Raw genomic sequence first — 115343 nt, forward strand, 5'->3', positions numbered from 1 at the left:
ATCAAGGAAATCTTACAAGGTACAGCCAACATCCTAAACCTGCTTCTTACTATTGTTTTGATTCAGTCGGGACAAACTATCCTTATAGTAAAGCTTGCATCGGCACTAGTCTTTATCCTTCCTCCTATATTTATCAGCTACTATGTCCGTCGTCATTATGGGATTTCCAAAAACCTTCGAGATCGGACTTACCAGATTCAACAACAATGGTATGGTATAGGTCAACACATCGCCTATACTATCCAAGAGAGCACTGATATTGTCATTTTGTCCATGTTTGCCAGCCTAACTCAAGTTTCTGTTTACTCAGTATACAATACCGTTTTCCAGGGTATTAAAACGTTTTTAAACGCTGCGACAAGTGGCCTTCGTCCATTTTTAGGACGTGCCCTTCACATGGATGATCAGAAACTTCTGCAAAGACAATTCCATAAAATTGAATGGCTCTTACACACCGCATCTACCATTTTCATCAGTAGTACATTTCAACTTGTTACTCCTTTTGTTATTCTTTATACCCAAAAGATTACAGATGCTAATTATGACCAACCTGTTTTTGGCTACCTAATGACACTTGCAATCCTGTTTTATGCCTTAAGGTTACCTTACCGTACCCTTGTCTTTTCCAAAGGCGACTTTAAAAATACTCAGTTTGGAACCTATTTCGAAGCAATATTGAATCTTGGATTGTCACTCACTTTGGTCTTTGAATGGCAAATTGTTGGAGTTGCAACAGGCACAGCAATTGCATTGTTGTTTAGCTTGATTTACTACATATGGTATTGTTACCGGTTCATCTTAACATCTTCCTTCAAAACCATTCGGACCCAGCTACTTGTTGATGGAGGAGTATTTTTACTCTCCAACTGTCTCTTATTACCATTTACAAATGTTGTTCAGCAATTTAGTCATTGGATTATCTTTGGAACTTGTAGCATCCTGATTACTTTTGCTATCAGCTTCGGACTAAACTGGATAGTTTTTCCACAGCAGGTCAAATCATATTTATCACAAAAAAAATAATGCCATAGTCTTGGCATTATTTTTTTTATCTTTTCATTTCATATACAATCAATTTATCAGGTTTATTTTGCTTATAGACTGAGAACATCAATGCAAGGTAAATAATAAATGTATAATCTTCAAAAACGCTTCCTGTCAAAAGGTATTTCAAGAAAAAGGTAGAGCTTAAAAAAACAACAACCTTTTTATTTGAGATTGAGGATCCCTTAAAGGTTATGATAATAAAATACATTAACAAAATAAGCAAGAGAATCCCAAACAACCAACCAAAGGAAAGTACTATTTCCAAAAATAAATTGTGAACATAGACATTGCCAGGCATCAGCGTACGATCGAAGAAAACTCCATTGATTTTTAAACCCATCTCCTCAAAAATATATTGCACAGCAATATCAATCATGCTATCACGGCCAGTACTTTGCACCAAAACACCTGTTTCAATACGATTCAAAATATAACTTTGAGCAATATTTAAACTTGAGAGTATTTGATAGAGAACAAAGAAAAAGCCAACTGTCCCCAAAAAAATCATTAAGCCAGATTGAATTGATCGAATAGAAAGCCGAATCTGTACTTGATTCTCGATCCTATGCAAGATAGCGTAGGCAATTAAACTGATGAATAACCAAATCAACGGCCCACGAGCACCATAGATTACACCTTCCAGTACCAAAATTCCGAATATTGCTAATCGAACAAGGTTTGGTTTTTGAATCATTCGAAATGAAAATAAAATCCAAATCGGCAAGAGATTATAGGAATAGACCATATAACCTGTCTGATCTTTTAATATAAATTTCACCAGAAAAGAGGCGATAATCAGAAAGCCGTTGAAATATTCAACGATACTATTTGTGAATAGTTGAGAAATATCCTGTATTCTAGATAGTATTAGCACCGAATAGGGAAGATAGAACAGATAAATCATAACCATATCCACATCCAAATAACGGTATTTCATTTCAGTTGGACTAGTTAAATAAAAAATATAATAGACCAAATAGATGAAAAACATACTGGAAAGTCGCTTCAAGGATATGGGAAAGCGGATAAGAATGAAAAAGAAAACAAGATAAACGATTCCATAGCAGACAAAAATGGTTTTTGATGCAAAAAAATCAAAACCAGTTGTTCTCAAAACAGCAGAAAGCAAGACATTAAACGGGTAGATAATAAGACTGAGATAAAAGAAAAATAGATCCCACTGCTTGCTGTCTCTTTCTTTCATAAGTCCTCCCCTAGTTCACTTTATAAAACAACTGCTGGAGGGCACCTTCTCTTTCACGGACAGTACCATCAAAGACATAGCCTAGTACTTCAATTTGATAACTTTCCAGAAAACGATTCGCTTCAATTAAGTCATCAATCCGTGTTCCATCTTGTTTGACAAGCATGACAAGGTTTCGAATTTTTGTAGCCAAAATCTGAGCATCTGGTACACCATTTAGAGCTGCAGAATCAAAGAGAATCACATCAAAATGCTTCTCTAAATCCGCCAACAAGGTTGGTAACTTCTCAGAAGTCAAAATCTGAGAAACTGCTGCAAACTTTGGCCCACTTGGTAAAACAAACAAAGAAGATCCTTGAATAGCTTGGATCCCGAGTTCCCCTCCATTTTGCAAGTAACTAAATAAACCTACCTTATTTGACAGTTTGTAAATCCGATCGAGTGATGGATTTCGAAGATTGGCATCTACTAACAACACTTTTTTCCCATTATTTGCAAGACTATTTGCCAGATACATTGCAAGAGTTGTCTTGCCTGTCCCACTTTCAGCCGAACTAATCAAAAAGGTCTTTACAGCATTCTTATCTAGTTGCGTCTGTAACTTGGTTTTTATCCCTTCAATATTGTCCAATGAAATAGATTTTTGAGTTGATTTTTTATTGAATAAGCCTGATTTTGGATGTTCCTTTGTTGCACTCCTTACCTCCATTTGAAGAGGTGAAAGACTTACATTTCCTAATTCCAACCAAGAAAAAGTTGATAGAATAGCCGTCCCCTTTATCGTTGGACTCAACAACTCAAGCAAAATAATAACAAAAGAACTGACCATAGTTGCCAATACTACTGCAAAAAAGATATTTCGTGAAATAATTGGCGAAACTTGATTCGTTGAAGGCTTGGCAGCTGATATTACTTTGATTTCTAGGTTTGAAGAATAATAATCATCCAGTTTAGATTGAAAAATCGCTGACACAGTATTTGCAATCTCGGCAGCAGTTTCTGGAGAAGTATCTGTAACTCTAATCGCAAAAGTTTGTGATTCATCCTCTGTCACAACCTTGATTTTATTTCTAAGTTCTTGATTCGAATAGGAAGTTGAAACCTCACTATTTACCAATGTCAAAATATCGTCCGAAAAGATGATACTTTCATATGTCTGAATCAACTTTGAGTTGGTCTGCAACTGGTTCAAGGTCAACTGAAGATTATCCGTTGCCTTTGGACTAACCAACAACTCAGCTGAAGAGCTATATAAGGGTTTTGCAATTGCTGTACTGTAGACGACAGCTGCCACAACAAAAACTACAATCGTCAAGACAATCCATCTCAACTTCTCTTTTACTAATTTTACTATCGCAATTAAACTAAGCTCCTTGTCCATCTTTATCCCCCATTTTTTGTTTTGAAACGTCTGTTCCTTAGCACCTCATTATACCATTAAGGCTTGAAAAAATATAATAAAAGTAATTTTCGCTCCTCAATTCATTTAAAAGCTATGTTCTTTTTTCATGTGATATAATACAAGAAAACCCGAATGAAAAGAGGAAATAACATGTCAAAAGTCTCAATCATTGTACCAGTTTACAATACCGAACCCTACTTGGAAGAATGTATCCTCTCACTTCGAAATCAGACACTTCAAGATATACAAATCATACTTGTAGATGACGCTTCAAGAGATCAATCATTAACCATAATGAACCAGCAAGCTGCAATAGACGATCGCATCCAGGTGATTGCTTTGGAAGAAAATTCTGGAGTTGGTCTAGCTAGAAATCTGGGAATACAGCAAGCTCAAGGGGATTTTCTAGCATTTGTTGATTCGGATGACTATGTCAAACCTGAAATGTTCGAAAAACTGTATCAAAAGGCGATTGAAGAATCCGCTGATATTGTCTTGTGTGATACGGATACATTTTCTTCTAATGGACAAAAAAAATCCGTTTGGTACAAACCAATCAATGGCAAACCTCAATTAAAAGACATATATCATAATACCCAACCAACTAGTCGAATTGTCTCTAAAGCACTAATTGACCAAATTCAATTTTCATTTTTACCAGGCATGGGAGAAGGAATCTTTTTCGAATTGATGATTCAAGCAAAAAAAATTGTTACAGTTCCTGAAAAACTATATGTATACCGCTCACGAGATGGCTCACTCAGTACAACACCAAACCCTCGAATTAATATCGAATCAAAAGAAAACAACCGTATTATGGGAGAACGAAATCCCGCATACAAGGACTACTTTACCTTTAAGGTTATCGAAGATCTCCTGCAACTGGTTGCAACAGCTGTCAAAATCAACGACCATCAAACCTACAAAAATGCCGTTCAAGAACTGAACGACCTCAACTATCGGAAGAACCCGTATCTCTCGACCTTTTATAAAGACGAATACCCCTGGCATCGCTACTATATCAAAGCCTACCTCCTTCCAGCCAACTTTTCTCTAGCCCGCCTCATCCACCGACTCACCCAAAAATAATCTATAATAAAAACAACGCCAGCCCCCCTCCACTTGGGAAAGACTAGCGGTGTTTTTTAGGATTTATATCGACGGAATTTGATACTCATACTATGGAGATTTGTTCGACTTCAACTTGACTAATTAAGATTGGCAAAGAGAAAAAGAAAATCAAGGATATCGTATCTGCATACCCAATCGAGAATCGTGTCGTTGACTCTAGCAGTGAAATACTTCCGAATGTAAAAAGAGAAGCCAATGTAATGTATTTCTTAGTGAACGAAGAACAAAATACTGATTTAAAAATATATGCACAGCCACCAATTAATATCATCAATCCAAAAATACCATAAGTGACAAATGTTTCAACATATAGTGAATGAAAGTAATTCAGGTCATTTCCAAAAATTTCTTTATTCATTTCCAGTGCTTTATATCTACCAACCCCCAATAATGGATTGGTTGACAAACCGATTTCCAAACCATTCAACCATACATCAAATCGACCAGATCCATCTTCCAAACTATCCGTTCTTAGTAAGAGGGTATCTATTTTTTCTAAAATATTGGTTGAACTCATCATTTGATCCAAGAAAAATACGCTTGTTGCAAACAATACCAGGAGCCCAGCAATTACCTTTAAATTCACTTGCTTCTGAACAACAATCTTTGATACAACATAGGAAAAGTAAAAAATTAGCATTCCTGCAATTGAAGTCCGGGCAAATGTCAGAATCAAATTCAAGATGAAAAACAATTGTAGAAAATAGTGAATTTTTCTTTTATCGGTGTCAATCAGATATTGATTCGAGATGATTGCAACCAGTAAAAAAATCCCGAAGGTGTTTCGATTTGGGAAAAATGATTTAAACTGTGCACCATAACTTCCCGTTAATGCTCCAATTGCACGCAACTGATTAAAATTGAGAAAAACATTGAGCAAACAGGCTGCAAAAGCTAATTGACACAAACGTTTAAAAAAACAAATAATGTCTTTTTCCGCTAAATGAACTCGGTGGAGTTGGAAAATAAAAAAATATAAGTTAACTGTCACTGAAATCATTACCATCAGTTCTGAAAGAATATAGTTTCCAATGACAAACATTAGATAGATATGAGAAAAAAGCTGTAAAAGAACTATCATCACAAACAGTTGGAAACTTGGTCTTGATAATTTTGAAGCATTATCCCCCAAACTAAACCACATTAATATGCATTGAAGCACAAAACAGATGAAATACAAACCTGTATAGATTGTTAGATTCAGATCAAAAAGCCCCAATAAAGCTGTTGGAATCAAGTTCAGTAGAATAATCATAAACATTGTGTCTGTTATTTTCCGCATGCTTCACTCTCCAATACTTTTCTGAGATAAAATAGAAAACCACCGTATAAAAATGCTTTTGAAAAAAATACAGAATATGCAAAAGCGACTAAACCGTATTGGGTGCTGGTAATGATAGCAGAGACAATAAAAATAAAAAAGTATATAAAATATATCTTTGTCAATTCTCTTGAATCAATAAATTTCATTAACAATGATTTTAAGATAGAAGTACCAACACTCACTCCCAATGCGATGGATACTGGAAGTAATAAACTAAGTGAATGTTCCAAATACTTAGGATAAAGAATCTTTATACAAATATAGGTGAAGGGAACTGATAATATGCTACTCACTAAGACAATTGGAATAGAGGAATAAATAAATCGTTTAATTAAAATTTCTGAAGTTGAGTCTTTTTTTATCCATCTTAATAAAACACCATGAAGTGGATTAATCACCAAATTCACAATCTTAGACATGGAGGTTGTTGCATAGTACACATTCAATGACAGTGCTCCAAGAAATGGCAAAACTAAAAATTTATCAATATAGGTTATGAGGTTATTAAAAAATGAGATCATACTATAGTTGATAAACATTTCTGTTTCTTCACCTGTAGCCACCACCTCGTTAAAATGGAATAATTTTTGACTTGATACACAGTAAGAGAAGGTGATTGTCTCAGCTAAGACCATCGGTAACCAAAATAGAGGTATCACTTGGATGAGCAACAAACCAAATAGTATACCATTGAGGTAAAGAAAATTCAAAAACAAAACTTTTTTAAACGCCCCCTGACTACGAAATATACCACCTGAAAACAAGCGATAATTAGCCAAAAAGGTCGCTACACCAAGAATCAAACTTTCACTCCAGTCAAAACCCAAATAGAGTAAGAGTGCACAGATAATCACAAAGGAGCTCAAACTGATTTTTAGCAACAGACGACTAAAATTAACAGGTCTATTGATAACTTGTGAAACGATTCCTAACTCATTGCCCAAAGCATTTGTTAATACTGAAAATATAGAGATAAAAATGACGAAAATAGCATATTGTGATTCACTGAGAAATCTGCTCATAAACGGCATATAAATTAGCTGCTGGGCACAAATATAGATGAAAAATGAAAGTGTATTAAAAAAAACATCTTGAAAAAAATCTTTATATTTTACAAATCGCTTTAACAAATCCGAATCTCCATCTATCTTGTACTCTCGGCTTTATCCCAAAATGGCTTATTTTTTCCTAAAATCGTTCTAACCACTCCAACAAATTGAGCATAAACCGTCATACAGTAGTATGCTGAAAATTGAACAAATTTATGTTGAATATTAAACTGAAATCTTCCCAGAACTGTTAAAAATACTAATACTTGTACACAAAAAGCTACTAGATAAATCACACTAGTTTGCATCAAGAATAAACTGCAAAGAAATGCAACAATATGATTAAACCATAATAAATAGCGAGCTGTTCGATGTCCGAAATAAAAGTAGGAAAACCATCTATATTTTATAACATTTAAGATTGCAACGGAAGGCAGTATAAAACGTAGCAAGACTCTTGACATTCGGACTTTTCGTTTAAACTCATCACTATCCACCTGCCCTGCTTTTTCAAATGCAACAGCACTATGGTTTGCCACTGCTCTCTTCCCTTGAAGATTGTAGTAAACTGGCATAGCTAAGTCATGACTAACAATCGGATCAAACTCAACAAAATCTTCTGTTCGAACGGCATACAAGGCACCATTACCAGCAGTAATCGTTTGCAGACGAGACTCAATTTCTCTAATCCGAGTATCCAAATCCCAATACTTATTTTCTGAATGACTTGTTTTGCTGACTTCATGATTGGAATACATAAGCTTTCCAGTAACATATGCTACATTGTCTACGAATGAGCTTACCAGTTCTTTTACAGCATTGACATCAAGCATTGCATTGGCATCTGTCATTACCAAAATCTCACTTGAAACCATTTTAGCTGCTTCGTTTTGGGCGTTTGTTTTGCCAAGTCTTTTTTGAACAAGATAGAGCGAAATATTGGAATGCTTCTCCACGTATTTTTGAACAATTTCATTGGTAGCATCTGTGCTATTATCTGATGTTACCAAAATCCTTAATTTATCTTTTGGATAATCCAACAGCAATAGATTGTCCATTTTTTGAGCAATCACTGCTTCTTCATTATGTGCCACAACCATGACAGTTACAGTTGGTTCATAATTCTGCTTCTTGCTCACTTCCTTTTTTATCAGTTTATCTAAGCATAAAATTGAAAGTGGATAACCAATATTAGCCCAAAAAATCAAAAAAGTGCTAATCCAAAAACATGCTTTCAGTACTAACATAGAAAATTCTCAATCTCCTTGATAATAATTTATTGACTAAGGGCTAAATGAGACAAGAGATAAAATCCATCCTCACTTGTCCAACAAGATATATGATGAGGCTATTTATCCACCATCCAAACCTTTTTCAACTCCTCAATGTGAGAGGTTAGAAATGCGTTTAATGTATTTGAAATCGTTGTTACGTATAGTATTTTCATTACTGAATCTTTCTACAAGGATTACCAACATAGGTGCCAGAACTAGTGATGGATTGGATGACAACTCCGCCTGCGCCGACAATGACATCTTTACATATTGACAACGACTGAATGACAGAACTACCAATTCCTATCCATGTCTGCTGACCAACGGTCACTCCTCCAGCAAGATGACTCCCAGGAGAAATATGAACAAAATCGCCTAATTTGCAATCATGATCAATGCTTGCTGCTGTATTAACTATGCAACCATCTCCCAGTTTGACATCAGGTTGAAGAACTGCATTCGCCATTACCACACAGGATTTACCTAAGCTAACTGTTGGTGATACGATTGCCCGCGGATGGATAAGACTAGGCTGCTCCCAGTCTTTAAAACGATGAACAATTTTTGAACGGATTTTATTGTCACCAATTGCTACAAAGACAGCAGCATCAGAAGGAATCGGATACTGACTTGTCCCCACTATCGACCAGGGACCAAGATGGCATTCTTTTGAAAAGTCATCCAAGAAATAGATCTCTTGATAGCCATTCAGGCTTGCAATTTCAGCAACAACCTTACCATGACCCGATGCACCAATAATGAATAGTTGTTTATTTTTCACTTCCATAAAACTTTTCCATTGTGTCTGAACTTGCCGAGTGGATTCCTTCTCTCACCAGGACTTTCAATATTGTCTTTATTAAAATCTGACAATCTTTCCAAAACGAAATCGACTCCACATATTGAACATCAAAGTCAAATTTTTCCTCCCAGCTGATGGCATTTCGACCACTAATCTGTGCCAATCCTGTCAAACCTGGACGAACAGAATGTCGCTTTCTTTGATGATTAGTATATAAATCTAAATATTCTACTAGGAGCGGCCGCGGCCCGATAAGGCTCATGTCTCCTTTTACAATATTCCACAGTTCAGGAAGCTCGTCTAGACTGGTTGAGCGTAGAAAGGCTCCAAAGGGTGTCAGTCGTTGGCTGTCTGGCAATAGGTTCCCTGCTTGATCACGCGCATTTGTCATGGTGCGAAATTTGTACATCTTAAAAATACGTTCATTCTTCCCAGGGCGTTCTTGACTAAACAAGACTGGTGTCCCCAAATTCAACGCTACTAAGCAAGCAATCACAAGAATCAAAGGAAACAAAATGACCAAGGCAAGGAGCGACACAACAAAATCTAAGAGGCGTTTTACAAATCGTCTATACATCATTTACTCCCAAAAGCTTCTGATAATTCCAATAATCTTATCAATGTCCTCATCAGTCATTTTGGTATCACTTGGTAGGCAGAGACCATTTTCGAACAAGTCCGCTGCAACTTCTCCACCAAAAAACGGAGCATCTTCAAAAACAGGCTGTAAATGCATCGGTTTCCAAACTGGTCTGGACTCAATATTTTCTTTTGCTAAAGCCTCCATCAGCATGGATGGTCTTACATTTTCAGAAGTGATCTGAATAGCTGATAACCAATAATTGGAACGTTCGCCTAAACGCTCTGATAAAAGACTAATGTCTTCTATATCACTAAAACCTTCTAGATAACGCTGGTGAATGTACCGTTTTTGTGCAATGCGTTCCTCTAAGACCTGTAATTGCCCACGACCGATACCTGCACAGATATTACTCATACGGTAGTTATAACCGATATGACTATGTTGGTAATGCGGTGCTTGATCACGCGCTTGAGTCGCCAAGAATCGAGAAAAACTTGCTTGCTCTTCTTGACTTGTAACAAGCATTCCCCCTCCAGAAGTAGTAATAATCTTATTTCCATTGAAGGAAAGAATCGCCTGCTGACCAAAGGTTCCTGTCCATTGGTTTTGGTAGATTGTCCCCAGACTTTCTGCCGCATCTTCAATCAGAGGAACCTGGTATTCGGCACAAATAGTCCGTATCTCATCAATTTTTGCGGTGATACCATAGAGATGCACAACTATAACAGCTTTGGGTGTATAAGTTTTAAATGCCTCACGTAATGCTACTGGATCCATATTCCAAGTCTCTTTCTCTGAATCGATGAAGACAGGAATGGCTTTCTCATAAACAATTGGATTGGCACTTGCAGAAAATGTCAGAGACTGACAAAAGACATAATCACCTTCTTGAATCCCAAGATTCTTAAGTGCCAAATGCATGGCTGCTGTCCCAGATGATAAGGCAACACAAGGTCTGCCTCCTAGCAAGTGGGATACTTCTGTTTCAAATTCATCGACATTCTTCCCAAGTGGTGCAACCCAATTGGTATCAAAAGCTTCTTGTACAAAAGCTTCTTCAAACTTTCCTTCACTCATGTGAGGAGACGCCAGATAGATTCGTTTCATGTTTACTCCTGTTTTGCAAATGCTACTAATTTTTTCTTGAGCTCACTCGTCGATTGTTTGTCTAAATCAGATAGGAATGTGTCCACTTCTTTACTCGATTTTTCTTGCACACGACCAACAAATATTTTTTGATGAACTTGATTGCTAACTCGTTCACTGCTCGCTAACAATTCCTCATATAACTTTTCTCCTGGTCGGATGCCTGATTCCACAATAGCAATTTCATCTTCGCTAAAACCACTTAGTTTAATGACCTTTTTGGCCAAATCGACAATTTTAACAGGCTCGCCCATATCCAGGACGAAAACTTCTCCTCCATTTGCCAAAAAACTAGCCTGCACAACCAAGCTGCTGGCCTCTGGGATGGTCATAAAGTAACGAGTCATCCGGAAATCCGTTACAGTTACAGGTCCACCCGTGCTTATCTGTTCCTTGAAGAGGGGTACGACACTACCTCGACTCCCCAAGACGTTGCCAAAGCGGACAGCTACAAATTGTGTCTTACTATTTTCGTTTAGGGATGTGACAATCATTTCTGCAATTCTTTTAGTCGCCCCCATCACGTTTGGTGGGTTAACAGCCTTATCTGTTGATACCATCACAAACTTTTCTACGCCGTATTTCTTGGCAGCTTCTGCAACATTTTTTGTCCCATAGATATTGTTTTTGATTGCTTCTTTTGGATTGGATTCCATAAGAGGGACATGCTTGTGTGCAGCTGCATGGTAAACAAGATTTGGTCGGTAAGTTGCCATAATCGAGTCAATCACTTCTTGATCTTGAATATCCGCAATCAAGGGTATAATCTCTACTTTTGTGCCAATTTTAGCTTGGAGTTCGCGATGGATTTGGTAAATTGAATTTTCTCCATGCCCCAACAACAAAAGGCGTTTCGGTAAATACTTGGCAACCTGACGGCAAATCTCAGAACCAATAGACCCCCCTGCCCCTGTCACCAGGATAGTCTTTCCACGAAGGAAATCACCAATTGTTTCTTGATCCAGTACGATTTCAGGTCGATCCAACAAATCAGCGATATCAATATCTTTAACGGTATTGGTCGAAAAGTCATCGGATAAAATTTCTTCGATATGGGGCATTGTCAAGACTTTGACACGATGGGCATTACAGATATCAAGAATTTCTTCCTTATCCTTGATGGTCAGAGATGGTATCGCAATGACCACTTGTTCAACTTCCAATTCATGAACAATTTTAGGGATATCCTTTCTGCCACCAATGACACGAATCTCGTAAATATAGCCTCCATGCTTGGTCGGATCATCATCAACAATTCCAACAATATCGTAATTGAGTTTTTTATCAACGATGGTTTTGATAAACAAATAGCCACCATCCCCTGCTCCAATAATTAAGGTCTTCTTTTTAACATTGTTACATTTGGTATTTTTGGTTTTCCATTCGTATTTGGCACGCCAAATTAAACGAGGAAACAGCATCAAAATCATGGATGTTGCTAAAGAAATGATTAAAAATCGGTAACTTATGGTCATATTTGCCAAGAAACCATAAGGAATGCAGAGCAAGTAAGATACAAACAAGCTAAAGCTGATTTTTAAGAGAGCCCTGTAGTCCGTAAAACGAGTCAGCCAGAAGAAAATCTTTAGCTTATAAGACATGACTAAGTAAGCAAGACAGACAACAATATAGTTTGCTAATAGATTAAATTTTGAAACAGAAATAATGATGTCTAAAAATGCTTGACTGAGTACCATTGACAGTCCAATCATCGATAAGTCAAAGATTATTAAGATTGTCTGTTTATATATTCTATTCATCTTCTATTCCTTATTTCTCACCGTAATAGTAGTTTTTCTCCGCTTCTAATGGAACGTCGTTCATAACATAGCCAATGAGATTGGCTTTGACATTCCGCAATAACTGAACTGCCTTGTGAACTTCATTTTTCTGAACATAGCCTTGGCGAACAACTAACAAGACACCATCGACTTGACTAGCCAAAATCTGAGCATCTGCCACACTGGTTACTGGCGGAGCATCATAAATCACGTAGTCAAAATAGTCAGTCAACTCCTGCATCAGACTCTTCATATTTTGTGAATTCAAGAGTTCTGATGGATTGGGTGGTAGACTTCCTGTTGTCAGTACAAATAAATCCAACTCATGTACATAGTCAACAAACTTTGTATATTGGGTTTCACGATGCAAAATAGCCTCCGATAAGCCGACGGTATTGGCCAACTTAAAGGTACGATGGACGGTTGGTTTGCGCAAATCCGCATCTACTAGGAGGACTCGCTTTCCGATTGATGCCAAACTGTATGCTAAGTTGGCTGCTGTGGTTGATTTTCCTTCTGCTGGAATAGACGACGTCACGAGAAGTGATTTCAAGTTGCCGTTGACACGCGCGTACTCAAGGTTCGTCCGGAGCACACGGATTTGTTCCGAATTTAGGCTAAATGGCTGCATATAGGTAAACAAGGGTGCGCCTGCTCGCTGTTTTGACTGTGTACGTAATCGTTTCTGTTTCTTAAACATAATGACCTCTAATTTCTCTTAGCATCTCTGATAAAATACGTGCTGGAAACTTCCTTATCTTTGAGGGAGTACAGTTCCGTCATCAAGGTCAAGCCCTCAGCCTCAAGGTAATCGTGATTGCTGATTGTATGGTCCATTAGGCGACGTACAACCAGGAATAGACTGGATAAGGTCATCCCCACTACAGCTCCTAAAATGACAAAGCGCACCATAGAGGGAGCAACTTTTTTATCTTGGAAAGAAGCCGGAGATAGAATAACAATCTTATTGATGTTTTCACCGTAAATTTCTGTCAAGATATCTGTAAATTGATTGGTAATATTGGCCAAGGTTTCTTGAGCAGATTTAGCAGAATCCAAACGGATCGCAATCGAAAATGCTTGGGAATTTTCGGATTGTTTGAAGGTCAAATGCTTTTGCAATTCAGAAACAGAATAGCGTCCTTCTGATTTGTCTGCCACAGGCCCTAGCACAGGAATCCCATATAATATATCTCGATAAGTGGGAATCATATCAATATTGGCCTTGATGGTCCCAATTTGGTTACTGGAATCTGCCTGAGCTTGAGTAACTAAAATCTGCGCTTCTGACTGGTACTCTGCCGGGACAAACATTCGAGCATATAAAACAGACAGCCCGCTACAAAAAATGATGGAAAAAAGTAGGAAGACAATATTCTTACGAATGATTTTTAACAAATCAAAAATATCGATGAGTTCTGCATTCTGCTGGTTCATAAACAACTCCGTTTTATATTAATATACTACTTCTCTATTCTACCACAAAGTTGTCAATTTTGAACATAAATTATATATATTAATTTTATTAAAAAAATTAAAACACCCAGCAAATGCTGAGTGTTTTAGGGACTAAATCTCGACAATCCAGCCTTCTGGCGCTTCAATATCACCAAACTGGATACCTGTTAATTCGTCATATAATTTACGCGTGACAGGTCCTACTTCCGTTTCACTATGGAAAACATGGAGTTTGTCTGCAATCTGGATACCACCAATTGGTGAGATGACTGCAGCTGTTCCGCAAGCTCCTGCTTCGACAAACTGGTCTAATTCTTCGACAAGGACTTCTCGTTCCACTGCCTTCATCCCCAGACGATGCTCTGCCAAATACAAGAGAGAATACTTGGTAATGGACGGCAAGATTGATGGTGAAATCGGTGTGACAAACTCGTTATCAGCTGTAATACCAAAGAAATTTGCAGCCCCTACTTCTTCAATCTTGGTGTGGGTAGCTGGGTCTAGGTAGATGACATCTGAGAAGCCCTGCTTTTTGGCAAATTGGCCCGGTAAGAGCGATGCTGCATAGTTGCCACCAACCTTAGCCGCCCCTGTTCCATTTGGTGCTGCACGGTCGTACTTGTCCTGAATGAGGAAGTTGGTCGGAGCCAGGCCACCCTTGAAGTAGTTTCCGACCGGCATGGCAAAAACGGTGAAAATGTACTCATCTGCTGGTTTTACGCCGATAATGTCGCCGACGCCAATCAGGAGCGGGCGGAGATAAAGGGTCCCACCAGTTCCATAGGGAGGAACGTAGTCCGCATTGGCTTTGACCACCTCTTTACAAGCCTTGATGAAAAGGTCAGTCGGTACAGGCTCCATGAGCAAGCGGTCAGCTGTTCGTTGCAGGCGCTCGGCGTTTTGATCTGGACGAAAGAGCTGGAGTTTTCCCTCCTTGGTGCGATAGGCCTTGAGGCCTTCAAAGGCCTGCTGACCATAGTGAAGGGCTGGTGAGCTTTCTGAAATGTGCAGCTCCGCATCTTCGGTCAATTGCCCTTCAGACCATTGGCCGTTTTTGAAATGAGCGATGAAGCGGTACGGTAGTTTCATATAAGAAAAACCAAGGTTTTCCCAGTCAATCGTTACTGTCATAGGTATTCTCCAAATTCATTTTTTATTATTTTACTACTTTTGAAAGTGATTTTCAATTAAAAATTCAGAAAATTTTGTGAATATAAGAAAAACCCACCGGAGCGAGTTCTCTTTACTATTGAATCCAAGCCCTAAACACTTCCTCATCAGAAATGGTTTCCGAGATAAAGCTGCCGTTGCTGGTGCGTTCAGACAGGCTAAGCTGAGTCACATCAACCTCATAGAGTTTGCCCGTTTTAGACTGCACGTGAAGCACTTGACTGGTTGTTTCATCTTCATTTGCTGTACTAAAGAGGTCAAAATCCCCCTGGTCCGTCAAGACTGGACCAGCCGCAAAGACACGGTGAGGCTTGGACTTGAGTTCACGAAGCACCTGCAAACCACGCTTGGCACGGCTGGTCACAGGGATTTCCTCCGCCGCCATCCGCTTCAAACTACCACGCTGGGTCAGGAGATAGACGGAGCTGGTATTGCTGATAAAGGCCGCAGCTACCACATCCCCATCCTTGAGGTTGACCGTCTTAACACCGGCCGCCTTGGCACCGATGATTGGCACTTCTTCGATGTTAAATCGCAGAGCGTAGCCCTTTTCTGTGATGAGCATGATGTCATCCAAGACTACAGGCGATACAGTAACGACCACATCATCCGCATCTTTGAGTTTGGCATACTTGGTTGACTTAGACTTGTAAGTCCGCCATGGAGTAAACTCCTTCCGCTCCACACGCTTGATTTGACCGTATTTGGTCACCGCGAAATACGTTCCCTCGTCAAAATTCTCTACCAATTCAGCGAAGATAATCTCTTCATTGGTATCAAAGTTCATTAGGGTCTGGCTCAGGTGTTCACCAATGTCCTTCCAACGAATATCTGTCAGTTCATGGACAGGTCGGTAGATAACATTTCCAAGATTGGTAAAGAGCAAGAGGTGCTGGGTTGTCTTAGCATTCTGTAAGAAAATCAGCTGGTCATCCTCTCGTTTGCCCATTTCTTCAAGGGTTGAGGCGTTGAAGGAACGCGGACTTGTTCGTTTGATGTAGCCTGCCTTGGTCACGCTGACAAAGGTTTCTTCTTCGACAATCAAGCTGGCAGTGTCAATCTCAATCGTTTCTGCCTGATCTTGCAATTCACTCAAACGAGGATTGCCAAACTGCTTCTTAACCTCACGCAGTTCTTTCTTCATCAGATTGAACATGGTCCGCTCATCGCCGATAATGGCTGCCAAGGTCTGAATCTGCTCGCGTAGGGCTGCCTCTTCATTTTCCAAGGTCACAATGTCGGTATTGGTCAAGCGGTAGAGTTGCAAGGTCACGATTGCTTCTGCCTGTTCCTCGCTGAAATCATAGCTGACTTTCAAGTTTTCCTTAGCATCCGCCTTGTTTTCAGAAGCACGGATAAGGGCAATGACCTCGTCCAAAATAGAAATAACACGGATTAAGCCTTCTACGATATGGAGGCGTTTCTCTGCCTTTTCCTTGTCAAACTTAGAACGGGCAATGATAATCTCACGGCGGTGGGCGATGTAGCTAGACAGAATCTTCTGCAAGCCAACCTGACGCGGTGTGAAGTTATCAATCGCCACCATGTTGAAGTTGTAATTGATTTGTAAGTCGGTGTATTTGTAGAGGTAGTTGAGAATGGTTTGCTCATCGCTGTCTTTTTTCAGCTCAATGGCAATCCGCAGACCTGTACGGTCTGACTCATCACGCACCTCGGCAATACCAGGCACCTTATTGTTGACACGGACATCATCAATCTTCTTGACCAGTACAGCCTTGTTGACTTCATACGGAATCTCAGTAATGACAATCTGTTTCTTACCAGCCTTGAGTTGCTCGATGTCACAACGGCTACGAACTACGACACGGCCCTTACCAGTTTCATAGGCTTTCTTGATTTCGTCAGCCCCCTGGATAATGGCTCCTGTTGGGAAGTCTGGTCCAGGTAAGAACTCCATCAACTTTTCTAACTTAGCAGTCGGATGATCAATCATGTAAACAACGGCATCGATGACCTCCGCCAGATTATGCGGCGGGATGTCAGTCGCGTACCCTGCTGAAATTCCTGTCGCTCCATTGACCAAGAGATTAGGGAAGGCAGCTGGTAGCACCGTGGGTTCTTTTTCCGTATCGTCAAAGTTCCAGGCAAATGGCACCGTCTTTTTCTCGATGTCAGCCAGCAAATAACCTGCCATTTCCGACAGACGAGCCTCGGTGTAACGCATCGCCGCAGGCGGATCACCGTCCATGGAACCGTTGTTTCCGTGCATCTCCACCAAAATCTCGCGGTTTTTCCAGTCCTGACTCATGCGGACCATGGCATCATAAATAGAGGAATCACCGTGCGGGTGGAAATTCCCCATGATATTCCCGACTGACTTGGCAGACTTACGGTAGCCCTTGTCAAAAGTGTTGCCATCCTTATTCATGGAATAAAGAATCCGACGTTGCACGGGCTTGAGACCGTCACGAATGTCTGGCAAAGCCCGCTCCTGAATAATGTATTTGGAGTAGCGACCAAAACGCTCTCCCATGATGTCCTCAAGGGACATGTTTTGAATGTTAGACATAAATTAAGATACAAAGGGACGATTCGGCTTGCCGAAAAATTCCGTAGGAAAATAGGAAATCGACCGACGATGAGAGACATCTAGGGAGATTTATCTTTTTCACTAGGAATTTAGTCCCGTGTTCAGTTAGATAAGCTAGCTGAACCTTCCTTTCTTTGTTTCTTGTCGAAAAATTTTCTTTTTTACTTTTTTTGATAATCGCCTTAAGTAGTGAGAACGGAAGAGACCTTACAATTTCTATTGCTATATCCTTAGCTAAACATTAGTTCTTTACCTAAGTTCTCTGATAAAAGAAAGCAATCATATCCCCTACTCTATCATAAAGATTATCATCAACATATGCTAATTTCTCAATTTCTAGTTCCTCATCATCAATCAAATTTTCTTGATAAGCTTGAGCATACTCACCACACGATTTTAGATAATCCATTATTAAAACTAACTCTTGCTTCTGTTGAGAAGAAAGGACTTTTCCTTTATAGAGAGTCTCCTTTATGAATCGACAGTAGTCTGAGTGCTCTTCACACCAATTGACATTGCCATTTGCTTGAGCTTCCCAGCGAAGTTTTTCTAATTGTCGAAGTAATTCACCTTGTAAAGTAGAAGAAATCCCGTATTTAGGCACATCTGCTCGCCAAATTGAACGTAGAACCTCTGTATGCTGAGAAGCATACGGAACTTTCTTAAGTTGCTCGATAGTTGGCTTTTTTCTTAAAAACTTTATCATAGCTACTCTTCCACTTTCCACTGACTTGCTTGCCAGCTTCTAAAGTCATCGACATCTGTTTTGATTAATTTCAAACAGGCATTAAGGACAAAGGCATCATCTAATAAACCAGGACCAAAGAGGAAATCAGGCAGCGCATCCAAAGGGCTAAAGAAATAAATCAAGGCACCAATGGTTGCCAGAATGGCCCCTTTAGGAAGAGCTGTATAGTCTCGCCTGACATAACTTCGAATCATGGAAATCATACCTGGAATAGCTGAAAACTTATCTCCACCAAACGGCAAACGTGCCAATTTCTTCTCGATATCTTGCAGAAAATGTTCCAATTTCCCTTGGTCTGACAGTAAGACCTCTGCCCGTTCTCTTGTCTTGGACGATTTCCAAGATTCAAGCGCCTGGTCAAACTTTTCTTCCAATTCCAGTTTGTTTTTAAATGGCTTACGCTTTCGAGCCCATTCAGTAAACTGTTTTTGAAAACGGTCAGTTAATTTTACTCTTAGTGGCATAAAACACCTCACATAATTTGTCCGTGCTAGATTTACAAATCCTCAGTACGATAAAGGTTATAGCCCTCATAGTAATAAGAATGGTCGATGCCTTTGAAATAAGTAGCCTGACCAAGATCTTCCGTTAAGGCTTGCAATAACAGATATTTAAGCTCTCCTGTTGATACATGACTTCTAATCATCGCATTGAAATATTCATCTTTATCAATACTATTCCAATCAACCACCTTGCCCAAACTATCCCGTAGCATACAATCCAGCCAGATACGCATACTGCGTCCATTTCCTTCACGGAAGGGATGTGCAATGTTCATATCCGCATATTTTTCAACGATTTCGTCAAAGGTTTCATGAGGTAGCTTGTCAATATAGGCCAAAGACTGTTCAAGAAAGATTCGTGGAGCAAATTGAAAATTCCCTTTGGCAATGTTGACATCACGAATTTTCCCTGCAAAGTCGTAAATATCCTCAAATAAAGCCTGATGAATGTGTGCCAAACCTGCAAAAGTCCCAACTTCTATCTGGAATAACTGACCAGTTTCAAACAGTTGAGCTGCTTTTTTCTTGCTGATTTGTTCTTCAAGACGGGCTAATTCAGCCGCATTTTCAATCCCAAATTTATTTTCTAAAACCATGTGGCACCTCAACTTCCCTGAGATTATTTAGTAAAAGCTGTCGCTTCCTCCAATGTAAACTTAACATTGTCCTCAATCCACTTGCGGCGTGGCTCGACCTTGTCGCCCATGAGGACGGATACACGGCGTTCAGCACGGGCTAGGTCTTCAATGGTGACACGGATAAGGGTACGGGTTTCGGGGTTCATGGTTGTTTCCCAGAGCTGATCGGCATTCATCTCACCAAGACCCTTGTAGCGTTGGAGGATAAAGCCCTTGCCAAAATCCTTGCGGAGATCTTCTAATTCCCCGTCAGACCAAGCATAAGCAATCTTTTCTGTCTTGCCCTTGCCTTTTGACATCTTATAAAGTGGCGGAAGGGCAATGTAAACTCGACCTGCTTCTACTAACGGTCGCATATAGCGATAGAAGAAAGTCAGCAAGAGAGTCTGAATGTGGGCACCGTCCGTATCCGCATCGGTCATGATAATAATCTTGTCATAGTTGACATCTTCCAGCGTAAAGTCTGATCCAACACCTGCACCGATGGTGTAAATCATGGTGTTGATTTCTTCGTTTTTGAGGATGTCCGCCATTTTTGCCTTGGCAGTGTTGATCACCTTACCTCGCAAGGGTAGAATGGCTTGAAACTTGCGGTCACGACCCTGTTTGGCAGAGCCTCCAGCTGAATCTCCCTCGACCAGATAGAGTTCGTTTTTGGCTGGATTTTTAGACTGGGCTGGGGTTAGCTTCCCTGATAGGAGGCCCTTGTCCTTCTTGTTTTTCTTACCATTTCGGGATTCGTCACGGGCCTTACGAGCGGCCTCGCGGGCGTCACGGGCCTTAATGGCTTTACGAACTAGATTTGAAGCTAATTCACCATTTTCCAAAAGGAAGAAGGTCAGCTTGTCCGATACAATGCCGTCCACCACAGGACGAGCAAGTGGACTTCCCAACTTGTCCTTGGTCTGCCCTTCGAACTGCAAGTGCTCTTCTGGTACAAGGATAGAAAGGACCGCAGACAAACCTTCACGGTAGTCAGAGCCTTCCAAATTCTTGTCCTTTTCCTTGAGCAAGTTGGTCTTACGAGCATAGTCGTTCATGGCCTTGGTAATGGCTAGTTTGAGACCTGTTTCATGGGTACCGCCATCCTTAGTCCGAACGTTGTTAACGAAGGAGAGGATGTTGTCTGAATAGCCGTCATTGTACTGCATAGCCACTTGGACCTGGAATCCTGCATCTTCTCCTTCAAAATAGAGGACAGGTGTCAGAGTTTCCTTGTCTTCGTTGAGGTAGGACACAAAGTCCTGGACGCCATTTTCGTAGTGGTACTCCTCCTGCTCACCTGTCCGCTCGTCTGTCAAGGTCATGGTGACTTGTTTGAGCAAGAAGGCTGATTCTTTCAGGCGTTCGGCAATGGTGTTGAACTTGAAATCAGTCGTTGAGAAGATAGTATCGTCAGGCATAAAGGTAACTTTTGTACCTGTTTTTGATTTTGGAGCGGTACCAATCTTCTCTAGGGTCGTGACTGGCTTTCCGCCCTGCTCAAACCGTTGCTTGTAAACAGCACCGTCACGGGTAATCTCAACTTCCAACCAGCTGGACAGGGCATTGACCACCGAAGAACCAACCCCGTGGAGACCACCTGAAGTCTTGTAGCCGCCCTGACCGAACTTACCACCTGCGTGGAGAACGGTGAAGATGACTTCAACGGTTGGCTTGCCTGTAGCGTGCATACCGACTGGCATCCCACGTCCACGGTCAGAAACAGAGAGACTGCCGTCCTTGTTAATGGTCACATCAATCCGGTCACCAAAACCAGACAGGGCTTCATCGACAGCGTTATCGACAATCTCCCAGACCATATGGTGCAAGCCATTTCCGTCTGTGGATCCGATGTACATACCAGGGCGTTTGCGGACGGCGTCCAGCCCTTCCAGTACCTGAATGGCATCGTCATTATAGTTATTTACGTTAATCTCTTTCTTAGCCAAAACTGACCTCCATACTTGTCATCCTTACTATATTACAAGTTTTTTTGCTTTTTTGCAAAATTTTTCTGCTGAAGAATCCGATGGGACAGGGATTCAAAAACATTTTGGTCTCCGACTGTCTAAAAATATGCTATAATGAAACCATGTTATTGAATGTTTTACTATTATTGACAGCTTATTTATTGGGATCTATTCCATCTGGTCTCTGGATTGGTCAGGCTTTTTTCAAGATAAATATCCGTGAACATGGTTCAGGAAATACTGGAACAACTAATACCTTTCGCATACTGGGGCCAAAGGCTGGGACTCTTGTCTTTTTGATTGATTTTTTCAAAGGAACCTTAGCAACACTCCTTCCCATCCTGCTGCATGCGCAAGGTATTTCCCCAATTGTCTTTGGCTTAGTAGCCGTATTGGGGCATACATTTCCTATCTTTGCTCAATTTAAAGGCGGAAAGGCTGTGGCAACATCGGCCGGTATGTTAATGGGATTTGCTCCTGCCTTCTGTTTTTATTTAATTCTAGTATTTGCCCTTTGCCTCTACTTGACTTCCATGGTGTCCATGTCCAGTGTGGTAGCGGCTGGTGCAGCAATACTAGGAGCTCTGCTTTTTCCAACTATCCCCTTTCTATTGACCAACTATGACTTGCTTTTCACAGTGATAATCGTATTTCTTGGCATTTTCGTCATTATCCGCCACAAAGAAAATATCCAGCGAATCGTAAAAAAAGAGGAAAATTTGGTTCCCTTTGGTCTCAACCTTACGAGACAAGTCAAGAAAAAATAAGATTTACGAAGAAAAGCACCTGAAAATGGTGCTTTTTTATAGAGCAAAAAACAGCCGAAGGGTGGTTGATAGATAGAGAAAAACAACCTCTTGGGGTTGTTCGTAACGTTTGCATTAAAAAGCTCATGATAAAAAGGTCCAATGGACCTTTTTATTCTACTTCTTTGCGTTTTTTCAGGGCAAATCCGATGCCTGCTAATCCAAGCCCAATCATGCTAATAAGGGCAGATTGGCTGCTTCCAGTAGCTGGAAGACTAGCTTGGTTTTCTTGCTTCGAACCTGCTTGTCCTGGAGTTTTCACAGCTGGAGTTCCTGGTTTGTTTGAATCCTTGTTTGTGTCAGATGAAACTTGTCCAGATGAATCCGTCGCTGACTGATTATTTGAATTGTCAGCTGGTGGAGTCACAACAGTATCCGGATTTGAAGTTGCATCATTCGAATCGAAGCCAAGAATCTCTTCAATAAAATCTACAAAACCATCGCCATCCGTATCAAGGCTACTATTTACTGAAAAGAGGCGTGTTTCTGGATTTACTTCTTCATAAAGGTTTAGAAGGTTAACGCTTGCTACTTTTTTCAAGTAGGTTGCAAATACGCCATCCATAGATGGACCTTCTTCACGGGCACCACCGAGCATGGTATAGCCGTCACCACCTGCAGCTAAGAAGTCATTTGTTGCTAAATAGTAAGTTGCTTCTAAATCAAGGTCATCATAGCTTTCCGTATCTGGGTTCCAGATTGAAATATACTGCACACGATTGCCCGCTTCAAGATTGACATCATAGAAAACTTGGGCGCCAGAAACGTGCAAGAATCCTCCGTTTGCTTCAAGTAATGGTTGACCATTTGCATCTAAGACAGTTTCGCCAGTTTCTTTGTTTACTTGATGTGGTGCAGAAACCGACTTCTCAAACATGTCTTTGATTTGCTGACCAGTTACTGTAATTTGTGAAATGCTATTTCCAAATGGAAGAACAGCAATGATATCACCCTTGGTGACAGCTTGATCTTTCTTAATGCTTGCACGAAGTCCACCACCATTGGTCACTGCCAAGCTTGATTTGTTGCTAAATCCAGTTTGTCCGTAGTCATAGAGGGCATCGGTAACGACATTACCTAGGTTCGTTTCGCGAACACGAACATTTGAACGTTCCCCGTTGAGTTCGACTGGGTTATTGGCAATCACAACTTCTGCGTTTTCAGCTTCATATTTTGCCTTAATGTCTGCTACCAAGGCTGCAATCGTTGGATCTGGTTTCACGTTTGCTGCATCTGCAGCTGAAATCAAGCTAGTTTCAGCCAATAGTTGGTTGGACTTGAGAGTAATTTTACCAATATTGTTCAGATAAGAACCAGTTTGGCTGTAGGTTACGTTATCACCATAAGTAGTTGACGAAACTGTATGGGAATGACCATCAATCACGATGACACGTTTTCCAGCCAATTTAGCATTGGTTGAGAGGGCTTTTGCAAGTGTGTCCCCACGCCAAGATTCTGGAGTTGTAGTGTCCACACCTAAGTGAGCCAAGATAATATAGTTTTTGTAGGTAACACCAGCAGCTGCTGCTCTTGCCTCAATTTCGTCAACGACCAAATTCACTTCGTCAATTGGTTCCTTGAAGGTAACGCCCACGATGTTTTGTGGGTGAGTTTTGGTAGCTGTTTCTGGCGTTGTCACACCGATGACTACAAATTCATCACCGACAACTGTTTTATCCTTATCAACGATTGTGTGGGATTCAAACAAACGAGCACCATCTACATAGGTATTAGAACTCAAGAGCGGGAAATTCAACAGTTCTTTGTATTTCACTGCCTGATCCAAGCCGAAATCAAATTCATGGTTCCCAACTGCCATGGCATCGTAGCCAACTTGGTTCATGATGGCTGCTCTATCCTCACCTTGAGTGCTGTTCGAAATTGGCATCCCTTGGAAGGCATCTCCAGCATCGACAACGATTGTAGTTGCCACTTTTGTCCGCTCATCTGCAATGATGGCTGCTGCCTTCGCATCACCAATGACACCACGGTCTTCTAAGATTCGCCCATGCACATCATTAGTATGCAAAATAACCGCTTCCACTTCACTTGTCGCAACCGTTGTTGCTTCAGTTGCTGTTGAAGTAGTTGTCTCACTGGTCGAACTAGCTGTCTCACTAGTTGGAGTTGCTGCGCTAGTAGACGCAGAAGCCTCTGTGGTAGGAGTGCTGGTTGTTGTTCCAGTAGCCGCTGTTGAAGCAGTTGTACTGCTTGAATCTGCTGTTACCGCAACGGCCTCACTCGTTGGCGTTGTTGCAACTTCTGCTGCTGACACTACCTCTGTCAAAACAAAGGGCGCCAACAAAAGACCAGATAAAGCCGGCAAAAGGAAAGTTTTCTTCTTCATAAAAAATCCTTTCTGAAATATATTTCCTAAAGTATTATACACTATTTTACAGAAAAACAAAATATTGAAATCCTTTTCAAGTAAAAAATGTTCGTCATTCTGTAAATGCTCGTCTGAAAACTTTCTTGCCATTTTCAAACAAAAAAGCCTAGATGACCTAGACTTTTTGATAAACAATATTCCCAGAAGCGATAGTCAACAGAACTTCGCCTTTTAATAAATCACCAACAAATGGAGAGTTTGAGGATTTTGAAGCAAAAGTCTCTCCAACCAGTCGTTGTGCATATGGATCAAACAAGACCAAATCTGCTGGACCATCTTCAGCCAAGTAACCCGCATCCAAGCCATACAAACGAGCTGGATTCAGGGTCATCTTTTCTAGCAAGTCCATCAAGCTGAGATGTCCTTCTTCAACTAAGTAGGTCAAGCCCAAGGAAAGCGAGGTCTCAAGACCTGTCATGCCAGAAGGAGCTTGCGTGATGTCTAAAACAGCCTTTTCGTCCGCATGGTGCGGTGCATGGTCTGTCGCAATTATCGAAATGACCCCTGATTTCAACCCTTCAATCACAGCCAATCGATCCGACTCTGTCCGAAGCGGAGGATTCATCTTGGCATTGGCTCCCTTGGTCAGGAGCAGGTCTTCTGTTCGTGAAAAATGCTGGGGAGCAACTTCCGCCGATACTTGGGCGCCCAATCCTTGGGCAAAGGCCACAACCTTGACTGATTCAGCTTTTGATAGGTGCTGGATATGGACTTTTGCACCTGTTTCATACGCAATCATGGCATCTCGTGCAATCATGCTATACTCAGCCAGACCAGTTGCACCACAGACATGAAAATGCTTGGCAGCAATTCCTTCATTTAATCCCAAAATTCCATTTAAATCAGGATCTTCTTCATGTAAACTGATGAGCATGTCTTGTTTTTTTGCTTCTTGCATGGCAGTACGAACAACCGCCGCATTAGTCAATGGGATGCCATCATCAGACAAGGCAACAGCGCCAGCCTTTTTCAAAGCGGCAAAATCCGTGATATTTTTCCCATCAAACTGATTGGTAACCGTTGCAACGCTATAAATATGGATGGCTTCTTTTTGAGCTGACACCAAGACTTCCTGCAAGGTTTCAACTGTCGAGATTGTTGGATTGGTGTTGGCCATCATCACTACCGATGTAAAGCCACCCGCTGCTGCTGACAAGGCACCTGTGTGAATATCTTCTTTATGGGTCTGACCAGGTTCTCTAAAGTGAACATGGACATCAACCAGCCCTGGAGCGACAACCAGTCCAGTCGCATCAATAACTTCACAATCCTTACCGTCCAGCTGCTCTGCTATTTTTACTATCTTTTGACCATCGATTAGGATATCACACACCTTATCAACTTGCGACTTTGGATCTAAAACCCGACCATTTTTAATCAATAGCATAAAACGTCTCCTTTATCTAGTGCTTTGAAGCAAGGCAGTAACCTCTCTAAGAGTGAGTCCAATCGATTTCCTGAACTCCATTGGCTCTTAGAAAGGTATTGGTTTGAGAAAAGGGCTTGCTACCAAAAAATCCACGGTAGGCTGATAGAGGACTCGGGTGGGCAGACTCGATAATCAGATGGCGTGAATTGGTAATCAGAGCCTTTTTCTTTCGAGCATATGCTCCCCAGAGGATATAAACCACCGGTTGCTCCAAGTTATTCACCACCTGGATGATCGCATCAGTAAAGGGCTCCCAAACTTGACCTGCATGCCCATTGGCATTGCCAGCAGGTACAGTCAGACAGGCATTGAGCAAGAGAACTCCTTGTTGCGCCCACGATGTCAAATCATGGCTTGCTTTCACCCCTACATCTTCCGCTAGTTCTTTTAGGATATTTTGGAGAGAAGGCGGAGCGGGTACGCTTTCTGGAACTGAAAAGGACAAACCTTGAGCCTGACCAGGTCCGTGATAGGGATCTTGCCCTAGAATCACGACCTTGACATCTTCTAAGGCAGTTTCCTGAATGGCAGCGAAAACTTTTTCACGAGGTGGATAAATCGTCCCACTTGCATAGACAGTATCTAGAAACTGATTGATTTTCCCAAAATAGTGCTCAGGTAATTGAGCCTTAATCTGTTCATGCCAGGCAGAATGTTGCATCACAACTCCTTATTTATTTTTTTCTTTGATCAAGTAGATAGGGCGTTTTTTCGTTTCCATAAAGACTTTTGCTAGGTACTTCCCTAAAATACCAATCGTCATCAATTGGAGCCCACCTAAAAAGAGGATAATACAAATAGTCGATGGCCAGCCGATTGTCGGATCTCCGAAAACTAAGGTCTTAACAACCACTACCACCATGAGCAAGAGAGAGAGTAAGAAGGTGAAAAATCCAACAAATGAAGCGATATTAAGCGGAGCTTCGGAAAAGTTGATAATCCCTTCTATCGAATAGGACAAGAGCGACCAGAAAGACCAACTTGTCTCCCCTGCTACACGCTCAACATTTTGGTAAGGAAGGTACTTGGTCTCAAACCCAACCCAGGCAAAAATGCCTTTTGAAAAGCGGTTGTATTCCGACACTTCTAAGATAGCATCCACCATCTGCCGTCTCATCAAACGAAAATCTCGAGCTCCATCAACCACCTCTACTTGACTGATTTTGTTCATCAAGGCATAAAAAAGTTTTGCAAAAAAACTCCGAATAGGAGGCTCACCATCACGATTGACACGACGTGTTCCGACACAATCCAGCTCTGCATCCGCATCTAACATGGTCTTCATTTCAATCAGCATACGTGGAGGATCTTGTAAATCAACATCCATGACTGTCACAAATTCACCAGTTGACTCCTTCAAACCTGCATAGAGAGCAGCTTCTTTGCCAAAATTGCGTGAAAAAGACAGGTATTTCACAGCTGGATCCTTGCTGGAAACTTCTCGTAAAACAGCAAGCGTCTGATCTTTAGAACCATCATTTACAAAAATATATTCAAATACCTCTCCCATTTCCAAACGCACGGCTTCCATGGCCTGATAAAAGATGGGAATAGAGGCTTCTTCATTGTAACAAGGTACGATTACTGAGATCATTTTCTACCTTCTTTCTTTACTAAATCTGACCAGCCAAAGGCTGCCATAAAGACAATTTGAGGTAGGAATTGAAGCAAGTAGCGCGCCTTACCACCTTCAAAAATCATCAAAAAGAGAATACCACCAAACACCGTCAAGATAACAAATTGCCTTCTTTCATCTGGTACATAGTGCGTAACAGAATACACCAAGCCAATCACCAACAAAATCCAACAAATTTGTTTCACCAGCTGATAGACCTTAAAATTTTCCCCATCCTTTTCCAAGATCGTTTCTCGCACCCATTGGGCAAGCACGTTATTTTGAGTAAGCGGATAGAGCGGAGAGATGTAGGTAGTCTTTTCCAATTCTGGACTACGATAAATCCAATTCAAGGTCCCGTCGTATAAAGTGTTGTTCAACTTGACCACCAAATGCTGGGCAAAGGTCCAAACAGTGTATTCTGACAAACGGCGCTTGATTTCTGCCCATTCATTTTTATTGGCAAACATTCCGTTGTTATAGACAGTATGCAGGTCTTCATCAATGTAGGTCAAAAGCCCTGCCTTCATGTCCTCTTGATCCGTTCCTGTATAGGTCAAACCAAGGTTGATAAAGGTCAACCAACTCTTAGCCAAGGCCTCATCTTGCATGATAATAACTTCCCTTTGCTCTTGTTCTATAATGGTTTTTCCACCGTAGAATAAACCAAAACTAATTAAAAAGAGAGAAAATGAGAGCATCAATTTCTTCCAGTTACCTTTTAACAACAAAACCATGAAAAAGGCAATAATGGAAATCGCAGCAGTTGGTCTAAAGGTAAAGGCTAGACTTGCTGCCAAGCCCAAACCAAACATGTTCTTCCACGACACCGTCTCTGATTGCAGGGCTTTCAAAATCAAGTAAACTTGAAGCGCCAAAAAAGGCAAGCCCGCAACATCCGTGTACGTTTGAATGACATAGGGAGAAAATCCTAACATCAACATGTAAAATGTAAAGGCCATATCCGCCAATTGTTGGTCTAGAAAGTCCTTACCAGCTCGATATAAAATGAGAGCTGTTGCATTCATACAGATAAAACCGATGGCTTCTAAAACCCAAATCGTCCACTCACCAAAAAGATGATAAAGCCAGCGCTCCGCTAAAAATAAAGACAAGTTGTTGGGATTGCGCGACAAATAACTCGAAATGGACAAGTCTGGCAAGATTTTTAGGGCACCATTCAAGACAACTGCCGCATCGGAACGGACCAGCAGGTTTGCTGAAAACAAGACCAGTAATTGAAACAGCAGAGCTGCAACCATAACCCATGGCTTACGTGCCATCAAGTATCTCCAGCAGGCCTTGACCCAGTCACGTTTGCGAACAGCTAAAAAGCCAAAAATCAGACTAGCCAATCCTGCAAGCCAAGAAAGGTTAAATAGAAAATATAGGGCTGTGCCCAACCAAAAAATAGTCAGCACTAGCATGCATTTTTGCAAAATGGAAAAGAAATATCTATACATGAAAAAAATTATACCATTTTCATGAATTTCTTCCCACTAAACATGCGCAGATTTTCTTAATCTTGCCAATCCTCTTGATTTTGGCGGAATTTTTTCAAGAGACTGAGTCCGTCCACATTGATATACCCCTGCACTTTTGCCACCTTGATGAGCTCAGAATAATCGCAGAGCGTAACCAGTTTGACACCAGCATTATCAAAATTTCGGTCTGCCTTCGGAAGCTGGTAGGTGAAAATTGCCACCACACCAAGCACTTCTGCCCCTTCTCGTTCTGCAGCTGCAACGGCATCTAAAACAGAGCCACCGGTTGAAATCAAGTCTTCAATCACAACCATTTTTTGCCCTTTAACAATACGGCCCTCAACCTGATTGCCTGCGCCGTGCTCCTTTGCTTTGCTTCGAATGTAGGCAAATGGCAGGTTCATGCGGTCAGCCACAATCGCACCATGAGGAATTCCAGCTGTTGCAGTTCCTGCAATGACTTCGACCTCTGGAAATTCTGCCTTGATTGCTTGAACAAAGCCATCTTCAATCAAGTTGCGTGTATCTGGATAGGATAAGGTGATGCGATTGTCTGTGTAGATAGGAGATTTGATGCCTGAAGCCCAAGTAAATGGCTTGTCGGGCTGCAAATAAACTGCTTTAATATCCAATAAGTGCGATGCGATTTTACTTGAAAGTGTCATAATTTTACTCCTTTTCTATATCATTTCGATCCAGGAATCGAAATACTGTTCTAAAAAATGTGTTGCTTCTGTGATTTGTGTCAAACTAACCACTTCATCTGCTCCTGTCAGGACCCACTTGTCTTCATTATCATCTCGCCGATGAATGACAGCAGCCAGTCGACCTTCAAAGTGCGTCACTGCCTGCTCAACGGCTCTTGAAAGGACGTAGACATCCTGCTCTTCACCGTCACCAGCTATGAGGTTGGGAATGTAGCCGTAGTTAAGTAGATACACATTTCCCCAAGAATCTTGATAGCCTAGCGGACGGTCAATCACTGCCTGATAAATCTTACTGGTCATGACCACTCCACTCCTGCTTGATAGCCTGATAGGCCTGAAGAGGATTTTCCGCCTGCGTAATCGGACGGCCGACCACAATATAGGAAGATCCAATCTCCGCTGCCTGACGGGGTGTCATGATGCGTTTTTGATCTCCGATGTCACTGCCCGCTGGTCGAATGCCTGGTGTCAGACAGATGAAGTCTGGCTGGGTAACCTCTCTGATAAGACCAACTTCTTGAGCTGAACAGACGACACCGTCTAAACCGGCCCTGTCTGCTAACCGAGCGTAGTGGACGACGGACTCCTGCAAACTGGTCTGAATGTTCTGGTCACTCTGCATTTGCTCCTCCGAAGTGGACGTCAACTGGGTCACTGCAATCAAGCAAGCCTGCTGCCCTAGTCCCCTCCGAGCCGCCTGCATCATCTCCAGTCCACCTGCTGCGTGGACATTGGTCATATCGACACCCAGCGTCGCTAGTATCCGCATGGCCGACTCAACCGTATGTGGAATATCATGCAATTTCAAATCTAAAAATATCCGATGACCTAGTGACTTGATATAACGAATAACCGCTGGACCTTCCGCATAATACAGCTCCATCCCAACCTTGACAAAGAGATGCTCATCTGCTGGAAACTGAGCTAGAAAGGCCTTGACCTCTTCTAAACTGGCAAAATCTAAGGCGATAATTGGGGATAATTCTCTCATAAGACCTCCAAAATTCAGACACAAAAACCCCTGCCAAATCAGCAAGGGTTGCACCAAAAGAGAGTGAGAGCCTAGACTCCGCCTCTATTTATCCTGTGACCCTTCTTCGCCTCTCTGGACTCAGTTAAAGGTTTTTAACTATTTCTATACTACTCTTTTATTTGGTGCTTGTCAATGATCAGCCCAACCCAGGTCAGACTGTACAAGTCGACGCAAACTTTCCAAACTCTCGATTCCATACGCATCCATCCTCTCAGGTAGCTGATCAATAATCTTGGGACAGGCGAATGGATCTGTAAAATTGGCAGTCCCTACACCAATCGCTGACGCCCCAGCCATCATCATTTCAAGGGCAGCGTCAGCTGAATCAACACCCCCCATACCAATAATTGGCAGACGAGTTGTTTGCGCAACCTGTCGGATGAGTTTTAGAGCGACAGGAAAAATAGCGGGACCTGACATGCCACCTGTTCCATTTGCCAAAATCGGTTGTCTATTTTTGAGATGGAACCGCATGCCTACAAGGGTATTGATCATGGTGAGTCCTGCTGCACCAGCATCTTCAGCCGCCTTAGCAAGTTGGGTAATATCTGCCACACTTGGTGTTAACTTGACATAAATTGGTACAGATGCAGCATCTACCGCCGCCTTTACAGCTGCATAGGCCAATTCAGGAACTTGCCCAATCAGCAAGCCATTGTTGCCATGATCTACATTGGGACAGGAAATATTGAGTTCAATGGCTTTGACATTCGGAGCCTGTGAAATCTTTCCTGATACATAGGCATATTCGTCGTTTGAAAAACCAGCGACATTGGCAATAATTGGTAATGATGGATAGTGATTAGCTAACCAGGGAAGCTTTTCAGCCAGGACCACATCCACTCCTGGATTTTGCAGACCGATGGCATTGAGCATACCTGCCGGTGTCTCTGCGACTCGAGGTGTTGGATTGCCATAGCGAGGATGTCGAGTTGTCGCTTTTATCATGATGGATCCAAGGCGATTTAAGTCATAAAATTCCGCAAATTCTTGCCCAAATCCAAAGCAGCCAGATGCGGGAATAATGGGATTTTTCAACTCTAAACCTGGTAAGGAAACAGTCAGTAGATTTTTCATGCTTTACCTCCTAATAAGGACAGACTGCCAGTCTCAAAAACTGGCCCTTCTTTACACACTCGGACATTTTCATGTTTTTTCCCCTGCTTAGGCTTGACAACACAGGCATAGCAGGCTCCTGTGCCACATGCCATCCGCCCCTCAAGAGACAAATAAGCATGGGGATGGTCCTGAAAAGTCTTATCCAGATAAACTAACATCCCCGCTGCACCGCAAGAATAGATGGCTTGAAAGTCTTCTTTCAAGTTATCAATCACCTTTGCGACAGTTCCTTCCTGACCGTAGCTTCCGTCATCAGTGGTCACCAGTACATCACCATAAGTTGACAGTTCTTCTTCTAAGATGACCGCATCCTTATGAGCAAATCCAATGACTGATAAAACGCGACATCCTTTTTGAGCAGCCTCTTTTGCGACTTGAACCAGAGGGGGAACACCAATCCCTCCTCCAACCAAAAGAACAGCTCTGCCTTTTTCCAAAAAGTCAGTCGGAAATCCCTTACCCAAGGGGCCCAGAACATCCAGGGTCTGGCCCACTGTCATTTTGGAGAAATAATCCGTCCCTCGTCCTTCCACTCGATAAATCAGGCGGCACTGTCTTGCTGCGGTGTCAATCTGTGAAATCGAAAGAGGTCTGCGGAGAACCATGGACTGGTCAGGAACTCGAATATGAACAAATTGGCCACAGGACATGCTCTTAACCATATCGCCTTCTAAGATGAGGGAAAAAATCCCTTTGGCAATCTCCTGCTGCTCAACAATCACTAAATCTTCTTTTAACGCCATCTGTACTCCTTTTCTATTTTCAGGGAAAACAGAAAGGTCGATAGAGAGAAAAAACCTTGCTGGCTAGCAAGGTTACACGAAAAAAGGCAGAATGTGCCTTCTTATTCCTGTTTCCTTCTTCGCCTCTCTGGACTCAGTTAAAGGTTTATTGTTGGCATTATACATTTTTCTTATATTTTTGTCAATTCATGGTACAATAGAATTATGAGAATACAACAGTTACATTACATTATCAAGATTGCCGAAACAGGCAGTATGAACGAAGCTTCAAAGCAGTTATTTATCACCCAGCCAAGCCTGTCTAATGCCGTACGAGACTTGGAAAGAGAGATGGGAATCAAGATTTTCTACCGCAATCCAAAAGGAATTACCTTGACCAAGGATGGTATGGAATTTCTTTCCTATGCTCGTCAGGTGGTTGAACAGACTGAGCTACTAGAAGAACGCTATAAAAATCCTGGTGCCAAGCGGAAACTCTTTAGTGTCTCCTCTCAACACTACGCGTTTGTAGTCAATGCCTTCGTCTCTCTCTTAAAAGAGACAGAGATGGAAGATTACGAGCTCTTCTTGCGGGAAACACGGACTTGGGAAATCATCGATGACGTGAAAAACTTCCGTTCAGAGATTGGCGTGCTATTCCTCAATAATTTTAACCGCGATGTCCTTTTAAAACTCTTGGACGACAATCGTCTTAGCCACACCCATCTTTTTACTGCCCATCCCCACGTTTTCGTCAGCAAGACCAATCCGCTCGCTCAAAAGGAAGTCTTGACCTTGGAGGACTTGGTTGATTTTCCGTATCTCAGTTATGAACAAGGGATTCACAATTCCTTCTATTTTTCAGAAGAAATTCTCTCTCAAGAACACCATAAAAAATCCATCGTCGTTTCTGACCGGGCGACTCTCTTCAATCTTTTGATTGGTTTGGATGGCTATACCATCGCAACTGGTATCCTTAATTCCAACCTAAATGGTGACAATATCGTGTCCATCCCACTTGATTACGATGACCAGATTGAGTTGGTCTATATCCAGCATGAAAAAACCATGTTATCGGATATGGGAGAACGCTTCATTAACTTCCTATTGGAAGAAGTAAAATTTGATTAACAAAACCGTTTTACTTGTTGTAGTACCAAGGATGAAAGTATTTCTGTAACTTTTCTATACGACTTTACAGAAATCGCTTTCATTCTTTTTTTATTTGTGCTATAATATACCTATCATATGTTTAAGGAGTGATGACATGGCACAAAATAAATTATTAGCTATGATTCTTGCTGGTGGACGAGGTACTCGTCTAGAGGGTTTGACAAAGAAAGTGGCCAAACCTGCTGTCGCATTCGGTGGTAAATACCGCATCATCGACTTCCCACTCAGTAACTGTGCAAACTCTGGTATTGATATCGTTGGTGTCTTGACCCAGTATGAACCAGTTTTGCTCAACTCTTATGTTGCCCAATCCCAACGTTGGGGATTGGATGTACAGGGTTCTGGTGTCTTTGTCCTCCCACCGAGTGAAAAAATTGAAGGCTTTGGACTCTACAAGGGTACAGCTGATGCCATTACACAAAACATCGACTTTATCGACCTTCATGATCCTGAGTATGTCTTGATTCTCTCTGGTGACCACATCTACAAGATGAATTACGATAAACTCCTTGATACGCACGTTCAAAATAAGGCGGATGCAACCATTGCGGTCATTGAAGTCCCACTCAAAGAAGCATCTCGCTTCGGCATTATGAACACGGATGAAAATTACCGCATTGAAGAATTCGAAGAAAAACCAGAAAATCCAAAGAGCAACCTAGCTTCGATGGGTATCTACATCTTCACTTGGAAGACGTTGAAAAAATACCTACAAGAAGACGACAAATTGGACACTTCTTCTCACGATTTTGGACATGATATTATTCCTAAATACTTAGCAGATGGCCGCAAGTTGATTGCTCATCCATTCCGTGGCTACTGGAAAGACGTGGGTACAGTCAACAGCCTTTGGGAATCCAACATGGACTTGATTGATCATGCAGGAGACCTAGATTTGTCAGACCGTACTTGGCGTATTTATTCAGAGGACAAGGGTTCTCCTGCTCAAGTAATTGGTTCTTCTGCTACTGTCAAATCAGCCTATATCGACAAGGGTGCAATTATTGATGGCTACGTAGAACACTCTGTGATTTCGACTGATGTTGAAGTTGAGCACGAAGCAGTTGTTAAAAACTCTGTTCTCCTTCCAGGTGCTGTCGTTGGTGAAGGCGCCTCTTTAGACTATGTCATCGTCGCAGAAAATGTCAAAATCGCTGCAGGCGTTACTCTAGCTGGAACAGAAGACCAAATTCTCCTCATTGATAAGAATGTAACCAAGTAAGAAAGGAAGCTTATGTTAAGAAATACTCTCGGAATCGTCAATATCGAAGGAAACAATGTTCATTTTGGTGATGTCATGGACCACCGCGGCGTACAAGCTTTCGGTTTCTTGGGACGCTATCGTTTAATCGACTTCCCACTTTCAAACATGTCAAACTCTGGAATCACAGAATTCCAAGTCTATATGCCTGCAAAAATGCGGTCGACTATCCAGCACGTAGGAACTGGTAAGCACTACAATATAAACAGCAAACGTGGCTCACTTCGTCTTTTAAATAGTGCGACTGATCCAAATTCCGTTTACCAACACGATATCAATGCCTTTTCAGAAAACATTCACTACATTGAAAATTCAACCAAAGAGTACGTCCTCATTGCACCTTCTTACTTTATCTACAGCCAAGATTTTACAAAGGTAATGGATGAGCATCAGGCAACAGGAGCAGACATTACCGTCTTGTATAAAAATGTATCAGATGCCAAAGAAAACTTTATTGGTTGTCAAACCTTGAAATTCGGTGACGATAAACGAGTTATTGCCTTCGAAGAGAACCACGGCAAATACAAAAACCGTCCCGTATCACTTGAAGCCTATATCATGAAACGCACTACCTTTATCGAGTTGATTACACGTGCCAACAAGGTGTCTTCTCTCTATTGGCTCAAAGATATTCTACGCGATATGGTGGACCAGTACAAAATCATGGGCTATGCACACCGTGACTTTGTTGCATGTATCAATACCGTTTCTTCTTACTTCAATACTCAGATTGAATTGATTGACCAAGACACGCGCAAACTCTTGTTTAAACACGATTGGCCAATCCACACACAAACAAGCGACAGTTCTCCAAGCCTTTATGGCCCACTCGCTGAAGTAAAACGTTGCTTGATTTCCAACGGTGCAAATATCAATGGTCAAGTCGAAAATTCTGTAATCGACCGGGATGTTGTCATCGAAGAAGGTGTTGTTGTCAAAAACTCCATCATCTTGAATGGTGTGACCATTAAGAGCGGCGCCAACATTGAGAATGCCATTATCGATAAATCAACTAAGATTATCCATCCAACAGATATCAAAGGAAGTACGACTTCACCTGCCTACTTAAAGGCTCACCAGATCATCTAGATAAGGAGTATCCATGACAAAAAAATCCGTTCTCTTTGTCGCATCTGAGGGACTGCCATTCATTAAAACAGGTGGCTTGGCCGATGTAATTGGTTCTCTACCAAAAGAGCTGGTTCATCAGGGCTTGGATGTTCGTGTCGTCCTTCCACTCTATAAAAAAATCGCCATCAACAACCATGCTGATTTCGATTATGTTTCTAGTTTTGATGTACGGGCTGGCGATATCCAATCAATGGCCAATGTCTATAGCCAGGTAGTTGACGGAGTAACCTTCTACTTCATCGAACACCGTGATTTCTTTGAACGGGATGAACTATATGGTTATGACGATGATGCCATGCGCTTTGGCTTCTTCCAGCATGCGACTTGTCGACTCTTGGAAGCCCTTCACTTCTTCCCAGATGTTATCCATAGCCATGACTGGCATGCTGCGGCTATCCCCTTCCTCTGCCGAACTTTCTATAGTTACCGCGAAGAATTCCGCCGCATCAAACACGTCTTTACCATCCATAATCTTGCCTTCCAAGGTATTTTCCATAAACAGGCCCTTTGGTCTGCTTTGGGAATGAATTATAGTTACTATCTCGATGGCATTGCTCGCTTCCATGATGATTGTATCAGCTTTATGAAGCTTGGTATCCTCTATGCAGATAAGGTGACAACTGTTTCTGAGACCTATGCTCGTGAAATCCTGACCGAAGAATTCGGTGAAAATATGCAGCATGTGCTAGAACTTCGGCGCCATGACCTCGTCGGTATTGTCAACGGTATTGATTACGATAGTTGGGACAGTCAAACAGATAAACTCTTGGTTGCGAACTATGGTCTCGCTAACCTTTCCGATAAGAAAAAGAACAAACTCGCACTCCAAGCTCAATTTGGCTTGCCACAAGACGAAAATGTTATCTTGGTCGGAATCGTATCACGCTTGACCTGGCAAAAAGGATTCTATCTATTAACAGAAGTTCTTGGCCATCTCCTTCAGGCTCAGGTGCAGTTTGTTATTCTAGGAAATGGTGAAACAGACATTGAAAATGCCTTCCATCACTTCAAGCATGCCTATCCTGAAAAATTTGCCTTCTACCGTGGCTACAATGAGCCTCTTGCTCATCAAATCTATGCAGCAAGCGACCTCTTCTTGATGCCGTCTATGTTTGAACCATGTGGAATCAGTCAGCTCATTTCCATGCACTACGGAACCCTACCTTTAGTTCGTGAGACAGGCGGTTTGGTTGACACTGTAACCCCATACCACATCGAAACCAAGGAAGGAACAGGCTTTAGTTTCGGAGGTAAGAACGCCTACAACATGAAACAAGTCTATGATTTTGCCCTTGAAACGTATTACACTCGTCCTGCCGATTGGGAAACTATGGTCAAAGAAGCCATGACAAGAGACTTTTCTTGGCAGGCTTCCGCCCAAAAATATATTTGGCTCTACGAGGAAATTACAGCCTAGAGAACCTCTAATCGTTCATTTGAAAAAAGACAAACCTTCAACAATCACACTGGTTGTTGGAGGTTTTTAGAAAAAGTATAGCTATTAGAGCATCCCTCTGAACTTTCAATTTCCAAATTCAAACAGGAAGTGGGATTCGTCTACTTACGCTTTCCCAAAATGACAAACTGCCAGCTAGGCTGGTTTTGTGAAAGGAGATATATGACCAATTTTAGTGATTTCGACCTCTACCTCATGCAGTCAGGTGAGCATAGCTCCCTCCATGATAAATTCGGTGCCCATTTTGTCAAAAAAGGGAACAAGATCTTGGGGACCCAGTTTACAGTCTATGCCCCAAATGCTGCCCAGGTATTTGTCATTGGAGATTTTAATGACTGGCAACGGACCCACCAGATGGAAAATCAGGGTCAAGGAATTTTCGGTCTCTACGTCCCAGATATCAAGTCCTTGGTATCCTATAAGTATCTATTGGTCACCCACCAGGGATGGGAACTATACAAGGCTGACCCTTTTGCGCGTTTTAGCCAACTGCGGCCAGATACCGCTTCCTTAACCTACAACAGCCGCTATAAATTTAAAGATGATGTCTGGATGTATGAGCGCGTTGATTACAACTTCAAAGAAGCACCCGTCTCCATCTACGAGGTTCATTTAGGTTCATGGAAACAGAAATTTGCAAATAAAAACGAATCGGGGGCACCTGCAGAAGCCTTTTATTCCTACAAGGAAATCACTCCGCTCTTGATTGACTATGTCAAAGAACACGGCTATACCCATATCGAACTCATGCCTGTCATGGAACATCCACTTGATGCATCTTGGGGCTACCAGGTAACTGGCTATTTCAGTCCAACTAGTCGCTACGGAAAGCCTGATGAACTAAAATACTTGGTGGATCAATGTCATCAAGCTGGTATTGGTGTGATTCTAGACTGGGTTCCTCTACATTTCTGCAAGGATGCTCACGGCCTCTACCAGTTTGATGGCAGCTGGTTGTATGAATACCCAGAGGAACACGACCGTGAAAACCGTCAGTGGGGAACTGCCAATTTTGACTTAGGAAAGGGATTCACACGCTCCTTCCTCCTTTCCAATATCAAATATTGGCTCAAGGAATTTCATTTTGATGGAATCCGTGTCGATGCCCTCTCCTACTTACTCTACTGGCGTGGAGAAACAGAAGAAAGTAAAATCAACCATTCCGCTGTTGAATTTATCAAACGGGTCAATGCCCTCGTTCATCAAGAATTCAAGGGTGTTCTCATGATTGCGGAAGACTCATCCAGCTATCCGAGAGTTACTCATCCACTCGACCAAGGTGGTATCGGATTCGATATGAAATGGGACCTGGGTTGGATGAACGATACCCTAAAATTCATGGAGCGACCGTCTATCTACCGCAAGCACCATTCTAATGAATTGACCTTCGGGATGTACTACAACCAAACCGAGCAATTCCTTTTGCCACTATCACACGATGAGGTGGTCCACGGAAAACTCTCCATCGTTGACAAGATGGATGGCAACTATGAAGATAAGTTCCACCTTGCCCGTGCCTATTACAGCTATTATTTTGCTCATCCAGGTAAAAAATTGCTCTTTATGGGCAATGAATGGGGCCATATCCGTGAATGGCATGAGTACACAGAAATGGACTGGACCTTGTTAAACTTCCCTGTTCACCAGTCCTTCCACCAGATGATGAAGGAACTAGCAACTTTCTATCGAAAACACGATGCCTTCTGGAAATACGACTACAAGGCTTATGAAAAAGGCTTCAACTGGGTTAAGATTGATCCTGAAGCCAATCTCTATGCTTTTTCTCGGACTAGTGATGATCAAGAGATTCTAGTTGTCAATAATTTTAATGACCAAGACCTTTATGATGTTCAGCTTGATCTGCCTGCTGATAGGGAATACAAACTTGTATTCTCATCTAACGCTCTTCCAATCGAGCCATTTACCATCTATCCAGACCAAACTGGTGTTAAGTTGACCATCCCTCGTTTGACAACCTATTACTTGCAAGCCAAAGTAGCTCCTTTGACTGACAAATAAAAATAAAAAAACTTGCATGGCAAGTTTTTTTATTTTGTTATTCTGAAACGGTGTAGGTTGCTGCTTCTTCTAAGAAGGTTTCAAACTCGCCTGAAGCAACGACTTCTTTGATAACCGCATCAATAGCTGCTTTCAAATCATCACTTCCTTTTGGCATGGCAATAACTTTTGAGTTCTCATCCGTTGTTGGGAAGCTGATATTAGCAACCGCAAGATCAGAGTTCTGTGAAACATAACCAGCTGCAACAGGAGAGTCCATCAAAACTGCTTCTACTTGACCTGATTTCAATTCATTGACTGCTTCACCCATTAAAGTTAAAGATACGATATTTGCCATGCTCATCTCAGCTTTGGCATAGGTTTCCTGAGTTGAACCTTTTTGTACCGCAAGGTTTTTACCTGATAAGGCATCTAGACTAGTATAGCTGTCCAAGTTTGATTGTTGAATCAACAAGACATCTTCGATTTGATAGTAGCTTTCAGAGAAATCGAAAACCTGAGCTCTTTCTTCTGAATAAGAAAGACCTGCAATAGCAATATCTACCTTGCCTGATTGTACACTTGACAAGACATTATCAAAACTCATAGATGAGATTTCAAGTTCAACACCCAACTCATCAGCGATTTTTTGTGCCAAGAGAATATCTGCTCCCACCACTTGGTTTTTTCCATCTACCAATGTTTGGAATTCAAATGGTGCATAGTCTGGGCTGGTTGCAACTACCAAGGTCCCTTTTTCTTGAATTTTTTCAAGAGTTGTTTGACTAGAATCAGTCGATGAAGAGCAAGCTGCCAAGCTAAAACCTGCTACCAGTGTAGTAGCTGCAAGTAAAAATTTTTTAATTCCCATATTATCATAATCCTTTGTTTCTTTTTCTTCCCCCCTAGATCCAATCTCTTAGGGATGAGTCTATTGTAAATGAATTTTATTCACTTGTCAACAAATTTGTTGTATTTTTATTCAATTCTTTTGCATATTTTTGCAAACATTCAAGTTTTTCTGGATAAAAACCTGCAAAATTGCTTACTTTCTTTTTATTTTTAACTTTTTCTAGTAGGATTTCTTGCATAGAAAATTAGTATATTATATAATATACTTGCAAATACAAAAAAATATAAGGAGAAGACATGCTAGAAATCGAACTCAAACAATTCTTTAGACAGAAAAAACTTGTTTTCCTCCTGTTTCTTCTAGGCGTTCTGCTTTTGGGCCAATCCCTTTATTTCTCCTACAACCATCAGGTAGCAAAAGAAGAAAAGGTTCAATACTACCAGCAATTCCTTTCCAGATTCGAGCATCTTGGGGATGAAATCGAGGCAGCCTACCAACAAGAGCTAATTGATGAGGCTAGCTATCAAGAGGAAAAAGAGTTTATTGAGGGCTATTTAGATACCTACAAAATGGAACTGGAAGCCGTTGAAAAGGAAGATTGGAATTATTTTTACACGAAAAATATTCAGAATCTCTTGAGAGATGGTGCTTATGTCTCCAGTAACTATGATAGTTATGATATTCCTAGCCAAACGATTGAAAATACTGTTGCAGTTTCCCGCTATCTAAAAGAGCACCAACTACCTACTGCCTTTCCTGTCGATTATTTCCTGACCGAATTTGATCAGTTTGAGACTGAGGCTGACAGGGAATTGATCTATCGTCTGGGCAAGCAGGCTCTAAAAGGTACTAGTCATCAGATTTGGTTTAGCTTGAAAGGTTGGGGAATTCTCTACCTACTTCCACTTTTTCTTCTGCTCTTTGCTGATTTTTATACAAAAGATCAAACAGGGCTCAATCGGCAACGGCGCTTCCTAAAAACTGTGGGCTTGTCACCTCGAACCATCATTAGTCACAAGGCCCTTGCCTTTCTTGGACTCTTCCTTTTCTCTTATCTGACTGTTTATTCTCTTCACTATTCAATCATTTTTCTGGTAAATGGCGCCTCTAGCTGGTCCTACCCTATCACTCACTATATCCCAAATGGAGCCGATACCTTTGTCCCTCATTCCCAGGTGGAACTAATCATCAAGCCGATTTATCAGGCAGTTTTGATCAGTTTTGGGCTTGAGCTTCTCTATCTCTTTTTAATCCTCGGTTTGGCTCAATTGGTGACACATGTGACAAAAAGTCCCTTGGCTGGCTGTCTATTGACCTTGGGTTTTGCTCTCGGAGGATCTTGGATCCAGCATCCTTTAAATCCTTTTGCCCTTTGGAATGCTGGCGCTATAGCAGATGGCAGCCTGCTGGTTCATACCAATAATCAGCATTTCTCTTTCTCCCATGCCTACCTTGTTCTTTCTATTGCAAGTTGCTTGGTCTATGGACTACTCTATTTCAGTCTCACTCACGATACTAGGGAGGTTTAAATGATGAAATTAGCCATTCACAATCTATCAAAAACCTATGGAAAACGTACCATTCTAGATCAATTGTCTCTAGAAATTGACCGACCAGGGATTTGGGCGCTTATCGGTCCAAACGGGGCAGGAAAAACAACCTTATTGGACTGCATCGCCAACCTCCAAACACCCGACCAAGGTAGCATTGACATTCTGGGACTGCCAAATACCGATCGAAAAATCTATCAAAAGTTTGCTTACTTACAAGACAACCGCATTCTCTACCCTGAATTAACTGGCTTAGAGCATTTAAAATTCGTTCAAAAGGCACAAGGCTTGGATAAAGAACGAACTGCACAGGTCATTGAAGAAATCGGAATTGCAGACTATGTCCATCGACCTGTCAAATCCTACTCACTAGGTATGAAGCAACACCTCTTGCTGGCTCTTGGAATCATGATTGAGCCTGAACTGATCCTCTTGGATGAACCACTCAATGGACTCGACCCAGCCAGCTATATCCAAACCCGGAATTTACTGCTAAAAATGGCAAAAAATGGATCAACAATCATCGTCTCCTCTCATCACCTCAACGAAGTGGATCAACTGACTGACCAGCTCCTTTTTTTGAAAAATGGTAAATTAATTGAACGAAGCTTATCGACAGTAGAGCAGGTTTATCAAATTGATACTAGTGACAATCAGTTAGCTTTTCAGGCTCTTTCAAAGACTTTTCCCCTCTACTTGAAAGACAATCTGATACAAATCGATAGTCATGAAATCAGTCTTGATCAGGTAATGCGGGCCCTGACAAGTCTCCCAATCCAATTACTCTCTATCCATCCTGTTCAAGGTCAAGCTGAGCGGCTCTATACAGAAATTTTCGGAGAGGAGAAAAAAGAATGAGCTTGTTTCCGTTTTTTCTACGACGTTTGCTGCGTCATCATATCCTGCTAATCTCCTTCTTAGCCATCAGTGGACTCGTTTTTGGGCTATCTTATCGCACCCTTTTTCAAGTCGACCAGTTGGCTCAGGAAGAACGACAAGAACTAATTCGTTTAAACAAGGAAAGTAGCCAAGCCCTCTTGCCAGAAAATCGAGCGAAGAAAGATTGGACAGCTGAGATGGAAAATCACTACCGAACAGTGATGCAATTATCGGCAGATTACCTAGAAAAAGAACACCTGGAAGGAAAAAGTCAAACGGTAGTCCGCCTACAATTGGAACTATACAGGCAACTACTGACTTGGAAACAAGCAGGACAGCAAGTATACGGTTTTACCCTGAACCAACTTCAGGAAGAAACCTTCCTTCTCGGCGAACTGGTCAGCAGGAACAAAATCCATCGCTATCAGAAAGCTCCCAAGGATTTCTACTTGTTATTAAGCAATCTCTTTCCATCTCTTTATTACATATTCCCCTTGCTGCTTATTGCTCATGCCCTTTGGTTGGTCATTTCCGACCGCAAACACCGCCGCAGTTTTTTAATCATGAATCAAATTAGCCCGGCTACCTACTCTACCCATCTCAGTTTGACCTGCTTGGTCCTAGGACTGGCTTGGTTCACTTGCTTATTGATAAGCTTATATATTTCTTCTCGTCTATTTTCCTTTAGCTTCCAACTAGACTATCCCATACTACAACCAGGCTTAACCAGCCAGCCTGTTTGGAAACAATTGATGGTATTCTCAGGTTATTTCTTTGCAATCTTGTTCAGCTCGACTTTGATAATCAAACTAGTGGCACAATGGCTACTTCTTTCAAGAAAAAGCTAAGCTTCAGACCTCCCCTTCTACCACTCTAAAATTATCATTCTATCATCAAAAAACTCCTAGAATTCTAGGAGTTTCACTGTATATTGAACGCTTAGTATTAAGATTTATTGCTGAATAGAAAGATCATATGCTTCTTGAACAAATTGATCCATTTTACCAGATTCAACTAAGTCCTTCACAACGGCATCAATTTTTTCCTTCAAGGCTACACTTCCTTTTGGCATGGCAATAGCATAGGCATCTGAATAGCTACTTGTTACTTCGACATCAAGAAGCATCAAATCATCATTTTTGGCAACATAGGCCTTAGCAATTGGTTCTTCAAATAGGACCGCATCTAATTGTTGTGACTTGAGCTGATTGACCAGCTCCCCATTTGACGTTAGGGAGATGATGGTAGCTGAAGTAAATTTCTCTTTGGCTATTTGCTCTTGAATGGAACCTTTTTGTGTCCCAAAGCTGGCTGTTGCTAAGGAATCAAGATCGGTAAATTCATTCACATCCGCCTTGTTGATGATAATTTTATTTGTCGAGGTGTAATAAGGGAGAGAGAAGTCAAATACCTTTGCCCGTTCTTCAGTGGCTGATATTCCAGAAATCGCAATATCTGCTTTTCCGTTTTGAACACTGGTTAAGACATTATCAAAACTCATTGCTGAAAATTCAACTTCCACACCCAGTTCCTCACCGATAACCTTCGCCAATTCGATATCTGCTCCAACCAAGGTATCTTTTCCATCCACCAAGGTCTTAAATTCAAAAGGTGCAAATTCAGGACTCAAGGCCACAACCAGACTGCCTTTTTCCTCAATTTTTGACAGAGATGTGTCTACAGTATCAGTTGCAGAACTCCCACAAGCTACTAAGATCATCGCAGCTACTGCTGTAAAACTTGCCATTACAATCTTTTTCAAATTCATACTTATTCTCCTTCTGTTCAAAAAACGTATATTTATACCTACTTCATTTGATAGCCCATCGGGCTTTAAAACCTATAATTCCCATATTTTCACCTTTCTTAACAAAAGTTGTTCTCAGTGTAATTTATTTTTATACATTTGTCAACAAGAAAGTGAATTTTTATTCATTTTCTATTTTTTGAAAAAAATAAAAAAGAAACCGGTTTGAAACCTGTTTCTTAACGATAATTCTTATCCCACTTTCCCTTATCATCTTTTTGGGTATAAAAAAATTCCGACAAATCAGGGCTATCCATGACTTTGAGGACTTCAAGCAGGTCATAGGCTAGGTCCATATTTGCTAGCTCTGCCTTGTCCACCCACAAAACCTCACCTTCTTCTGAGGAGCGAATCTGCCCAGAAAAGTCAGTCGCCTTGTAGAGCAAGACCATGTAGCGATGGCCATCCTGATCAGGCCAATGCTTAATACCTACTAGACTGGCCTTGTGAATAACCAAGCCAGTTTCTTCCTGAACCTCACGGACCACTGAATCGTGGAAATTCTCCCCTTCTTCAACATGTCCTCCGGGAAAGGCAGCTCCCGACCAGCGATAGCGCTTGGGATCACGAATTTGTACAAGGACCTTGCCATTCTTATCCTCAATCAGGCACATATTGGTCAAAGTAACTGTTTCTTTTCTAGACATTCTAACTCCCTTTCTCAACTCCGCACCATGATAACAGATTAACTTACCTGCTTTATACTCTATATTATCAAAAAAAGCCAAGGTAGACTAGCCTAGACTCATGCTGAATACGTGAATAAATGCATGTAACATTTTTGGCTACATGCATTTATTCAAAATATTATCACAAAATTTCAACCAAAGGTAGGTAAAATTTTGCTAGTAAAGACATGATATAGTCCTATGAATTACCTTTCAGACAAGGAACTGAGAGGTAACACAAACCTAACAACATTAGTAGCTAATTGAACTTAAAAGCCAATAGGACTATGAATGTCTCTCAGTAACTCCGGTGCATTTGCTAAGTCAGAAATATCCGAAAAATCTTTCTGTGCTTGTTCAGAAAGAACAATTCCACCAGGCATCAACTCTCGACAAAAGTAATCATAAAAGTAACGAATCTTCAAATTAAAGGCAACGCCATTAATACTCTCATTATTAACTTCCGACTTTATCTTATCTAGTAAATGATATGCCCGTGAATAGGTGATCTGTGACAGTCCCATCTCGCGAAAACTTGAATCAAAATTTGATACCGCTTCGCAAACCTTTTTTCTAAATTCAGAATTCATTTTAAATACCTCCATTATCAATCAAATATATTAGGAATCTCAACTTGACAACACAATTTCCTTTATGCATATTTTCTGGTTTTTATTTGAAATTGTATTTTTGCCTACATAGCCATAAGGAAGGGCAAAAACTCTAGCCTCGCTTCTTAGAGTTCGTGTCAACATCTCAGTGCAGTGGTTGATTGAGTCCTTCCCACTTCCTCTTAATTTTCCTTACCAACGAGGGTTGGCTTCGAAAATCCAGCGACGTGACCAAGTATGACTCTGACCTGGAGCGAGGCGGATGGTCTGGATGATTTCTGGACTGACAATATGGTCTGTCGCCCAAAGGAGCAGGCTGGTCGGTTTGACATGGTCAATCCCAGTCACACTCGCTTGCGCTCCCTTATGGCTGAGTTTCCAGGTAAAGGTCTCACCGAGGTTCGCCTTGTCCGTGCTAAGAACACTGAGCGAAACATCGGTCTCGCATTTTTCAAAAGCAATGGCCTTGCCGTCCGCTATAAAATTGTTATGGTCATAGCTACCAAAACCTTCGAGACGTTCCTGCCCCAGGTCATTCATATCTGGCAAGTCCAAACGGTAATCAGGTGAGATTGCCATACCGTCAATACTGAGGAAATTATGGCAATATTCTTCCGTTTCAAATGCCTTTTCTCCGACATTAGTAATAGTCGCTTCTAGAATAAGGATATTGTCCTCAATCCGAATGGTCTTCTCAACCTCCGCAGCAATACCCATGCAAGGGACAGCTTCCGTGAAAAATGTAGCAGAGGTTTCCGTCTGGGTAAAGGTAACAGGATAAGGAATGACCTCATCGTACTTATGGGCAAATTGGTAGCCCAGATCACTATCTTGCTTGATCAAGCCGACACCCAATTTGGGAAAGTAGTCGCCAATCTGGGCACCCGCAGCAAAATCCCCAGAAAACTCGCAGCAAAGCCCTCTTCCACCCGATGATAAATGCCGTAAATTCATCGGTTCATTGGCACCAAAATGCGTATCTCCGTCTAAGGTAACATCTGAAATAAAGCCCGCACGGTCAAAGCGAAAGGTATCATTTGGCCGTTCGCCTGGTTCAGAAATCTCGACTCTCAGGCGATGATTTGTTAGTAATATCATAAGATTCCTCCTTGTCTCAGCCTTATTATAGCACAGACAAAAAAGAGTTATCAATATAATAATGTGTTGTTTTTTGATAGTGTCAATTGCATGCGGTATTCCCTTCGCTCTTCACCAAGATGGACAGTCTTCTCAAGTCCATCAAAGCGGAAGCCAACTCGTTCATAAAAAGCAATTGCACGCGCATTCCCCTCCAAGACCCAGAGGGAAATGGTTTCGTAGCTCTGCAATTTCTCCAAAGCTGCCTGCATCAACTGGTAGCCAATCCCACAATCATAGAAATCCGCTAAAACATAGAGGGCGTATATCTCACCAGACTCCTGCAAGTCCTCCTGACTACTGGCACCGTAACAAACAAAACCAACCACCTGTTCATCCACCAGAGCAACCAAGATATTTTGAGGATAACGAAAAGCCCACTCTTGACATCGCTCCAAGGTATAACTATTTTGGAGAAAATCCTGCGGTAACAACCCCGCATAGGCCTCTTGCCAAGCCTTCCAATGGACATAAGCTTTGCCTTTAATCTCCTCCTTAGTTTGCATGGGCTTGATTTGCATATAGGTACCTCCATAAATTTGTTTCAATTCTATCACAAAAAAGGAGCTGGTACAAGACCAACTCGCTTTTTCATTATGGGTTGAAGATGGATGTTCTAAAGTCATCAGTAGATGTCATCATTGCTTGATAAACTTTGACTTTGAGCGCATGAACACGACTGAGGTTGACATTATTGGTCGAATAGAAAATTCGTCCATTTGTATCAGCCTCCATAGCTTCTTCCATCAAAGCCTGGAGTTGAGCATAGGTCGTTACTGTCACTTCTTTTGTAGAGTTAGCAACACCTAATTCATACTGCATAGTAAATGGCTTCAGTTTTCCAGCCTCTGCTTTTTCAACACGCTCAGCAAACATGGCTTTCTTGAATTCTTCCCATGTTGTATATTGCCCCTTAAAGACTTGGTTCAAGACGTGCGTATCAGTAATCAGACCCGTATCTTTCTTGTTCCAAGTATCGTAGATCGTTGAGCCTTGGCTCATAGCATAATCAGACAATTGACCAGATGCGTATGGGATAAAGCCTTCTGTATAGCCCTTAGCTGCAATCAATTCAAAGGCCATACGACGGAACATGATATCTCCCGGTGAGCCATATGGGTTTGAAAGTGCAGAATAGTTGGCTGCAAACATTGGCACACTGTGGTAACCATTACGAGACCATTCTTTGCTCAAGGTCTTGGCACCACCAGAAGGACCGAAATACTGACGGTAATCAATGATACTTTGGTCGATTAAGTCATTAAAGGTCTTCAAGGAAGCTACTTCTGCATCGGTCAGCTCACGTGCATTATTTCCAGCATGCGTATTAACACCGTTTGTTTGAACATAGTAGTTGTCAATCTTACGGAGCCAATCTTTCTTCAAATCGTCAGATTTTCCAAGAATAGCCATACCTTCCAAGTAATCCAACAAGTAAAGGGCATCAAATTGATTATGGAAGTAAGCATTGAAGTCCGCCTCGTTGCTAAATCTCTCTACCGGATCTGCAACATGGACACGGTTAGCCACATCTTCTGTAAAGAAGGCGTTGAAGCCAAGGATCATCTTATCAAGAGAGGAAACGTTTTGCAGCAATCCATCTGCATAAACTTCCATTCCTTGACCGATACGGCGACCATAACCATGGAGATAGGTAGAGCCGTCTTGGTTGTGGACCATTTCATGGCTATAGAGTGTCGTTCCATAATCACCTAGCATATCATAGGTGATATAGTAAGTTTCCTTACCATCTGCATAGGCTGTCTTAATCGATGGATGTTCACGGTACCACTTGTTAATCGGACCGTAGAAGTCTTGGATAGCATCGACTTCTGCAGTCAAATTACGGTAGGCCTTCTTACCATCTGGACCATACATCATATAACCTTCATTGTTGAGCAGGCTACCAAAGAGTTTTTCACGGTTTGTCTCATCGAGAATCTTATACCAGAAGTCCGCATTGTCACGCTGACGTTGAGCCGCCAAATCAACCATTTGACGAACCTTATCTCGGTTTTCTGTTGTTGAATAGTCTTCAACATAGTGCTCATATGAACCGATTGCCATGGTATTCAGATTGCTAATGATGAAAATATCTTCCTGTGGCAGGGTCAAAAGTGGCAAGAGCATTTGACGGTAAGCCCAGTTTGGATTGGTGATGCGGTCATAGACTGCGAGGGCATACTTGCTGTGTTTTTCTGCGGCATCTTGCTTGGCTGCTGCTTCTGCTACCTGCGACTTACTTTCAACAATATAGGCTTTTGTTGTTTGCTTAAACCATTCATTGTCTGTCATGTTTGGCAAGAAAAGTTTACGGTAGGACTCAACCAAGTCAAAGACAGAAGCCTTAGCAGTTTGTTTTGCCATGGCGGACACGTAGGTCGTCACGTTGTTATGGGCACGAAGAACATCATAGCCACCATTTCCAATTGCCAAGATCATATCTAGTGCTGATGCTGCATCATTTCCGAAGAAATCAGGCTCGAAAATGGTTAATTCCTTGGTATTCACAGTTCCGTAGTTGATGTCGTACCAGCGGTTCAAGTAAGTCAGACCTAGTAGAAAGGCTTCTTTATTATTAAGAATTTTTTCCTTGATATAGGTCTCTGAAGCCTGGCCTTGTCCATTGAGACTAGCAACTAACAATTTTCGAACATTGCTTTCTAGGTTGGCCATGACTTTTTCAAAACTATCTGCAAAGTAGAAATCTTTGATAGTTCCCATCTGTGTATTGGTATCCAATTTGGTTGGATAGCCGATAACTGTCTTCATAGCTTCAGAATCTAGAGTGATAGCAGACAGATTGCTTACCAAGTCAGTAACAAGGGCGCTTCTATCATTCAAGAAGGACTCTGGCGTGTAAATCAAATCTGTTCCTGAAATGGTATACTCCACTACATGGTTGTTCTTGAAATCTTCTTTATAGGAAACTGCCTTGTAGTCAACGGTACCATCCGCGTAATGGAGCATGATCTTATTGATGTTTGTCTTCTCAGTATAAGCATCCATCACAAAGGCATCATCCTTCATCGGAACAACGTCCAAGAGACGAACGGTATTGAGCTTATCATCAACGGCTACCTTGTTTCCATAGTATACAAGGAGTTCCTTGTTGTAGAATGGCAAGATTTTTTCCATGTTATAGTAAGCAGTTGCGTGATCAGCTTGTGCCTTATCCAAAGTCAGGTAATCAACAGAGTAATCGTTTAGATTGATTGGAGCTGAGTCGTCCAAGTTGGCTACAAGGTTCAATTCTGTTAATTTGGCAAGAGCCTCACTACTTGTAATTGTAGTTACATTTGCAAGTGTATCTGTCGTGGTTGAAAAGGCCTTGCTCACCTTTTTCTCCGCATTCACTGCGTAACCAACAATACTAGTTGGTCCTGTCATGCTACTAATAACATTGGTTACATTACCAACATGTGGAGCAAGGTAGCTTGTCACTTGGTTGGAACCTGCGATACCACCGATTATGCCCCCTGTTTCTGTTGTGACAATAGAACCCGTTGCATAGGCATTATAGACACTTCCTGGTACATCGTAAACGAGCATTGTACGTCCAACAATACCACCCGCTACTTGATTTTCACTACCCGGCAAGATAATGGTTGCATCCACCTTAGCATTGCCGACGCTGGACATGGTTCCATTTCCCAAAATACCGCCCATCAAGCTCGCATTGCTACTTGTTGTTTCTAAAGTTCCCTTGAAGGATACATCTTTAATAGTTGTATTGGTAGCTGATTGGATCAAGCCAGAAACATTTTGAGGACCGCGAATGCTTCCTTCAACTGCCACATTAGTTACCTTAGCGTTGTTTGCATTGATGGCAAGACTTGCCAATGGATTGCTTGTGGTAGTGGTCAGGTTGATATTCTTCAGGTCAAGGTTTTCAATGGTTCCACTAAAGTTGTAGAATAATGGCGCCTTCAGATTGTTGATAGAGAAGAAATAGCCATCATTGGTTCCTGACAAGGTTCCACTAAAGTTTGTCACATAGGACGCAATATCACCAACAGGAACTTCCGAAGCATCCAAGTTGGCACCTAGTTTGAAGGTACCAGATGGGTTGGCCTTCATCGCTTCGAGCAGCGCCTTAAAGGAGGTGTAGGTATTGGCATCTGTCACCATCTTCGGAATGTAAAATTCTCTGTTTGCAACGTATTGCGCATCCTTATCCTGCACCAGTTGGTCAAAGGCAGAGACAACTTTAAAGACTGTTTTCCCATTCAAGCTTGTCTCTTCAATACTTGAAACTGGTAGATAGACTTCCTTAAAGCGATCCGATGTTACCTTGACAAATAACTCTTCTGTTGAAGTTGGCAATTCCTCCAAGTATGCTGTGCCAACAAAGTTTCCATCTTTACGGCGGTAAATTGTTACGGCATCAATGTCTTTGATTTCAATCTTTTTATATTCAAGATTAAACTGGCGAATACTTTCTTGCAGGGCATTTTGCTCTTGGTTATTCAAGTTATAGTAAACTTGTGTCTTCAAGGTGTAATCAGTATAGTAGTCCAAACGAGTGAGTTCCAAGCTTCCATTTGGATCTGTAATAGCTACTTCTTGTACCAGCTCATCTCCCTTATAAAGCAGGGCAATTGCATGGCTGAAATTCTCGCTTGGATTGGTCAATTTGTAATTGGCTGTCGCTGATTTATCATCATCATTTTCAATCAAATCAGTAATTTCAACTGTCGGTGGAACTCGTTTCTTGGTCCCTACTGCAATCCGCTCAGGGACAGCTTCTTTCGTTACCGTCTCTGTAACCGTCGGATTTGGCTGGCGAACGCCCTTGATGGTGGTATAGGTTGTGGTAATATCCTTGCTACCATTAACTCCTGATTGAAGGACCTTGGTCTCTCCCTCATAAAGATTTGGATCTTCAACGGTCTCAGTCGCGTAAGCAATTGATTCAGTGGATACTTCCGATTCTGTTCCAGTGATTGGTTTGGTACCACGAGCAATTACTTTATCAAGAGATTCTTTGGTCACCGTTTCAGTCACACTTGGATTGGCTTGGCGCACCCCATTTAAAACCTCATAAACTGTGGTAATGGTTAGCTGCCCAATCCGGCCTTCTTGTAACACCGATTCTTCATCAGTATAGAGAGTTGGATCGTCTTGGTAAATTGTCTGATAGGCGATCTCTTTGGTTTCAACAACTGTCTCCTGGCTCAAGACATCCGCTTTCTTTGTTCCCACTCGGACAATCTGTTCTCTCGCTTCTTGGGTGACTTGGTTGGAAATTTCTTGACTGGCCAGCAAGACACCATCTGCGTAGCTATGTTTAATCTGAATGGTTCGAAGACCATTTTGTCCAGTTTGCTCGACCTGGCGCTCACCTTCTAAGAGGCTATCATCTAAGACTTCACGAACAGTAAATGGAATCTCTTCTGTCTTGGTTTCAACTTCCTCTGTTAATGTAACAGTAGGAAGCTCTACACTTGGCGCAGTATCTGGGAGAGCAGTAATTGGCTTGGTACCAACTTTTACAATTTGAGTTTGGGGCGCCTGGGTCACAGTGCGTCCTACTTCCTCAGATGCTACCAATTGTCCATCCACATAAGTCTGTTTAATAGCAATGCTTTCCTGCCCAGCTTGTCCAACTTGAACAACCTGCCGGCTTCCTTCTAAGAGCGTGTCGTCAGCAACTTCTTGCACTTCAAAAGCAATAGCTTGGGTTTGGTAAATAGTTTCTTCCGTAATTGTGACTTTCGGTAATTCCAAACTTGGTGCTGCATCAGGAATAGCAGTCACTGGCTTAGTACCAACCAAAACGACTTGAGGGGTTGGTGCAACCTCTTCACGACCAACTTCCTCAGTTTTCACGGCTTGCCCATCCACATAGGTTACTTTGGTCCGAATTGTCAGACTTCCAGCTTGACCTGTCTGACTCACTTCTTGACTTCCTTCTGGCAATTGGTCAGAATATTGGGTCACCGTTTCAAACGGAATAGCTTCTGTATGACTAATTTCTTCTTCCGTGATGGTGGCTGCAGGCACTTCGTGGCTCGGTGCTGTCGATGGCACACTTGTTTCAACCTTTGTCCCAACCTTGACGATTTGTTTAACCGGTTCTTGACTAACAGTTCGACTTACTTCTTGAATTGCGACTACCTGACCACCAATCAAAATTTTCTTGCTTTCAATTGTCAGCAAACCATTTTGACCTTCTTGAACAAGCTGACGATCTCCCTCTAGAAGACTATCATCTAATACTTCTTCTACCTCAAATGGAATTACTTCTGTCGTCTCAACCATCTCTTCACTTGTTTCTAGACTTGGCAACTCGAGACTTGGTGCCTGATCCGGAACTTGTGTGATAAGTGGAGTCTCAGATGGTAAGTCTTGAACTTTTGTTTCACGTAAGTAACCGACATACTCATAACCAGGAATCGTTCCAGGTTGTGGCAAGGACTCTCCAACAGCCTTATCAACCACATGATTGTAATGCGCTAAAATCTGGCTGGTCAAGGCAGACCCAACTGGAGCCAGGAAACTAGTACCTGAGGCTGTCAACACAACCACACCAAGCAATGTACGTCTTCCATTTTTTCCCAATTTGAAGGCAAGAACCAAAAGACTAACTCCAACAAGAGCAAAGGCACTATTCTCTAATAAACCTGTCTTTGGTAGAACATGTGTGCTTGGGCTAGTCGCAAGCGGGCGGTAAACCAAATAGTAACCAGCATCATCTGATTGCACCAGACCTGGTAATTCGTGGATCACCAAGTCTTTTTCCTGTTCAGTCAACTCTGCTTCTGTGACATAGGTATAATCAATCTCCTGAGCAGAAACCTTGACAGAGCTAGTCACAGTAGATGCAAAAAAGAGACTTGCAACTGCTGCTGAAACAAGTCCTACGGATAATTTCCGAAAAGCAAAGCGTTCTTGCTTTTCAAATTGAGATTTTTTCATTTTCTTTTCATCCCCCTATGGATATACTCCCCATTATACCGTCAGACCTGCTATTAGACAAGTCTTTTGGCTCTATTTTCATGAAAAAATCCCCATTTCCAAACATTGGAAATAGGGAAGCGTTTTTATCCAATTGAATGCCCTTTTTATGACTAAAGAACGAGACTTTACATATTCTTCAACTCGATAACCATATCACGAATCTGGGCTGCCAGTTCAAAGTCAAGCACTTCTGCAGCTTCTTGCATTTGTCCTTCCAGTTTCTTGATCATAGCCTTGCGTTCGTCTTTGTTGAGGGCATTGAAGTCCACCACTTCTTCCTTATCCTGAGTGACAGCCTTGGTCACGCTAATCAGGTCACGGATTTCCTTCTTAATAGTTTGTGGGATAATACCATGTTCTTCATTATAAGCCATCTGGATTTGACGGCGGCGGGCTGTTTCCTCCATAGCCTTCCGCATGGACTCAGTGACCTTGTCCGCATACATAATCACATGACCTTCAGAGTTACGAGCCGCCCGACCAATTGTCTGGATGAGCCCCCGTTCATTACGGAGGAAACCTTCCTTGTCAGCATCTAGAATAGCCACCAGACTGACTTCTGGCACGTCAATCCCCTCACGAAGCAAGTTAATCCCTATCAAGACATCAAAGACACCCAGGCGCAAATCACGGATAATCTCCGTACGCTCCAAGGTCTTGATGTCCGAGTGCATATACTTGACCTTGACGCCCATTTCTTTCAGGTAGTCAGTCAAGTCCTCTGCCATTTTCTTAGTCAGGGTAGTGATAAAGGTCCGCTCACCTTTCTCAACACGGGCATTGATTTCACCCAAGAGGTCATCCATTTGGCCCATAGTTGGACGGACTTCCACTTCTGGATCCAAAAGCCCTGTCGGCCGAATAATCTGCTCGACAACGGTATCGGTCTGCTCCATTTCATAGTCACCCGGCGTTGCAGATACATAGACAATTTGGTGGACATGGCTCTCAAATTCTTCCCTGCGCAGCGGACGATTATCCAGTGCACTTGGGAGGCGGAAACCATAATTGACCAACATCTCCTTGCGTGAGCGGTCACCATTGTACATCCCCTTAATCTGCCCCATGGTCATGTGGCTCTCGTCAATCATAATCAGGTAGTCTTCAGGGAAAAAGTCCAGCAGAGTATAAGGAGGCTCGCCCTCGCTTCGCCCATCCATGTGTCGTGAATAGTTCTCAACTCCGTTGGTGTAGCCCATTTCCCGAAGCATTTCGATATCGTAGTCGGTCCGTTGTTTCAATCGCTGAGCTTCTAAGAGTTTTCCTTCTGCTTCAAAGACCTTGAGCTGCTCTTCCAGTTCCGCCTGAATCTTAGCAATAGCCGTTTCCATGTGGTCATCGTTGGTCACGAAGTGGGTGGCAGGGAAAATCGCCAAGTGGTCCACATCGCCCAATACCTTACCTGTCAGGCTTTCAATCTCACGAATGCGGTCGATTTCATCCCCGAAAAATTCTACTCGAAAGGCGTGCTCGTCACGAGAGGCTGGGAAAATCTCCACCACATCTCCTCGAACACGGAAACGCCCCCGCTGGAAGTCGATGTCATTGCGCTCAAACTGAATATCGACCAGAGAATTAAGCAACTGGTCACGGGAAATCTCCTGTCCTGGTCGCAGACTGACCACGCTATCAGAATATTCCTTGGGCGATCCCAAACCGTAGATACAGGAAACGGAGGCCACGACGATGACATCGTTACGTTCTAGCAAAGCTGACGTCGCTGAGTGACGAAGTTTGTCAATCTCATCATTGACCGAACTGTCCTTCTCAATATAGGTATCGCTAGACGGTACATAGGCTTCTGGCTGGTAGTAATCATAGTAAGACACGAAGTATTCGACCGCATTTTCTGGGAAGAATTCCTTGAACTCACTGTAGAGCTGACCAGCTAGGGTCTTGTTGTGGGCGATAACCAAAGTGGGCTTATTGACACGGGCAATGACCTGACTCATAGTGTAGGTTTTACCAGTACCAGTCGCCCCCATTAGAATCTGGGCTTTTTCGCCCCCCTCGATATTATCCACCAAGGTTTCAATAGCTTGAGGCTGGTCACCTGAAGGTGAATATTTTGACACTAGTTTAAATTGGTTTTCAGTATTTCGATTGATCATATTTGCGCCATTCCTTTTCTAACTTCTTCATTTTATCATAAACTGTGGGGAAATTCGTAACCAAAGTCAGCTCTTGTTTGTAACTAAATATGTCAGAAAATCTAACATGATTAGAATTCATCCTTTTGCAAAAATTTTCAGAATATGGTATACTAGCACAGTTATTTTAATAAGAAGGAGTTATGAAATGAAGAAAAAATTGCTTATGCTTTTGGCAACGATTTTGCCAATGTTCTTTATTTTTACGGGCGTAAAAGCTGACGATACGATCGATATTGTCTTCGACTCCACTTACGCTCCATTCGAGTTTAAAGACTCAGATCAAGTATACAAAGGATTAGATGTCGATATCATCAATGAAGTCGCTGAACGTTCTGGTTGGACTGTCAGCCAAACCTTCCCTGGTTTCGATGCAGCGGTGAATGCGGTACAATCAGGTTCTGCAGATGCCTTAATGGCGGGAACAACTATTACCGAAGCCCGCAAGAAAGTCTTTACTTTCTCAGATCCTTATTTTGATACCAAGATTGTTATAGCAACAACTAAGTCAAACACAGTCTCTTCATATGAGGATCTTAAAGGCAAAACAATCGGTGTCAAAAATGGTACAGCTGCCCAAGCCTTTCTAAATGAAAACAAAGATAAGTACGGTTACTCTGTAAAAACCTTTGATACAGGCGACTTGATGTACAACAGCTTGTCTGCAGGTGCGGTCGATGCTGTAATGGATGACGAAGCTGTTATCCAATACGCTATCCAACAAGGGCAAGATTTGAGCATTGACATGGATGGCGAAGCAATTGGTTCGTTTGGTTTTGCGGTAAAAAAAGGTAGCCAGTATGAATACCTTGTTGAAGATTTTAACACTGCACTTGCAGAAATGAAGGAAGATGGTACCTACGATGCTATCATGACAAAATGGTTGGGGTCTTCTACTGCTTCTGCTGAAACAACTGACTATGCTTCACGCCTTAGCTTGACAGGTAGCGCAACAGCAAAAGCGACTCCTGTGAAAGCAAGCTACACGATCGTTGCAGATTCCTCATTTGCACCATTTGAATACCAGGATGAAAACGGCGACTATGTCGGTATCGACATGGAATTGATCAAGGCCATTGCGGAACAGCAAGGTTTCACAATTACCATTCAAAACCCTGGTTTTGATGCGGCATTGAACGCTGTTCAAGCAGGACAAGCTGATGCAGTTATTGCAGGTATGTCTATCACAGATGCTCGTAAGGAAATTTTTGATTTCTCAGATGCCTACTATTCTTCAAATATTCTCTTAGCAGTTAAGTCTGGCAGCGATATCGCTTCTTACGAAGACCTCAAAGGCCTAACTGTTGGAGCTAAAAACGGAACTGCTTCATATAGCTTCTTAGAAGAAAACAAGGCAAAATATGGTTACACCCTAAAAGCCTTCGACGAAGCTTCAAGTATGTATGACAGTTTAAACTCTGGCTCAATCGATGCCCTCATGGATGACGAAGCTGTTCTTCTCTACGCTATCCAGAAAGGTCGTGACTTTGATACGCCAATTCCAGGTGAAAAATCTGGAGAATATGGCTTTGCCGTAAAAAAAGGAAGCAATCCTGAATTAATCGAAATGTTCAACAACGGACTTGCGTCACTTGTAGAATCAGGCAAATACGATGAAATCCTCAACAAGTATTTCAATCAAACTGAGGAGACGCAAGTAAGTTCGTCTACTTCAACTGTCGACGAAACAACCATTTGGGGACTCTTGAAAAACAACTACGGTCAACTCTTGTCAGGCCTTGGAATCACAGTTGGACTTGCCCTTCTATCTTTTGCTATCGCTATTGTTATCGGTATTATCTTTGGTATGTTTGCCGTTAGTCCAATCAAGGCTCTCCGTGTGACTTCTTCAGTCTTTGTAGATGTAGTTCGTGGTATTCCACTCATGATTGTAGCTGCCTTCATCTTCTGGGGCATTCCAAACTTGATTGAATCCATCACAGGTCAACAATCACCAATCAACGACTTCGTTGCTGGTACCATTGCCCTCTCGCTCAACTCAGGTGCATATATTGCAGAAATCGTTCGTGGTGGTATCCAGGCAGTCCCTGTTGGACAGATGGAAGCATCACGTAGTTTGGGTATCTCTTACGGAACAACCATGCGTAAGATTATCTTGCCACAGGCCGGTAAGATTATGTTGCCAAACTTCATCAACCAATTTGTTATCACTCTGAAAGATACGACTATCATTTCTGCAATTGGTTTGGTGGAACTCTTCCAAGCTGGTAAAATCATTATCGCTCGTAACTACCAATCCTTCCGTATGTACGCAATTCTTGCCATCATCTACTTGGTAGTCATCACTCTCTTAACACGTTTAGCACGTAAGCTAGAACAAGGAGGCAAATAATGGCTCAATTAAAAATCAATGTCCATGACCTTCATAAGAGTTATGGAGACAACGAGGTCCTCAAAGGGATTTCAGCAAAATTCTACGAAGGCGATGTTGTCTGCATCATCGGTCCTTCTGGTTCTGGTAAATCAACCTTCCTACGAACCATGAACTTGTTGGAAACAATCACAAGTGGTCAAGTGACGGTTGATGGCTTCGACCTATCCGACCCAAAAACAGATGTCGACACCTTCCGTACCAATGTCGGAATGGTATTCCAACATTTCAACCTTTTCCCTCATATGACAGTCCTTGACAACATCACTTTTGCTCCTGTTGAGCATAAAATATTAGACAAGGCAGAAGCTGAAAAAGTCGGTATGGAATTATTGGAAAAAGTTGGTTTGGCAGATAAACGTGACGCTATGCCAGACAGCCTTTCAGGAGGTCAGAAGCAACGTGTTGCCATCGCTCGTGCCTTGGCAATGAATCCAGACATCATGCTCTTTGACGAACCAACTTCTGCCCTTGACCCAGAAATGGTTGGAGACGTTCTTAACGTAATGAAAGACTTAGCTGAACAAGGTATGACCATGTTGATCGTAACACACGAGATGGGCTTCGCCCGCAAGGTTGCTAACCGTGTTATCTTTACGGATGGCGGTGAATTCCTTGAAGACGGCACGCCTGAACAAATCTTTGACAACCCACAACATCCTCGTCTCAAAGACTTCCTTGATAAGGTCTTGAACGTGTAGAAATATGAAAAGCCTTTGACTAACAGTCAGGGCTTTTCTGCATCTCACAAGGATTTATAATTTCTTTTTATAGGACCAACCTTTCTTTTTCTTTTCAACAGCTTCAAAGCCACATTTCTCAAATAGCTTTCGTGAACCAAGATTCCAATCGTAAATTTCTTCTACAAATATTTCCTCAAACTCGACTTCCCTTGCACGCTCGATCATTCGCTGTAATACCTTAGTTCCGATTCCCTTTTTCCAATACCGCTTGTCTCCAATGGCAATGGCAATGGCAAAATCATCTCGAAACAAGGTTACATCACCGATAGGAAGAAACTGACCATCTTCAACTATCTCGATGAAATAACATTCTCCATTCGTTGACAGGTATTCATACATGCGATGAAGCAAGTCTGCACTATAAACTTCCTCATCCCCATCAATGAGCCAGACCAATTCCAAATCTTGATGCCATATCAAAGCAAAATCATGAATTCCATCATATCTACGAAGCCGAATCTGATTGTCAATTTCTAATATTGCCGCCTGCTCTACTCCTTCAATCGCCATGAATATCTCCTTGCTAGTCCGTCTCGATAGGACAATTTTATCAGAAATTTGAATAGATGGGAATAACCATTCCTATTCATCTAGTAATGCAAACATCCAAAAAGGGAGTGGGAAAGAACTCGACTAGTCTAAAAAAGAGTTCGTCTTCCCACCCCCCGCACAGTTGATTAGGTCAGATTTGGAGTGTAAAACACGAATAAATCTGCCAATCAACCACTGCGCTGAGATGTTGACACGAACTCTGGGTAGTGGATCTGGGCTTGAGCCCAGCCTCTTCTTGTGTTATAAAAATAATCCAACTAAAGCCGTAATGATTCCGTAGATAAACATAGGCACGGCAGTTTTTTGCATAATATAACCTTCCTGTCGGTGAACACCTGAAACAGATGAAGCTGCGATGATGTTATTGACACAGGTCATATTCCCCATAGCTCCACCAACTGACTGCATGGCCAAGATACTGGTCATATTGAGTCCTGTCTGTGTTGCAATTGACTGTTGCACCCCACCAAAAATTAAGTTAGAAATAGTTGCTGATCCTGAGAAGAAGGCTCCGATTGCTCCCAAATAAGAAGCAAAGAGTCCCCAGAATGGACCAGTTGCTGCTGCTAAGGACATCCCGATAATGGATACCATAGACTGATCACCATTGAGCAACATAAATTTCACCATGGTTACACCACCTAATAGTGAGAAGAATGGAACAATCATTTGCTGACTAGTCTCGGCAATCATCTTCCAAACTTTCCCCTTCATACTTGGGTAAAATCCAGACAAGGCAAAAACAATCACAAAGAAAGGAATAAAGGCAGGGGCATAGAGTAACTCGTAGGATTCACTAGAGCTCGTTCCAAAAACATTTGCTAAGGTAAATTTCAAGGCTTTGGTAACCTCTAAGTCAGCAAATCCTAGGTTTGCTTTGAACCAAACCGCATCGGTTCGCATTAGGGCTTTGATCCCTAATTGTGGAACCCGAGTCACCACCAAGATAAGCACCAAACTAATCAAAGGTAAGAGAGCCATAAAGAGTTCTTTTATGGCAACAGGAGCCACTGGGGCACTCTCCTTTCCTGTCTTTTCTAAACCAATTTTTTTCTTAGCCAACCAGATTGAGATAATAAAACCAATTGCACCTCCCAATAGAGATGGAAACTCATAGTTGATAGTTGCTAAAAGGGTCATTGGCAAGGCGCAGGCGAAAACTGTCAGGTACACATAGAGTAGATTTGCCTTGATTTGTGCCCAAGAAAAAACATAACGAAGGGCAATCAAGGGAATGACAAAACCTGCAGTTAAGTGAACAGTCGCTGCTTTTAAGCCCAATTCTCCAATCTGCTGAGCAGTCAAGCCTAAGGAGCCAAAACCAAACCAAGTCGGCGTTCCAACAGCACCAAATGAGACAGGAATCGAATTAAAAATCAATACAGCAAGTACCACCTTGATTGGTTCAAAACCAAGCGCAATCAAAATCGGTGCCGCGATTGCAGCAGGCGTACCAAAACCAGAAGCCCCTTCAATCATGAAAGCAAAGGCATAACCGATAATCATCATCTGGGCAACGGGATTGGGTGTCAAACTAGACATCCAGCGATTGATGACCGCTTGGTTACCTGTTTGCTGTTGGAAATTGTTGAAAAGAACTGCCCCCATGATAACCGTAATGGGTGTTAAGGTCGCCCAAAATCCTGTTACCAAACCAGAACTCAGAAGAGCAAAATCCGTCTTAAAATAGACCAACAAAATAAGATACACAAAAGCAGCTATGCCAGGAAGAGCATAATTGGCTGGGACCCGCATTTTGATCATCAAGAAAATCAAGAGAACAATGGGGAAAACACTCAATAAAATATCCATACTATTTTTCATTTCCTTCTATTTTAAGCTACTTTTAAAAAAATCAGTCAAAAATAGCTCCTCCTATTATACCTCAAAGACAAGCAACTTGTGCAAGGGAAAGTTCTTATTTTTGCAAATCATTCCTATTTTGAATCAAAAAATGATAAAACTTGACTACTTCTTTCCTTTTCAAGTCACCGAAAGATTGACAAGCCCCAAATAGGATGCTATACTGAAAAAAATACACAAAGTGAGGTAAGGAGAAATGGACAGTAACAAGTAAACACTTTTAAGTTGAGTACTTATTTAGTAGTTTTCTTGCGTCCATTTTTCTGTTTTCTCTATTCTAAGAATAGGGTCTTTTTGAGCAGGATTTGGCACACTACTAAATAGGTAGTGTGTTTTTTCATGAAAAGGAGACCCTATGTTACAAATCAAAAACCTCACCATCAACCATCAAAAGGACTTCCGTCCCCTAGTCAACAACCTTTCTATTTCCATTCAATCCGGGGACAAGGTTGCCATTATAGGCGAAGAAGGCAACGGAAAATCCAGCCTACTCAAGCTCATCATGGATCCAAAGCTTGTTCAAGACTTCCTCCACTTTGAAGGAGAGGTCCTCCGCGACTACTCTTCCTACGCCTATCTTCCTCAAAGCCTTTCTGTGGAAAAAGCAGAGCAGACCTTATGTGACTTCTTCTTTGGTGATCCAGACCTGAATCTAGACTATCAAGTTCTTTATACATTAGCAGATCAACTAGCATTTGACAGTCAACGCTTTGCCAGCGACCAAGAGCTCTCAAGCCTATCCGGTGGAGAAAAATTAAAAGTCCAACTCATCAAGATACTAGCCCAAGATAGTCAAATTCTCTTTTTGGATGAGCCATCCAACGATTTAGATATAGATACCCTACTATGGTTGGAAAACTATATCGCGACAAGCCCTAAAACTATCCTATTTGTTTCTCATGACGAATGGCTACTGGCACACACAGCCAATAAAATCATTCATCTCGAATCTGTAAAAAAGAAAAGCCTAGCACAAACTAGTGTTCAAACTGCCGACTACCAAACCTACCGTAGCGAGCGAGAACAGGCTTATCAAAAACAAGTCCACCAAGCAAGAAACGACCGCAAGGAGTTTGATAAGACCATGACCAAGCATTTGCGCCAAAAATCCCAGGTCCGCCATACCTTGTTGGCAACACACGATGCTACAATGGGACGATTAATTGCTAAAAAGATGAAAAATATTTTATCACGTGAAAAACGCTTTGAGAAAATGAAAGAAAATCTGACCCCAATTCCCTACTACGAAGATGCTCTAGAGCTTGATTTCACTTGTATAAAACCACTTCCAGCGCAAAAAAAGATTGTCATACTGGATCATTTCCAGCTCAAACAAAAAAATCACGTTCTAGCAGAACCAGTCAACCTTCTGGTCAGAGGACAAGAGAAGATCGGTATTATTGGTCCCAATGGTATTGGCAAATCTAGCCTCATTCAAGCTATCTTGTCCAAAATCAGCACACCTGAACTAAAAATCGGCTACATGCCGCAAGACTACAATCACTTACTTGATTCTGAACAAACTCCCCTAGTTTTTTTAAATCCGAGCGGAGCCCAAGATAGGCATCATCTTGTCCTTAGCAGGCTAGCCAGTTTGCAATTTACTCGACAAGAAGTCCATCATGCTATTCACCATCTATCTGGCGGTCAAAAAGCAAAACTCCTCTTGCTAAAAATGGCCTTGGACCAAGCAAATTTCCTACTGTTAGACGAACCCACCCGCAACTTTTCCCCTACATCACAGCCAAAAATCCGTCAATTATTTTCTGATTATCCTGGTGGACTGATTTGTGTCTCTCATGACCGTCTTTTCTTGCAAGAAGTGTGTCACACCATTTACCAGCTGTCACCTCTGGGATTGCACCAAATTGAACTATAAAAAAGAGACCTAACGGCCTCCTGTAAAATTAAACAATCTCTTGACGTAGGGCTGCTACCTCATCTTCCTTGACAGAAAGAAATGGCGCAATTTCCTCATCCGTCATGTTTGTCGCCAACAAGCGGTCAACAAACTCTAACTGATTTGCATCCATTCTAGGACTCCTTTCCACACTCATTGCTAGCATTATAGCATAAATACGGGAAAACCGATTCCTTTTACTGTAAAAATGAAAAAATCGGACCAAAATTGGTCCGATTTTACTTATTCTGCATTTTCCTTTGCCAACCGCTCACGCTCCAATCGCAATTTCCGATTGGGATTGAGCTTGTTGAACAATTCTTCTAATTTTTCAGCATTCCAAACATCTGCTGCCGAAACAAAATTTCCATCCTTATCCTTGAAGGATATCGGCTTATCACCCATAAAAACCTCCAATTTTTTGATGCATTGAATTTCAATGCTTCTTGACTATTTATCAGCCTTTGCTCTTCGCTCTCGGCTTTTTAGGCTCGGGCTTCAATGGTCGCTTTCGTATTTCAAGGCAACCAGTTGATACAGTTTGTCATCAGATGAGCTTACAATAGAGTTTCTTGATCACTCCAAACTAACTTAGCGGACAAGTTACTACATGGAGTACAGGCAGTCGATACTACTGGCTGTACGCAATTAGTAAGGTTGATAGGTAGTCCTCCATAGCGGCTACCGTACTACATCAAGTCCTTTAGGACTTAGATGTGATTCCAAAGTTACGACACGGAACCCAAATGGTCGATACTACCATTTGGGTGAAGTTAGTAAGGTAGCTAGCCAAGGTCCCCTAGGACTTGGCGTAGTTTGACTAGCAAGTTAACTTGCAGTCAAACTGCTTACATCACTTTCGAATTTTCGAGCTCGGGCTGATACAGTCGATCCCCAGACTTCCTCGCTTTCGAATTTTCAGGCTCGGGCTGAAAAAGTCCACTGGACTTTTTCACTAATCAACAAACTCAAATTCGAACTTGCCGATACGGACGGTATCTCCGTCTTTAGCACCGCGCGCACGCAGGGCTTCGTCAACTCCCATTCCACGCAATTGGCGGGCGAATTTCATGACAGATTCATCACGGTCAAAGTTGGTCATGGTGAAGAGTTTTTCGAGCTTGTCACCGGATAGAATCCAGCTAGCATCATCTGCACGGTTGATGTCAAATTCTGGCTCATCTGGATTAAAGCCGTAGTAAGCCTCTTCTTCTTGGAAATCTGATTCATCATAAAGCAAGAATTCTGGTGTTTTCTCTAGCAATTCCGCTGTTGCCTCCAAGAGATTTTCCAAACCTTGGTGGGCAATCCCTGAAATTGGGAAAATCTGTGGCAGTTCGTCAAACTCGTCATAGTTGTCTGCCAATTTTTTCTTAAATTCTTTCAGATTGTCAGCTGCTTCCGGCATGTCCATCTTATTGGCAACAATAATCTGTGGACGTTCCATGAGACGAAGATTGTAGGTTTCCAATTCATTGTTGATGGCTACATAGTCCTCATAAGGATCACGACCTTCACTTGCTGACATATCCAAGACATGCAAGATAACACGTGTCCGCTCGATGTGGCGAAGGAATTGGGTACCTAGACCGACACCTTGACTAGCCCCTTCAATCAAACCTGGTAAGTCTGCAACAGCAAATGACTCGCCAGATTTAGTCCGAACCATACCCAAATTTGGCACAATGGTTGTAAAGTGGTAGGCACCAATTTTGGGCTTAGCTGCCGTAATGACACTAAGAAGGGTTGATTTTCCAACGGATGGAAAACCAACAAGACCAACATCAGCTAGCACTTTTAATTCCAATTCTAATTGACGCTCTTCACCTGGTTCCCCGTTTTCAGAAATTTCTGGAGCAGGATTTTTTGGTGTCGCAAAACGGATATTTCCACGACCACCACGACCTCCATGGGCAATAATAAATTCTTGGCCATGCTCTACCAAGTCCGTAATAACTTTTCCTGTTTCTGCATCACGGACAGTTGTTCCTTGAGGAACACGAACCACCATATCATCTGCTCCACGGCCATGCATGCCCTTGGTCATCCCTTTTTCACCATCATCAGCTTTAAAACGACGATTGTAACGGAAATCCATGAGGGTACGCAAGCCTTCGTCAACAACAAAGACGACATTACCACCACGACCACCGTCACCGCCCCAAGGACCGCCGTTTGGGACATATTTTTCACGGCGAAAGGCTACCATGCCATCGCCACCCTTACCAGCCTTGACTGTAATCTTGGCCGTATCTAAAAACATACTCATAAAAAACCTATTCTTTCTGTCAAAAAGACGCTATACAGCGCCTTTTTAATTCATCAGTGCATTGACTGCTGGGAAAATCAGACCAGCAAGTGTAGCGATAACCATTAATAGAACGATAATTAAGGTTATTTTCTCAAAAGCTGTCTTTTTGTGTTTTTCTTCACCGAAAGCCATTTCTACGCTCCTTATTCAGTCATTGATAGTTTATTTTACCACAATTTTGCTCCTTTTTCAATTGTCATCTTTTGGAGCCAAACTTTCCTTAACCTTCTCCGCCACCTTATACGGCACTCCTGCTTCTGCGATTTCCTGTAAACTTGCTGACTGGATATTGCCAATAGACTTGAAATGCTTCATCAAAGCCTGTTTGCGTTTTGGTCCCAAGCCTTCTATGCCGTCCAATTTGGAAGAGAAGGAATTTTTTGAGCGGACCTGACGGTGAAACTCAATAGCAAAGCGGTGAACTTCATCTTGTATCCGATGCAGGAGGAAAAATTCCTGAGAATTACGGGGCAACTCAACTACTTCCAGCGGATTGCCAAAAAGCAACTCGTGGGTCTGGTGCTTGTCATTCTTCTGTAAACCTGCAATGGGAATGGACATCCCCAACTCCTGCTCGATGACCTGCTTGGCAACATTGACCTGCCCCTGACCACCGTCAATGATAATCAAATCAGGCGGTGTCAAACCGTCCCGCAGCACCCGACTGTACCGCCGCTGCAAAACTTCTCGCATGGATGCATAATCATCTGGCCCCTCCACCGTCTTAATCTTATACTTGCGGTATTCCTTTTTATTAGGCACCCCATTTTCAAAGACCACCATAGCCGACACAGGACTGGTCCCCATGATGTTGGAGTTGTCAAAAGCCTCAATCCGCACAGGCGTCGGAATCCCCAAAAGCTGACCGATATTCTCCACAGCACCGTAGGTCTTCTCCAGATTTTTCTCCAAGAGATTAAACTTCTGCTCCAGACTAACACGCGCATTCTTGGTTGCCAGATTGATGAGTTGCTTCTTCTCGCCACGCTGAGGCTTAAGCACCTTGGTATCCACCAGGGCTTCTACTGCTTCTTGGTCAATATCCTGCGGTATCAAGATCTCTGAGGGAATTAAATGTTGCTGGTCCCTGTAAAACTGACCGATGTAGGTCAAAAAGTCTTCGTCCGCATCATTATAGTATGGGAAAAGATTGACATTCCGCTCAATCAGTTTCCCCTGCCGAACAAAGAAAACCTGTACACACATCCAGCCCTTGTCCACATAGTAGCCAAAGACATCCCGATTCTGCAAATCATGGGCCATCACACGTTGTTTGGTCCGCAGGGTGGAAATGGATTGCAGGACATCACGGTATTCTGCAGCCTTTTCAAACTCCAGATTGCCAGCAGCTGCCTTCATCTTGTCCTGGACTTCCTTGACAATCTTATCATCATGACCTGTCAAAAACTGGGCCACTTCCTTAGCCATCTTGTCATAGTCAGACAGGCTGGGCATATTTTCTCCATGAGCCAAACATTGCCCCAAATGATAATAAAGACAATACTTGTTCTCAGGCAATTTACATTTGCGGAAAGGATAAAGGCGTTCCAGCAATTTGAGGGTCTGATTGGCCGCCCCCACATCTGGATAGGGACCGAAATACTGACCGCCGTCCTTCTTAATCTGCCGTGTAATGATCAGCCGTGGGTGGCGTTCCTTTGTAATCTTGATAAAGGGATAGGACTTGTCATCCTTGAGCATGATGTTATAGCGAGGCTTGTTTTCCTGAATCAGATTGATTTCCAGCAAGAGGGCCTCGATATTAGAATCCGTTACGATAAATTCAAAATCGGCAATTTCAGATACCAGGGCCTCTGTCTTGGTATCATGGGCACCTCGAAAATAAGACCGCACCCGATTGCGCAGGTTTTTGGCCTTGCCCACATAGATAATCTTTCCGTACTTGTTTTTATGGAGGTAGCAACCCGGACTGTCCGGAAGCAGCTCCAGCTTGTGCTTGATTAAATCGTTCATAAGTTACATTATAACAAAAAATGAGCAGGGAAGACTGTCCCAACTCATCTACATCCCTTTATTTTTGAACCTGCCAACGTTTGGCTTTTTTCAGCATAAATGGGTAAGAAGCTTTCATCAAGAATTTTACAAAACCATTTCCTTGACCGTTTGAAATCGCATTTTTTCCTTTAGCAACCATCTGTTCAAAACTGATATCAGGCTCCAAAAAAGCCCCCTTGGCATAACAATAAGAACAATAGCTTGTAGACTGACTTCCATCTGCCTCAGTTCCTCTCACATCTTGGCCGTGTAGATTGAGGGGCATGGCACAGGATTGACAAAATTTTTCCATAACTATCTCCTTTTGGCTATTGGTCTAGTATAGCATTTTCCAAAAAATCTGCAAGAAGTTTGCCGTAAGAAATCCAGTCTCTATGATATAATAAAGGCTATGAATTCAACACAGCTCGGAGATTTACTCCACTTAAAACCCTACCACCATTATTATTCCATTCCCGTCATCCAACTGAACCACCAAGAGTCTGGATACCTTGTTCTCTTCCAAGATGACAACCAATTACAATTGGTCAATCATTTGGCAGATAATGGTCGAACCCAGTCCTTTAAAAAGGCTAGTATTTTTTCATTGGAAGAACTTCTTTTGGAGTTAGGGGCCATCCCACTAGATTGTCTACATCAAATTCTTATCCTCCAAGCTCCTCGAGACAAGCAGCAAACAACAGATAAACCGCTGCAATTAAAAGAAGTTTTTCAAACATATCAAAAGTCTGATCAGGTCTTGTCTTTTCTGAAACAAAGCCCCAAAACAGCTTATGAATTGGCGAACTTGGAGGCTGAGGAAGAACGAATTCGCCTTGCCAATCAGACCTATGACCCTTTTCGCTCAACCGTTCGACAGGAGAATCGCCATCCATCAGAACCCAAGATGGACATTGTATCCGATAAGGAATATAAGCATTTAACGGATTTTCATCCCTTCATCCAATCTCAAAGGGGCAATGTATACAAGGTTCCGGTTGACTACTTGGATCCTGATAAACAAACAACTGTCACCATTGACATCATGGGCTGGTATTTTTACAAAAAGCAATTGAAAATTCGTTGGAGACCTCGTCATACCCGTAAAGGACGCTGGCGTTCTTCCCTCGTTTCGGTCGATAAAAAAACTGGCTCCTACTTCTTTCAAGGGGAACTCTATAAAAAAGGAAATCATCCAATATTTTTGCACTCCATGTCCTTCAATAAAGGGATTCCAACCAATTTCCAAGAACAGTTTCATGCTAATTTTCACCACTTCCAATCCATCATTGAAGACCAAAAGAAGAAAGCTCTTTTGCGCATCTATTCTTTTGGAAAATAAGAAAAAAGCCTCTTGCAGCATCCGTAACGGATAGCAAGAGGTTATTTTTATACTCGAGTCTTCAATTTCTCAACAAAGAGATAGGCTGCAGGACAAGTGAGCGTGTTCTTCATCGTCAGATGGTTGATCTGGTAGATCTTTTTGCGGTCCGTATGAGGAAATTCTCGACAGGCCTTAGGACGTACATCATAAATTGAACAGAGATTATCGCCACCTAAAAATGGACAGGGCATCGATTTAAAAACCTTGTCATTGTCTTCATCGACCCTCAAGTACATTTCCTCAAAAGCAGGTAGTCGCATCTTAAAATACTTGGCAATTCGTGTAATATCCGCCTCCGTAAAAAGAGGACCTAAGGTCTTACAGCAATTGGCACAGGCAGTACAGTCAATTTCATTAAACACTTCCGTATGAACTTGCTGCACAATTTTGTCCAAATTTTTCGGTGGTTTCTTCTTCAAGGAAGCCAAAAATTTACGATGTTCAGCTTGTTTTTGCAAGGCAAGCTGATGGTATTTTTCTAAATCAATTTCTTGTTTCATAGGACTAGTATAGCATAGTTTAGTAGCGATTGGCCTTGATAATATAGGCATACAGCAACCAAATAATCAAATAAAGAACCATGCCGATAGGTACAATCGGAAAGAGAGGGAGGAGGATAAGTGATAAAAAGGTCAACAAGCCAAGTGTTTTCAACTTCAAACTTCTCTCATCTCTTGCCACCTGCCGATTCCAGTCATCGACAAATGCCTGCGCCTGTTCGGTCTGCTTCTTCAACAGTTGAGCCAACAGCTCAATCCTTTCCGGATCTTCTTCTTGAATCATAGCAATCAAAATATCATTGATTCGATTTTTGTTGGCCTCATGCTGGGTTACTGTTGCCTGGTATTGAGCATTTGCTACTATTGTCTGCTGTACCTGGCTTAATTTTTGATTCAATAACTGACGGTCTTTCGAACTAAGCATCTTCTTCTTCGCACCATTTTCTTTTCGGTTTATTTTAAAAATAGCAGAGCAGTCAAGACTGCCTGCTTACTATATACTAGTTTATCATATGATCGATTGAAAATGGAAGTATTGCATGTCATTTCTTTTCTTGAAAGTAAGTAACTGTTTTTCTGTGACTAATTTTATATTTTTAAATCTGAAAATTATCTCAGAGAAGGTATTTTAAAAAATTAAAACAAGCAAAACTAGTTTATTTCCTATATTATAAATTTAAAAATTAGTAAAAAACTTTATTATCCTATATTCTAAAATTTAAAATTAGCAAAAAACTTTGTTTACCATGTTATAAATGTTTTTTGTTCGTAAACTCCTTGCTTTTATTCAACTTTTAATTAAGTGAACATATCAGACATTCGATTTGCATCACAATTTAGAAAGGCTCTTCTAGATTGTAATAAAAACATGATAAAAAGGTCCACTGGACCTTAATTCGCTTTCCGTTTTTCAAGCTCATGCATTTCCAGGCTCGGGCTGAAACAGTCTATTCCTAGACTGTTTCACTCCACTGGACCTTAATTCACTTCTTTATTTTTTATCATCTTCATCCATGCTGAGGACACTGAGGAAAGCTTCTTGTGGTACTTCTACCGATCCGATTGCCTTCATTCGTTTCTTACCAGCTTTTTGTTTTTCTAGGAGTTTGCGTTTACGGGAAACGTCACCACCATAACACTTGGCCAAAACGTTTTTGCGAAGGGCCTTGATGTCGCTACGGGCAACGATTTTCTGACCGATAGCAGCTTGGATTGGCACTTCAAACTGTTGACGAGGAATGATTTTCTTGAGTTTGTCTACGATAATTTTCCCACGTTCATAGGCAAATTCTTTGTGGACGATAAAGCTGAGAGCATCGACCTTATCACCATTGAGGAGAATATCCATTTTCACCAACTTGGATGAACGGTATTCCGAAATCTCATAGTCGAAGCTGGCATAACCACGAGTAGATGACTTAAGCTTGTCAAAGAAGTCAAAGACAATCTCCGCAAGTGGAATTTGGTAGATAACATTGACACGGTTATCATCAATATAATCCATAGTCACAAAGTCACCACGTTTCCGCTGAGCCAATTCCATGACCGCACCGACATACTCCTGCGGTACCATGATTTGTGCTTTAACGTAAGGCTCTTCGATATTGGCAATTTTGGTTGGGTCTGGGAATTCGGACGGGTTGGCTACATCAATCATTTCACCGTCCGTCATGTTGACATGGTAAACCACCGACGGTGCTGTCATGATGAGGTCAATGTTAAATTCGCGCTCAATCCGTTCTTGAATAACATCCATGTGCAAGAGGCCCAAGAATCCACAACGGAAACCAAAGCCGAGGGCCTGCGATGTTTCAGGTTCGAACTGCAAGCTGGCATCGTTGAGCTGGAGCTTTTCCAAGGCTTCACGGAGGTCATTGTACTTGTTGGAATCAATTGGATAGATACCCGCAAAGACCATTGGGTTCATCTGTTTGTAGCCTGCGAGTGGCTCGCTAGCAGGATTTTCCGCCAAGGTCACTGTATCACCGACACGGGTATCTGCAACGGTCTTGATGGAAGCTGCGATATAGCCAACATCTCCAACTGCTAGGAAATCACGGCCAATAGCTTTTGGCGTAAAAATTCCGACCTCTGTTACATCGAAGGTCTTGCCATTGCTCATCATTTGAATGGTATCGCCAGGTTTCACGACACCATTGACGATACGGACTTGGAGGATAACCCCACGATAAGGATCATAGACAGAGTCAAAAATCAAGGCTTGTAATGGAGCTTCGACATCGCCAGTCGGTGCTGGGACCTTCTCCACGATCTGTTCCAAGATTTCCTCGATACCAATACCTGCCTTAGCTGATGTTGGCACTGCTTCTGATGCATCCAAACCAATCACATCTTCGATTTCCTGACGAACACGCTCTGGGTCTGCTGCTGGTAGGTCAATCTTGTTAATGATAGGCAAGATTTCTAAGTCATTGTCAAGGGCCAGATAAACGTTGGCCAAGGTCTGTGCTTCAATCCCCTGAGCAGCATCCACCACTAGAATCGCACCCTCACAGGCCGCAAGAGAACGTGATACTTCATAGGTAAAGTCCACGTGTCCTGGTGTGTCAATCAAGTGGAAAATATAAGTCTCTCCATCTTTAGCTGTATAGTTGAGTTCGATAGCATTCAGTTTAATAGTGATACCACGCTCACGCTCCAAATCCATACTATCCAGCAACTGAGCTTGCATTTCACGGCTGGAAACTGTTTCTGTCTTCTCAAGAATACGGTCAGCCAAGGTTGATTTACCATGGTCAATGTGGGCAATGATGGAGAAATTACGAATTTTCTCCTGTCGTTTTTTCAAATCTTCTAAATTCATGTTTCTTCCTCTACAAGGGTATTACTCTTTATTATATCAGAAATACCAAGAACTTGCCATAAGAAAAACACCTAGAAAACTAGGTGTCTGCTCTGCTATTTCCCCAACCAAAGACCAATCTCACGTTCGGCCGCTTCTGCACTATCGGAGCCGTGAACGACATTGGCAACAATGCCATCAACCGGTGCTGTCGCAAAATCTCCACGAATAGTTCCTGGCAAGGCTTGATGGGGATTGGTTGCACCCATCATATCTCGCCAAGATTTGATAACCTCTGGTCCAGTTAGAATTCCTGCAATCACAGGTCCACTTGTCATATACTGAACCAAAAGCGGAAAGAATGGCTTGTCTGCCAAATGCTCGTAATGCTGCGCAATCAACTCTGGACTGGCAGTCATCATGCTAAGGGCTTCTAGTTTAAAGCCACGTCGCTCGATTCGTTCAATCACCTGACCAACTAAGCCACGCGCAACTGCATCAGGCTTTATGATAAAAAAAGTCCGTTCCATCTTTTCCCCCTTTAAAAAACATGAACAACTTGAATGGTTTCTCCACCCAACAAAATCAAATGACAGTCAACTCGCTCTATCTTGTAGGCTTTTTTTAATGCCTCCGCATAGAGTTGCATCTGTGAGTAATAGCGTTTCCGTAAAAGACTCGGCTGATCATACTGGTCTGTCTTATAGTCAAACAGAACGATGTGATCCTCGTACAGTAAGTAGCCATCGATAATCCCACGAAGGACAAATTGTTCCTGTGATAAAGGATCTGTCTGCAAACTTGCAAACGGTGCTTCTCGATGAAGTTTGTCCGTATTGGCTAGAATTTCTCTTCCTAAGTCTGTATCAAAGAACTCTAAAATCATCTGAACATTGATTTTATCTTTAACCGCTTGCTCAGCATGAACAGCTTCTAGGGCTTCTCTTACCGTATCTTCTGTCACCAACCACGACAAGTCCAAACGTTGCATGAGTTCATGGACTGCTGAACCGACTTGGGCTCCAGTAATTTTTGGCTTCTTGGAGAAATCTGGCAAGTTGAAGGTTCGTTTTGGCTGGTATTTTTCCATAACTTCCATGCCTTCTTGTTCCAAGACAGGCTCATAGAGTTTCTTGATTTGACTTGGAGTGCGTAAACTTGGTAATTCAATAGCAGCCTTATAGCGGGTATTCAACTCTTGGACAGAAGATAATTGGTCCAAGGCCTGGGTAATGTCTTCTGATTGACGAATATCTTTAAGACTGGCGTCTTCTAGCTTACTCCTCAATGTGAGTTTACCAATCTTCTCCTCTGTCAAATCCTCATCCGTCACAAAGACTTTCTTGAAGTGCAAGTCTTCTCCTGAAAAAGCCTCATCAATGGCTAGAATCCAGTCTTGGAAGGTCGCCATACTTTCACGAGTTGATTGGGCAAGTACCCCATCTTCCTTCTTGCCATCGTATTTTTCAGCTAACTTGTCAGCATTGCCCTTTCCAACCAGATACAGCTTCTTCTCAGCACGCGTTAGTGCAACATAAAGCAACCGCATTTGTTCTGAAAGATTAGCGATTTTTAGCTCTTGGAGATTCTTTTGATAAGGCAGGGTGTTCATTAAGACTCGTACCTGAGGTAATGGGCTATTTACCTTATCTTTCATATCCGCTAAATATTGGATACCTAGACCATTTTTCCGGCTGATGATGACTGACTGGTAATGGTCTTCCAAGTTGAATCGCTTATCGATGTTCATGAGGAAGACATACTTGAACTCCAAACCTTTTGACTTGTGGATAGTCATAAGCTGTACAGCATTTTGCGGTAGAAACTCTTGTACATCTGCCAAATCCTTATCATTTGCTAAGGCACGGTCAATCATGGCAATGAAGCGGGACAAGCCCTTATAGCCTGTTTTTTCAAACTGGTTGGCACGCAGACCTAGTGCATATAGATTAGCCTGACGCTTGCTGCCATTTGGAAGAGCACCGACATAGTCATAGTAGAATTTTTCATTGAAAATCTTCCAGATCAGGTCATAAATAGAATGCAGTTTGGCATAGGCACGCCAGTTTTCCAAAATAGACAAGAAATCCTTGATTTTCTTCTTCAACTCTCCTGACATAAGTTCAGGATGTTGCCCACTTGCTTGTTGGGCTACTTCCATTTTCTGGTAAAAGAAACCTGTCCCAACCTGCAAGGAAATCCGTGTCAGCTCATCCTCATCGAATCGGAACATAGGCGATTTAAGCAGTGCAACCAAGGCATAGTCATTGAGTGGATTATTGATAACCCGCAAGGTATCCAGCATAATCATGACTTCTAAAGATTGCAGATAGGAGGCTGCTCCGCCATCTGCCACAATAGGAATCCCATGTTTTTCAAAAATGGACATAATGAGGTCATTGTGCGTCCGTTTTTGCACCAAAAGAGTGATGTCCTTGAAGTTTGCTCCTTCTTCATTGTGAAGACGAATAATCTCTTTTGCAACGACTTCAATTTCACCAGCAGTCAGAGGTGTTTCCTCCTCAACATCCGTTGAAGAAGGTGCGCTCTCCTGCTGGTCGTAAATCAAGTATTCCATCTCATGCTTGGGCTGGGCAATTTTTTGACCAGGACTACCAGCCACTAGACTGTGGGTGTCATCATACTTGATTTCCCCTACTTGACGGTCCATCAGGCGCGTGAAAATAGCATTTGTTGCCTCCAAGACCTCAATCTGACTACGGAAATTTTCCTTGAGCAAAATCAATTTCCCAGCCTGAGGATTTGCCTGATACAGTTCAAATTTCTCTTGGAAAATCATCGGATCCGCCTGACGGAATCGATAGATGGACTGCTTAATGTCGCCCACCATAAAGCGGTTGTGACCGTTAGACAGCAGGTCCAGCATTCGCTCTTGGCTATGGTTGTTATCCTGGTACTCGTCCACCATGACTTCGTGGTATTTTTCTTGGAAAAACTGGCGGATGTCCGCATTTTCTTCTAAAATACGAATAGCGAAATGCCCAATATCGCCAAATTCAAAAGCTGCTTCCTTGATTTTGACATCCAGATAAGCCTGCGAAAAGTCTAGGACAAAATCACGTAGTAATGTAAGCAGTGGCAAAGCTTGAACCTGATAATCTTTCAGAAGGGTCAATTCATAAACTTCCTGCCCCAAATCTCTAAGTCCTGAGATAATCTGGCTCTTGCCAGCATTGTATTCTTCTTTAAAGGCTATCAAATGCTCATCTTTTGGTCGATTGGCATTGGTCAGGCCCTTGCCTCTGGACTGGTCATTGATGAGAAGGACTTTTTCAACCCGCTCCATCAAGTCCTTCTGGTCAAGACTATCTAAACCTGTCAACAAATCCAAGACTTCTTCCACATTGGCAAAATACTTGGCGGAACCAAAGTCATTTCTACCCCATTCCACATGGTAGCGAAAGAAATCTGCAGCTTGATAGAGCTTGTCTAACACTTTTTCCTTAAAGCCTTGCTCTAAGATCTGCTCTATACGCTCCTGACTGTACAAATCAGCTTGAACAGCCTGCTCTTTCAGCCATTTAGTTGGACTGCTCGTCGATTGACTAAAATCATGCACCTGATAAACAACCTGACGAAAACCACTGTTATCCTTACGGTTGCCCGAAAAATTGCGAACCAGTTTGCGGAATGCACCACTTTCATCCTCTTCAAGATAATCTGCAAAAAGCTGATCGAAAACCTCTTTTTTCAGACTCGCTTTTTCAGTCTCATCCTGTAAAATCCGAAACTGCGGAGAAATACCAAGGCTATAACCGTAGGTTGTGACCAATTTCTGCGTAAAGGAGTCCATGGTCCCAATATCCGCCTTGGTCAAATCCGCCAACTGGTCCGACAAATGCCGACGCAATTCCATATCGGTCGTCTCCGCAATGGTTTCATTGAGATTTTTCTCGATCCGCCCCTTCAACTCACCAGCCGCTTTGACTGTAAAGGTCGAGATAAAGAGCTGGTCGATTCCCACACCACGCTTCAACTTATCCAAAATCCGTTGAACCATAACGAAGGTCTTTCCTGACCCAGCCGATGCAGAGACCAGAACATTCTGACCGTGCGTGTAGATGGCTTCAATCTGCTCAGGTGTGCGTTTTTGTTGCTTATCAGAATTAGCTTCCGCCAGCTGCACAGCCTTGATTTCTTCCGCGCTTAAAAATTGTTCAAAAGCCATTAGTCCTGACCTCCTTTCATTCGTTCCATCCAATCTTGACGCTTGGCCTCTTTGACCAACCGCCGTGCCATGCCCATGTGCCGATCCGCCTCAAAACCAGTGATTGCCTTCAACTGCTCACCTGCCACCGAACGACCATCTTTGGTATAAGGGTTAATAGCAAAGCGACCATCCAGGATGTCCTTGGCAGCTTGTTTGTAGAGTTCTTGGTTGTGGTTCAATAAAACCGCAAACTCTTCTTCCGTGTAAAGTTGGTTACGAGTCTGATAAAAATGATTGAGACCTAGACTTCCCTCCTTCAAGAAAAGCCCCTTGTAAACCAAGCTCGTATTGGCAGCTCCTTCTAGCTGTTCTAAATTCTTCGTATCTTTTAACTTGATAATCGGGTCCTGCAAATGCAAATACATAGCCCCAAAAACTGGTTTATCCCTGGTTTCATCCAGCTCTTGTAAGGCTGCCAGGTAGGTCACCAACTGAGGTTTGAGACCATTGTAAAAATCCCCAACTGAAAAAGATTGGTCGCTGGACTTGTAATCCACAACACCGACAGCCTGATTGATTTGTAAGGTATCCAAGCGGTCAATTGTACCATTTACATGCACACTCTTGCCATTTTGAAGGTCAAAAACCAGCGCCTTATCCTGACGAAAACTCTTTTCCTGACCATCAATTTCAACCAAATCATTATCACGCAAAATGGTTGCACTGGAACGAGCAATCTTATCCAGCACCTCCTCCGTATAGCGAGCATCCGCATCTTGGTTATAAAACATAGCAAATTCTGCCTCGTCACGCGTATGCAGGATAGCCTTGTCCACTTTTTGATCAAAATCTAGCTCAGATTGATCCATGACCACTCGTTCAAAAATCCGATGCAAGAACAAACCATGCTGAAAGGCAGTAGGATGGATGGATTCTTGCTCCCGCAATCGCAGAACATTGCGGACAAAGTAAAGATATTGGTTATTGTAGAAATTGGTCAAGCTGGATGCAGAAAGATTGAGCGGCTTATCCTCTGGATATAAAGCAGCCAAGGTATCAGCTGCAAGCTGTTTAGAAGTAATTTCGCCAGTAATGGTCGGAATTTCAATGCCTTGCGACTCCAATTTCTTTTTCAAATGGCGAACCAATACTGTCCAGAAGGCCGTCTGCCCTTCCCATTCTTCATTATCAAGAGAAGGTCTTTCCGACTCAATCAAACGGGATAAAAGACTCTTGTAGTGACCGATGTCTTGCGGACTAAGTGTTTTCATCCTTCCACGTTCTTCGGATTTCAGCCCCATTTTTTGAAGAATCTTGATATAAGGGGAGAGACTATCTTCACCCTCGTTATAAATCTGAGGAGTCGAAATGACTAACTGTTCCGTCGCAGCATTCAGCAGAGACATCATGGCTGCATGGTTCTTCTTGATATTCTCTCGACTGACCAAATCAAAACGTGAAGAACTAGCCGAGACAAGATTGACTTTTTCCATCTCTTCTTCTGTCAAAAGACTGGTATTCTTGGCAACTTTTGGAAAATTGGACTGGCCCATTCCGATAGCATAAACATACTTAGCAGTGTGTGGCTCGATCAAATCATAGGATTTGACATTGACCACATCAACCGTTGCAGGAACAGTACGATAGTGACTGGACTGCATGCCTGCTTGAAGAAGGGCTAAAAAATCGTCCAAGCTTAACTTTTCTTGGGCAAAGAGTTGGTGAAAAGTCTCTAGCACCTGACAGAAACTTTTCCAGACCTGCTCTTCTTTTTCTTGCTCTACTTCGCTCAAATTTCGAGACATTTTTTCCATATTCTTTGGAAACTCAATTGCCTCCAAAAATGCTGTGAATTTTTCTAGCAAGCTGGCACCTGATTGGGGACCTACCTTAAACAAACTAAGAAGAGGCTCCATCACCTTGGAACGCAGGGGTTCCAAGACAGTCAAATCATAGACAAGTCGCTTCTCCTTGACAGTCTCAACATCGTAATCCGCTCTGCCATTGACCGAAAAAGCCCTCGAAAAAGCAGCCTGCCCCTTCATATCCGCAAAAAGGATGTAAGACTCAAATAGGTCCAGCTCCTTTTGGGAAATGCTGGCGTACAAACCAGATTTGAGGAGATTGAGCAAGTCTTCCGCTCGGAAACGATAGCGGCGCAAGCGCTCCAAGGACTCCACAAAATGGACCAGGGGATGATGACTCATCTCCTCTGCCTTACCGAAATAGTAAGGAATCTCATACTTGTCAAAAATCTTGCCAATCTGCAACTTGTAGCTATCTACATCACCCAAGAGCAACAAGATGTCTTTATAGCGAGCCCCTTGATGCACATGCTGACGAATTGCAGTCGCAACCTGCTCAACTTCTTCTTTTTGGTTGACGACTTCCCATAGTTGGATTTTTTCTTGGTCTGCTGGAGTCAACTCAAGTAAGGTTCCGCTATAATCATAAATCGACTCCATATTCTTTGAAAATTTACCAAGACTGTCCAGTTCAGGTTCTAAACCAATATATGAAATCTTTGTCTGGAATTGGGCTGATAACTGGCGCAAAAAGTCAACGTTAGCTTGATAAACATTACCTTCTATATAGGTCGCATTTACAGCTTTCTTGCTGGCATAGGCGCCGATTAGTATTTCTGCTACTCGACTGTTTAAGGCTGCCACAAAAGCTTCTTCTTCTGCGGAAAAACGTGAAAAACCATCGACAATCAAAACCATGTCTTTCAACTGCTGGTCCAATTGTCCAGACTCGATGACTTCTCTCAACTGTGCCAACCTTGTCTGGTGTTCATACCCTTCTTTGGACAAAATTTCAGTCACAGATAGGAAAATCTTTACCAAGTCTGCCTGCTTGTCTGGAGATCCCATTGCCTCCAAGTCTAAAATGGACATATTTGCCCGTTGCAACTCTTTGTATAAAGTGACCAGCTGTTGAACGAAACCAAAATCCTTCTGCAGCCGACCATAAACCTTTAGTTCCCCTTCTTGAAACTGTGACAAGACACGAAAGAATACCATGGCTAGTCCCAGGTCATCAATGCTGTGCCTCTCCTCGCTATCATTGATAACCAAATAACGCGCCAGCTGGGCAAAACGCGTCACCATAATAGCAAACGATGCTCCCTCTTCCAGATGGGATAAAACAGCCCGCTCCTTCTCGAAAGACAGAGAGTTAGGAGCTATGTAGAAAACCCGATAACCCTTATCTGCAAAGCCTTTTGCCTCATCTACCAATAAAGCTGTCAGGTTCTGTCGAATACCTGTATATACTAATTTCATATCTTACTCTCTTTACATTATCTTTCTTCTATTATATCAGAACTTGTCCAGGCATAAAAAAAGAAAAGGGAATTTCCCTTTTCTTTGATAGAAGATTAATCTTCCTTACGACGACGTTTGCCAGCAAGAACTAATGCTCCTGCAAGAAGTCCCAATCCAAGTGTTGAAGCAGCTGTTGTGCTTGTTTCACCTGTGCTTGGCAATTGTGCTGTTTGACGTGATGAACCTGGTACACCTGGAGTAGGTTTTGGAGTTCCTGGGTTTGGTGTGCCTGGCTCAGGAGTTCCTGGTTGTGGTGTTACAGGATTTGTAGGATTCGTAGGAATCTTACGGTAAACATGAATCGTATCTCCATTTGGAAGAGTGATTGTTTTACCTGTGTACTCATAACCTGGGATTGACTTGTTAGGTGTTGTACCCTCTTCTTGTGGTGCGATTGGGTTACCATTTTCGTCAACGTGGTTTGTCACAACTTTCTTAGCAGGTGTTTCAACCTTGCGGTAGATGTGAGTTGTGTTACCATCTGGATCTGTTACAGTCTTACCTGTGAACTCGTAGCCTGGGATTGACTTGTTAGGTGTTGTACCCTCTTCTTGCGGTGCAATTGGATTACCTTGTTCGTCAACGTGGTTTGTTACAACTTTCTTAGCAGGTGTTTCAACCTTGCGGTAGATGTGAGTTGTGTTACCATCTGGATCTGTTACAGTCTTACCTGTGAACTCGTAGCCTGGGATTGACTTGTTAGGTGTTGTACCCTCTTCTTGCGGTGCGATTGGGTTACCGTTTTCGTCAACGTGGTTTGTCACAACCTTCTTAGCAGGTGTTTCTACTTTACGGTAAACGTAAGTTACTTCAGTAGTCTTACCACCTACAACAGTACCAGTTTCAGAACCGTCTACACGAACGAGTTCATAAGTTGTACCATCCTCTGTAGTGATAGTATTTGGCTTGTTATCAGTTGTGTCGTAAGACTTACCTGCTGGAGCGTTTGTTTCGTCTTGAACAGGTGTCTTAATCACTGTACCGTCTTCAGTCACATAGTTAACAACAACGTTACCATTTTGAACGTAAGGAATTGGTGTATCTTTACCAGTTTCATCTGGAGTTGGTGGTACATAACCTTTACCTGGATCATTTGGATCTACCGGTTTCAATGGTGTATTGTCCTTAGGATCAACTGGTGTGTAACCTGGTACATGTGGGATTGATGGAACTTCACCATTTGTACCTGGTGTTGTTGGATCAATTGGCTTGTCAGGATTTGTTGGGTCAAATGGATAAGGAATTACTGGGTTAACTGGTGTTGGATTTTCCGGTGTTGACGGAATTTCTGGAATCCAGTTCGCAACCTTCTTATACACATAAGTGATTTCTGTTGTCTTACCACCTTCAACTGTACCATTTTCTGTACCAATTGTCTTAGATGGGATCAATACATAACGTGAACCATCTTCTGTAACAATCTCTGTTGGTTTGTTATCAGTTGTATCATAAGACTTACCTGCTGGAGCATTTGTTTCGTCTTGAACAGGTGTCTTAATCACTGTGCCATCTTCTGTTACATAATTAACAACAACATTACCGTTTTGAACATAAGGAATTGGTGTATCTTTACCAGTTTCATCTGGAGTTGGTGGTACATAACCTTTACCTGGATCATTTGGATCAACCGGTTTCAATGGCTCGTTGGTCTTAGGATCAACTGGTGTGAAACCTGGTACATGAGGGATTGATGGAACTTCACCATTTGTTCCTGGTGTTGTTGGATCAACCGGTTTATCAGGATTTGTTGGGTCAAATGGATAAGGAATTACTGGGTTAACTGGAGTTGGATTCTCTGGTGTTGCAGGAATTTGTGGGATCCAGTTAGCAACTTTCTGGTACTTGTAAGTAATGACAGTAGTACCTTCAGCAACTTCACCTGTTTCAGTAACGACATTACCATTTGGATCTACAGCAGTTGTCTTAGATGGAACCAATACATAACGTACACCGTCTTTAACGATTTCAGTTGGCTTGTCGCCTTCGTCAGTCGTATCGTACTTAGTACCTGTTGCAACAGCGTTCTCATCAAGAACTGGGTCTTTCAGAACGTTTGATTCGTTACCAGCTTCAACATAACGGATAACAACAGAACCTGTCTTCACATCTGGAGTTGGAGTAACAACCTTACGGTAAACGTAAGTAACAACTGTTTCACCTTCTACAACTGTACCATTTTCAGAACCTTTTGTAAGGACTGGAACAAGCTCATAAGTTGTACCGTCTTCAGTTGTGATTGTTGTTGGTTTGTTATCAGTTGTATCGTAAGCTGTACCTGTTGATGTAGATGGAGTATCTGTTACAGGAGCTTTGATAACGTTACCTTCAGTATCGATGTAGTTTACAACAACTGAGCCTTTCACTTCTTCGTAAACGTAAGTGACTTGCTTGTCTTCACCAGAAGTTACTGTACCGTTCTCGTCGCCTGTAGTTGCGCTTGGAACAAGTTTGTATGTCTTACCATCTTCTGTTGTGATAGTCGTTGGTTTGTTGTCTTCTGTTGAGTATGTCTTACCTGGTTCAGCGTTTTCTTCATCCTTAACTGGAGACTTGATCACTGTACCATCAGTAGTTACATAGTTAACGGTTACTGAACCTGCTGGCTCGTAAACGTAAGTGATTTCAGTAGTGCCTTCTACAACCTTACCAGTTTCAGTAGCTGAGGTAGCGTCTACTTCTTTGTAGTAGTAAACTGTGCCATCAGTTGCTGTAATCTTAGCTGGTTTGTTATCAGTTGTGTCGTAAGCAGTACCTGTTGAAGTTGTCTTGGTATCAACTACTTGTGGAGCGATCACTTCACCTGCAGTGTTTACATAGTTAACAACAACGTCACCCTTCACTTCTTCGTAAACATAGGTTACTTCAGTTACACCTGGAACAACATCGCCTGTTTCAGAACCTTTTGTAAGGCTTGGAACAAGTTTGTATGTCTTGCCGTCTGCAGTTGTGATTGTTTCTGGCTTAACATCTGTTGTATCGTATGGAGTACCTGTTGAAGTTTCTGGTGTATCTGTAACAGGTGCTTGGATAACTGTACCGTCAGTTGTTACGTAGTTAACGACAACTGAACCTTTCACTTCTTTGTAGACATAAGTTACTTCTGTTGTCTTACCTGCTTCAACAGTACCGTTTTCAGTACCTACAGTCGCAGTTGGAATCAATTCGTAAGTCTTACCATCTTCTGTAGTGATCGTTGTTGGTTTGTTATCTGTTGTGTTGTATTCAGTACCTGGTTTAGCGTTTGTTTCGTCGTTTACAGGTGTCTTGATAACTGTACCGTCTTCAGTGACGTAGTTAACTACGACATTACCTGCTTGCTCGTAAACATACTTAACAGTTGTAGTACCTTCAACCACATCGCCTGTTTCAGCTGCTGAGTCAGCTTTCACTTCTTTGTAGTAGTAAACTGTGCCGTCTGCTGCAGTGATTGTTTCTGGTTTGTTGTCAAGAGTTGAGTAAGCTGTACCTGTTGATGAAGCTGGTGTATCTTCAACATCAGTAGCGATCTTCTCGCCTGCAGTGTTGTAGTACTCAACAACAACGTTACCTTTCACTTCTTCGTAGATGTAAGTTACTTCTGTTGTCTTACCTGCTTCAACAGTACCGTTTTCGTTACCGATTGTTGCAGATGGAACAAGTTTGTATGTCTTACCATCTTCAGTTGTGATTGTTTCTGGCTTATTGTCAGTTGTGTTGTACTCTTTACCTGGTGCAGCGTTTGTTTCATCGTTTACTGGTGACTTGATAACTGTGCCGTCAGCAAGTGTGTAGTTCACAACAACGTTACCTGCTTTTTCATAAACGTAAGTAACTTCTGTTGTGCCTTCTACAACTGTTCCTGTTTCGTTTGAACCTGCTTGAACTTCTTTATAGTAGTAGACATCACCAGTCGAATCTTCAACAATTTTCTCTGGTTTGTTATCGGTTGTATCGTAAGCTGTGCCTGTTGATGTTGTTTTAGTATCTACGACTGGAGTTGCAATAACTTTTCCGTCAGTATTGACATAGTTAACAACAACATCGCCTTTCACTTCTTCGTAAACATATGTCACTTCAGTTACGCCTGGAACAACATCGCCTGTTTCAGAACCTTTTGTAAGGGCTGGAACAAGTTTGTATGTCTTGCCGTCTGCTGTTGTGATTGTTTCTGGCTTAACATCTGTTGTGTCATATGGAGTACCTGTTGAAGTTTCTGGTGTGTCTGTAACAGGTGCTTGGAGAACAGTTCCGTCAGTCGTTACGTAGTTAACAACAACTGAACCTTTCACTTCTTTGTAGACGTAAGTTACTTCTGTTGTCTTACCTGCTTCAACGTTACCAGTTTCGTTACCGATTGTTGCAGTTGGGATCAATTCGTAAGTCTTACCATCTTCTGTAGTGATAGTTGTTGGTTTGTTATCTGTTGTGTTGTATTCAGTACCTGGTTTAGCGTTGGTTTCGTCATTTACAGGTTGCTTAATAACTGTACCATCTTCTGCGATGTAGTTAACAACAACGTTACCAGCTTTTTCATAAACATATTGAACAGTTGTAGTTGTTTCTGCTACTTTACCAGTTGTTGGTGCAGAAGTATCCTTCACTTCTTTGTAGTAGTAAACTGTGCCATCTTCAGCAGTAATGGTTTCTGGACGGTTATCTTCGTCTGTGTTGTAGACTGTACCAACTGATGCGTCATTTGTATCTGTCACAGTCTTCGCAATGACATTACCTTCTGTATCGTAGTATTCAACAACAACGTCAGATTTCACTTCTTGGTAAACGTAAGTGACTTCTTTAGTTACGCCTGCTTCAACAGTACCTGTTGGAGTTGCGCCTGAAGCCAAGTTGCTGTCTGCTGCTACTGTACCGACTGGGTAGTCACCTGCTGGAACAAGAGCGTAGACTTTACCGTCTGCTGTTGTGATAGTAGCTGGTTTTTCAGTACCTTCAGCTGTGTTGTAGTCTGAACCTGGTTTGCCGTCTGTAGTATCCGCAACTGGTGCTTTCAATTCAGTACCATTTACGTCAACATACTTGATAACAACGTCACCAGCTTTTTCGTAAACGTAGGTTACTTCTGTAGTACCTTCTACGACTGTGCCAGTTTCTTTAGCTGCATCTTCAGGTTTGATTTCTTTATAGTAGTAAACATCGCCAGTAGCATCTTCAACGATTTTCTCTGGAACTTGGTCTGCTGTTGAGTAGTCAGTACCTACAAGAGCATCGTTTGTATCAACAACAGGAGTTGCGATGACTTTGCCGTCTGTGTTTACATAGTTAACGACAACATCTCCGTACTTAGGATTTGGAGTGTAGTAAACAACTTCGTTGATGTCCGCATCTGTCGCAGCTACTGTCTTAGGAATAACTGTTTCAGACATTGGCGCATCTACACCCTCAAGGGTTGTACGAGTTGCTGTGTAGTCTGTGATAGCTGGAATTTGGTTTCCGCTGAGTGTAGCCGTTGTATCTGCAGCCCATTCACCGTAAGTCACTTCACCAGTTACAAGGTTTACTTGAGCTGGACGAGTGAAGGTTACTGTTTCAGTCTTAACAAGTGGTGTACCTTCTGTAGAGTCTTTTGGCAATACATTGCCTGCAGCATCTACACGAACTGGTGTACCATCTTCATACTTGTACTCAACTGTACGAGTTACTTCTTGAGTTGTTTCCAAGTTTTGGACAGTCGCTGGCCATACTGGTGAGTTTGGATCTGTTGGATCGACTGGTTCACCTGGTACAGCAGTCTTAGGTACATCAACGACACGTGGCTTGATCACAACAAGGAATTCTTGCTTAACAGTTGTATCGTAGTCGTAGTCTTGACCAGCGGCTGTTGTGAAGTTGTCAGATACAAGCTCATAACCCAATTTCTTATACTTGTTAATAGTATCTTCTGTTGAGTAAGTGATGTCTGTACCTGGGTTACCTGTCAAGGTACCTGAATCTTCCAAGTAGTCTGTCGCACCTTCAACTTGGTAGCGGATGATGGCTTCTTGTGGAACTGGAGTATAAATATGTGTTGTTGTAGTGATTGTCTGAGCGTTGTTATTCAAACTGATAGTGTGAAGCATACCCTTCCAAGCAGCTGGACGAACGCCAAGTCCACCATTCTCAGTACCTGTATCAACTGTCCCAGTATTATCACGCATGTCATACTCAAATGTTACACGCGCTGGATTACCTACTGAATTAGGACGGAAACGAATAAAGGCTAATGTGCCATCTTGTTTCTCATTAAATTTAACATGGAACCATTGGCTTGTTGAAGTCAACTTGCTGAAATCTAGTTCCGCTGGATCAGTAATCAAGGTACCACGTACAGGAGTAGGTTGTTTATCAGGTTCTTGATTTGGATAAATTTTCTCTGTTGAAGCATCCACCCAGTAAACTTCATAACCAGAGTTTAAAAGACCTGCAAATGGCTTCAAGTTAGTATTGGTAGACCCAATAGGCATGTTATCTGTCTCAAGAATTGGTAAGAAACCATCGAGATTGGCATCTGTATAACTTTGTGTTCCAGTATAGTTTGGATCTGCTACATAGTAGGTTTTCTTGATAGTTCCATCTGTACCTACAGCTTCAACAATTGTCTTAAATTGTACAGCATTAGTCCCGAAACGAGTAACTTCTACATATGGCTCTGATGGCACCAAAACAACATTAGAGGTTGTTGTTGTAGTTTCTTTATATGTATAACCCGCAAATTCACGTTTTTCAGATGGAGTTGTATTCAAGTCTGGAGTTGTTAAGACAGTATAGGTCGCTAATTGTTGACCATCTTCAGTCTTGTAGACAGTTGTGTTAGTGATTGGACGGGTCAACTTTTGACTGACAGCACTCATAGTATTGTAAGCCCATTGAATACGAATGACACCAAACATATCTTCTGAATCATAGTCTGGATCATAAGTATAGACAAATGGATAACCTGCACCATGTGAAGTCTTATAGTAGTCAAATTCTACGGCGGTATTTGGCTCAACTTCTTTCGTTTCTACAACTGTACCGTCACTTGCAACCAATTCAACCAAAAGTTTTCCGTAAAGATTACTTGGTTTAACAGAAGTACGGAAGTATGCACCACCTGTTGATTTCCCTCCATTTTCTTTGAAAGGTGAATATACAGGTGCAACAGCATCAAAATAGGCAACTGGAGTGTATTGGACTGTTAAGTAATCTGCATTTTCAGTTGGTTTAAGTGTTCCACTCACTTTAGAAGTAACACTAGCTCCGTTTGGATCTGACATGTCAGGAGTTGCTGTTGTTCCTGTTTCAATTAACACACCTTCAGCATCACCAATGTTTTGCAAATTTGTAGATGTAGTTGCAAGCACAACTTGGATATCTTCTGTACCTAAGTATTTACGCAATTCCAATGCAAGTGCTTCTACACTAGAACGAACTGTATCGATTTGAGCATTCACTGCATCCAAAGTAGCTGCTGAATCATTCAATACTTGAGTTGATTCTGTAGCAACCAATTGAGTTGCAGCTGCAGCTGCAGCCAATGCAGATGTATCTGCAGATGAATCCGCAGCAACAAGGCGATTTCCTTCAGTAGCAAGTACTTCTGCTTCAGAGATAACTTGCTCAAGAACTACTTTTGCTTCTTCAACTGTTGTTGGAACAGCTGGTGTTACTGTAGCGACTTCAGTTGTTGCTGGAGTTTCTGTAGTTGTTTCAGTAGCTGCTACTGCCTCAGCAGGAGCAACTTCTGTTTTTTCTGTTGCTACAGGAGCAACTGTCACAGTAATGATGTTTTCCCCGTTTTCAGTTACTGTTTGTGTAACTGTAGCTGCTTGATCCGCTGCCAATTCATAGCCAGCAGGAACTGCAGCATTTACTGTAACGTCAGTTGATGCAAGCGCATCAGTTGTTGTAACAGATGCTGAAGCAACTGTAGCATTTACCAAGCTACCGTCTGCCAAAACATACTGAACAATATAAGATACTTCAACAGTACGTTCAGTTGCTGTGCTAGTTGAAGTTTCAGTTGCTGTTACTGCTTCTGTTGAAGCCGCAACACCTGTAGATGATGCTACTACCTCTGTACTAGTCGAACTTTGTACTGTAGTAGCTGCTGATGAATCGGCTGTTACTTCCTCAGCTTTTACTGCTTGTGCTCCGGTTGCCAAAGACAAACCAAGCAAAACACTCGCTGCGCCAAAATGATATTTGCGGATTGAGAAATGTTGTCTCATTCCATACCAATTGAATTTTTTCTTATTGGTTTTGCGCATATGTCCCCCCAAAAATATAAATGCTCAAACTTCTTCATTTGCCATATAATTTACTTTTTAGACAAGATTCAAAATTTGTCACCTATATTTTAACCCTTAAATAGGAAAATTACAAATGTTTTTACTCAAAAACTAGGAAAATTTTACAAAAAATTTAGATTATCATCCAAATTTTGCATCTAATTTTCGTGAATAAATATTAATATTATGTATTTTAAAAACAAAAATTGTATTAATATCGTTTTTAAATCTTATTTCTATCGAATTTCATTACTTTTTTGCATATTATCACAAATAATATATAGAACATTAACTTGATACATGAAATATTTTCATATGTGTAATTTCTCTGTTTTTTTTACAAGAGTCGATTTGTAAAAGCTAACATGTTTTTCTATTTGTTTTCTCTTCATCTCGGGCTTATAGAAAGACAAAAAAAGAGGAAATACTTTATCCTCTTTTTTGAATCTATTCCTTCTCAATCGGTGCCAAACTAGCCAAGACTTTTTTGAGACCCATTTCTGGGAAGTTGATTTTGAGTTCTTGATTGGTTCCTGTGCCTGATACTTCTAGAACTGTTCCTCTGCCCCACTTTTTATGTAGAGCAATATCGCCAACTGACCAATCAGTGGTTTTGCCAGTGCTAGTATTTCCAAATGGGAGGTTGCCTCCCAATCCTCGGCTGGGTTGAACAGAGGATTTACGACTTTGGAGTGCCTGCTGCAAGCTCATACCTTGGCCAAACTGAGTCGCTCTGCCATTGACATAGGAAGCCTTAAAGCTGGTATTGGCAGGGCGGGCAAGACCTTGATAGTTGAGGAGGTCGCTGGAAATCTCCCGAATGAAACGGCTAGGTTGGTTGTAGTTGGTCCGACCAAAGAGCAGGCGGGAGTTGGCATTGGTCAAATAGAGGATCTGCTCAGCACGGGTGATACCCACGTAGGCCAGACGGCGTTCCTCCTCCAACTCCGCTTCTTCCTCGGAAGCACGGCTGAGCGGGAAGACATTTTCCTCCATGCCAATCAGGAAGACAACTGGGAACTCCAAGCCCTTGGCAGCGTGGAGTGTCATGAGAGTGACCTCAGATGCCTCGCGGCTGTCATCGTCCGTGTCGGCAATCAAGGCCAGGTCATTGAGGAAGCGGCTGAGGGTTTCAAGTCCTGTTTCCTCCTCCTCGCTCCCCTTTTCATCGAAGTTTTTGGTCACAGACAGGAATTCCTGAATGTTCTCGATGCGGGCATTGGCCTCAATGGTGCCTTGGATAGCAAGGGCGTTGAGGTAGCCAGACTGGTTGAGAACTTCTTCGACCAACTCTGTCACAGTCAAGCTATCTAGGCGATCTCGCAGGTTGTAAATCAAAGTTGAAAAATCCCAAACTGCCTGAGCAGCCTTGCCCTTAATGCCAGATAACATGATGTGCTGGCTGGCTTCGAGCAGGGACATGTCCTGCATGGTCGCAAAGTCACGGATTTTATCAACCGTGCCAGGCCCCACTCCCCGTTTTGGCTCGTTGACCACACGTTCAAAGGAGATATTGTCAAACGGGTTGGCAATGAGATTGAGGTAGGAAATGACGTCGCGGATTTCCTTACGGCTGTAGAACTTGGTGCCGCCGACCATGGTGTAAGGAATATTGGACTTGAGCAGGGCTTCCTCGATAGTACGGGACTGGGCATTGGTCCGATAGAGAACGGCGAAGTCCTTATAGGTCTTGCCTGACCGCACCAGCTGGTCAATCTGACCGGCTACATAAATAGCCTCGTCATTTTCATCACTGGCTTTGTAGTAAGTAATCTTCTCGCCTTCATCATTCTGGGTCCAGAGTTTCTTAGGGCGGCGGTTGCGGTTGTTTTCGATAACTTCATTGGCCGCCTGCAAGACTGTCTTGGTGGAGCGGTAGTTCTCCTCCAAGAGCACGACCTTGCTCTCAGGATAGTCCTTTTCAAAGTCCAGGATATTCTGCATATCCGCCCCGCGCCAGCCGTAGATAGACTGGTCCGCATCACCGACCACGCAGATATTCTTGAAACGCGATGCCAGCAACTTGACCAATTGGTACTGGGCATGGTTGGTATCCTGATACTCATCGACATGGATGTACTGGTACTTCTGCTGGTAATAGGTCAGGACCTCTGGATTTTGGTCAAAAAGGCGGAGCGTCAACATGATCAAATCATCAAAGTCAACGGCCTCTGACTGCCGCAGTTCCTTCTGGTAAGCCTTGTAGCATTTTGCGACAATCTGCGTGTAAAGGTCGCCCGCTTGGGCTTCGTAAACTACATCGTCAATCAAGTCGTTCTTGGCATTGGATATGGTGGCCAAAATGGTCCGTTCGCTCCATTTTTTAGGGTCCAAGTTGAGTTGTTTGAGGATACGTTTCATCAGTGTCCGTTGCTCACCTGGGTCCACAATGGTGAAGTTGCGGTTGTAGCCGATATGATCGGCATCTCGACGTAAAATGCGGACACACATGGAGTGGAAGGTCGCAATCAAGCTATCCTGAGTTGCTGGATTGAGGGCATAGGCTCGCTCCTTCATCTCACGCGCCGCTTTGTTGGTAAAGGTAATGGCCAGGATATTCCATGGGTTGACCATTTTTTCATCAATCAAATAAGCGATACGGTGGGTCAAGACACGAGTCTTGCCCGAGCCAGCACCTGCCATAATCAATAGCGGACCTTCCGTCGTCTGTACCGCTTCTGCCTGTCTGTCATTCATTCCGTTTAATAAAGGGTTCATGTTCTCATACTCTCTCTAAAAAATCATTCTCTCCATTATACCAAAAAATCTCTCAATAGGCAGTGGACAATGTGATAGACGCCAACTAAAAAAGCCCAGAGTCATCTCTGAGCTTTTGTATTCAATTAATTATTCAGCACCCAAGGCAGCTACTGTGATGTAGTTGTATGGTTTGTTGAAGTGTGGCAAGAAGAACAAGTCTGTCAATGCCAATTTTTCAATTGTTACGCCTTCTTGGATTGCCAATGAGAAGAGGTGGATACCCAATGAGATATCTTCACGAGCAGCCATTTGTGCACCAAGGATACGACGTGAATCTTTATCGTAAACAATCTTGATTGTAACTGGGAAGTTACCATGCTCCATGAATTCTGGTTTTTGGTTGTCAGTTACTTCAGTAACAGCAGCGTTCAAACCAAGACGAGTAGCTTTTTCAAGTGTCAAACCAGTTGATACAAGGTTAAGACCGTAGATTGAGATACCGTTAGAACCTTGTACACCGATACCTTCAAGGTCAGTACCACAAATGTTGTGAGCTGCTACGATACCAGTACGTACTGCGTTTGAAGCCAAAGCGATGTAGCTTGTGTCGCCAGTAGCGTTGTCATAGATAGTTGCACAGTCACCGATAGCGTAAACGCCTGGGATTGAAGTTTCTTGGCGTTTGTTTACAAGGAAGGCACCATTGCGGAAGCGCTCGATTCCTTCGCCTGCAAATGCAGTGTTTGGACGGAAACCAACAGCCAAGATAACCATGTCAACATCGTATTCGTTCTTATCAGTGATGATTTTCTCAACTTTGCCATCACCAGCAACTTCTTGAACAGTTTCACCAAAGGCAAGTTTGATACCGTTGTCTTCCATGTTTTTAGCCATAAGGTCTGACAAGTCGCGGTCATAGTAACCAGCCAAACATGTATCTACAACGTCGATAAGGATAACTTCTTTACCTTTACGTTGGAATGCTTCTGCAAGCTCAACACCGATGTAACCAGCACCAACTACTGCTACGCGGTTGATGTCTTTGTTTTTCAATTTTTCAATAACATCTGCTGAGTTTTGGTACAATTTAACGAATTGCAAGTTTTCAAGAGTTGCTTCAAATTCAAGAGAACCTTCTTTGATTGCAGCACCTTTGATTGGTGGCAAGATTGGTTGTGAACCTGTAGCGAAAAGAAGTTTGTCATAAGCTTCAACGTGCTCTTGGCCGTTTACAAGTGCAGTAACTGTTTTTGCTTCGTAGTCGATAGCTGTAACAGGTGACTCCATGTACACTTTAGCGCCAAGGCTTTCCAATTGTTCTTTATCTGAGTAGAAAAGTCCTTCTGGACCAGCAATTTGCTCACCAATCCACAAAGCCATACCACAACCCAAGAATGAGATGTTTGAGTTTTGGTCAAATACAACGATTTCGTTTTCTTGACCATAATTTGTCAACATAGTTTTGATTGCGGCAGTACCTGCGTGGTTAGCACCGACAACAACGATTTTAGACATAAGTAAAATCTCACTTTCAAAATAAATATTTTTTTACATCATCCATTATACTGGATTTTGATACCGATTTCAAAATTTACGCTCAAATTTTCACAATTTTTTTCTTTGGGCTGATTTTCCTTTTTTCATAAAGCGAGTTAACAGCCTGTTTATCAAGGGGTTAGCCTGATTTTACACCTCTCTTCTCCTCTTATAAGCCAAGGCCAACAAGCTCAGTCCTAGTCCAAGAATCAGACTAGCCTGGTCAGATACTTGACCTGTACTTGGTAACTGTTTCGAACTTGTTTCTTCTTTCTTATTGGCAAGTGGTTGGATGACTGGTTTTGTATCCAGCTCTTTCTTGTCAGCTCCGCCTTCAGTTGGCTGCGTTGGCTCTTTGGTGTCATCTGTTGCTTTCACGACATAGACAGGGCGCAAATCATTGGCTGCTTCTTCAAGGCTGAAGACACGGCCAATGGCATCTTGAATGACAATATCTAGGATTGGCTGGGCTTCTCCAAGTTGTGTTCCTACTAAATAAAGCTGTAAATCCCCACTTGCATTGGCTGCACGGTTAAAGATTACATAATCTCCATCGATGGTGTAGGTTTCGTGCGGTTGAGCAGTGAAATGCTTGGTATTGATTTGGATCTTGATCGTATGCTCTGCTTTTTCCAAGCCCAAAAGACTATGGTAGTTAAGTAAAGCTGAAAAGGCGGTGTTTTGAGGAACTGACTCTGGTAGATTGACTTCAATCTGTTTTACAGGATCATTATAGAAAAGTCCGTAGTTTATGCCATAAGCAATCGCTGTGTCTGATAAGCTTCCGTTTTCAATCATCGGAATATCAACTGGTAAGCGGCCTATATGTTTGAGACCGTTGAAAATAACTTCGACACCTGCTGTGATATTGGGTCCAAATGCATTATCTGGGCGGAGGGATTCTGTTGGATCCATCCCCTTGTTGCCATAGACTGCCAGGATGGCCTTGGCAGCTGGATAGTTTGCCACATCATATGGTTTAGAAATACTCAAGACTGCTGCTTTTTTATTGGTTTCGTTGGCATAAGCTACAACTTCTGTCGGGATTTTTGTTAGCCATACATCTGCCGCAAGCTGGGCTTCTCTACCGGTTTCTGAGATGACAATAACATGGCTAGCAGCATCAATTTTTTCTTTGAGCTGGTCGATGGTGGATTGATTGTTGTAACGAACAGCTTCAAAAGTGACCGTTTCTGGGATGATGCCATCCGCTTTGAGACGACGCATTCCCAATTCTAGGCCTGGCAATTCATTGTTGTAAGCTCCAAGAAGTAAGACATGGTCTCCTTCCGTCACCTTAAATGGTAGGATGGTATCGTCATTTTTCACAACGGTTACGGCACTTGCTGCAATCATTCGTTCCAGATCACGGTTGAGCTCTGAACCTACTTGTGCCAAAGCTGTTTCAAGGGATTTATCTTCTGTCTTGAAATTCAGGACCCCTCGTTTTTCCTTGAGAGTCAAAATCCGTTTCACAGATGCATCCAGGCGACTTTCATCTAACTGACCAGACTGGACCGCTACTTCGATCGCATCAATGATTCGATCAATCTTTGCCAAATCCGCCTTAGAACGAAGAACAGTCGGCATGAGGACAATATCCACACCAGCTTGAATAGCCATCAAGGCAGCCTCTGTCTCACCAAAGTTTTTGGCAATAGCATCCATCCCCATAGCATCTGAAATAATTATACCTTCGTAGCCATATTGGTTTCGGACTAGGCCTGTTAAAATATCGTCTGACAAGGTTGCCGGAATGTAAATTTCTTCTCCAGAATCTTTTGAAATCACCTTGTCTTTTTCAATCTGTGGGTATTGGATATGGGCTGTCATCAGCATATCGACACCATTTTCAACTGCCACTTTGAAAGGCAAGAGTTCCAAAGCATTCAACTGATCATAGGACTTATCAACCAAAGGAAGCCCAGTATGGGAATCCACCGCAGTATCCCCATGCCCTGGGAAATGCTTGGCTGCAACTGCTACATTATAGTCCTGAATACCTGACATCATAGCTACACCTAGCCGAGCAACTCTTTCAGGATCAGATGAGAAGGAACGGAGGCCGATAACAGGGTTATTGGGATTATTATTGGTATCCAAAACTGGGGCGAAATCAACGTTGATGCCCAAGGCTGATAGTTCCCGACCAATGATTTCACCTGCTTCTTTAGCAATCATGGTGCTATCCGTTGCACCGATTGCCATGTTGCCAGGAAGAGCGGTTCCTGAACCTAAACGATAGACGATACCACCTTCTTGGTCAATCCCAATCAAGAGAGGAATTTTTCCATTATTGGCTTTATTGCTGATAGCTGCATCTTGCAAGGACTGGGTTAAATGGAAGGTCTGATCTGTTGCCTTAACATTTTCTGCAAAGAGGATAACACCTCCAAAGTCATACTGATCTATAGCTTCTGCAATCTCGTCATGCACAACTGTAACATCCGTTGCTGCAGCTTCACCTTCTGCCTGCCATTTACGAAAGTCTGGCATCAAAATATGAGTGATTTTTTGACGGACTGTCATATCTGCAATCAGTCCATCTACATCTTTTTCCTCAGTCGTGGCAATAAAAGGCTCTTCTTTGGGCTGTGTCAACTCCTCAGTTGGCCTTTCTGTAACTGGGATAGAAGAAAGAGTCTCTTCGCTAGTTGCAGGGGTTATCGTTTCAGTTGCTACATTACTGGATCCACCTGTCTCTGAAACCACAGGTTGACTTTCTAAGCTGCTGCCAGAACTTGGTTGGCTGACAGAAAGGTCTGTCTCAGCCTTTGCCTCCATAGCTGGAACAAGGGCTGCTGCCAGGGCTGCTGCCGCTAGATAGGTTTGGTACTTTTTCATCTACATATCCTCCTTTCGTTTAATGATATATTAACATAATTCAGATTGGTTGTAAACGATTACATTTTTGCGTTTTTAACAGTCGGTATCAGGGTAAAATCACTTGTATCATTAACAAAACTGAACATGGGCATGCCTATACCTGCTTCATGAGTCAAGTTTTCAAACAAGGTATTGATGAAAAATTCGATCCATTCTTTACTAGGCTCTTCGGCTGCTTCCTCCTGAGGGCGAAACCAAATACCTGAGGCAGGTTTCTTTTGTGTGTGACTATAGGCTATGCCCAATTCCATCTCATAAAAATCAAAGGAAGCCATATAACCTTTGACCTGGTCAGCTGGATCAAAGGAAAAATTCAACTCTTCTGGTATGGCTACTTCTTGAATCATCATTCTCCCTCTTATCGGCCCATTCTTACTTTCAAATTCTTGGAGAATGCCTTCTGATCGTAAATGCTGTTCAACTTGGTGAAATAGGTCTGCTTGGTATAACATTTGGACTCCTTTATGCTTTTTAATTTAGTATATCATTTTTATCTATGTTTTTGGAGCTATCAGAGATACTATTTTATGTTCTCCTTCTCAGGATCCTTCATCGAATTTCTTTCCCCCCTCCTTTCTAAATTGTGCTATACTAGTCCTAGTAGAAACAAGGAGGTAATTATGATAAAACTGATCGCCCTCGACATGGACGGTACGCTCCTAAACGAGAAAAAGGAATTGATGCAGCCGCAGATTGATGCCATCCATAAGGCTGTGGCAGCTGGTGTGACAGTCGTTTTGTGTACAGGCCGTCCCCTTGTTGGGGTCAAACCCTTCGTTCAGCAGTTGGGATTTGATAAAGAAGATGAGTACATCATTGTCAACAATGGCTGCTCCACTCACCTCACCCGCGACTGGTCTTTGATCGACTGGGAAGAACTCACAGGCCAAGACATTGCATACTTAGATGGCTTCACAAATTCAGACCAGGTACAGATTTCCTTATTTGACGAAGAGGACTACTTTGTTCTTGCCGAAAAAGCGAATGATATGGTTGATTTGGACGCACGTTTAGTGGGCATGACTCCTCAACCAATTGATTTGAAGGAAGCTCTGTCGGGTCAGCATCGCTTCTTTGAAGCCATGTTCGTCGGTGAAAAAGAGCATATTGATGCCTTTGAAAATCAACACAATCCTGTACTTAGCCAAGCCTATTCCACCGTTCGTTCACAGGACTATCTCTTGGAAATTTTGCCAAACGGCGCAAGCAAGGCCACAGGTTTGAAAAAACTGGCAGACCGCCTCGGTATCCTCCCAGAAGAAATCATGGCTATGGGAGATGCCAACAATGACCTGGAAATGATTGAATTTGCTGGACTTGGTATTGCCATGGGCAACGCTAACGAGCAGGTCAAGGCGATCGCCCAAGACATCACAGACACCAATGAAAACAACGGCGTTGCCAAGGCCATTGAAAAACATATTTTGAACAAATAAGGAGACACTATGAAATACCCAACACTTTTAGACCGCTTTTTAGTCTATGTCAAAGAAAACACTCGCTCAGATGAAAACTCTACGACTACTCCCTCTACCCAGAACCAAGTTGAGTTCGCACAGAATATCCTTCTGCCTGAAATGAAACGCATCGGCTTACAGAATGTCCACTACCTACCAAACGGCTTTGCTGTGGGAACACTGCCTGCCAACGACCCAAGTTTGACCCGCAAGATTGGCTTCATCGCCCACATGGATACGGCGGATTTCAACGCAGAAGGGGTGAATCCGCAGATTATCGAAAACTACGACGGCAACCCAATTGCCTTGGGAACTTCTGGCTACGAATTGCATCCAAAAGACTTCCCACAACTTGCCAACTACCACGGTCAAACCCTGATTACCACAGACGGCACTACCTTGCTAGGCTCTGATGACAAGTCAGGAATTGCCGAAATCATGACAGCCATTGAATTCCTAGTCCAAAACCCTGACATCAAGCACTGCGAAATCCGTGTGGGCTTTGGTCCTGATGAAGAAATCGGTGTCGGTGCAGACAAGTTTGATGTGGAAGACTTTGATGTGGACTTTGCCTACACTATGGACGGAGGACCGCTGGGCGAACTCCAGTACGAAACCTTCTCAGCAGCGGGTGCTAAGATTGACTTCCTAGGCCGCAATGTCCACCCAGGATCTGCCAAGGACCAGATGATCAATGCCTTCCAACTTGCCATTGACTTCCACAATGCCCTTCCTGAAGCAGATCGTCCTGAAAAAACTGAAGGTTATGAAGGCTTCTTCCACTTGATGAACATGGAAGGCAGTGTCGATACTGCTTCTACTACCTACATCATTCGTGACTTCGAGGAAGAGGATTTCCTTGCCCGCAAGCAACTCATGCTGGACATTGCTGAAAAGATGAATGCCAACTTTGACACTCCTCGCGTCATTGTCAACCTGCATGACCAGTACTACAACATGAAGAAAATCATTGAGAAAGACATGACCCCAATCAATATCGCCAAGGACGTCATGGAAAACCTGGGCATCAAGCCACTGATTGAGCCTGTTCGCGGAGGAACAGACGGCTCCAAGATTTCCTTCATGGGCATCCCAACGCCAAATATCTTCGCAGGTGGCGAAAACATGCACGGCCGCTTCGAGTTCGTCAGCCTCGAAACCATGGAAAAAGCCGTCGATGTCATCCTTGGAATCGTCGCTTATAAATAATCTTTCAGTCGGTTTTCTTTGGAAAATCGACTTTTTCAGAAAATTTTTCAAAAAAATGCACATTTATCTTGTATTACTGGATTAATACTGATATAATGAACTCATAAAAGAAAAGGAGATTTATTTATGTATTCTGATGAAGCTTTGTTAAATGGCATGTTGATTGGTTTTTGGTTGATCACCATCGCTATCTCAGTCGTTTGGTATCTCTTGACCATTTTTTCAAACATGGTCCTCTTCCGCCGTGCTGGTTATGCAGCTTGGAAAGCTTTGATTCCAATTTATAACCTTTATATCCAACAATGCATCACTTTTGGTGAAGAAAAAGGTATCTTTATCCTCTTCATCTTGATTCCAGTTGCCGGACCACTCTATAGCCTTTATTTGACATACAACTATGGCCGTGCCTTTGGCTTATCAACTGTACAGTCAGTCTTCTACCTCTTCTTTACACCATTGCTTAATGTTTACATGGCTTTCAAAGAAGAGCATAGCTATAAAGGGCCTCAAGATTTCTTCTTGAATTAAGCTTAAAACACCTGTTCTCCTGAACAGGTGTCTTTTTTATGTTCCAAAATAAAGCAGAGCAAACAGAGCAATCAGACTTCCTAAAATAGATAGCGAGTTGAGATTGGCAGCTTCTGCTCCATCTCCACCCAACTTCCAAGCGTAAAAGGGAGCCAAGACTGATATGGGAGACAAAAGGCATAACAAGACCATCCAAGTCTGAGAGGAAGAAAATGGCAGGCCATAGACTACCAAACCAGCCAGACAGAAATTGGTCAACAAACGAACCCAGTAGCCCTGAATCAGCTCCTTCCAGCCTACCCAACTTACTGGAAAATCCAATAAAACTCCCAAATACAACATGGCAAGAAATGGATTGGCTTGGGCAGCGATTGAAAAAATAGACAAAAGATCTTGAGGTAAGGAAATGGAGAAATAAGCCAAGGTCAAGGTTAGCAAGTAAACCAATAAGGGAAGCGATTTGCCCAATGGCTTGAGACTGCGCCAAAAACCTGGCGAAGAAGCCTGATTGGTTAACTGACTGGCCAGACTAAAATTACCACCCAATACCATAATGGCATTGCCAGCATCAAACAAGAGAACCGTTGCTAAACTGCTAGCCGGAAAAAAGCTTGCACAAAGGGTAGGGTAAAGGTTCCGATATTGTACCCACTCAAGCCCACCATGACTGCTGCCTGCTTCTGCCTATCCTTTCGCCAAACCACATAACCAGCTACTAGCAAACAGAGATTGGCAACAATCCCCAAGAAAAATGGCAAGAGGGCAATCTGTTCCACTTTCATGGATTGAGAGGACAAGAGTAAGGCTGATGGTAGGGTCACATTCATCAGGATGGTCGAAAAGATGCGGGCCTCCTCCTTCTTGACAAGGCCTCGATGTCGTAATAAATAGCCGATCCCCATAACAAAGACAAAACCAAGGGCACGATAAATAAATGCAGGCAAATTAACTCCTCCTTCTCTAACTTCTTTTAGTATAGCACACTCTCTTCCATCTTTATATAAAATTTTTATATATAAGGCTTGACCATTTTTATCTTTATGTATATAATTTATATATAAATATTTTACATAAGGATAAAGAGGTGATTGCATGTACTATCCCGTCTCCTCTATCTTAATTGAATTTCTGATTTTATCTATTCTCGATAAGCAGGATTCCTATGGCTATGAAATCAGTCAGACCATTAAGTTAGCAGCGGATATCAAAGAATCAACACTCTACCCCATTCTCAAAAAACTGGAAAAGGCTGGCTACGTCACCACCTACCAGCAAGAATACTTGGGGCGGAAACGCAAATACTACACCATCAGCCCAGCAGGAAGGGATCACATCCCATTTCTCGAGGAAGAATGGACCAACTACAAGCGCACCATCGACGGAATCATAGAAGGGAGCCTACGCAAATGAACCGAGCAGATTATTTACTCCTATTGGAACAGGAATTGGCTGGCTTACAGCCCCATGCACGTCAAGAAGTATTGGACTATTTCCAAGAGTACTTTGAAGAAAAAGGAGATGACCAAAAAGCCATTCAAGACTTGGGCAAGCCCAGAGAAGCTGCTCAAGAAATCATGGCCAACCTCCCTAGTGATGAATTGATTTCTGAGAATCCCCTGGAAAGCGGGCCAGTTTTTCAAGCGACCGCTAAAGAACCATTTAACTGGAAAAAACTCTTTCATGACTCTTCTACAAAGACAAATGGGATCAATGTACAGACTGTTGAAACGCAACTGCCTGATTTCCGTCAATTAAAGCTGGAACTTGAATCGATGAGTTTAATCGTCCAAGTGGGTCAGTTGGAAAACGCCCAGCTACGCTACCAAATGAATCCAGAAGAAACAGGTGTGACCTTGGACTACCAACTCGAAGGGGATTGCCTGGTTTTGAAAACCAGTCTCGATTCCGATAGAATCTTGGAGACTCAGTCGGAAGATAGTTATGCCATTCTCAGTCTCCCCCAAAGGATTCTTCCCCTGACCAACCTAAGCCTCACTCTCTCAGATAGCAAGCTGACCATCCGCAACTTGGACTTGGTGGACTTGTTCTGTCTGGACTTGTCCGACAGTTCTCTGACTCTGAGCCAGCTACAGGTCCAGGAAGAATGCTTCTTGAAGATGAAAGATGGGCAGTTGTCAGTAACCAAGCTTGAAACTAAAAAGCTAGATCTTATCGGCGATGATGTCCAAGCAAACTTCAGCCAGTCAAACTGTGACCTACTGCGGACTTCCTTGTCCGATTGTCAAATCAATTTCAATCGCTGTCAACTTGCCACAGGTGATTTGGATTTAGCCGATTGTGTCGGAGTTCTTGGTCAATTGCAGTTGGCAAACAGGCTCAATTGCCAGGCTGATGATTGTGTCTTGTCCATACAGTTAGCAGAGCCCTTCAATCTTGAGTTAGAAGCAGATGACTCCGTTCTCCACTTGCCCAAAGAAATGATGGACTTGCTGAATTTGGATGAAGAGCCAGTCATCTTGGACTATTCAGTCTCCGATTGCCCAAGCAAGCTCACTCTTCGCTGTAACGATTGCCAAGTAACTCTTGCATAAAGGAGGAGACCATGACACGCTATGAATACATGACAGAACTGGCTAAACAGCTCCGCCATTTACCCCAAAAAGACCTAGAAGATACCTTGGACCACTTTAATGAGTATTTTGACGAGGCTGGTCCAGACGGAGAAGCTGCGATAATAGAAGAACTCGGTCCACCTTCTGAAGCGGCCCGCGAAATCCTTACCAACCTCTTCGACAAGCAAATGACAGATGAAAAGCCCCAGCACCACAATATAATCTGGTTGCTCGGACTGGCTATTTTGGCAGCCCCCGTCGGACTCCCTCTCTCCATCTGCCTTCTCCTCCTCTTTGTCCTCCTCATCCTGCTTGTCTTGACTGGTCTGATTCTCCTAGGTTGTTTCTGGATCAGCGCTATCCTCGGAGGACTAGCTCATCTCCTCTTCGCCCTTGACCTCCTTCGCCTCTCATGGTCCAGCGGACTCTTGATTGCAGGACTTAGCCTCATGAGCCTAGCCATTGGACTAATCGGCATACAGGCTAGTTTTCGTTTTGCCAACAAGGCCATACTCTTTGTACTCAACTGGGTAGCCAAGCACATACGCACAGGAGGTTCCCATGAAACGATTTGATTCCCTACCGAAAATAGCCATCAGCCTGCTAGCCCTTGGCGCTCTACTAGCCGTTTCCGGCTATCTCATGGGCGGATGGAACCAGCTCAAGGAAGTAACGAGCCAGTACCGCCAACAAACAAATGTTAGCTTTTCAGATGTCTCAAGCATTGATATAAACGGTAGCATCAGTATTTTACCGTCTGATGATAACCAGTTCCACCTCTACTACTATCGCAATCAGCACCACCAGACGGATCTGACCAACTACCAACTGACGGATGGCAAGTTAGTCATCAAGGACCTGGGGCAAGATGTGTCAAATAGTCTTTTTGATCAATTCTTCAGTCTCTACCATCAAACACCTGATACTTCCTATCAGCCTGTCCTCTATGTTCCCAAAGATCGTCAGCTAGATAAACTCAGCGGATTGATTAATGGCGATGTCCACCTGAAGAAGCTTCAGATTAATCTACTTGATTTGTCGATTCAGAAAGGAAAAACAGTCATTGAAGATAGCCAGATTGACTCAATCGCCCTCAGCATCCTAGATGGAGACCTTGTGCTAGAAGACACGCGCCTAGACAGCCAAACTCCATCAGAGAGCCAATTCATAAGCACAATCTATCTCACTCTGGGTCAGCTCACAGCCAACAATCTGACTCTAGCCGGACACCATGACATCATGGTCCTCAAGGGTGATACCCACATCCAACTCAAGGAAGACAGCAAACAAACTCTCCATGTGGAAGCCTACTCTGAATCAGGCCAAGTCATCCTTCCCCAAACCCAGCCCCAAGCCCAGACACAGCTTATCCTCTTTAGCAAGCAGGGAGATATCCTTGTTGAGTGATGATGGACTAACATTCACCAAACTTATACTCAATGAAAATCAAAATCAGGCTAGGCGACGCAGATGCAGATAGAACTGAAGTTCATCAAATCAAGTCAACAACGGCTGAGTTTGATTTTCGAAGAGTATTAATCTTCGAGTGCAGCCTCTTAGACTCTTTCAGCATAGAAAAAACACAGCAGCATGCCTGGATGTCACTGAACTCATCCACCATCTGGCTGTGTTTTTTATTTGTTCGAACCACTCCGTCTGGAATCTTACTCCCCAATTACCATCCATAGTTTGGCTCTACACAGGTGAGCATACTTTCGAACAACTCCTGTGGAGATACTTTTTTTAGTCCTCCATATACCGAATCTTGAACGTTTGGCGAAGGGTCTATATAGTAGAGATAAGCAATATCTGAACCATCTCCAGACAATTGATAACCAATACCAATAACATTGTGTTCTCCACGGAGTCCTGGATAAATTTTAGAACTATCAAATGTATAGTACATCGGGTAGCCATCTGCGATATTCTGTTTCAAACGTTGCTTAAAGAGGCGCATCTGGTCAGAGTGAACATCCGCAGTTGTCACCGTTTCTAAACGATAACCTGCTTGGTTTGCCTGAGGAAAATCATAGCCAAACAAGTGACGGTTTAAAACTTGAATGGCGTTGGCATTATGGGTACCAAAGGTTGTATCTGTCCCCATCTCCTGCGCTAAGACTTCCTGAGAAACCTCAATTCCACGATAGGAGAGCATCATACTCACCGTAGTAGGCGCACAGGTATTCCAAGCACGTTGGATTTGAGGTGTTACTTTCAACATGACTTTGCTAGTGGACTGCGATTGTTGTACTACTGGTTTTTCACGGTTCTGATTGCTTGCTGAGACACTAGTCTGTGTCGATTTCGGCTCCGATTGGGTTTCACTACTTTCGCTTTTTGTATTAGATGAACTTGAGTCGGAAGACTGAATTTCCTTCTTTTGCTCCTGATTAGAATAGGAACTTGATGGAATACTGGATTCTTTTGTTCCTATTTCAACTTTGTTCTGTTTACCAAGTTGTCCGCCAAGGGTCATTTGAACCAGCATCGCTGTAACACCACCGACTATAGCTACTAGAAAGGCAATCCTCCCTATTATTTTCTTGAGTTTCATCAACTTATTCTCCTTTCGAACAAGTATAGATTGGATTATTTGAAAAAATGGTCTATAACAGCAAGGCCTGTCCACACCATCTCATCACCATTTGTAGGGTATAGAAAAAGATAGGCTTTCGGAGTACCATTTCATGGAAGTTGTATACAAAAATACAATTTTATTATATATTATATTGATGTATAAAACAAGTGAGAATCGACACTATCGAGAATTTCAATAAATTAAAAAATCCAGCAGAAGCAATGTCACTTTTCAAAAGTCTTCGATTCATTACACAAATCTCTCCTAGCCAGATGTCAAAATTCACCTTTCTAATGAAGATGATTTTGATAAATAGAGTGTGATAAAGGTATGTTTTTCAAACTTTCAGTTGAATTCTACCTAACCATTCTTCCATTACCAAAAAAAAAACGCTACCTTTCCAAAACTGATAGGATAGCGTATCAACATAAATGGTCTGAAATGACCATTCATTTATCTAAACAATAAAATAGACAAGAGGGCCAAGATGGCTGGTCCTCCTTGTTTCAAGAGGATGGATGGGCTGGATGTCGCTGCTCCGTAACCTGCAGCGCCAATCACAAAGAGGACAAAAATAGTTGTAATTTCAAGATTGCCTGTGATGATGCCATACAGAAGGAAAAGGGCTAGGAGACCATTATAGATTCCCTGATTTTTAAGCAGGGTGGAAACAGACTTACGGGACAATTCCTCCTGACTCATGTTAAAGGTCTTGCCTGTCTTCTCCGACTGCGTCGCGATAGTTTCCAGATAGAAGATAAAAAGATGTTCAAGGGCAACGATTGTTGCTAGGATAGTAGTAAAAATTGACATGAGGGTACTCCATTTCTATTGGTTGATTTGGGCAAAAGGCAGAGCTTCTAAGCCAATGACCAGTTTGTGCAAGAGCCGATCCAACTGAGCGCTTTCTTCAGCAGTTAAGATGGTCTCCATAGCAGTCTTGACTGCCACATGATGCTGAGGCGGTGCTGTGACCAAGTCCGCAATTGCTTGCTGAGTCGGCTCTACCACCATCTCTCTTTTGTTGTCTGGATTTTGCTTACGACTGATGTAGCCAGCTTCTTCCAAGATCTTCAGATGTCTGGTAACTGCTGCGCGATCAATCTGCAAAGCCTCCTGCAAATCTTGTTGCGAACAAGGGGCTTGATCCAGCAAGCTCATCAGCAACTGATAGCGGGTCAGACTAATGCCCAACTGCTTTTCAAACAGATTGGTGATGGTCTCATCTGCTAACTTGACCTGGTAGAGCAAATTGTTCATTGAACTCATAGCTTCCTCCTTTTTGTTGATTTATCAACTGTTGATAAATCAATTATAGCATCTTTCGGAGAATATGCAAGGATTTTGCCCAAAGCTAGTTAAAAAAATTTCATCCATTTGATTTTTTGCTATAATAAGTCTAGAAAATGAGAGGAGAATCCTATGAATGCACAGCCTCCACTAAATCAAGCTATTGATGTGCTCATGTTGGCTGGTGCCATCCTATCCGAAAGCGGGGCTGAAATCCACCGTGTCGAAGACACCATGATTCGTATCGCCCACTCGCAAGGTATTCAGCATGCCAATGTTTTAGCCATCCCTGCAGCCATCTTTTTCTCAATTGACCATACCAACATCTCACGGATGAAACGGATAGTAGAGCCCAAGCACGATATGCAAAAGGTCTGCCAGGTCAACCAGGTCTCACGGTCACTTGTGGAGGGGGAAATTAGTTTGGATCAGGCTTTGGATCAGCTGAATGTGATTAAAAACCAACCCCTCCCCTATACTGCTCTTCAAATAACTGTGGCTGCTGTCATAGCAGCCCCCTTCTTTACCCTAATGTTTGGAGGCAGCTTGCTTGAGGCTCTAGCGACTGCCTTAGCAACACTCTTGGCCTTTCCTTTTTCCAGATGGATTCACCATCTTATCCGTATTGAGTTTGTATCCAGTTTTGCTGGTGCCCTTGTCTTTTCCCTTTTTGCCTATTGGTTGGGCCAGGCCTTTCCACTCCACTTTAATCCCAATATGATCAATGCTGGAGCTGTTATGCCTTTTGTACCGGGGATTGCCTTTACCAACGCTGTCCGGGACTTGATGACCAACCATATCAACACTGGGATGACAAAGATTTTTCAAACCCTTCTTCTTATCTTATCACTGGGTGCAGGCACTGCTGTCGCTTTACTGATTGTGGGGTAAATCATGGATAGTTTCTTTTTTCTCTTACAGGCTTTGGCTAGCTACATTGCCATTGCAGCCTTTCTTGTTGTTTTAAATGTTCAAAAACAGATGCTCATCCCGGGTGGTTTGCTGGGCATGTTGGTCTGGTTGATCTATCTCAGTTTGGAAGGACCGACAAATGCGGTCATCGCAACTTTTACTGCTGCAATTGTTGGCTCCTGCATCAGCCAAATCATGAGTATTGTCCTCAAAACACCGTCGGTCATTTTTTCTCTGGCAATCTTGGCTCCTCTGGTTCCTGGCTACCGGGCCTACATGACGACGACTTACTTCGTATCTGGCGAGCATGCTACTGCCTTGGTCAATGTCACGACAGTTATCACTCTTTCCTTGGTCATCCCAATCGGCATGGCCAGCGGTACCGTCCTTCTCAGGCTTTACAAGTATATGAAGCTCCGCTATTCCACCTAAGGAAAAACAGGAAATGCTCCTTGAAAACAAGGAGCATTTTTGTTATCATGTTAGGATACAAAGGAGGGGTTATGAATCAACAAGTTAAAAATCTAAAGCTGGCGGAACGAGGGGCGATTATCTCCATCCTGACTTATCTGCTTTTGTCTGGTCTTAAACTGTCAGCCGGAACCATTTTTCACTCCGATGCCCTGACGGCAGATGCCTTTAATAATATCTCGGATATTGTGGGAAATGTCGCAGTCCTGATTGGCCTGCGAATGGCCCAGAAACCTGCGGATACCGACCATAAGTTTGGCCATTGGAAAATGGAAGATTTGGCTAGTCTGATTACATCCTTCATCATGTTTGTCGTTGGTTTTCAGGTCCTCCATTCAACCATCCTCAAATTGCTGAGCGATGAAGTGGTTGAGATTGATATGATGGGGGCGGTAGTTGGAATTTTCTCAGCCATCGTCATGATTGGAGTTTATTTCTACAATCGAAATTTAGCCCGCAAGGTTCATTCTAAGGCGCTGGAAGCAGCTGCCAAGGATAATTTATCTGATGCTGTTACCTCTGTCGGTACTTCTGTCGCTGTTTTTGCGGCCGCCCTTAACTTTCCAATCATTGATAAGATTGCAGCTATTGTCATCACTTTCTTTATCTTAAAAACTGCCTATGATATTTTCATGGAAAGCTTCTTCACTCTCTCCGATGGCTTTGACGAGGAACTTCTCCACAAGTATGAAGAAGATATTCTCAAACTGCCTAAGGTCGTAGCAGTCAAATCCCAACGCGGTCGGACCTACGGTGCCAATATCTATCTGGATATTGTGTTGGAAATGAATCCTGATCTATCCGTCTATGAAAGCCATGAGATTACCGAGCAGGTCGAGCAACTGCTGACACTCAAGCATGGAGTCTTCGATGTGGATATTCATGTGGAGCCATCTGAAATCCCCCACGATGAAATCTATGAGCACGTCTTTGACAAGCTCTATCGCTTTGAGTCCGAAATCCAAGCCCATGAAAAAGGCTATGAAGACCTGATTGATGAAGACTATCTCTTGATTGACGCAAAGGGTCGCTACCATAACAAGGAAGAGATGCTCCTTGCCCACCCTGTTCAATCCACCTACCTCTCCAATTACCAGATGACTTCTGTCAGTCAAAAGTCCAAGCTGGTTACCTTTGAAATCGGGGACTACGTCCACACTTCCCTCTGGCGACGCCATGAAAGATGGACTGTCGTCTTCCACCAGATTTCTAAAAAACAAGACGAAAAAACTTCTCAACCAGACTAGGTTGAGAAGTATTTTTTATTATGCAACAACTGCCACAATCTCCGCAATCAAGGCTTGGTCGGTCACACCTGTCACCTCGGATACAACTTCTGGCAGGGATTTTTCTTGCAGGAGAGTTTGGAGTTGCACAGACTGCTCATCTGTTTCATCCTTGTAGCCAAAGATATAGCTGACAGTCGCAAGGAGGTTGTCATAGGACAAGCCACGCTCACGGAGTTCACGGATTGGACGGATAAAGCGTTCGTCATAACCGAGCTTACGGATTGGCGTCCGAGCCACACGGGCAATGTCATCTACGATATATGGATTTTCGAAGCGGCTGATGATGACCTTATGGTAGTCCACCAAGGCTTGCTCGTCAAAGCCCCATTTGGCGATCAAGAGGCTACGGATTTCCGCCAGAACAGCTTCCACCTTGCTTTTCACCTCTGGATTTTGCAGGGCCTCTAGAATCGTTGTCGCCCCAAAGTGAGCTCCTGTATAGGCAGAGGTCGCATGACCTGAGTTGACAGAGAAGAGTTTGCGTTCGATGAAAGGCTCCAAATCCGCTTCATAGTGAACACCTTCCAGCTTCAAGTCTGGATTTTTCATGCCTTGGGTTTCCACCACCCACTCGTTGAAGGGCTCTACCACGACGAACAATGGGTCCTCATGACTTTGAGCGGGAACGATGCGGTCCACGGCTGCATTTGGGAAACCAACAAACTCCGCTGCGTAAGCCAAACCTTCTTCTGACAGGTGTTTTTTGACTTCTTCGTAAAGAAAGGCAGAGCCACCAATCATGTTTTCACAGGCCAAGACATCAAGCGGTTGGGTATTGCCTGCTTGACGACGGGCTTCAATCCCTTCAGCGACCAAGCCAGCAATGAAAGGCAGGATATTTGGCCCAATGGCTGTCGTCACCAAGTCAGCTGTAGCAAGAGCTGCGACAACTTCTTCAGGATTTTGACGATTGTTGATCCCACGCACCCCTGAAACTGCGATGTGGCGTTGGCCTTCTTCTGCAATCTCAATCTCGTAAGCATGACGCTGGTTCAAGGCATCAATAATCGTTTCATTAACATCAACAAAGGCAATCTCAAAGCCATTTTCAAAGAGAATTTCCCCGATAAAGCCACGTCCGATATTGCCTGCTCCAAAGTGAACTGCTTGTTTCATCTTTTCACCTCGCTTATCCTACACTGTTCAACAGGGTGATGACTTCTTCTTCAGACTGAGCATCTGCCAATTTGACCACATTATCCACATCTGCACAGAAGATAGAGATTTTTTGAATGATATCCAAATGCTCATCGCCCACACCTGCAATGCCAAAGAGGACTGTCGCAATCTTTGGATCTTCTTCTGTCCCAAAGTTAACACCTGCAGGCACTTGCACGATGGTAATCCCTGATGACAGAACTTCCTTTTTAGCCGCATCCGTACCGTGAGGAATGGCGATGAAATTGCCCATATAAACAGAAAGCTCTTCATTTCGTTCAATCATAGCTTCGATATAGGCTTCATTGACATGGCCTGCAGCTACCAGCTGTTGACCACAGTAGCGAATCGCATCTTCTTTGTTGGCAAAAGTTTGGTTTAATTTGATAAGTTTGTGTTGAATTTCCATGTTAATTCTCCAATTTCTTGATTTTTTCGTTAAAAATAGAGTGCAATAACTGGTAGATAATTTCTTGGTTACCAGTTCGGTAAATTTCTGTATAGAGTTTGTTTTCAATGATGGACTGGCTGATGGCAGTCATCAGTTCTCTGACCTCATCCTGTTCTTCTGGACTAGTCATCATAACTAAGACCCGTCTGACCTCTTCCCACTCGTGATTCATCGACAAGGCCTGCACAGGCTGACTTAGTTCAATGATATGAAATTGACTTCTTTCCACCTGTCTAGACTGGGTATGGATCAGGGCAAGATTAGTCTGCGGAATCGCCAAAGGGCTAGCTTGAAATCGATCCAAGAGTTTTTGGGTCAAATAGTCAGCATCCAACAAACCATCTAATGTTGCCACGATGACTCCAACCGACTCTTCAAAGGAAGCTGGATTGTCCAAAAGAGTCAAACTAAATTCTTTTAGCAAGCGACTACTGGCTTCTAGGTAGCGCTGCAAGTCATACTGATAAGAAATGTGTACAGACTCTCGAACCTGAACCGTCCTATTTTCTTGGATAGACTGCAAGGTTTCTTGCAAATCCAAAATTTCCTCTGTCGATGGAAAGGTCGAAATCAAGGCCAAGTCCAAATGAGGAAGCGGTTTTGTGGTCAAACAATAGTCAAATTGCTGCCAATCAACTGTAGCCAAATCCGAACTACTTTTTACCGCAATCCACTCCACAAACGGCGCAATGTTTTTGATTTTTGAAACCAAGACACTGGTTGTCAAGGGTCTTTCATCCGTTACCAGCAGGATTCGAATAGGATAAATATCCGGACTCCGCCGCAAACTGGAAGCAAAATGCAAGGTGACCAATTCATACTCATATTCATTCTGAATATAGTCTGGAAAGATGTCCTGCATGACCTGGCTGACCAAGCGATGCAAGAAGGGATTTTTCTGGGTCGCCAAGTAGGCAATATTGCTCGTCGCAAAATCTGGATAGAGAATGGGGACTGCCAAACTCAGTCGGATATGATTAAAGAGCATTGGAAAGAGCAAGGAATCCTTGATGAAGTCAATCTTAGTAAAGCGAGAAACCGTGTCCACCAATTGGGAAATATTGTAATAGAAACGACTGTCAAATGCTTCTCGAAAAAGAGGAACTTGCTGGCGTTTGATTACCAGCTCGTCCAAGACCCTAGCATAAAAGATAATCTCCTGAATGGAATAATAGGTCTTGGTTTGCTTAGCCAGTTCTGTAAACACTTTTTGCGAAAAATCCAAGGCATCTTTGGACACTGACATACTATCTTCCAGATTACCATGGTTGTCCGCCAGTGCCAACAAACTAATCAAGACCTGCCTCATCTTGGGATCTAATTCTCCCAGATGAGCCTGTAAACCTTCAAAGGCAGATCGACTGGCAGCCACTCGCTCCACCACTAAAACAGGGAAGTCTGTATAGGCATCTTGCCAAAATTCCTGAACAGAGATGGCATTGGCGAGGAGAATTGCTAAGAGCCGTCTTTTCTGAGCAACTGACCCTTCCAAGGCATAGCCTTTCTGACGATTAAGGTTAAGCCCGAAGTCCATCAGGCGCTTTTCAATGGTCGCAATATCCTGGATGACCGTCACATTTGAAACCAGAAACTGCTCTTGGAAGGCTTCATTGGTAATGGGTTCCTGCTTGGTCAATAATTGATAAGACATCTGCAGCAGGCGTTGGTTGGCTGTAAAACCATCCTGCGATTCCAAATCCTCTAGGAGGGACACATTGCCCACTAGATAGTATTTCTTACCTTCCTTGACCAGCTCAATTCCCTTTTCTTCCAAAGCTAGACCCAAATCAGACAAAGTTCGATAGACCGTTCTAGAGGAAACTTGCAGGATTTCTGCCATTTCTTTCAACGAAAGCTTCCCTACCTGGAGGAAAGCTTTCATCAGTTGTTCTTCACGTTTTGTTAATAGCATAGATTCATTATACTACATTGTTGAAAAAATTACTTGTGCATACGTGCAACAATCTTATCATATTCCGGCGTTGTCACCAAGCTATCCACCACCAAGAGCTGAGCGTTTGGTGCAGCTTGTTGAACTTCTGCCTGTTGGGCAATAGTTGTGACAATCAGAATGTTTTTAGCATTGTGTTCTGCCAATTTTTCATAAGGAACAGTCGCAACTGGAATGCCGATGCCCTTGTTCTTGAAAATCGCACTCAGGGTTGCTTGCCCCATAGTCGCAGAGCCTTGGGATTGGCCGTAGGCAAAAACTACTTCATCAATGTAGTTCAAATCAATTTCAGCTTGGTTTGCTTCTTCTGAGACTCGAGCTGCAACTGCAACAGTAGGTTGTCCAAGCAATTTAGCAACGATTTCATCGTATTTTGGAGAAGTTAGGAAGTTGTCAACAGCGACATGAATAGCACGTGGCGTCCGTTGAGCTGCACGATCTGCCAATTCTTGCTGGGTCACAATCAGGGTTTGCTCAGTATCTTGCAAGTTTGCGATTGCCTTGTTGGTGACTGGAATATCCAAGCCAGCTTTTTTGACTTTTTCGCGAAGGAGAGAAGCTCCCATTGCAGAGCTACCCATACCAGCATCACAAGCGAAGATGATTTGTTTAACTGAGTTTGCTGAGATTTCTGCAGCGACTGTTTCGACCACTTGGCCTTTTGCAACAGCCTTAGCAGCTTTTGTTGCAGCCTGTGCTGCTTCCAATGACTCACCTTCTGACTTGTCAGCTTTCAAGATGATAGCCGCAACTAGGAAGGAAGCAAGAGCACCTGCAAGAACACCAGCAAATACAGCCAAGGCATTTCCAAATGTATTATCTCCTTTTGGCAACATCAAGGTAATCGCAATGATTGAACCTGGAGAAGCTGCACCAGCAAGACCCGCACCTAAAGTTTGGAATACAAGAGTACCAGATACACCACCTGCGATTGCAGCAAGGAAGAGAGCTGGTTTCATCAATACGTATGGGAAGTAGATTTCATGGATACCACCCAAGAAGTGAATAACCATTGCACCCAATGAAGAAGACTTTGCAGAGCCTTTTCCGAAGAAGGCATAGGCAAGCAAGATACCAAGACCTGGTCCAGGGTTTGCTTCCAAGAGGAAGAGAACAGACTTACCAGCTTCCAAAACTTGCTCTGTTCCAAGTGGTGTAAAGATACCGTGGTTGAGGGCGTTGTTCAGGAAGAGAACTTTAGCAGGCTCAATGATGATGTTAGCAAGTGGCAAGAGTTTCATATCAACGATTGCTTGTACTGCATCGCCAACCACTCCAGTCATGCTTTCAACGAATGGACCAACAACTTTGAAGGTCATCAACATCAAGACAAAACCAATCAAACCAGCTGAGAAGTTGTTGACCAACATTTCCAAACCTGGACGGATTTTTGGCTGAATCGCTTGGTCAAATTTCTTGATAACCCAAGCACCGAAAGGACCAACAATCATGGCACCGATGAACATTGGAACGCTAGATCCTGCAATCACACCCATGGTCAAGATTGCACCCATAACACCACCACGTTGGCCGTAAACATTGTAACCACCTGTATAACCAATCAAAAGTGGTAAGAGATAGGTAATCATCGGACCAACAATAGTTGCAAAGGTTTCATTTGGCAACCAACCTGTTGGAATAAAGAGTGAGGTCAATACACCCCAAGCGATAAAGGCACCAATATTGGGCATGACCATGTTAGACAGTGTTGTCCCCAGCTTTTGAAGACGAACACGGATTGAAGAATTTTCCATAATATTTTTCCTCCTGTTATTGTAATTTTATTATACAAGAAGCCCTGACTCAGCAAAACTCAAATCTTGTCACAAAAATTGTGACAAAAAAACAACGAATCCCTTTTGGACTCGTTGTCTTATTTTTTCATTTAGTTTTTTACAGCATCTGTTGCTACGTCATCACCAAACCAAGTATTTGAAATTTCTTGGAAGCGACCTTCTGCGTAGAGTTCTTTAAAGGCTGCGTTGATTTTTTCTACCAAAGTCGTGTCTGACTTGCGGGCCCCAACGGCAAAAGCTTCATCTTCGTAACCTGCATCAATGATGTTGTAGTCAGAAATAATGCCTTCTTGTTGCAAGTAATAGTTGGCATAGACACGGTCAATCAAGAGACCGTCAATACGATCGTTTTTCAAATCAATCAAGGCTTCGTTAAAGGTTGCATACTGGGTCGCATCATTACCAGAAACAATATCTTTCAAAATAGCTGTTTGTGATTCGAAGACGGAGTAACCGGAAGAACCAGCTTGAGCTCCTAAAATCTTACCTTCCATGCCAGCCACACTATCAATACCTGATGATTTCTTGGTTACCAAGACTTGTTGGTTATCCATGTAGGCGTCTGTGAACAGGACCTTCTCTTGGCGCTCTGCAGTCACAGAGTAACCATTCCAAATCAGGTCAATATTGCCATTTTTAAGCTCAGTTTCCTTCAAATCCCAGTCAATCGGCTGCCACTCAATTGCGATGCCATATTTTTCAAAAACAGCTGTCGCAAGGTCAATATCAAAACCAGTGTAGCTACCATCCGTCGCTTCAAAGCCCATTGGAACAAAGGTCTTGTCAAAGCCAATTGTGATGGTCTTTTCTTCTTCATAAGTTGCCCAGTTATCTTGGCTTGTTGTTGAAGAAGAGCTGCACGCAGCAAGTGTTAAAGAAGAAACAAAAGCAAGTGTTCCGAGGAGTAGATTTTTCATTTTCATAGTCGATTATCCTATTCTAGTGTTTGGGTTCAATCTTGATAATCTCATCCGCAATATTTTCCGCAAACTGCATATCATGAGTCACTACGATCTGAGTAACACCCGTCTCACGGTTCTGCAAGATAAGATTCTCCACTTCTCTCCTCAACTCAGGGTCCAAAGCCGAAGTCGGCTCATCATAGCCAATGATTTCTGGATCAATCATCATGGCACGCGCTAGCGCCACACGTTGCTTTTGACCACCAGAGAGAGAAAATGGATAGGCGTCTGCATGCTGGGCCAAACCCAGCTTCTCAAGTAGTTTTCGGGCCTTGTCTTCCGCCTCTTGACGCGGCATATCCTGCGTTTTCACAGGAGATAGGACCAAATTTTCCAAAACAGACAAGTGAGGGAAAAGCTGGAAGTCCTGAAAGACAAAGCCCAGCAGATGTCGTTTTCCCAACTCCTCAACAGGCAGTTCCTGCCCATTGTAGATAAGAGTCCCCTCATCGATTGATTCCAAGCCAGCAAGCATACGGAGAAGCGTTGTTTTTCCTCCTCCAGACTGACCAACAATGGCGATAATCTTTCCTTCTGGAATCACCAAATCATAGTTGGAGAAAATTTGTTTGTTATCAAAGCGTTTCGAAAGATTGCGAAGTTCTAACATCTCTTCTCCTCCTATTTATAGTAATCAAATTTCTTTTCAATTTGTTTCGAAGCTAGAGTCACAGCCCCAATCATAAGCAGGTAGATAGCACCTGCGATA

Annotated in this window: 92 protein-coding genes (2 of these 92 cut by a window edge); 25 read left to right on the plus strand and 67 right to left on the minus strand. The window is 42.6% G+C overall.

Annotated elements, in window-relative coordinates; all coding sequences use genetic code 11:
• Nucleotides 1-1023: the 3' portion of a lipopolysaccharide biosynthesis protein gene (locus JNG37_RS10025; protein WP_158454742.1), read on the plus strand. The gene continues 462 nt to the left of window position 1, outside the view; the window shows 1023 of its 1485 coding nt (coding positions 463-1485); its start codon lies beyond the left edge, outside the window; its stop codon occupies nucleotides 1021-1023.
• 25 nt (nucleotides 1024-1048) lie between these two features.
• Here JNG37_RS10025 and JNG37_RS00305 read toward each other — a convergent pair whose 3' ends face one another.
• Together JNG37_RS00305 and JNG37_RS00310 are read right to left on the minus strand one after the other, a co-directional pair.
• Nucleotides 1049-2251 carry a hypothetical protein gene (locus JNG37_RS00305; RefSeq protein WP_158454740.1) on the minus strand — a complete coding sequence of 401 codons (1203 nt, stop codon included), beginning with the start codon at nucleotides 2249-2251 and terminating at the stop codon, nucleotides 1049-1051.
• Nucleotides 2252-2261: 10 nt separating this feature from the next.
• Nucleotides 2262-3632: a polysaccharide biosynthesis tyrosine autokinase gene (locus JNG37_RS00310; protein ID WP_158454738.1), complete on the minus strand. Its 1371-nt coding sequence runs from the start codon at nucleotides 3630-3632 to the stop codon at nucleotides 2262-2264.
• A gap of 171 nt (nucleotides 3633-3803) precedes the next feature.
• On the opposite strand from JNG37_RS00310, the gene JNG37_RS00315 reads away from it, so the two are divergent.
• A complete protein-coding gene (locus JNG37_RS00315; RefSeq protein WP_187321592.1) occupies nucleotides 3804-4742 on the plus strand; it encodes a glycosyltransferase family 2 protein in 939 nt (312 codons plus the stop codon).
• Between the two features lie 85 nt (nucleotides 4743-4827).
• On the opposite strand, the gene JNG37_RS00320 is transcribed toward JNG37_RS00315, so the two are convergent.
• The 15 genes from JNG37_RS00320 to parE all read right to left on the minus strand — a co-directional run bounded on the left by JNG37_RS00320 (nucleotide 4828) and on the right by parE (nucleotide 21742).
• Nucleotides 4828-6039, minus strand: a complete 1212-nt coding sequence (locus JNG37_RS00320) for an O-antigen ligase family protein (RefSeq protein ID WP_202848228.1) — start codon at nucleotides 6037-6039, stop codon at nucleotides 4828-4830.
• Between the two features lie 14 nt (nucleotides 6040-6053).
• On the minus strand, nucleotides 6054-7238 hold the full coding sequence (locus tag JNG37_RS00325; RefSeq protein ID WP_158454732.1) for a polysaccharide biosynthesis protein: 1185 nt from the start codon (nucleotides 7236-7238) through the stop codon (nucleotides 6054-6056).
• Nucleotides 7239-7252: 14 nt separating this feature from the next.
• A complete protein-coding gene (locus JNG37_RS00330) occupies nucleotides 7253-8404 on the minus strand; it encodes a glycosyltransferase family 2 protein (RefSeq protein ID WP_158454730.1) in 1152 nt (383 codons plus the stop codon).
• Nucleotides 8405-8603: 199 nt separating this feature from the next.
• Nucleotides 8604-9218 (minus strand): acetyltransferase, encoded by a 615-nt coding sequence (locus JNG37_RS00335; RefSeq protein WP_158454728.1) that lies wholly within the window; start codon nucleotides 9216-9218, stop codon nucleotides 8604-8606.
• Nucleotides 9202-9813, minus strand: coding sequence for a sugar transferase (locus tag JNG37_RS00340; protein ID WP_275585217.1), 612 nt, complete (start codon nucleotides 9811-9813; stop codon nucleotides 9202-9204). The genes JNG37_RS00335 and JNG37_RS00340 overlap by 17 nt, the downstream gene beginning before the upstream one ends.
• On the minus strand, nucleotides 9814-10923 hold the full coding sequence (locus JNG37_RS00345) for a DegT/DnrJ/EryC1/StrS family aminotransferase (protein ID WP_158454726.1): 1110 nt from the start codon (nucleotides 10921-10923) through the stop codon (nucleotides 9814-9816).
• Nucleotides 10924-10925: 2 nt separating this feature from the next.
• Entirely contained in the window at nucleotides 10926-12722 is a 1797-nt protein-coding gene (locus tag JNG37_RS00350) for a polysaccharide biosynthesis protein (protein WP_158454724.1), read from the minus strand.
• 10 nt (nucleotides 12723-12732) lie between these two features.
• Nucleotides 12733-13443 (minus strand): CpsD/CapB family tyrosine-protein kinase, encoded by a 711-nt coding sequence (locus JNG37_RS00355; RefSeq protein ID WP_238336203.1) that lies wholly within the window; start codon nucleotides 13441-13443, stop codon nucleotides 12733-12735.
• A gap of 8 nt (nucleotides 13444-13451) precedes the next feature.
• Nucleotides 13452-14180 carry a YveK family protein gene (locus JNG37_RS00360; protein ID WP_158454720.1) on the minus strand — a complete coding sequence of 243 codons (729 nt, stop codon included), beginning with the start codon at nucleotides 14178-14180 and terminating at the stop codon, nucleotides 13452-13454.
• Between the two features lie 132 nt (nucleotides 14181-14312).
• The gene (locus JNG37_RS00365; RefSeq protein ID WP_158454718.1) at nucleotides 14313-15332 is read right to left on the minus strand and encodes a branched-chain amino acid aminotransferase; all 1020 of its coding nucleotides are present in this window, start codon (nucleotides 15330-15332) and stop codon (nucleotides 14313-14315) included.
• A gap of 115 nt (nucleotides 15333-15447) precedes the next feature.
• A complete protein-coding gene (gene parC / locus JNG37_RS00370; protein ID WP_158454716.1) occupies nucleotides 15448-17901 on the minus strand; it encodes a DNA topoisomerase IV subunit A in 2454 nt (817 codons plus the stop codon).
• Between the two features lie 274 nt (nucleotides 17902-18175).
• Nucleotides 18176-18628, minus strand: coding sequence for a hypothetical protein (locus JNG37_RS00375; protein ID WP_105179465.1), 453 nt, complete (start codon nucleotides 18626-18628; stop codon nucleotides 18176-18178).
• A gap of 2 nt (nucleotides 18629-18630) precedes the next feature.
• Nucleotides 18631-19134 (minus strand): YkvA family protein, encoded by a 504-nt coding sequence (locus JNG37_RS00380; RefSeq protein WP_158454714.1) that lies wholly within the window; start codon nucleotides 19132-19134, stop codon nucleotides 18631-18633.
• A gap of 32 nt (nucleotides 19135-19166) precedes the next feature.
• Nucleotides 19167-19769: a protein adenylyltransferase Fic gene (gene fic / locus JNG37_RS00385; RefSeq protein WP_158454712.1), complete on the minus strand. Its 603-nt coding sequence runs from the start codon at nucleotides 19767-19769 to the stop codon at nucleotides 19167-19169.
• A gap of 23 nt (nucleotides 19770-19792) precedes the next feature.
• Nucleotides 19793-21742 (minus strand): DNA topoisomerase IV subunit B, encoded by a 1950-nt coding sequence (parE, locus tag JNG37_RS00390; protein ID WP_158454710.1) that lies wholly within the window; start codon nucleotides 21740-21742, stop codon nucleotides 19793-19795.
• Nucleotides 21743-21885: 143 nt separating this feature from the next.
• Between parE and plsY the strand changes: the two genes are divergently transcribed.
• The gene (gene plsY / locus JNG37_RS00395; RefSeq protein ID WP_158454708.1) at nucleotides 21886-22530 is read left to right on the plus strand and encodes a glycerol-3-phosphate 1-O-acyltransferase PlsY; all 645 of its coding nucleotides are present in this window, start codon (nucleotides 21886-21888) and stop codon (nucleotides 22528-22530) included.
• Nucleotides 22531-22681: 151 nt separating this feature from the next.
• Here the strand turns inward: plsY and nt5e are convergent, their stop codons facing one another.
• The 10 genes from nt5e to JNG37_RS00445 form a co-directional block, all read right to left on the minus strand.
• The gene (nt5e, locus tag JNG37_RS00400) at nucleotides 22682-24916 is read right to left on the minus strand and encodes a cell surface ecto-5'-nucleotidase Nt5e (protein ID WP_158454706.1); all 2235 of its coding nucleotides are present in this window, start codon (nucleotides 24914-24916) and stop codon (nucleotides 22682-22684) included.
• A 157-nt stretch (nucleotides 24917-25073) separates the two neighbouring features.
• Complete coding sequence (locus JNG37_RS00405) at nucleotides 25074-26345, minus strand: dihydroorotase (RefSeq protein ID WP_158454704.1); 1272 nt, start codon at nucleotides 26343-26345, stop codon at nucleotides 25074-25076.
• A gap of 46 nt (nucleotides 26346-26391) precedes the next feature.
• A complete protein-coding gene (locus tag JNG37_RS00410) occupies nucleotides 26392-27048 on the minus strand; it encodes a uracil-DNA glycosylase (RefSeq protein ID WP_158454702.1) in 657 nt (218 codons plus the stop codon).
• Nucleotides 27049-27057: 9 nt separating this feature from the next.
• Nucleotides 27058-27981 (minus strand): glycosyltransferase family 2 protein, encoded by a 924-nt coding sequence (locus JNG37_RS00415; protein WP_158454700.1) that lies wholly within the window; start codon nucleotides 27979-27981, stop codon nucleotides 27058-27060.
• Nucleotides 27978-29429 carry a glycosyltransferase family 39 protein gene (locus JNG37_RS00420; RefSeq protein ID WP_238336204.1) on the minus strand — a complete coding sequence of 484 codons (1452 nt, stop codon included), beginning with the start codon at nucleotides 29427-29429 and terminating at the stop codon, nucleotides 27978-27980. Before JNG37_RS00420 ends, JNG37_RS00415 begins: the two co-directional genes overlap by 4 nt.
• Before the next feature lie 92 nt (nucleotides 29430-29521).
• Nucleotides 29522-30151 carry an orotate phosphoribosyltransferase gene (pyrE, locus tag JNG37_RS00425; RefSeq protein ID WP_158454696.1) on the minus strand — a complete coding sequence of 210 codons (630 nt, stop codon included), beginning with the start codon at nucleotides 30149-30151 and terminating at the stop codon, nucleotides 29522-29524.
• 15 nt (nucleotides 30152-30166) lie between these two features.
• Nucleotides 30167-30493, minus strand: coding sequence for an inorganic diphosphatase (locus JNG37_RS00430; protein ID WP_158454694.1), 327 nt, complete (start codon nucleotides 30491-30493; stop codon nucleotides 30167-30169).
• A complete protein-coding gene (pyrF, locus tag JNG37_RS00435; protein WP_158454692.1) occupies nucleotides 30483-31184 on the minus strand; it encodes an orotidine-5'-phosphate decarboxylase in 702 nt (233 codons plus the stop codon). The genes JNG37_RS00430 and pyrF overlap by 11 nt, the downstream gene beginning before the upstream one ends.
• A gap of 171 nt (nucleotides 31185-31355) precedes the next feature.
• Nucleotides 31356-32303 carry a dihydroorotate dehydrogenase gene (locus tag JNG37_RS00440; RefSeq protein ID WP_158454690.1) on the minus strand — a complete coding sequence of 316 codons (948 nt, stop codon included), beginning with the start codon at nucleotides 32301-32303 and terminating at the stop codon, nucleotides 31356-31358.
• Nucleotides 32300-33088 (minus strand): dihydroorotate dehydrogenase electron transfer subunit, encoded by a 789-nt coding sequence (locus tag JNG37_RS00445; protein WP_158454688.1) that lies wholly within the window; start codon nucleotides 33086-33088, stop codon nucleotides 32300-32302. Before JNG37_RS00445 ends, JNG37_RS00440 begins: the two co-directional genes overlap by 4 nt.
• Nucleotides 33089-33292: 204 nt before the next feature.
• Between JNG37_RS00445 and JNG37_RS00450 the strand changes: the two genes are divergently transcribed.
• The 5 genes from JNG37_RS00450 (at nucleotide 33293) to glgB (ending at nucleotide 40107) form a co-directional block, all read left to right on the plus strand.
• Nucleotides 33293-34198 carry a LysR family transcriptional regulator gene (locus JNG37_RS00450; RefSeq protein ID WP_158454686.1) on the plus strand — a complete coding sequence of 302 codons (906 nt, stop codon included), beginning with the start codon at nucleotides 33293-33295 and terminating at the stop codon, nucleotides 34196-34198.
• Nucleotides 34199-34334: 136 nt separating this feature from the next.
• Nucleotides 34335-35462 (plus strand): glucose-1-phosphate adenylyltransferase, encoded by a 1128-nt coding sequence (locus JNG37_RS00455; protein ID WP_158454684.1) that lies wholly within the window; start codon nucleotides 34335-34337, stop codon nucleotides 35460-35462.
• A 12-nt stretch (nucleotides 35463-35474) separates the two neighbouring features.
• The gene (gene glgD / locus JNG37_RS00460; protein WP_158454682.1) at nucleotides 35475-36590 is read left to right on the plus strand and encodes a glucose-1-phosphate adenylyltransferase subunit GlgD; all 1116 of its coding nucleotides are present in this window, start codon (nucleotides 35475-35477) and stop codon (nucleotides 36588-36590) included.
• A 13-nt stretch (nucleotides 36591-36603) separates the two neighbouring features.
• On the plus strand, nucleotides 36604-38049 hold the full coding sequence (glgA, locus tag JNG37_RS00465) for a glycogen synthase GlgA (RefSeq protein WP_158454680.1): 1446 nt from the start codon (nucleotides 36604-36606) through the stop codon (nucleotides 38047-38049).
• A 201-nt stretch (nucleotides 38050-38250) separates the two neighbouring features.
• Nucleotides 38251-40107: a 1,4-alpha-glucan branching protein GlgB gene (gene glgB / locus JNG37_RS00470; RefSeq protein ID WP_158454678.1), complete on the plus strand. Its 1857-nt coding sequence runs from the start codon at nucleotides 38251-38253 to the stop codon at nucleotides 40105-40107.
• A gap of 37 nt (nucleotides 40108-40144) precedes the next feature.
• Here the strand turns inward: glgB and JNG37_RS00475 are convergent, their stop codons facing one another.
• Nucleotides 40145-40951: an ABC transporter substrate-binding protein gene (locus JNG37_RS00475; protein ID WP_158455328.1), complete on the minus strand. Its 807-nt coding sequence runs from the start codon at nucleotides 40949-40951 to the stop codon at nucleotides 40145-40147.
• Nucleotides 40952-41033: 82 nt separating this feature from the next.
• Nucleotides 41034-41177 carry a hypothetical protein gene (locus JNG37_RS00480; protein WP_187321591.1) on the minus strand — a complete coding sequence of 48 codons (144 nt, stop codon included), beginning with the start codon at nucleotides 41175-41177 and terminating at the stop codon, nucleotides 41034-41036.
• Nucleotides 41178-41235: 58 nt separating this feature from the next.
• On the opposite strand from JNG37_RS00480, the gene JNG37_RS00485 reads away from it, so the two are divergent.
• The 3 genes from JNG37_RS00485 to JNG37_RS00495 are packed head-to-tail and all read left to right on the plus strand — an operon-like array spanning nucleotide 41236 to nucleotide 44216.
• Nucleotides 41236-42468: a hypothetical protein gene (locus JNG37_RS00485; RefSeq protein WP_158454676.1), complete on the plus strand. Its 1233-nt coding sequence runs from the start codon at nucleotides 41236-41238 to the stop codon at nucleotides 42466-42468.
• On the plus strand, nucleotides 42469-43347 hold the full coding sequence (locus JNG37_RS00490; RefSeq protein ID WP_238336206.1) for an ABC transporter ATP-binding protein: 879 nt from the start codon (nucleotides 42469-42471) through the stop codon (nucleotides 43345-43347).
• Nucleotides 43344-44216, plus strand: a complete 873-nt coding sequence (locus JNG37_RS00495; protein ID WP_158454674.1) for a hypothetical protein — start codon at nucleotides 43344-43346, stop codon at nucleotides 44214-44216. Before JNG37_RS00490 ends, JNG37_RS00495 begins: the two co-directional genes overlap by 4 nt.
• A gap of 104 nt (nucleotides 44217-44320) precedes the next feature.
• On the opposite strand, the gene JNG37_RS00500 is transcribed toward JNG37_RS00495, so the two are convergent.
• From JNG37_RS00500 to uvrB, 7 genes are all read right to left on the minus strand, one after another.
• Entirely contained in the window at nucleotides 44321-45136 is an 816-nt protein-coding gene (locus JNG37_RS00500) for a transporter substrate-binding domain-containing protein (RefSeq protein ID WP_238336207.1), read from the minus strand.
• 218 nt (nucleotides 45137-45354) lie between these two features.
• On the minus strand, nucleotides 45355-45822 hold the full coding sequence (locus tag JNG37_RS00505) for an 8-oxo-dGTP diphosphatase (protein ID WP_158454672.1): 468 nt from the start codon (nucleotides 45820-45822) through the stop codon (nucleotides 45355-45357).
• 290 nt (nucleotides 45823-46112) lie between these two features.
• Nucleotides 46113-46433 (minus strand): hypothetical protein, encoded by a 321-nt coding sequence (locus JNG37_RS00510; protein ID WP_158454670.1) that lies wholly within the window; start codon nucleotides 46431-46433, stop codon nucleotides 46113-46115.
• Nucleotides 46434-46646: 213 nt separating this feature from the next.
• Nucleotides 46647-47552 carry a hypothetical protein gene (locus JNG37_RS00515; RefSeq protein WP_158454668.1) on the minus strand — a complete coding sequence of 302 codons (906 nt, stop codon included), beginning with the start codon at nucleotides 47550-47552 and terminating at the stop codon, nucleotides 46647-46649.
• Nucleotides 47553-47602: 50 nt separating this feature from the next.
• The gene (locus JNG37_RS00520) at nucleotides 47603-48112 is read right to left on the minus strand and encodes a GNAT family N-acetyltransferase (protein ID WP_187321590.1); all 510 of its coding nucleotides are present in this window, start codon (nucleotides 48110-48112) and stop codon (nucleotides 47603-47605) included.
• Between the two features lie 73 nt (nucleotides 48113-48185).
• Nucleotides 48186-54512, minus strand: a complete 6327-nt coding sequence (locus tag JNG37_RS00525; RefSeq protein WP_158454666.1) for a ZmpA/ZmpB/ZmpC family metallo-endopeptidase — start codon at nucleotides 54510-54512, stop codon at nucleotides 48186-48188.
• Between the two features lie 167 nt (nucleotides 54513-54679).
• Nucleotides 54680-56665 carry an excinuclease ABC subunit UvrB gene (gene uvrB, locus JNG37_RS00530; RefSeq protein ID WP_024402176.1) on the minus strand — a complete coding sequence of 662 codons (1986 nt, stop codon included), beginning with the start codon at nucleotides 56663-56665 and terminating at the stop codon, nucleotides 54680-54682.
• Nucleotides 56666-56852: 187 nt separating this feature from the next.
• On the opposite strand from uvrB, the gene JNG37_RS00535 reads away from it, so the two are divergent.
• Complete coding sequence (locus tag JNG37_RS00535; protein WP_158454663.1) at nucleotides 56853-59057, plus strand: ABC transporter substrate-binding protein/permease; 2205 nt, start codon at nucleotides 56853-56855, stop codon at nucleotides 59055-59057.
• A complete protein-coding gene (locus tag JNG37_RS00540; RefSeq protein WP_158454661.1) occupies nucleotides 59057-59797 on the plus strand; it encodes an amino acid ABC transporter ATP-binding protein in 741 nt (246 codons plus the stop codon). Before JNG37_RS00535 ends, JNG37_RS00540 begins: the two co-directional genes overlap by 1 nt.
• 54 nt (nucleotides 59798-59851) lie before the next feature.
• Here JNG37_RS00540 and JNG37_RS00545 read toward each other — a convergent pair whose 3' ends face one another.
• Both JNG37_RS00545 and JNG37_RS00550 read right to left on the minus strand, forming a co-directional pair.
• Nucleotides 59852-60349 carry a GNAT family N-acetyltransferase gene (locus JNG37_RS00545; protein ID WP_158454659.1) on the minus strand — a complete coding sequence of 166 codons (498 nt, stop codon included), beginning with the start codon at nucleotides 60347-60349 and terminating at the stop codon, nucleotides 59852-59854.
• Between the two features lie 282 nt (nucleotides 60350-60631).
• Nucleotides 60632-62215, minus strand: coding sequence for an L-lactate permease (locus JNG37_RS00550; RefSeq protein ID WP_238336208.1), 1584 nt, complete (start codon nucleotides 62213-62215; stop codon nucleotides 60632-60634).
• Nucleotides 62216-62609: 394 nt separating this feature from the next.
• On the opposite strand from JNG37_RS00550, the gene JNG37_RS00555 reads away from it, so the two are divergent.
• A complete protein-coding gene (locus JNG37_RS00555; protein WP_158454657.1) occupies nucleotides 62610-64133 on the plus strand; it encodes an ATP-binding cassette domain-containing protein in 1524 nt (507 codons plus the stop codon).
• A 28-nt stretch (nucleotides 64134-64161) separates the two neighbouring features.
• Here JNG37_RS00555 and JNG37_RS09955 read toward each other — a convergent pair whose 3' ends face one another.
• From JNG37_RS09955 to JNG37_RS00580, 6 genes are all read right to left on the minus strand, one after another.
• On the minus strand, nucleotides 64162-64287 hold the full coding sequence (locus JNG37_RS09955; protein ID WP_261979772.1) for a hypothetical protein: 126 nt from the start codon (nucleotides 64285-64287) through the stop codon (nucleotides 64162-64164).
• A 110-nt stretch (nucleotides 64288-64397) separates the two neighbouring features.
• Nucleotides 64398-64559 carry a hypothetical protein gene (locus JNG37_RS00560; RefSeq protein WP_158454655.1) on the minus strand — a complete coding sequence of 54 codons (162 nt, stop codon included), beginning with the start codon at nucleotides 64557-64559 and terminating at the stop codon, nucleotides 64398-64400.
• 550 nt (nucleotides 64560-65109) lie between these two features.
• Nucleotides 65110-66423, minus strand: a complete 1314-nt coding sequence (gene obgE, locus JNG37_RS00565) for a GTPase ObgE (protein ID WP_158454653.1) — start codon at nucleotides 66421-66423, stop codon at nucleotides 65110-65112.
• 45 nt (nucleotides 66424-66468) lie between these two features.
• Complete coding sequence (locus tag JNG37_RS00570; protein WP_158454651.1) at nucleotides 66469-66597, minus strand: DUF4044 domain-containing protein; 129 nt, start codon at nucleotides 66595-66597, stop codon at nucleotides 66469-66471.
• Nucleotides 66598-66654: 57 nt separating this feature from the next.
• Nucleotides 66655-68439, minus strand: a complete 1785-nt coding sequence (uvrC, locus tag JNG37_RS00575) for an excinuclease ABC subunit UvrC (protein ID WP_158454649.1) — start codon at nucleotides 68437-68439, stop codon at nucleotides 66655-66657.
• Nucleotides 68440-68497: 58 nt separating this feature from the next.
• Nucleotides 68498-68773, minus strand: coding sequence for a zinc ribbon domain-containing protein (locus JNG37_RS00580; protein WP_158454647.1), 276 nt, complete (start codon nucleotides 68771-68773; stop codon nucleotides 68498-68500).
• Nucleotides 68774-68872: 99 nt separating this feature from the next.
• Here JNG37_RS00580 and JNG37_RS00585 point away from each other — a divergent pair, with 99 nt between their 5' ends.
• Entirely contained in the window at nucleotides 68873-69802 is a 930-nt protein-coding gene (locus JNG37_RS00585; protein ID WP_158454645.1) for a hypothetical protein, read from the plus strand.
• 47 nt (nucleotides 69803-69849) lie between these two features.
• On the opposite strand, the gene JNG37_RS00590 is transcribed toward JNG37_RS00585, so the two are convergent.
• From JNG37_RS00590 to JNG37_RS00640, 11 genes are all read right to left on the minus strand, one after another.
• Nucleotides 69850-70344 (minus strand): YkgJ family cysteine cluster protein, encoded by a 495-nt coding sequence (locus JNG37_RS00590; RefSeq protein ID WP_158454643.1) that lies wholly within the window; start codon nucleotides 70342-70344, stop codon nucleotides 69850-69852.
• A gap of 19 nt (nucleotides 70345-70363) precedes the next feature.
• Complete coding sequence (locus JNG37_RS00595; protein WP_158454641.1) at nucleotides 70364-70768, minus strand: hypothetical protein; 405 nt, start codon at nucleotides 70766-70768, stop codon at nucleotides 70364-70366.
• A 567-nt stretch (nucleotides 70769-71335) separates the two neighbouring features.
• Nucleotides 71336-73168 carry a translation elongation factor 4 gene (lepA, locus tag JNG37_RS00600; RefSeq protein WP_158454639.1) on the minus strand — a complete coding sequence of 611 codons (1833 nt, stop codon included), beginning with the start codon at nucleotides 73166-73168 and terminating at the stop codon, nucleotides 71336-71338.
• 95 nt (nucleotides 73169-73263) lie between these two features.
• Complete coding sequence (gene ndk / locus JNG37_RS00605) at nucleotides 73264-73677, minus strand: nucleoside-diphosphate kinase (RefSeq protein WP_158454637.1); 414 nt, start codon at nucleotides 73675-73677, stop codon at nucleotides 73264-73266.
• A gap of 11 nt (nucleotides 73678-73688) precedes the next feature.
• The gene (gene addA / locus JNG37_RS00610) at nucleotides 73689-77336 is read right to left on the minus strand and encodes a helicase-exonuclease AddAB subunit AddA (RefSeq protein WP_187321589.1); all 3648 of its coding nucleotides are present in this window, start codon (nucleotides 77334-77336) and stop codon (nucleotides 73689-73691) included.
• A complete protein-coding gene (rexB, locus tag JNG37_RS00615) occupies nucleotides 77336-80602 on the minus strand; it encodes an ATP-dependent nuclease subunit B (protein ID WP_158454633.1) in 3267 nt (1088 codons plus the stop codon). The genes addA and rexB overlap by 1 nt, the downstream gene beginning before the upstream one ends.
• Before the next feature lie 95 nt (nucleotides 80603-80697).
• Nucleotides 80698-88866, minus strand: coding sequence for a MucBP domain-containing protein (locus JNG37_RS00620; protein ID WP_158454631.1), 8169 nt, complete (start codon nucleotides 88864-88866; stop codon nucleotides 80698-80700).
• A 468-nt stretch (nucleotides 88867-89334) separates the two neighbouring features.
• Nucleotides 89335-91605 (minus strand): DNA helicase PcrA, encoded by a 2271-nt coding sequence (gene pcrA, locus JNG37_RS00625; RefSeq protein ID WP_158454627.1) that lies wholly within the window; start codon nucleotides 91603-91605, stop codon nucleotides 89335-89337.
• Between the two features lie 129 nt (nucleotides 91606-91734).
• Nucleotides 91735-93102 (minus strand): H2O-forming NADH oxidase, encoded by a 1368-nt coding sequence (gene nox, locus JNG37_RS00630; RefSeq protein ID WP_158454625.1) that lies wholly within the window; start codon nucleotides 93100-93102, stop codon nucleotides 91735-91737.
• 171 nt (nucleotides 93103-93273) lie between these two features.
• A complete protein-coding gene (locus JNG37_RS00635; RefSeq protein ID WP_187321588.1) occupies nucleotides 93274-95967 on the minus strand; it encodes a glycoside hydrolase family 3 N-terminal domain-containing protein in 2694 nt (897 codons plus the stop codon).
• A 59-nt stretch (nucleotides 95968-96026) separates the two neighbouring features.
• Nucleotides 96027-96461 (minus strand): hypothetical protein, encoded by a 435-nt coding sequence (locus JNG37_RS00640; protein ID WP_158454623.1) that lies wholly within the window; start codon nucleotides 96459-96461, stop codon nucleotides 96027-96029.
• 168 nt (nucleotides 96462-96629) lie between these two features.
• Between JNG37_RS00640 and JNG37_RS00645 the strand changes: the two genes are divergently transcribed.
• The 3 genes from JNG37_RS00645 to JNG37_RS00655 all read left to right on the plus strand — a co-directional run bounded on the left by JNG37_RS00645 (nucleotide 96630) and on the right by JNG37_RS00655 (nucleotide 99203).
• Complete coding sequence (locus tag JNG37_RS00645) at nucleotides 96630-97445, plus strand: Cof-type HAD-IIB family hydrolase (protein ID WP_158454621.1); 816 nt, start codon at nucleotides 96630-96632, stop codon at nucleotides 97443-97445.
• A gap of 9 nt (nucleotides 97446-97454) precedes the next feature.
• Nucleotides 97455-98675, plus strand: coding sequence for a peptidase T (gene pepT / locus JNG37_RS00650; RefSeq protein WP_158454619.1), 1221 nt, complete (start codon nucleotides 97455-97457; stop codon nucleotides 98673-98675).
• Between the two features lie 126 nt (nucleotides 98676-98801).
• Nucleotides 98802-99203 carry a DUF5684 domain-containing protein gene (locus tag JNG37_RS00655; RefSeq protein WP_158454617.1) on the plus strand — a complete coding sequence of 134 codons (402 nt, stop codon included), beginning with the start codon at nucleotides 98802-98804 and terminating at the stop codon, nucleotides 99201-99203.
• 36 nt (nucleotides 99204-99239) lie between these two features.
• Here JNG37_RS00655 and JNG37_RS09780 read toward each other — a convergent pair whose 3' ends face one another.
• Both JNG37_RS09780 and JNG37_RS09785 read right to left on the minus strand, forming a co-directional pair.
• Nucleotides 99240-99755: an AEC family transporter gene (locus tag JNG37_RS09780; RefSeq protein WP_238336209.1), complete on the minus strand. Its 516-nt coding sequence runs from the start codon at nucleotides 99753-99755 to the stop codon at nucleotides 99240-99242.
• 35 nt (nucleotides 99756-99790) lie between these two features.
• Nucleotides 99791-100147, minus strand: coding sequence for an AEC family transporter (locus JNG37_RS09785; protein WP_238336210.1), 357 nt, complete (start codon nucleotides 100145-100147; stop codon nucleotides 99791-99793).
• Nucleotides 100148-100295: 148 nt separating this feature from the next.
• On the opposite strand from JNG37_RS09785, the gene JNG37_RS00665 reads away from it, so the two are divergent.
• Genes JNG37_RS00665 through JNG37_RS00680 form a run of 4 tightly spaced genes read left to right on the plus strand, consistent with a single transcriptional unit; the run spans nucleotide 100296 to nucleotide 103183 of the window.
• Nucleotides 100296-100613, plus strand: coding sequence for a PadR family transcriptional regulator (locus tag JNG37_RS00665; protein ID WP_158454615.1), 318 nt, complete (start codon nucleotides 100296-100298; stop codon nucleotides 100611-100613).
• Nucleotides 100610-101755, plus strand: a complete 1146-nt coding sequence (locus tag JNG37_RS00670; protein ID WP_158454613.1) for an HAAS signaling domain-containing protein — start codon at nucleotides 100610-100612, stop codon at nucleotides 101753-101755. Before JNG37_RS00665 ends, JNG37_RS00670 begins: the two co-directional genes overlap by 4 nt.
• Nucleotides 101756-101766: 11 nt before the next feature.
• Complete coding sequence (locus tag JNG37_RS00675) at nucleotides 101767-102351, plus strand: DUF1700 domain-containing protein (RefSeq protein WP_158454611.1); 585 nt, start codon at nucleotides 101767-101769, stop codon at nucleotides 102349-102351.
• Nucleotides 102338-103183, plus strand: a complete 846-nt coding sequence (locus JNG37_RS00680) for a DUF4097 family beta strand repeat-containing protein (protein ID WP_158454609.1) — start codon at nucleotides 102338-102340, stop codon at nucleotides 103181-103183. Before JNG37_RS00675 ends, JNG37_RS00680 begins: the two co-directional genes overlap by 14 nt.
• A gap of 268 nt (nucleotides 103184-103451) precedes the next feature.
• Here JNG37_RS00680 and JNG37_RS00685 read toward each other — a convergent pair whose 3' ends face one another.
• The 3 genes from JNG37_RS00685 to JNG37_RS00695 all read right to left on the minus strand — a co-directional run bounded on the left by JNG37_RS00685 (nucleotide 103452) and on the right by JNG37_RS00695 (nucleotide 105623).
• The gene (locus JNG37_RS00685; protein WP_238336211.1) at nucleotides 103452-104330 is read right to left on the minus strand and encodes a C39 family peptidase; all 879 of its coding nucleotides are present in this window, start codon (nucleotides 104328-104330) and stop codon (nucleotides 103452-103454) included.
• Nucleotides 104331-104807: 477 nt separating this feature from the next.
• Complete coding sequence (locus tag JNG37_RS00690; RefSeq protein ID WP_158454607.1) at nucleotides 104808-105167, minus strand: DUF1304 domain-containing protein; 360 nt, start codon at nucleotides 105165-105167, stop codon at nucleotides 104808-104810.
• Nucleotides 105168-105182: 15 nt separating this feature from the next.
• Nucleotides 105183-105623: a MarR family winged helix-turn-helix transcriptional regulator gene (locus JNG37_RS00695; protein WP_158454605.1), complete on the minus strand. Its 441-nt coding sequence runs from the start codon at nucleotides 105621-105623 to the stop codon at nucleotides 105183-105185.
• A gap of 153 nt (nucleotides 105624-105776) precedes the next feature.
• On the opposite strand from JNG37_RS00695, the gene JNG37_RS00700 reads away from it, so the two are divergent.
• From JNG37_RS00700 to JNG37_RS00710, 3 genes are all read left to right on the plus strand, one after another.
• The gene (locus tag JNG37_RS00700; RefSeq protein ID WP_238336212.1) at nucleotides 105777-106535 is read left to right on the plus strand and encodes a threonine/serine exporter family protein; all 759 of its coding nucleotides are present in this window, start codon (nucleotides 105777-105779) and stop codon (nucleotides 106533-106535) included.
• Nucleotides 106536-106538: 3 nt separating this feature from the next.
• Nucleotides 106539-106988, plus strand: coding sequence for a threonine/serine exporter family protein (locus JNG37_RS00705; protein ID WP_158454603.1), 450 nt, complete (start codon nucleotides 106539-106541; stop codon nucleotides 106986-106988).
• 71 nt (nucleotides 106989-107059) lie between these two features.
• The gene (locus JNG37_RS00710; protein WP_158454601.1) at nucleotides 107060-108274 is read left to right on the plus strand and encodes a cation diffusion facilitator family transporter; all 1215 of its coding nucleotides are present in this window, start codon (nucleotides 107060-107062) and stop codon (nucleotides 108272-108274) included.
• A gap of 18 nt (nucleotides 108275-108292) precedes the next feature.
• Here JNG37_RS00710 and JNG37_RS00715 read toward each other — a convergent pair whose 3' ends face one another.
• The 7 genes from JNG37_RS00715 to JNG37_RS00745 all read right to left on the minus strand — a co-directional run.
• Entirely contained in the window at nucleotides 108293-109432 is a 1140-nt protein-coding gene (locus tag JNG37_RS00715; RefSeq protein WP_158454599.1) for a mannitol-1-phosphate 5-dehydrogenase, read from the minus strand.
• Between the two features lie 13 nt (nucleotides 109433-109445).
• Nucleotides 109446-109883: a PTS sugar transporter subunit IIA gene (locus tag JNG37_RS00720; protein ID WP_158454597.1), complete on the minus strand. Its 438-nt coding sequence runs from the start codon at nucleotides 109881-109883 to the stop codon at nucleotides 109446-109448.
• Between the two features lies 1 nt (nucleotide 109884).
• Nucleotides 109885-111837 carry a BglG family transcription antiterminator gene (locus JNG37_RS00725; RefSeq protein WP_158454595.1) on the minus strand — a complete coding sequence of 651 codons (1953 nt, stop codon included), beginning with the start codon at nucleotides 111835-111837 and terminating at the stop codon, nucleotides 109885-109887.
• Nucleotides 111838-111866: 29 nt separating this feature from the next.
• Complete coding sequence (locus JNG37_RS00730) at nucleotides 111867-113630, minus strand: PTS mannitol transporter subunit IICB (RefSeq protein ID WP_187321587.1); 1764 nt, start codon at nucleotides 113628-113630, stop codon at nucleotides 111867-111869.
• A 131-nt stretch (nucleotides 113631-113761) separates the two neighbouring features.
• Nucleotides 113762-114595 carry an amino acid ABC transporter substrate-binding protein gene (locus JNG37_RS00735; RefSeq protein ID WP_158454591.1) on the minus strand — a complete coding sequence of 278 codons (834 nt, stop codon included), beginning with the start codon at nucleotides 114593-114595 and terminating at the stop codon, nucleotides 113762-113764.
• A 16-nt stretch (nucleotides 114596-114611) separates the two neighbouring features.
• The gene (locus tag JNG37_RS00740) at nucleotides 114612-115244 is read right to left on the minus strand and encodes an amino acid ABC transporter ATP-binding protein (RefSeq protein WP_158454589.1); all 633 of its coding nucleotides are present in this window, start codon (nucleotides 115242-115244) and stop codon (nucleotides 114612-114614) included.
• Between the two features lie 11 nt (nucleotides 115245-115255).
• Nucleotides 115256-115343: the 3' portion of an amino acid ABC transporter permease gene (locus JNG37_RS00745; protein WP_158454587.1), read on the minus strand. It continues 554 nt past the right edge of the window; the window shows 88 of its 642 coding nt (coding positions 555-642); its start codon lies beyond the right edge, outside the window; it ends in the stop codon at nucleotides 115256-115258.

The organism is Streptococcus suis, from assembly GCF_016775005.1.
Taxonomy (GTDB): Bacteria; Bacillota; Bacilli; order Lactobacillales; family Streptococcaceae; genus Streptococcus; species Streptococcus suivaginalis.

Excerpts from the sequence above, each read along its gene's own strand:
- JNG37_RS00305 (WP_158454740.1), bottom strand. The coding sequence starts at position 2,251 with ATGAAAGAAAGAGACAGCAAGCAGTGGGATCTATTTTTCTTTTATCTC.
- JNG37_RS00310 (WP_158454738.1), bottom strand. The coding sequence starts at position 3,632 with ATGGACAAGGAGCTTAGTTTAATTGCGATAGTAAAATTAGTAAAAGAG.
- JNG37_RS00315 (WP_187321592.1), top strand. The coding sequence starts at position 3,804 with ATGTCAAAAGTCTCAATCATTGTACCAGTTTACAATACCGAACCCTAC.
- JNG37_RS00320 (WP_202848228.1), bottom strand. The coding sequence starts at position 6,039 with ATGATTATTCTACTGAACTTGATTCCAACAGCTTTATTGGGGCTTTTT.
- JNG37_RS00330 (WP_158454730.1), bottom strand. The coding sequence starts at position 8,404 with ATGTTAGTACTGAAAGCATGTTTTTGGATTAGCACTTTTTTGATTTTT.
- JNG37_RS00335 (WP_158454728.1), bottom strand. The coding sequence starts at position 9,218 with ATGGAAGTGAAAAATAAACAACTATTCATTATTGGTGCATCGGGTCAT.
- JNG37_RS00340 (WP_275585217.1), bottom strand. The coding sequence starts at position 9,813 with ATGATGTATAGACGATTTGTAAAACGCCTCTTAGATTTTGTTGTGTCG.
- JNG37_RS00345 (WP_158454726.1), bottom strand. The coding sequence starts at position 10,923 with ATGAAACGAATCTATCTGGCGTCTCCTCACATGAGTGAAGGAAAGTTT.
- JNG37_RS00350 (WP_158454724.1), bottom strand. The coding sequence starts at position 12,722 with ATGAATAGAATATATAAACAGACAATCTTAATAATCTTTGACTTATCG.
- JNG37_RS00355 (WP_238336203.1), bottom strand. The coding sequence starts at position 13,443 with ATGTTTAAGAAACAGAAACGATTACGTACACAGTCAAAACAGCGAGCA.
- JNG37_RS00360 (WP_158454720.1), bottom strand. The coding sequence starts at position 14,180 with ATGAACCAGCAGAATGCAGAACTCATCGATATTTTTGATTTGTTAAAA.
- JNG37_RS00365 (WP_158454718.1), bottom strand. The coding sequence starts at position 15,332 with ATGACAGTAACGATTGACTGGGAAAACCTTGGTTTTTCTTATATGAAA.
- parC (WP_158454716.1), bottom strand. The coding sequence starts at position 17,901 with ATGTCTAACATTCAAAACATGTCCCTTGAGGACATCATGGGAGAGCGT.
- JNG37_RS00375 (WP_105179465.1), bottom strand. The coding sequence starts at position 18,628 with ATGATAAAGTTTTTAAGAAAAAAGCCAACTATCGAGCAACTTAAGAAA.
- JNG37_RS00380 (WP_158454714.1), bottom strand. The coding sequence starts at position 19,134 with ATGCCACTAAGAGTAAAATTAACTGACCGTTTTCAAAAACAGTTTACT.
- fic (WP_158454712.1), bottom strand. The coding sequence starts at position 19,769 with ATGGTTTTAGAAAATAAATTTGGGATTGAAAATGCGGCTGAATTAGCC.
- plsY (WP_158454708.1), top strand. The coding sequence starts at position 21,886 with ATGTTATTGAATGTTTTACTATTATTGACAGCTTATTTATTGGGATCT.
- nt5e (WP_158454706.1), bottom strand. The coding sequence starts at position 24,916 with ATGAAGAAGAAAACTTTCCTTTTGCCGGCTTTATCTGGTCTTTTGTTG.
- JNG37_RS00405 (WP_158454704.1), bottom strand. The coding sequence starts at position 26,345 with ATGCTATTGATTAAAAATGGTCGGGTTTTAGATCCAAAGTCGCAAGTT.
- JNG37_RS00410 (WP_158454702.1), bottom strand. The coding sequence starts at position 27,048 with ATGCAACATTCTGCCTGGCATGAACAGATTAAGGCTCAATTACCTGAG.
- JNG37_RS00415 (WP_158454700.1), bottom strand. The coding sequence starts at position 27,981 with ATGATCTCAGTAATCGTACCTTGTTACAATGAAGAAGCCTCTATTCCC.
- JNG37_RS00420 (WP_238336204.1), bottom strand. The coding sequence starts at position 29,429 with ATGCTAGTGCTGACTATTTTTTGGTTGGGCACAGCCCTATATTTTCTA.
- pyrE (WP_158454696.1), bottom strand. The coding sequence starts at position 30,151 with ATGACACTTTCAAGTAAAATCGCATCGCACTTATTGGATATTAAAGCA.
- JNG37_RS00430 (WP_158454694.1), bottom strand. The coding sequence starts at position 30,493 with ATGACCAGTAAGATTTATCAGGCAGTGATTGACCGTCCGCTAGGCTAT.
- pyrF (WP_158454692.1), bottom strand. The coding sequence starts at position 31,184 with ATGAGAGAATTATCCCCAATTATCGCCTTAGATTTTGCCAGTTTAGAA.
- JNG37_RS00440 (WP_158454690.1), bottom strand. The coding sequence starts at position 32,303 with ATGAAAAATCTACTGACTGTTTCCTTACCAGGTTTAGAGTTGAAAAAT.
- JNG37_RS00445 (WP_158454688.1), bottom strand. The coding sequence starts at position 33,088 with ATGGCGTTAAAAGAAGATTTAGTGATTGTTGAGCAGCAGGAGATTGCC.
- JNG37_RS00450 (WP_158454686.1), top strand. The coding sequence starts at position 33,293 with ATGAGAATACAACAGTTACATTACATTATCAAGATTGCCGAAACAGGC.
- JNG37_RS00455 (WP_158454684.1), top strand. The coding sequence starts at position 34,335 with ATGGCACAAAATAAATTATTAGCTATGATTCTTGCTGGTGGACGAGGT.
- glgD (WP_158454682.1), top strand. The coding sequence starts at position 35,475 with ATGTTAAGAAATACTCTCGGAATCGTCAATATCGAAGGAAACAATGTT.
- glgA (WP_158454680.1), top strand. The coding sequence starts at position 36,604 with ATGACAAAAAAATCCGTTCTCTTTGTCGCATCTGAGGGACTGCCATTC.
- glgB (WP_158454678.1), top strand. The coding sequence starts at position 38,251 with ATGACCAATTTTAGTGATTTCGACCTCTACCTCATGCAGTCAGGTGAG.
- JNG37_RS00480 (WP_187321591.1), bottom strand. The coding sequence starts at position 41,177 with ATGCAAGAAATCCTACTAGAAAAAGTTAAAAATAAAAAGAAAGTAAGC.
- JNG37_RS00485 (WP_158454676.1), top strand. The coding sequence starts at position 41,236 with ATGCTAGAAATCGAACTCAAACAATTCTTTAGACAGAAAAAACTTGTT.
- JNG37_RS00490 (WP_238336206.1), top strand. The coding sequence starts at position 42,469 with ATGATGAAATTAGCCATTCACAATCTATCAAAAACCTATGGAAAACGT.
- JNG37_RS00495 (WP_158454674.1), top strand. The coding sequence starts at position 43,344 with ATGAGCTTGTTTCCGTTTTTTCTACGACGTTTGCTGCGTCATCATATC.
- JNG37_RS00500 (WP_238336207.1), bottom strand. The coding sequence starts at position 45,136 with ATGAATTTGAAAAAGATTGTAATGGCAAGTTTTACAGCAGTAGCTGCG.
- JNG37_RS00505 (WP_158454672.1), bottom strand. The coding sequence starts at position 45,822 with ATGTCTAGAAAAGAAACAGTTACTTTGACCAATATGTGCCTGATTGAG.
- JNG37_RS00510 (WP_158454670.1), bottom strand. The coding sequence starts at position 46,433 with ATGAATTCTGAATTTAGAAAAAAGGTTTGCGAAGCGGTATCAAATTTT.
- JNG37_RS00515 (WP_158454668.1), bottom strand. The coding sequence starts at position 47,552 with ATGATATTACTAACAAATCATCGCCTGAGAGTCGAGATTTCTGAACCA.
- JNG37_RS00520 (WP_187321590.1), bottom strand. The coding sequence starts at position 48,112 with ATGCAAATCAAGCCCATGCAAACTAAGGAGGAGATTAAAGGCAAAGCT.
- JNG37_RS00525 (WP_158454666.1), bottom strand. The coding sequence starts at position 54,512 with ATGAAAAAATCTCAATTTGAAAAGCAAGAACGCTTTGCTTTTCGGAAA.
- uvrB (WP_024402176.1), bottom strand. The coding sequence starts at position 56,665 with ATGATCAATCGAAATACTGAAAACCAATTTAAACTAGTGTCAAAATAT.
- JNG37_RS00535 (WP_158454663.1), top strand. The coding sequence starts at position 56,853 with ATGAAGAAAAAATTGCTTATGCTTTTGGCAACGATTTTGCCAATGTTC.
- JNG37_RS00540 (WP_158454661.1), top strand. The coding sequence starts at position 59,057 with ATGGCTCAATTAAAAATCAATGTCCATGACCTTCATAAGAGTTATGGA.
- JNG37_RS00545 (WP_158454659.1), bottom strand. The coding sequence starts at position 60,349 with ATGGCGATTGAAGGAGTAGAGCAGGCGGCAATATTAGAAATTGACAAT.
- JNG37_RS00550 (WP_238336208.1), bottom strand. The coding sequence starts at position 62,215 with ATGAAAAATAGTATGGATATTTTATTGAGTGTTTTCCCCATTGTTCTC.
- JNG37_RS00555 (WP_158454657.1), top strand. The coding sequence starts at position 62,610 with ATGTTACAAATCAAAAACCTCACCATCAACCATCAAAAGGACTTCCGT.
- JNG37_RS09955 (WP_261979772.1), bottom strand. The coding sequence starts at position 64,287 with ATGGATGCAAATCAGTTAGAGTTTGTTGACCGCTTGTTGGCGACAAAC.
- JNG37_RS00560 (WP_158454655.1), bottom strand. The coding sequence starts at position 64,559 with ATGGGTGATAAGCCGATATCCTTCAAGGATAAGGATGGAAATTTTGTT.
- obgE (WP_158454653.1), bottom strand. The coding sequence starts at position 66,423 with ATGAGTATGTTTTTAGATACGGCCAAGATTACAGTCAAGGCTGGTAAG.
- JNG37_RS00570 (WP_158454651.1), bottom strand. The coding sequence starts at position 66,597 with ATGGCTTTCGGTGAAGAAAAACACAAAAAGACAGCTTTTGAGAAAATA.
- uvrC (WP_158454649.1), bottom strand. The coding sequence starts at position 68,439 with ATGAACGATTTAATCAAGCACAAGCTGGAGCTGCTTCCGGACAGTCCG.
- JNG37_RS00580 (WP_158454647.1), bottom strand. The coding sequence starts at position 68,773 with ATGGAAAAATTTTGTCAATCCTGTGCCATGCCCCTCAATCTACACGGC.
- JNG37_RS00585 (WP_158454645.1), top strand. The coding sequence starts at position 68,873 with ATGAATTCAACACAGCTCGGAGATTTACTCCACTTAAAACCCTACCAC.
- JNG37_RS00590 (WP_158454643.1), bottom strand. The coding sequence starts at position 70,344 with ATGAAACAAGAAATTGATTTAGAAAAATACCATCAGCTTGCCTTGCAA.
- JNG37_RS00595 (WP_158454641.1), bottom strand. The coding sequence starts at position 70,768 with ATGCTTAGTTCGAAAGACCGTCAGTTATTGAATCAAAAATTAAGCCAG.
- lepA (WP_158454639.1), bottom strand. The coding sequence starts at position 73,168 with ATGAATTTAGAAGATTTGAAAAAACGACAGGAGAAAATTCGTAATTTC.
- ndk (WP_158454637.1), bottom strand. The coding sequence starts at position 73,677 with ATGGAACGGACTTTTTTTATCATAAAGCCTGATGCAGTTGCGCGTGGC.
- addA (WP_187321589.1), bottom strand. The coding sequence starts at position 77,336 with ATGGCTTTTGAACAATTTTTAAGCGCGGAAGAAATCAAGGCTGTGCAG.
- rexB (WP_158454633.1), bottom strand. The coding sequence starts at position 80,602 with ATGAAATTAGTATATACAGGTATTCGACAGAACCTGACAGCTTTATTG.
- JNG37_RS00620 (WP_158454631.1), bottom strand. The coding sequence starts at position 88,866 with ATGCGCAAAACCAATAAGAAAAAATTCAATTGGTATGGAATGAGACAA.
- pcrA (WP_158454627.1), bottom strand. The coding sequence starts at position 91,605 with ATGAACCCTTTATTAAACGGAATGAATGACAGACAGGCAGAAGCGGTA.
- nox (WP_158454625.1), bottom strand. The coding sequence starts at position 93,102 with ATGTCTAAAATCGTTGTTGTCGGTGCTAACCACGCAGGTACTGCCGCA.
- JNG37_RS00635 (WP_187321588.1), bottom strand. The coding sequence starts at position 95,967 with ATGAAAAAGTACCAAACCTATCTAGCGGCAGCAGCCCTGGCAGCAGCC.
- JNG37_RS00640 (WP_158454623.1), bottom strand. The coding sequence starts at position 96,461 with ATGTTATACCAAGCAGACCTATTTCACCAAGTTGAACAGCATTTACGA.
- JNG37_RS00645 (WP_158454621.1), top strand. The coding sequence starts at position 96,630 with ATGATAAAACTGATCGCCCTCGACATGGACGGTACGCTCCTAAACGAG.
- pepT (WP_158454619.1), top strand. The coding sequence starts at position 97,455 with ATGAAATACCCAACACTTTTAGACCGCTTTTTAGTCTATGTCAAAGAA.
- JNG37_RS00655 (WP_158454617.1), top strand. The coding sequence starts at position 98,802 with ATGTATTCTGATGAAGCTTTGTTAAATGGCATGTTGATTGGTTTTTGG.
- JNG37_RS09780 (WP_238336209.1), bottom strand. The coding sequence starts at position 99,755 with ATGGTATTGGGTGGTAATTTTAGTCTGGCCAGTCAGTTAACCAATCAG.
- JNG37_RS00665 (WP_158454615.1), top strand. The coding sequence starts at position 100,296 with ATGTACTATCCCGTCTCCTCTATCTTAATTGAATTTCTGATTTTATCT.
- JNG37_RS00670 (WP_158454613.1), top strand. The coding sequence starts at position 100,610 with ATGAACCGAGCAGATTATTTACTCCTATTGGAACAGGAATTGGCTGGC.
- JNG37_RS00675 (WP_158454611.1), top strand. The coding sequence starts at position 101,767 with ATGACACGCTATGAATACATGACAGAACTGGCTAAACAGCTCCGCCAT.
- JNG37_RS00680 (WP_158454609.1), top strand. The coding sequence starts at position 102,338 with ATGAAACGATTTGATTCCCTACCGAAAATAGCCATCAGCCTGCTAGCC.
- JNG37_RS00685 (WP_238336211.1), bottom strand. The coding sequence starts at position 104,330 with ATGAAACTCAAGAAAATAATAGGGAGGATTGCCTTTCTAGTAGCTATA.
- JNG37_RS00690 (WP_158454607.1), bottom strand. The coding sequence starts at position 105,167 with ATGTCAATTTTTACTACTATCCTAGCAACAATCGTTGCCCTTGAACAT.
- JNG37_RS00695 (WP_158454605.1), bottom strand. The coding sequence starts at position 105,623 with ATGAGTTCAATGAACAATTTGCTCTACCAGGTCAAGTTAGCAGATGAG.
- JNG37_RS00700 (WP_238336212.1), top strand. The coding sequence starts at position 105,777 with ATGAATGCACAGCCTCCACTAAATCAAGCTATTGATGTGCTCATGTTG.
- JNG37_RS00705 (WP_158454603.1), top strand. The coding sequence starts at position 106,539 with ATGGATAGTTTCTTTTTTCTCTTACAGGCTTTGGCTAGCTACATTGCC.
- JNG37_RS00710 (WP_158454601.1), top strand. The coding sequence starts at position 107,060 with ATGAATCAACAAGTTAAAAATCTAAAGCTGGCGGAACGAGGGGCGATT.
- JNG37_RS00715 (WP_158454599.1), bottom strand. The coding sequence starts at position 109,432 with ATGAAACAAGCAGTTCACTTTGGAGCAGGCAATATCGGACGTGGCTTT.
- JNG37_RS00720 (WP_158454597.1), bottom strand. The coding sequence starts at position 109,883 with ATGGAAATTCAACACAAACTTATCAAATTAAACCAAACTTTTGCCAAC.
- JNG37_RS00725 (WP_158454595.1), bottom strand. The coding sequence starts at position 111,837 with ATGCTATTAACAAAACGTGAAGAACAACTGATGAAAGCTTTCCTCCAG.
- JNG37_RS00730 (WP_187321587.1), bottom strand. The coding sequence starts at position 113,630 with ATGGAAAATTCTTCAATCCGTGTTCGTCTTCAAAAGCTGGGGACAACA.
- JNG37_RS00735 (WP_158454591.1), bottom strand. The coding sequence starts at position 114,595 with ATGAAAATGAAAAATCTACTCCTCGGAACACTTGCTTTTGTTTCTTCT.
- JNG37_RS00740 (WP_158454589.1), bottom strand. The coding sequence starts at position 115,244 with ATGTTAGAACTTCGCAATCTTTCGAAACGCTTTGATAACAAACAAATT.